Origin of the sequence: Shimia sp. CNT1-13L.2 (assembly GCF_024331145.1) — a bacterium.
GTDB lineage: Bacteria > Pseudomonadota > Alphaproteobacteria > Rhodobacterales > Rhodobacteraceae > Shimia.
In genome coordinates, this window is the sequence record NZ_JANDJO010000002.1 from 1 (window position 1) to 115343 (window position 115343).

General features: G+C 61.7%; 94 protein-coding genes, 2 tRNA genes and 1 other RNA gene (1 of these 97 running past the window's edge). 51 read left to right on the forward strand and 46 right to left on the reverse strand.

The window, feature by feature from the left end:
- From NNA36_RS03920 to NNA36_RS03935, 4 genes are all read right to left on the reverse strand, one after another.
- Nucleotides 1-1596, reverse strand: a 1596-nt coding sequence (locus NNA36_RS03920) for an Ig-like domain-containing protein (protein ID WP_255104409.1), incomplete at its 3' end; no start/stop codon positions are given.
- Nucleotides 1597-1883: 287 nt separating this feature from the next.
- Entirely contained in the window at nt 1884-2888 is a 1005-nt protein-coding gene (locus NNA36_RS03925; RefSeq protein ID WP_255104410.1) for a GlxA family transcriptional regulator, read from the reverse strand.
- Nucleotides 2889-2966: 78 nt separating this feature from the next.
- Nucleotides 2967-4304: a serine hydrolase gene (locus NNA36_RS03930; protein ID WP_255104412.1), complete on the reverse strand. Its 1338-nt coding sequence runs from the start codon at nt 4302-4304 to the stop codon at nt 2967-2969.
- 131 nt (nt 4305-4435) lie between these two features.
- Nucleotides 4436-4512, reverse strand: a tRNA-Arg gene (locus tag NNA36_RS03935).
- A 184-nt stretch (nt 4513-4696) separates the two neighbouring features.
- Between NNA36_RS03935 and NNA36_RS03940 the strand changes: the two genes are divergently transcribed.
- Nucleotides 4697-6106, forward strand: a complete 1410-nt coding sequence (locus NNA36_RS03940; protein WP_255104414.1) for a PLP-dependent aminotransferase family protein — start codon at nt 4697-4699, stop codon at nt 6104-6106.
- Here the strand turns inward: NNA36_RS03940 and NNA36_RS03945 are convergent.
- A complete protein-coding gene (locus NNA36_RS03945; protein ID WP_255104416.1) occupies nt 6103-7011 on the reverse strand; it encodes a LysR family transcriptional regulator in 909 nt (302 codons plus the stop codon). The two genes, NNA36_RS03940 and NNA36_RS03945, sit on opposite strands and share 4 nt — an antisense overlap.
- Nucleotides 7012-7228: 217 nt before the next feature.
- On the opposite strand from NNA36_RS03945, the gene NNA36_RS03950 reads away from it, so the two are divergent.
- Complete coding sequence (locus NNA36_RS03950) at nt 7229-8011, forward strand: SDR family NAD(P)-dependent oxidoreductase (protein ID WP_255104418.1); 783 nt, start codon at nt 7229-7231, stop codon at nt 8009-8011.
- 14 nt (nt 8012-8025) lie between these two features.
- On the opposite strand, the gene NNA36_RS03955 is transcribed toward NNA36_RS03950, so the two are convergent.
- The 3 genes from NNA36_RS03955 to fsa form a co-directional block, all read right to left on the reverse strand.
- Entirely contained in the window at nt 8026-8943 is a 918-nt protein-coding gene (locus NNA36_RS03955) for a tyrosine recombinase XerC (RefSeq protein ID WP_255104421.1), read from the reverse strand.
- A complete protein-coding gene (locus NNA36_RS03960) occupies nt 8940-9650 on the reverse strand; it encodes a DUF484 family protein (protein ID WP_255104422.1) in 711 nt (236 codons plus the stop codon). Before NNA36_RS03960 ends, NNA36_RS03955 begins: the two co-directional genes overlap by 4 nt.
- Nucleotides 9651-9850: 200 nt before the next feature.
- Nucleotides 9851-10504 carry a fructose-6-phosphate aldolase gene (gene fsa / locus NNA36_RS03965; protein ID WP_255104424.1) on the reverse strand — a complete coding sequence of 218 codons (654 nt, stop codon included), beginning with the start codon at nt 10502-10504 and terminating at the stop codon, nt 9851-9853.
- Between the two features lie 116 nt (nt 10505-10620).
- Here fsa and NNA36_RS03970 point away from each other — a divergent pair, with 116 nt between their 5' ends.
- Nucleotides 10621-12816: a primosomal protein N' gene (locus NNA36_RS03970; protein ID WP_255105583.1), complete on the forward strand. Its 2196-nt coding sequence runs from the start codon at nt 10621-10623 to the stop codon at nt 12814-12816.
- Nucleotides 12817-12930: 114 nt separating this feature from the next.
- Here the strand turns inward: NNA36_RS03970 and NNA36_RS03975 are convergent, their stop codons facing one another.
- A complete protein-coding gene (locus NNA36_RS03975; protein ID WP_255104426.1) occupies nt 12931-13995 on the reverse strand; it encodes a YeeE/YedE family protein in 1065 nt (354 codons plus the stop codon).
- 146 nt (nt 13996-14141) lie between these two features.
- Between NNA36_RS03975 and NNA36_RS03980 the strand changes: the two genes are divergently transcribed.
- The 4 genes from NNA36_RS03980 (at nt 14142) to NNA36_RS03995 (ending at nt 18239) form a co-directional block, all read left to right on the forward strand.
- Nucleotides 14142-15374, forward strand: a complete 1233-nt coding sequence (locus NNA36_RS03980) for an MFS transporter (protein WP_255104428.1) — start codon at nt 14142-14144, stop codon at nt 15372-15374.
- A 38-nt stretch (nt 15375-15412) separates the two neighbouring features.
- Nucleotides 15413-16708 carry an MATE family efflux transporter gene (locus NNA36_RS03985; RefSeq protein ID WP_255104430.1) on the forward strand — a complete coding sequence of 432 codons (1296 nt, stop codon included), beginning with the start codon at nt 15413-15415 and terminating at the stop codon, nt 16706-16708.
- A gap of 54 nt (nt 16709-16762) precedes the next feature.
- Nucleotides 16763-17632, forward strand: a complete 870-nt coding sequence (locus NNA36_RS03990) for a 50S ribosomal protein L11 methyltransferase (RefSeq protein ID WP_255104431.1) — start codon at nt 16763-16765, stop codon at nt 17630-17632.
- A 253-nt stretch (nt 17633-17885) separates the two neighbouring features.
- Entirely contained in the window at nt 17886-18239 is a 354-nt protein-coding gene (locus tag NNA36_RS03995) for a hypothetical protein (RefSeq protein ID WP_255104433.1), read from the forward strand.
- A gap of 56 nt (nt 18240-18295) precedes the next feature.
- On the opposite strand, the gene NNA36_RS04000 is transcribed toward NNA36_RS03995, so the two are convergent.
- Genes NNA36_RS04000 through leuB form a run of 6 tightly spaced genes read right to left on the reverse strand, consistent with a single transcriptional unit; the run spans nt 18296 to nt 25426 of the window.
- Nucleotides 18296-19834: a trimethylamine methyltransferase family protein gene (locus tag NNA36_RS04000; protein WP_255104435.1), complete on the reverse strand. Its 1539-nt coding sequence runs from the start codon at nt 19832-19834 to the stop codon at nt 18296-18298.
- The gene (locus tag NNA36_RS04005; protein WP_255104437.1) at nt 19831-21168 is read right to left on the reverse strand and encodes an MmgE/PrpD family protein; all 1338 of its coding nucleotides are present in this window, start codon (nt 21166-21168) and stop codon (nt 19831-19833) included. The genes NNA36_RS04000 and NNA36_RS04005 overlap by 4 nt, the downstream gene beginning before the upstream one ends.
- Nucleotides 21169-21189: 21 nt before the next feature.
- Nucleotides 21190-22671, reverse strand: coding sequence for an aldehyde dehydrogenase (locus NNA36_RS04010; RefSeq protein ID WP_255104439.1), 1482 nt, complete (start codon nt 22669-22671; stop codon nt 21190-21192).
- Nucleotides 22672-23523, reverse strand: coding sequence for a GMC oxidoreductase (locus NNA36_RS04015; RefSeq protein WP_255104440.1), 852 nt, complete (start codon nt 23521-23523; stop codon nt 22672-22674). It abuts the gene before it with no gap.
- A complete protein-coding gene (locus NNA36_RS04020) occupies nt 23520-24344 on the reverse strand; it encodes a GMC family oxidoreductase (RefSeq protein ID WP_255104441.1) in 825 nt (274 codons plus the stop codon). Before NNA36_RS04020 ends, NNA36_RS04015 begins: the two co-directional genes overlap by 4 nt.
- Nucleotides 24341-25426: a 3-isopropylmalate dehydrogenase gene (leuB, locus tag NNA36_RS04025; protein ID WP_255104442.1), complete on the reverse strand. Its 1086-nt coding sequence runs from the start codon at nt 25424-25426 to the stop codon at nt 24341-24343. The genes NNA36_RS04020 and leuB overlap by 4 nt, the downstream gene beginning before the upstream one ends.
- Before the next feature lie 84 nt (nt 25427-25510).
- Between leuB and NNA36_RS04030 the strand changes: the two genes are divergently transcribed.
- Complete coding sequence (locus NNA36_RS04030; RefSeq protein ID WP_255104443.1) at nt 25511-26413, forward strand: LysR substrate-binding domain-containing protein; 903 nt, start codon at nt 25511-25513, stop codon at nt 26411-26413.
- Nucleotides 26414-26446: 33 nt separating this feature from the next.
- Here the strand turns inward: NNA36_RS04030 and NNA36_RS04035 are convergent, their stop codons facing one another.
- Nucleotides 26447-28834: a choice-of-anchor L domain-containing protein gene (locus tag NNA36_RS04035; protein WP_255104444.1), complete on the reverse strand. Its 2388-nt coding sequence runs from the start codon at nt 28832-28834 to the stop codon at nt 26447-26449.
- Nucleotides 28835-28976: 142 nt separating this feature from the next.
- On the reverse strand, nt 28977-30005 hold the full coding sequence (locus NNA36_RS04040) for a polysaccharide biosynthesis/export family protein (RefSeq protein WP_255105585.1): 1029 nt from the start codon (nt 30003-30005) through the stop codon (nt 28977-28979).
- A 173-nt stretch (nt 30006-30178) separates the two neighbouring features.
- Between NNA36_RS04040 and NNA36_RS04045 the strand changes: the two genes are divergently transcribed.
- The 13 genes from NNA36_RS04045 to NNA36_RS04105 all read left to right on the forward strand — a co-directional run bounded on the left by NNA36_RS04045 (nt 30179) and on the right by NNA36_RS04105 (nt 43960).
- Complete coding sequence (locus tag NNA36_RS04045) at nt 30179-31447, forward strand: polysaccharide pyruvyl transferase family protein (protein WP_255104445.1); 1269 nt, start codon at nt 30179-30181, stop codon at nt 31445-31447.
- A 3-nt stretch (nt 31448-31450) separates the two neighbouring features.
- Nucleotides 31451-32701, forward strand: coding sequence for a lipopolysaccharide biosynthesis protein (locus tag NNA36_RS04050; protein ID WP_255104446.1), 1251 nt, complete (start codon nt 31451-31453; stop codon nt 32699-32701).
- On the forward strand, nt 32698-33972 hold the full coding sequence (locus tag NNA36_RS04055) for a Coenzyme F420 hydrogenase/dehydrogenase, beta subunit C-terminal domain (RefSeq protein ID WP_255104448.1): 1275 nt from the start codon (nt 32698-32700) through the stop codon (nt 33970-33972). Before NNA36_RS04050 ends, NNA36_RS04055 begins: the two co-directional genes overlap by 4 nt.
- Complete coding sequence (locus NNA36_RS04060; RefSeq protein WP_255104449.1) at nt 33969-35030, forward strand: acyltransferase; 1062 nt, start codon at nt 33969-33971, stop codon at nt 35028-35030. The genes NNA36_RS04055 and NNA36_RS04060 overlap by 4 nt, the downstream gene beginning before the upstream one ends.
- Before the next feature lie 2 nt (nt 35031-35032).
- Nucleotides 35033-36340 carry an O-antigen ligase gene (locus tag NNA36_RS04065; protein WP_255104451.1) on the forward strand — a complete coding sequence of 436 codons (1308 nt, stop codon included), beginning with the start codon at nt 35033-35035 and terminating at the stop codon, nt 36338-36340.
- Nucleotides 36341-36358: 18 nt separating this feature from the next.
- Nucleotides 36359-37285 carry a glycosyltransferase family 2 protein gene (locus tag NNA36_RS04070; RefSeq protein WP_255104453.1) on the forward strand — a complete coding sequence of 309 codons (927 nt, stop codon included), beginning with the start codon at nt 36359-36361 and terminating at the stop codon, nt 37283-37285.
- A gap of 11 nt (nt 37286-37296) precedes the next feature.
- Nucleotides 37297-38520, forward strand: coding sequence for a glycosyltransferase family 4 protein (locus NNA36_RS04075; protein WP_255104454.1), 1224 nt, complete (start codon nt 37297-37299; stop codon nt 38518-38520).
- A gap of 205 nt (nt 38521-38725) precedes the next feature.
- Nucleotides 38726-39202 (forward strand): UDP-N-acetylglucosamine transferase subunit ALG14, encoded by a 477-nt coding sequence (locus NNA36_RS04080; protein WP_255104455.1) that lies wholly within the window; start codon nt 38726-38728, stop codon nt 39200-39202.
- A gap of 10 nt (nt 39203-39212) precedes the next feature.
- Nucleotides 39213-39704, forward strand: a complete 492-nt coding sequence (locus NNA36_RS04085) for a glycosyltransferase (RefSeq protein ID WP_255104456.1) — start codon at nt 39213-39215, stop codon at nt 39702-39704.
- An 11-nt stretch (nt 39705-39715) separates the two neighbouring features.
- Complete coding sequence (locus NNA36_RS04090) at nt 39716-40585, forward strand: glycosyltransferase family 2 protein (protein WP_255104457.1); 870 nt, start codon at nt 39716-39718, stop codon at nt 40583-40585.
- Complete coding sequence (locus tag NNA36_RS04095; protein WP_255104458.1) at nt 40585-42639, forward strand: hypothetical protein; 2055 nt, start codon at nt 40585-40587, stop codon at nt 42637-42639. Before NNA36_RS04090 ends, NNA36_RS04095 begins: the two co-directional genes overlap by 1 nt.
- Before the next feature lie 271 nt (nt 42640-42910).
- Nucleotides 42911-43582 carry a sugar transferase gene (locus NNA36_RS04100; protein ID WP_255104459.1) on the forward strand — a complete coding sequence of 224 codons (672 nt, stop codon included), beginning with the start codon at nt 42911-42913 and terminating at the stop codon, nt 43580-43582.
- Nucleotides 43583-43612: 30 nt separating this feature from the next.
- Nucleotides 43613-43960: a hypothetical protein gene (locus NNA36_RS04105; RefSeq protein WP_255104460.1), complete on the forward strand. Its 348-nt coding sequence runs from the start codon at nt 43613-43615 to the stop codon at nt 43958-43960.
- Between the two features lie 61 nt (nt 43961-44021).
- On the opposite strand, the gene NNA36_RS04110 is transcribed toward NNA36_RS04105, so the two are convergent.
- A complete protein-coding gene (locus NNA36_RS04110) occupies nt 44022-44891 on the reverse strand; it encodes a LysR substrate-binding domain-containing protein (RefSeq protein WP_255104461.1) in 870 nt (289 codons plus the stop codon).
- A 132-nt stretch (nt 44892-45023) separates the two neighbouring features.
- Between NNA36_RS04110 and NNA36_RS04115 the strand changes: the two genes are divergently transcribed.
- Together NNA36_RS04115 and NNA36_RS04120 are read left to right on the forward strand one after the other, a co-directional pair.
- The gene (locus tag NNA36_RS04115) at nt 45024-45977 is read left to right on the forward strand and encodes an NAD(P)-dependent oxidoreductase (RefSeq protein WP_255104463.1); all 954 of its coding nucleotides are present in this window, start codon (nt 45024-45026) and stop codon (nt 45975-45977) included.
- 235 nt (nt 45978-46212) lie between these two features.
- Nucleotides 46213-52851, forward strand: a complete 6639-nt coding sequence (locus NNA36_RS04120) for a calcium-binding protein (protein ID WP_255104465.1) — start codon at nt 46213-46215, stop codon at nt 52849-52851.
- Between the two features lies 1 nt (nt 52852).
- On the opposite strand, the gene NNA36_RS04125 is transcribed toward NNA36_RS04120, so the two are convergent.
- The 3 genes from NNA36_RS04125 to NNA36_RS04135 form a co-directional block, all read right to left on the reverse strand.
- Nucleotides 52853-55270 (reverse strand): FAD-dependent oxidoreductase, encoded by a 2418-nt coding sequence (locus tag NNA36_RS04125; RefSeq protein ID WP_255104467.1) that lies wholly within the window; start codon nt 55268-55270, stop codon nt 52853-52855.
- Nucleotides 55267-56769: a trimethylamine methyltransferase family protein gene (locus NNA36_RS04130; RefSeq protein WP_255104469.1), complete on the reverse strand. Its 1503-nt coding sequence runs from the start codon at nt 56767-56769 to the stop codon at nt 55267-55269. The genes NNA36_RS04125 and NNA36_RS04130 overlap by 4 nt, the downstream gene beginning before the upstream one ends.
- A gap of 81 nt (nt 56770-56850) precedes the next feature.
- The gene (locus NNA36_RS04135) at nt 56851-57810 is read right to left on the reverse strand and encodes a GlxA family transcriptional regulator (protein ID WP_255104471.1); all 960 of its coding nucleotides are present in this window, start codon (nt 57808-57810) and stop codon (nt 56851-56853) included.
- A 224-nt stretch (nt 57811-58034) separates the two neighbouring features.
- Between NNA36_RS04135 and NNA36_RS04140 the strand changes: the two genes are divergently transcribed.
- The 9 genes from NNA36_RS04140 to NNA36_RS04180 all read left to right on the forward strand — a co-directional run bounded on the left by NNA36_RS04140 (nt 58035) and on the right by NNA36_RS04180 (nt 71876).
- Complete coding sequence (locus NNA36_RS04140) at nt 58035-59435, forward strand: Glu/Leu/Phe/Val dehydrogenase (protein WP_255104473.1); 1401 nt, start codon at nt 58035-58037, stop codon at nt 59433-59435.
- A gap of 11 nt (nt 59436-59446) precedes the next feature.
- Nucleotides 59447-60364: a LysR family transcriptional regulator gene (locus NNA36_RS04145; protein ID WP_255104475.1), complete on the forward strand. Its 918-nt coding sequence runs from the start codon at nt 59447-59449 to the stop codon at nt 60362-60364.
- Nucleotides 60365-61512: 1148 nt separating this feature from the next.
- A complete protein-coding gene (locus NNA36_RS04150; RefSeq protein ID WP_255104478.1) occupies nt 61513-63720 on the forward strand; it encodes a class I SAM-dependent DNA methyltransferase in 2208 nt (735 codons plus the stop codon).
- Nucleotides 63717-64970 (forward strand): restriction endonuclease subunit S, encoded by a 1254-nt coding sequence (locus NNA36_RS04155; protein WP_255104480.1) that lies wholly within the window; start codon nt 63717-63719, stop codon nt 64968-64970. Before NNA36_RS04150 ends, NNA36_RS04155 begins: the two co-directional genes overlap by 4 nt.
- Nucleotides 64971-64972: 2 nt before the next feature.
- Nucleotides 64973-65557 (forward strand): hypothetical protein, encoded by a 585-nt coding sequence (locus NNA36_RS04160; protein WP_255104482.1) that lies wholly within the window; start codon nt 64973-64975, stop codon nt 65555-65557.
- Nucleotides 65558-65565: 8 nt separating this feature from the next.
- Complete coding sequence (locus NNA36_RS04165) at nt 65566-68679, forward strand: type I restriction endonuclease subunit R (protein ID WP_255104484.1); 3114 nt, start codon at nt 65566-65568, stop codon at nt 68677-68679.
- Between the two features lie 6 nt (nt 68680-68685).
- A complete protein-coding gene (locus tag NNA36_RS04170; RefSeq protein ID WP_255104486.1) occupies nt 68686-69102 on the forward strand; it encodes a hypothetical protein in 417 nt (138 codons plus the stop codon).
- A 96-nt stretch (nt 69103-69198) separates the two neighbouring features.
- Nucleotides 69199-70335, forward strand: coding sequence for a DUF4268 domain-containing protein (locus tag NNA36_RS04175; protein WP_255104488.1), 1137 nt, complete (start codon nt 69199-69201; stop codon nt 70333-70335).
- Nucleotides 70336-70616: 281 nt separating this feature from the next.
- Nucleotides 70617-71876, forward strand: coding sequence for a hypothetical protein (locus NNA36_RS04180; RefSeq protein WP_255104489.1), 1260 nt, complete (start codon nt 70617-70619; stop codon nt 71874-71876).
- A 176-nt stretch (nt 71877-72052) separates the two neighbouring features.
- Here the strand turns inward: NNA36_RS04180 and NNA36_RS04185 are convergent, their stop codons facing one another.
- Both NNA36_RS04185 and NNA36_RS04190 read right to left on the reverse strand, forming a co-directional pair.
- Nucleotides 72053-73408 (reverse strand): site-specific integrase, encoded by a 1356-nt coding sequence (locus NNA36_RS04185; RefSeq protein ID WP_255104491.1) that lies wholly within the window; start codon nt 73406-73408, stop codon nt 72053-72055.
- 294 nt (nt 73409-73702) lie between these two features.
- A tRNA-Cys gene (locus tag NNA36_RS04190) sits at nt 73703-73776 on the reverse strand.
- A 149-nt stretch (nt 73777-73925) separates the two neighbouring features.
- Between NNA36_RS04190 and NNA36_RS04195 the strand changes: the two genes are divergently transcribed.
- The 3 genes from NNA36_RS04195 to NNA36_RS04205 all read left to right on the forward strand — a co-directional run bounded on the left by NNA36_RS04195 (nt 73926) and on the right by NNA36_RS04205 (nt 77088).
- Nucleotides 73926-74579 carry a protein-L-isoaspartate O-methyltransferase gene (locus tag NNA36_RS04195; protein ID WP_255104493.1) on the forward strand — a complete coding sequence of 218 codons (654 nt, stop codon included), beginning with the start codon at nt 73926-73928 and terminating at the stop codon, nt 74577-74579.
- Nucleotides 74580-74624: 45 nt separating this feature from the next.
- Nucleotides 74625-76046, forward strand: coding sequence for a TolC family outer membrane protein (locus tag NNA36_RS04200; RefSeq protein ID WP_255104495.1), 1422 nt, complete (start codon nt 74625-74627; stop codon nt 76044-76046).
- 73 nt (nt 76047-76119) lie between these two features.
- Nucleotides 76120-77088, forward strand: coding sequence for a hypothetical protein (locus tag NNA36_RS04205; protein WP_255104497.1), 969 nt, complete (start codon nt 76120-76122; stop codon nt 77086-77088).
- Between the two features lie 105 nt (nt 77089-77193).
- On the opposite strand, the gene NNA36_RS04210 is transcribed toward NNA36_RS04205, so the two are convergent.
- Nucleotides 77194-77514, reverse strand: coding sequence for a DUF6280 family protein (locus tag NNA36_RS04210; protein WP_243614643.1), 321 nt, complete (start codon nt 77512-77514; stop codon nt 77194-77196).
- Between the two features lie 216 nt (nt 77515-77730).
- On the opposite strand from NNA36_RS04210, the gene efp reads away from it, so the two are divergent.
- The gene (gene efp / locus NNA36_RS04215) at nt 77731-78294 is read left to right on the forward strand and encodes an elongation factor P (RefSeq protein WP_255104499.1); all 564 of its coding nucleotides are present in this window, start codon (nt 77731-77733) and stop codon (nt 78292-78294) included.
- 51 nt (nt 78295-78345) lie between these two features.
- Here the strand turns inward: efp and NNA36_RS04220 are convergent, their stop codons facing one another.
- Nucleotides 78346-79152: a fructosamine kinase family protein gene (locus NNA36_RS04220; protein WP_255104501.1), complete on the reverse strand. Its 807-nt coding sequence runs from the start codon at nt 79150-79152 to the stop codon at nt 78346-78348.
- A complete protein-coding gene (locus NNA36_RS04225) occupies nt 79149-79886 on the reverse strand; it encodes a folate-binding protein YgfZ (protein ID WP_255104502.1) in 738 nt (245 codons plus the stop codon). Before NNA36_RS04225 ends, NNA36_RS04220 begins: the two co-directional genes overlap by 4 nt.
- A gap of 74 nt (nt 79887-79960) precedes the next feature.
- Between NNA36_RS04225 and NNA36_RS04230 the strand changes: the two genes are divergently transcribed.
- A complete protein-coding gene (locus NNA36_RS04230) occupies nt 79961-80638 on the forward strand; it encodes a TIGR04283 family arsenosugar biosynthesis glycosyltransferase (RefSeq protein ID WP_255104504.1) in 678 nt (225 codons plus the stop codon).
- Here NNA36_RS04230 and NNA36_RS04235 read toward each other — a convergent pair.
- The gene (locus NNA36_RS04235; protein WP_255104506.1) at nt 80635-82503 is read right to left on the reverse strand and encodes an ABC transporter ATP-binding protein; all 1869 of its coding nucleotides are present in this window, start codon (nt 82501-82503) and stop codon (nt 80635-80637) included. The two genes, NNA36_RS04230 and NNA36_RS04235, sit on opposite strands and share 4 nt — an antisense overlap.
- Nucleotides 82504-82705: 202 nt before the next feature.
- Between NNA36_RS04235 and NNA36_RS04240 the strand changes: the two genes are divergently transcribed.
- Entirely contained in the window at nt 82706-83905 is a 1200-nt protein-coding gene (locus NNA36_RS04240; protein WP_255104508.1) for an alanine--glyoxylate aminotransferase family protein, read from the forward strand.
- On the opposite strand, the gene NNA36_RS04245 is transcribed toward NNA36_RS04240, so the two are convergent.
- Together NNA36_RS04245 and NNA36_RS04250 are read right to left on the reverse strand one after the other, a co-directional pair.
- Nucleotides 83902-84084 carry a histidinol phosphate aminotransferase gene (locus tag NNA36_RS04245; RefSeq protein WP_255104510.1) on the reverse strand — a complete coding sequence of 61 codons (183 nt, stop codon included), beginning with the start codon at nt 84082-84084 and terminating at the stop codon, nt 83902-83904. The two genes, NNA36_RS04240 and NNA36_RS04245, sit on opposite strands and share 4 nt — an antisense overlap.
- Nucleotides 84085-84157: 73 nt before the next feature.
- Nucleotides 84158-85261, reverse strand: coding sequence for a pyridoxal phosphate-dependent aminotransferase (locus NNA36_RS04250; protein WP_255104512.1), 1104 nt, complete (start codon nt 85259-85261; stop codon nt 84158-84160).
- Between the two features lie 130 nt (nt 85262-85391).
- Between NNA36_RS04250 and NNA36_RS04255 the strand changes: the two genes are divergently transcribed.
- Nucleotides 85392-86186 carry a crotonase/enoyl-CoA hydratase family protein gene (locus NNA36_RS04255; RefSeq protein ID WP_255104515.1) on the forward strand — a complete coding sequence of 265 codons (795 nt, stop codon included), beginning with the start codon at nt 85392-85394 and terminating at the stop codon, nt 86184-86186.
- Nucleotide 86187: 1 nt separating this feature from the next.
- Here NNA36_RS04255 and NNA36_RS04260 read toward each other — a convergent pair whose 3' ends face one another.
- From NNA36_RS04260 to NNA36_RS04285, 6 genes are all read right to left on the reverse strand, one after another.
- Nucleotides 86188-86514: a DUF1992 domain-containing protein gene (locus NNA36_RS04260; protein WP_255104517.1), complete on the reverse strand. Its 327-nt coding sequence runs from the start codon at nt 86512-86514 to the stop codon at nt 86188-86190.
- 12 nt (nt 86515-86526) lie between these two features.
- Entirely contained in the window at nt 86527-87714 is a 1188-nt protein-coding gene (locus NNA36_RS04265) for an MFS transporter (RefSeq protein ID WP_255104518.1), read from the reverse strand.
- A 70-nt stretch (nt 87715-87784) separates the two neighbouring features.
- Nucleotides 87785-90913 (reverse strand): valine--tRNA ligase, encoded by a 3129-nt coding sequence (locus NNA36_RS04270; RefSeq protein ID WP_255104520.1) that lies wholly within the window; start codon nt 90911-90913, stop codon nt 87785-87787.
- Nucleotides 90914-91022: 109 nt separating this feature from the next.
- Entirely contained in the window at nt 91023-91847 is an 825-nt protein-coding gene (locus NNA36_RS04275; RefSeq protein ID WP_255104522.1) for a 3-methyl-2-oxobutanoate hydroxymethyltransferase, read from the reverse strand.
- 69 nt (nt 91848-91916) lie between these two features.
- Entirely contained in the window at nt 91917-92915 is a 999-nt protein-coding gene (locus NNA36_RS04280) for a sterol desaturase family protein (protein WP_255104524.1), read from the reverse strand.
- 33 nt (nt 92916-92948) lie between these two features.
- Entirely contained in the window at nt 92949-93824 is an 876-nt protein-coding gene (locus tag NNA36_RS04285; protein ID WP_255104526.1) for a phytanoyl-CoA dioxygenase family protein, read from the reverse strand.
- A gap of 102 nt (nt 93825-93926) precedes the next feature.
- Here NNA36_RS04285 and NNA36_RS04290 point away from each other — a divergent pair, with 102 nt between their 5' ends.
- The 3 genes from NNA36_RS04290 (at nt 93927) to NNA36_RS04300 (ending at nt 98316) form a co-directional block, all read left to right on the forward strand.
- Entirely contained in the window at nt 93927-94817 is an 891-nt protein-coding gene (locus NNA36_RS04290; protein WP_255104527.1) for a LysR family transcriptional regulator, read from the forward strand.
- Nucleotides 94818-94979: 162 nt separating this feature from the next.
- Nucleotides 94980-97277, forward strand: coding sequence for a xanthine dehydrogenase family protein molybdopterin-binding subunit (locus tag NNA36_RS04295; protein ID WP_255104529.1), 2298 nt, complete (start codon nt 94980-94982; stop codon nt 97275-97277).
- Entirely contained in the window at nt 97255-98316 is a 1062-nt protein-coding gene (locus NNA36_RS04300; protein WP_255104531.1) for a DUF2235 domain-containing protein, read from the forward strand. The genes NNA36_RS04295 and NNA36_RS04300 overlap by 23 nt, the downstream gene beginning before the upstream one ends.
- A 6-nt stretch (nt 98317-98322) precedes the next feature.
- On the opposite strand, the gene NNA36_RS04305 is transcribed toward NNA36_RS04300, so the two are convergent.
- The 7 genes from NNA36_RS04305 to NNA36_RS04335 all read right to left on the reverse strand — a co-directional run bounded on the left by NNA36_RS04305 (nt 98323) and on the right by NNA36_RS04335 (nt 105546).
- Nucleotides 98323-98994, reverse strand: a complete 672-nt coding sequence (locus NNA36_RS04305) for a nitroreductase (protein ID WP_255104533.1) — start codon at nt 98992-98994, stop codon at nt 98323-98325.
- Between the two features lie 6 nt (nt 98995-99000).
- Nucleotides 99001-100107 carry a TFIIB-type zinc finger domain-containing protein gene (locus NNA36_RS04310; RefSeq protein ID WP_255104535.1) on the reverse strand — a complete coding sequence of 369 codons (1107 nt, stop codon included), beginning with the start codon at nt 100105-100107 and terminating at the stop codon, nt 99001-99003.
- 83 nt (nt 100108-100190) lie between these two features.
- Nucleotides 100191-101321, reverse strand: a complete 1131-nt coding sequence (locus NNA36_RS04315) for an SPFH domain-containing protein (protein ID WP_255104537.1) — start codon at nt 101319-101321, stop codon at nt 100191-100193.
- A gap of 20 nt (nt 101322-101341) precedes the next feature.
- Nucleotides 101342-102262, reverse strand: coding sequence for a DUF2927 domain-containing protein (locus NNA36_RS04320; RefSeq protein ID WP_255104539.1), 921 nt, complete (start codon nt 102260-102262; stop codon nt 101342-101344).
- An 8-nt stretch (nt 102263-102270) separates the two neighbouring features.
- Entirely contained in the window at nt 102271-103470 is a 1200-nt protein-coding gene (locus NNA36_RS04325) for a toxic anion resistance protein (RefSeq protein ID WP_255104541.1), read from the reverse strand.
- A 21-nt stretch (nt 103471-103491) separates the two neighbouring features.
- Nucleotides 103492-104370: a 5-bromo-4-chloroindolyl phosphate hydrolysis family protein gene (locus NNA36_RS04330; protein ID WP_255104543.1), complete on the reverse strand. Its 879-nt coding sequence runs from the start codon at nt 104368-104370 to the stop codon at nt 103492-103494.
- A gap of 303 nt (nt 104371-104673) precedes the next feature.
- Nucleotides 104674-105546 (reverse strand): pseudouridine synthase, encoded by an 873-nt coding sequence (locus tag NNA36_RS04335; RefSeq protein ID WP_255104545.1) that lies wholly within the window; start codon nt 105544-105546, stop codon nt 104674-104676.
- Nucleotides 105547-105608: 62 nt separating this feature from the next.
- Here NNA36_RS04335 and NNA36_RS04340 point away from each other — a divergent pair, with 62 nt between their 5' ends.
- Nucleotides 105609-106061, forward strand: coding sequence for a nucleoside deaminase (locus tag NNA36_RS04340; protein ID WP_255104547.1), 453 nt, complete (start codon nt 105609-105611; stop codon nt 106059-106061).
- Nucleotides 106062-106450: 389 nt separating this feature from the next.
- On the opposite strand, the gene NNA36_RS04345 is transcribed toward NNA36_RS04340, so the two are convergent.
- Complete coding sequence (locus NNA36_RS04345; protein ID WP_255104549.1) at nt 106451-107626, reverse strand: M24 family metallopeptidase; 1176 nt, start codon at nt 107624-107626, stop codon at nt 106451-106453.
- Between the two features lie 83 nt (nt 107627-107709).
- Nucleotides 107710-108402 carry a metal-dependent hydrolase gene (locus NNA36_RS04350; RefSeq protein WP_255104551.1) on the reverse strand — a complete coding sequence of 231 codons (693 nt, stop codon included), beginning with the start codon at nt 108400-108402 and terminating at the stop codon, nt 107710-107712.
- A 67-nt stretch (nt 108403-108469) separates the two neighbouring features.
- Between NNA36_RS04350 and NNA36_RS04355 the strand changes: the two genes are divergently transcribed.
- On the forward strand, nt 108470-109123 hold the full coding sequence (locus tag NNA36_RS04355) for a ceramidase domain-containing protein (RefSeq protein WP_255104553.1): 654 nt from the start codon (nt 108470-108472) through the stop codon (nt 109121-109123).
- Nucleotides 109124-109169: 46 nt separating this feature from the next.
- Here the strand turns inward: NNA36_RS04355 and NNA36_RS04360 are convergent, their stop codons facing one another.
- On the reverse strand, nt 109170-109481 hold the full coding sequence (locus tag NNA36_RS04360; protein ID WP_255104555.1) for a cupin domain-containing protein: 312 nt from the start codon (nt 109479-109481) through the stop codon (nt 109170-109172).
- Nucleotides 109482-109671: 190 nt separating this feature from the next.
- On the opposite strand from NNA36_RS04360, the gene gatC reads away from it, so the two are divergent.
- The 7 genes from gatC to NNA36_RS04395 all read left to right on the forward strand — a co-directional run bounded on the left by gatC (nt 109672) and on the right by NNA36_RS04395 (nt 114378).
- Nucleotides 109672-109959 (forward strand): Asp-tRNA(Asn)/Glu-tRNA(Gln) amidotransferase subunit GatC, encoded by a 288-nt coding sequence (gene gatC, locus NNA36_RS04365; RefSeq protein WP_255104557.1) that lies wholly within the window; start codon nt 109672-109674, stop codon nt 109957-109959.
- A complete protein-coding gene (gene gatA, locus NNA36_RS04370) occupies nt 109959-111446 on the forward strand; it encodes an Asp-tRNA(Asn)/Glu-tRNA(Gln) amidotransferase subunit GatA (protein ID WP_255104559.1) in 1488 nt (495 codons plus the stop codon). The genes gatC and gatA overlap by 1 nt, the downstream gene beginning before the upstream one ends.
- Nucleotides 111447-111481: 35 nt before the next feature.
- Nucleotides 111482-112285, forward strand: a complete 804-nt coding sequence (locus NNA36_RS04375) for a hypothetical protein (RefSeq protein ID WP_255104561.1) — start codon at nt 111482-111484, stop codon at nt 112283-112285.
- A gap of 5 nt (nt 112286-112290) precedes the next feature.
- Complete coding sequence (locus NNA36_RS04380) at nt 112291-112956, forward strand: N-acetylmuramoyl-L-alanine amidase (RefSeq protein ID WP_255104563.1); 666 nt, start codon at nt 112291-112293, stop codon at nt 112954-112956.
- A 33-nt stretch (nt 112957-112989) separates the two neighbouring features.
- Nucleotides 112990-113407: RNase P RNA component class A (rnpB, locus tag NNA36_RS04385), an RNA gene on the forward strand.
- 184 nt (nt 113408-113591) lie between these two features.
- Entirely contained in the window at nt 113592-113759 is a 168-nt protein-coding gene (rpmG, locus tag NNA36_RS04390; protein ID WP_007814563.1) for a 50S ribosomal protein L33, read from the forward strand.
- Nucleotides 113760-113871: 112 nt separating this feature from the next.
- Nucleotides 113872-114378, forward strand: a complete 507-nt coding sequence (locus NNA36_RS04395; protein WP_255104565.1) for a GNAT family N-acetyltransferase — start codon at nt 113872-113874, stop codon at nt 114376-114378.
- Between the two features lie 17 nt (nt 114379-114395).
- Here the strand turns inward: NNA36_RS04395 and NNA36_RS04400 are convergent, their stop codons facing one another.
- A protein-coding gene (locus tag NNA36_RS04400; RefSeq protein ID WP_255104567.1) for an aspartate aminotransferase family protein crosses the window boundary here: on the reverse strand, nt 114396-115343 show its 3' portion. 390 nt of this gene lie beyond the right edge of the window; only the last 948 of its 1338 coding nucleotides appear in the window; the start codon falls outside the window, past its right edge; the stop codon is at nt 114396-114398.

A 115343-nucleotide genomic window follows, 5' to 3' on the forward strand; every position in this document is an offset into this window, starting at 1 on the left:
GCCGTAGGTGCCGACATAGACGCCGGGGTTGGCGACGGAGAGGCTGTCGCCGGCGTCCGGATCGCTGTCGTTGGTCAGGACGTTGCCGGTGGCTGCGACACCGTCATCGGTGGCGTTGTCGCTGTCGGCGGTGACCACGGGGGCGTCGTTCTGGCCGGTGATGTTGAGGGTGAGGGTTGTGGGCACGGTGGCTGTGCCGTCGGTGACCTGCACGGCGAAGACGTCGGTGTCGGAGAAGCCGTCGTCGATGCTCTCGTCTGTGACCGTGTAGCTGTAGCTGCCGTCAGCGTTGAGGGTGAGGGTGCCATAGGTGCCGACATAGACGCCGGGGTTGGCGACGGAGAGGCTGTCGCCGGCATCCGGATCGCTGTCGTTGGTCAGGACGTTGCCGGTTGCTGCGACACCATCGTCAGTGGCGCTGTCGCTGTCGGCGGTGACGATTGGCGGGGTGTTGCCGCCGCCGGGGCCGACGCCGGTTACGGTGATGGTGACGGTGGCCTGGTCGGTGTCGCCATTGGCGTCTTCGATTTCATAGGTGAAGCTGACCTGACGGGTTTCCCCGGCGGCGAGATCGTTGAAATCCCCCGCGGGATCAAAGCTGAAGCTGCCGTCAGGTGCGCCGACGGACCCCGCGTTGAAGACAAGGATGCCTTCTGCGGTGGTCGAGATCAGGCGGACTTCCTTGACGAGGTCGGGGGCTGTGTCGTTGTCGAGGACCGAGTAGAAGGTGGTCGCTACGGCGTCTTCCGTGATGGTTTCGGCATCGTCGTTTGCGATGGCCGGTGCGTCGGCGGGGTCGAGTTCCACGCCATCCACGAAGACCTTGAGGTTTTCGAAGGCCCGGACCTGGAGGTCGAAGGCGGTGAAGCTGAATTTGCGGTAGGTGGTCTCGCCGTTGGAACGGGTGTTGTCGGCCACGAATTGCAGGAAGGCCGCGATGTCGGCCTGAACGTCGGCGCGGAACCATTCTTCGGAGGTCAGGTCGAGGGTCAGGGTGTCGATGCCGCTTCCGCCGACATAGCGGTCACGGGCTCCGGCGTTTTCAGTGACGTTATGGAAGACTTCGTCATCTCCGCCGCCTGCGAAGAGGAAGTCGTTCCCGGCACCACCGTCGAGGTAGTCGTTGAAGCTGATCGCGGCGCCCGATCCGGTGCCTGATCCGCTGCCGCTTCCCGAACCCCGACGACACCGGCCGGACCCGCTGCCGCGCCCGCGGCCTGAACCCGAGCCGCGCCCACGATGTCCGCTGCCAGAGCCGGCGTGATGCCAGAGGCGATGCAGGGAGAGGCCACGTCCGGAGACGCTGTCGCCAAAGATGACGTCGTTGCCGTCGCCGCCGAGGATGGTGTCTTCGCCCGTGCCGCCAAACAGCCAGTCGTTGTCGGCACCGCCGTCGATGAAATCGTTGCCATTGCCACCAAGGATGAGGTCGCGTCCATTGCCGCCGAACAGCTGGTCATTGCCATTGCCGCCGTCGATCAGGTCGTTGCCGTCCATTCCGTTAAGTGTGTCATCGCCGTTTCGCCCCTTGATCCTGTCACCGCGTGACGTGCCGGTGTATTGATCCGCTGAATTCGAGCCCTTGAAACGTGCCATGACTTAATCCCTCCCGAAAGCAATTGCCCTGGAACTCGTTAACAAAGACGGTAATTTTCACTGGTATTGGACCGGTCAATTTCACGCCTTTCGGCCCCTTTGAGTCAAGTAAAGGGTCCGTGTCGGACCTATCGTCCGGATTCTGAACGCGATTTCAGGTGGTTATCTCTTGGATTTCCGTTGCGTAAAGGGAATCACCCGCGAAACCATCCCGAAAACCGGGAAACAGTTGCGCGCCAAGCCCGAAATTGTTGCCCCGAGCGAGACAGGGCGGGACGGGTGCGCCTCTATTTTCGCAGGCTGTTGGGAGAGGTGCCGTAGACATCGCGGAAGGCCTTGGACATGGCCGAGGTGCCCGAGAAACCGCAGGCAATGGCGATGTCGAGAAGGGACATGCGGGTTTCCACGATAAGGGAGCGGGCACGCTTCAGGCGGATGCGCTTGTAGGTCTTGGCTGGAGAGCTGTTGAGCTGGATCTTGAAGAGGCGTTCAAGCTGGCGGGCGGAGACGCCGATGGCACGGGTCAGTTCGCCGATCGAGAGGGGCTCTTCGATGGTGTCTTCCATCAGTTGCAGCGCCTTTTGCAGCGGGCCTTCGAGGAAGGTGTTGCCCTGCGCCTTGCCCTTGGGCTGGTCGCGGTAGAAGCTGCGGGCGCTGTCGACGATCAGCAGGCTGGCGAGTTCGGCGCGTTCCTGCGGATTGAGGAGTTCCGCGACAAGGTGGAAGATGGTTTCCATCGCGTATCCCCGCCCGGCGCTGGTGATGATGCCATTGCCGTATTCGGCGAGGTGGGTGGACAGGTTGGAGTAGTCTCCGATCTCGTTCAGGATCGGGATGTCGCGCCAGTGGGTCGTGGTGGGGTGCGAGACTTTCTTGTTGGATTTGATGTACTCGGTTGCGGCGTCCGAGAACAGCACGACGGGGTGCTGTTTCTGCTGCATGGCGCGTACGCGTTTGATCCAAGTGGTGCTAGAACAGTCGCGCCCGCCGAGAACAATCAGGCAGTCCCTCATGTAGTCGCCATCAAAGGCGGGCTCGGCCCGGACCATGAGGTTTCCGTTTGCGACTAGGCCCGGGGTGTCGGAGGAAAAGCTCCATTCGACTTTGAAACGGGTCTGAATGTCGTTCAGGACCTCGAGCACCGCAGTGGTGGAGGACAGTTCGAGCTGCGAGAACTGGGGCTGTACGAAAATCTCGACATTGAGGCAGGGGTGGGGTGCCGTGGGTTCGTTTCTGGACGAATCCGAGTTTGGTGGCGAGACGCGCTTCGCGAACTGTTCAAAGAAGGTCATGCAAGGGGATGTAGCAAGAAGTGCCGCCGGGTCCTAGGGGCAGCGCGCAAAAATCCGGCAACATCGGGGTGTTGGCGGTTAGTCAGGTAGGGCGGCGATCAGGGCCTTTGCCAGGGGCAGGGCGGAGTAGCCGAGTTTGGAGGGGGTCAGGCCAAGGCGCACGACGACCATGTCGTGCGAGGGGAAGATGCCGATGGATTGCCCGTCGTGTCCCAAGAGCCAGACCGCATCTTCGAACGGGGGGCGATCGCCGGGGGCTTCGCGCCAGAGGTGGCCCTTGGTGTAGAGGCCATCGGAGGCGGCAACCGGTTCGAACATCCAGTCCACGAAGCCTTCGGGCAGGAGTTGTGCGCCGTTCCAGTTGCCCCCTTGCAGCAGGAACTGGCCGTAGCGGGCCCAGTCGCGGGCGGTGGCGTACATGTAGCTTGAGCCGACGAAGGTGTCTTTTGCATCGGTTTCCATGACCGCCGATGTCATGCCGAGCGGGGCAAAGAGGGCGGTCTGCGGATAGGCGAGGCTGTTGTCGCCGACCCTGTCCTGCCAGACGCGGGACAACATGGTCGAGGTGCCGGACGAATAGTTGAAAGTGGTGTTGGGGGCGGCCTCGGCAGGGTTTTGGGCGGCAAAACCTGTCATGTCGTCGTGCAGATAAAGCATTCGGGTGACATCGGAGAGGTTGCCATAGCTTTCGTTCCACGCGAGGCCGCTGGCCATGGCGAGCATGTCGGCGACGGTGATGTCGGCGCGGCTGTCGCCTGCCCAGTTCGCATAGGTGGCGCTGGGTTTGTCGGTGAGGGCCATGTCGCCGGAGTGGACAAGGGTGCCGATCAGGCCCGCCGTGACGGTTTTGGTCATCGACCAGCCAAGCAGGGGTGAGGCGGCATCAAACCCTTCGGCGTAGGTCTCGCCAAGGATACGGCCGTTCTTGACCACGACAACGGCACGGTGGCCCGGACCAAGGAGGGCGGGATCGGCAAGGATGCTCGTGATTTCAGGGTGTTGCGAGGGGGGGACCTCGTTGCCTTCGGGCCAGGGGGCTTCTGGCAGAGGGGAGAGGGCGGGAAGGGTGGTTTCGCTCAGGTCGGCGCTGTGGATGTTGGTGCAGCCAAGGCCCGCGCGGTGTTGCGAGGTGGCCGGCGCGGCAAAGTGGAAGAGGCGGGTGTTGACGGTCTGGGCCTCCTGATCGACGTCGATCGAGACGTATTTCAGCAGGGGATGCCCGGGGGCCTGCACGTCGGCGGCCAGAACCTGATGCGGATCGCGGCCGGTGATGAAGGTGCTCGAGCAGACCATCTTGGCGGAGTAGTTGGTCACTACTTTCAACAGATCGGGAGGCGAGACCCGGAGGTAGATGGCGCCAGCCAAAACCCCCAATAGAAGCGTACCAGCCGCGATTTTCAGACTCTTCCGCAACATCGTTTTCCCCCCGAAGGCCGCAAAACGGCCCCTTTGCGTGTTCCTCTTGGGCAAAGCTTTTCACCAAGTGGCGCGAATCTCTAGGGTGACGTGGCGTTGGCCACTTGGGGCGGTTTGATGTGTTTGGGAAATGGCGACCCCGGAAGGACTCGAACCCTCAACCTGCCGATTAGAAGTCGGCTGCTCTATCCAGTTGAGCTACGGGGCCGCGACGGGCCTTGGGCCGGTCTTGGTGGTGACAGTTCATAGAGGCGAACGGGGATGATTTCAAAGCGATAATTTCGTTGTGGCAGACTTATCTGGCCAGCTGCCGGAATGGCGGGGGATGGTGCGGCTTGTCTTGGCTTTGGTCTCGTCATAGCGTGCGGGATGGATGTAAATGAGCAGACCAGATGACACAGACTGCCTGGCTTGGGTTTTCGATTGATCGCAACAGCGGCACGCCGGTGTTCGAACAGATCTGCGCGGCGATCCGGGACGGGGCCATTACAGGCGGGCTGGAGGCGGGGCGCAAGCTGCCTGCGACGCGGGTGTTTGCAACCGAGATCGGGGTGTCGCGGTCGACGGTGGTGACGGCTTACGAACAATTGGTGGCCGAAGGCTATCTCGAGGCGGTGCGCGGGTCGGGCTACCGGATTTGCGCGATGGGCGAGGTGGAGTTGTCGCGCAAGGTGGACCCGGTGCGCCCCGAGGCAGACCTTGCGCCGCGGGGATTTCCTTTGCCGTTCGAGGCAGGCCATCCCGATATGCAGCTTTTCCCCCATCGCCAGTGGGCCAAGGCGGTGGCGCGGGTGTGCCGTGTGGCACCGCAGTCGATGCTGGTTGGCGGGAGTCATCTTGGCAATCCTGACCTGCGCAAGGCGATTGCCGGACATGTGGCCGAGTGGCGGGGGATTGATGCCTCGCCCAACCAGGTGATTGTCACCGCCGGATCGACAGATGGGCTTGAGGTCTGCCTGCGGACCCTGATGGGGGCTGGGGGGACGGTGGCGCTGGAGAACCCCGGTTACATGCCCTTGCGCCGGTTTGTCGAGGCGCAGGGGATGCAGGCCGCGTACATGGGGATTGATGGCAGTGGCGCAGAGGTTCCCGGCGACGACTGCGGGGCGCGGTTGGCGATCCTGACGCCCTCGCACCAATATCCGCTGGGCGGTGCGATGTCACCCAACCGGCGGATGGAATTCATTCGCTGGGCCGAGCGGGGCGATGCCTGGCTGATCGAGGATGATTACGACAGTGAGTTCCGCTATGCGGGGCGGCCGATTCCGGCGTTGGCGGGGTTCGATCATCTGAATCGGACGATCTATGTGGGCAGCTTTTCCAAGATATTCTCGAACACCCTGCGACTGGGGTATCTTGTCCTGCCCGAGAGTTTGGTCACGCCGGTGGCGGATACCATCCGCAGGTTCGGGGCCAAGGCGAGTTTCATGCCGCAGCAGGCATTGGCGGAGTTCATCGACAAGGGTGAGTTCTATCGGCATTTGCGGCGGATGCGGCGGGTCTATGCAGAGCGGCGCAAGGTCCTTTTGGCGCGGCTGGCAGGGTGGCGGGACTTTGGATCTTGTGTTGATCATCTGGCCGGGATGCAGCTTGTGTTTCATCTGCGCGAGGGGATTGCGGATCGCGAGGTGGAAGCGCTGGCTGAAAGGAAAGGCGTTATCGCGCGGGCCCTGTCACGCTATGCGGTTGCGGGGCGGGGGTACAATGGCCTGATGCTTGGCTTCTGCGCTTACGGTGAAGACGAAATGGACAAGGCACTGGATGTGCTTGAAGACTGTCTGCATCAGGTGGCGGCTGGCTAGTCCTTCAGCCACTCTGGCGACTTGCCGATTTCGCGCAGCAGGAAATCCATGAAGACCCGGACCTTTGCCGAGAGCACGTTGGTTTTCGGGTAGACGAGCCAAAGCACCGACTGATCATCGACGTGATAGTCGGGCAGGACGCGGGTCAGGGTGCCGGATTTCAGCTCCCGGTGAACACTCCAGATCGAGTTGATGGAGATGCCCGCCCCGGCGATGGTGGCGTGTTTCTGGCTCAGGCCGTCGTCGAGCATCAATTGGCAGGATGCGGTGCGGGGATCGAACAGGCCGGTATCGCCCGCGGCATTCTTGAGCGGGCGGGTGGCGTTGCGGCGAAAGCTGATGAGGGTGTGTTCGGACAGGTCAGCCGGGGTTTGAGGAATGCCCTTTTCGGCAAGGTAGGACGGGGCGGCACAGAGGATGCGCATGTCATCGGCCAGCTTGCGCCCCTTGAGGCTGGTGTCTTCCAGCGCGCCGCTGCGCAGGGCGAGATCAAAGCTGCCTTCGATGAGGTCGAACTGGGTGTCGGACAGGCGCAGGTCGAGTTTGACGCCGGGATGCTGGCGCAGAAATTCCGGCAGGCGGGGGGCGATGTATTGCTGGGCGAAGGTGCTTGAGGCGGTGAAACGCAGGGTGCCGGTGGCGGTGCCGCTGCCAAGGCCAAGCGCGGCGCGACCGGCGTCTTCCTGCGCCAGCATTTCGCGCGCATAGGGCAGGAACTCGGCCCCTTCGAGCGACAGGGACACCTTGCGGGTGGAGCGATGCAGGAGGTCGGCCCCGAGGGATTTTTCCAGTTTGGCCAGACGCGCGCTGGCAACGGCGGGAACCATGCCCAACTCGCGCCCCGCTGCGCTGATGTTCAGCTTTTCGGCGGCCAGAACGAAGAGGCGGACGCTTTCGGTGTCCATGTCATTATATCCATTTTGCGAATTATGAAGTTGAAAATCTCCGGTTTATTTGGGTGGGGCAAGGGGTATTTTCAGGAAATCATGCAAAGCGCCGGAAAATGGAGCGCCTCGGTGGCGTGTTGTTCAATGCTGGTCGTGGCCCCTGCAACAGATGACCGGATGTTGGGCCATGCGTCGCATTCGAAGGCGCGGACGGAAGGATTTGGGAGAAAGACCGATGCAGAAGACGATTTTGGTCACCGGGGCGACGGATGGCATTGGGCTGGAGACGGCCAAGGCGCTGGTCACGCTTGGGAATCGGGTTCTGGTGCATGGCCGTAGCGCGGAAAAGGTGGCGCGGGTGTCCGAGATGCTGGGTGGGGCGCCGGGCTATGTGGCGGACCTCTCCGATCTCGGGGCCGTGGCGCGGCTGGCGGAAGAGGTGCTGGCGCAGCAAGACAGGCTGGATGTGGTGATCAACAACGCGGGCGTGTTCAAGACCTCTGAGGCGCGGACCAAGGACGGGCTGGATGTGCGGTTTGTCGTGAACACCCTCGCGCCTTACCTGCTGACGCAGAGGTTGCTGTCTGTTCTGGGGAAGGCGGGACGGGTGGTGAACCTGTCCTCGGCGGCACAGGCCCCGGTGGATCTGCGCGGGCTGCGGGGCGAGACGCCGCTTGCGGATATGGAGGCTTATGCGCAGAGCAAGCTGGCGATCACCATGTGGACGCAGGCGATGGCCGAGAAACATCCCGACGGGCCGGTTGTGGTTGCGGTGAACCCCGGTTCGCTTCTGGCCTCGAAGATGGTGAAAGACGGGTTCGGCGTGGCCGGAAACGACCTTGGGATCGGGGTGGATATTCTTGTGCGGGCCGCGACGGCGGCGGAGTTTGCCGACAGGAGCGGGGCCTATTTCGACAATGACAGCGGCAGGTTTGCCCTGCCGCAGGCAGATGCGCAGGATGCCGGCAAAGTCGCGGCGGTGGTCGCGGTGATCGAGGAACTGGTGGCGCGGGGCTAGGGATGCCCCACGTTTCACTGCGCCTTTGGGTGGGTGCGGTTGTAGACTTCCATCAACTGAGTGGTGTTGACGGCCGTATAGTTCTGGGTGGTGGCCAGCTTGGCATGGCCCAGAAGTTCCTGAATGGACCGCAGATCGCCGCCCGCCTCAAGCAGGTGGGTGGCAAAGCTGTGGCGCATGGCGTGGGGTGTCGCGGTGGAGGGCAGGCCCAACTGCATCCGGGTCTGTTGCATCACCTTGGCGACCTGCCTGCGGGACAGCGCCCTGCCGCGTACGCCGCGAAACAGCGGGCCATCCTCTGGCAGGGGATAGGGGCAGAGCGAGATATAGCGATCCACCGCCGTGCGGGCGGCGTCGATCACCGGTACAATCCGTTCCTTGCCGCCCTTGCCGAGGATGCGCAGAACGGGAGAGAGCGGCGCGTCTGATCCGATCAGGCCGAGGGCCTCGGATATCCGCAGGCCGCAGCCGTAGAGTAGGGTGATCACGGCCACGTCGCGCGCGCCGACCCAAGGCTCGGTGGATTGCAGGTCGACCGTGTCGATCACCGCCGCAGCGGCATCGGGGGCGAGCGGGCGGGGCAGTTTCTTTTCGAACTTCGGGCTGCGCATTGACAGGAGCGGGGTGGCGTCAAAGCCCTCGCGTTCGGAGAACCAGCGATAGAAGCTTTTCACCGCCGAGAGCTTGCGGGCGAGCGAGCGGGCGCTGACGCCGGAGCGGCGGGTTTGCGCCATCCATGCGCGCATGTCGGGGACGGAGACACGTTGCAGCGGGGCGAGGCCCTGGGCTTCGCCCTTGTGCAGGGTCAGGAAGGTGAGGAACTCGGCCACATCGTTGCGATAGGCGCTGAGGGTGTTTTCCGAGATGCCATCAAGGGCCGAGCGCAGGGTGAGCCACTCGGCCAGAACGTCGCGTGCCGCCGGTGAGATCACGACAGCCAGCGGCGCATGGTGCGCTCAAAGACACCGGCGAAGAAGGCAAGGAGATCGGTGCCCTGCTGCGGGGTGAACTGGTGCGGGTCTTCCGCGCCCATGACCAGAAGGCCCGGCAGGCGGCCTTCGCCGAAATCCAGTTTCAGGCAGGCTTCGGAGCGGACCCAGTCGGCGGCTTCGCCATAGATCGCGGTGGGGCCGGAGTGGACCTGGCGCAGGGTGACCTGGCGCAGGGGCACGTTGCGGCCACCGTTGATGTAGTCTTCGATGAAGCCGGGTTCGGCGACCGAGAGCACATCGCCCATGCGGCGGATCGCGGGGTCATCTTCGCCGGACTGTTCGGATTCCAGCACCAGGCGCATGGCATCGACGCGCAGGATGTCGGCGACATCGCCACCGAGATCGGTGAGGAAGGTCTCGAAGCTGACCGGATCGAGCATGCGCAGGATGGCGCGGTGGACCTGATTGGTGCCGGCAAGGTTTTCGTAAGCTGCGGCGATCACGCTGCGGTGGGTGTCTTCCAGCCGGTCGAGCCGCGCCTCGAGGCGTTCCATGGCGATGCCGCGCAGGTCGACGATATTGCCACCCATGGATTTCTCGTTGGCGGCGATCAGGGCCTTCATCAGATCCTGGTCTTCCAGAATCACGTCGGGCTGCGAGATGATCTTTTCTCGCAGGGAATCTTCGATCTTGGCGGTGCTGCTCATGCGTGCCTCTTGTTGTTTGTGGCGACTTTAACAGAGGCGGCGGGGGAATGCCCCCTTTTTTTGGTTAAGCGTCGAGAGAGAAGGGGCGCTGCCCCTCTGGCCCCGAACCCTGTCCGGGGCCATTCACCCCGGGGTATTTGGGCCAAGAAGAAAGGGGGCCGTGGTGGCCCCCTTCGGATCTGGTCTCGATGTGGTGAAGATCAGAGGATCTTGATGCCCGCGGCCTTGATGTCGGCGAGGAAGGCGTCGAGGCCCTTGTCGGTCAGCGGGTGGTTGACCATCGACTTGATCACGCCCGGAGGGGCGGTCATGACGTCGGCACCGCAGAGCGCGCTTTGGGTGACGTGGTTCACGGTGCGGATCGAGGCGGCGAGGATCTGGGTGTCGAAGCCGTAGTTGTCATAGATCGTGCGGATGTCGGCGATCAGGTCCATACCGTCGAGGTTGATGTCATCGAGGCGGCCGATGAAGGGCGAGATGAAGGTTGCGCCCGCCTTGGCGGCCAGCAGTGCCTGGTTGGCCGAGAAGCACAGGGTGACGTTGACCATGTGGCCATCATCGCTCAGTGCCTTGCAGGCCTTGAGACCGTCCCAGGTGAGCGGCACCTTGACGGCGATGTTCTCGGCGATCTCGACCAGCTTGCGGCCTTCGGCGATCATTTCGTCGGCGTCGGTCGCGGTGACTTCGGCGGAAACGGGGCCGTCGACAAGGTCACAGATTTCCTTGGTGACTTCGATGATGTCACGGCCGGATTTCTTGATCAGCGAGGGGTTGGTGGTCACACCGTCGACCATGCCGAGGTCATTGAGTTCGGCAATGGCGTCGATTTCGGCGGTATCAACGAAGAATTTCATCGGGCAGCGTCCTTTGATGGGTTGGCCTATCTGTCGCTTGCCTTTAGCGCATAGTTTGAGATGCTGGAACCCCCGATGGATTTCGGGAGCGGGAAAGCGTGGCGACAGGGGCAGGTGTGAGCGAGCCGGATTTCTTTGACGAAGGGGCCTTGGTGGCGGTGTTGACGACGCAGCCGCTGGATCGGCTGTTGGACTACAAGGCACCGGAGGGGGGCTGTTTTCGCGGTGCTTTTGTCGAGGTGCCGCTGGGGCCGCGCAAGGTGATTGGCGTGGTCTGGGGGCGCGGGCGTGGCGGGTTCGACCTGTCGAAGGCGCGGTCGGTGAGCCGGGTTCTGGATGTCGCCGCGATGCGCGACGAATTGCGGTTTTTCCTTGAGAAGGCAGCGGATTACACCCTGACGCCGCTGCATGCGATGCTGCGGCTTGCGACGCGGGCGCCGGGGCTGTCCGATCCGCCGTCGATGCGCAAGGTTTACCGGCTGGGCGAGGGGGAGCCGGACCGGCAGACCGATGCCCGCCGCCGGGTGATCGAGGTGCTGACCGACTATGGCGGCTTGGCCTTCACGCTCAAGGAGGTGAGCGAGATGGCGGGTGTGACCACCACGGTGGTCAAGGGATTGGTGAAACAGGGGGTGGTGCGCGAGGAAGATACGCCGCGCGACCTGCCGTTTGTGCGGCTTGATCCGGAATGGGGCGGTAAGGCGTTGACCGAGGATCAGGCGGCGGGCGCCGAGGCGTTGCGGGCCGGGGTGCGGTCGGGGGCCTATGGCACGACCTTGCTGCGCGGGGTGACGGGATCGGGCAAGACCGAAGTCTACCTTGAGGCGGTCGCGGAATGTCTGCGGCAGGGGCGGCAGGCGCTTGTTTTGTTGCCGGAAATCGCGCTGACGGCGGAATTCCTGACACGTGTCGAGGCGCGGTTCGGGGCGAAGCCTGCGGAGTGGCATTCCGGGGTGACGATGACCGAGCGGCGGCGCATCTGGAAGATGGTAGGTCAGGGCGGGGCGCAATTGGTGATCGGGGCGCGGTCGGCGCTGTTCCTGCCCTATCAGAACCTCGGTCTGATCGTGGTCGATGAGGAGCATGACACCTCGTACAAGCAGGAAGACGGGGTGCTTTACAACGCGCGGGACATGGCGGTGTTGCGGGCCTCGGTCTGTTCGGCGCGGGTGGTGCTGGCGTCGGCGACGCCGTCGTTGGAAAGCTGGTCGAATGCTGAGGCGGGGAAGTACGAAAAGCTTGAGCTGACCTCGCGCTATGGCGAGTCGGTTTTGCCGGAGATGCGGGCGATCGACATGCGCGCAGAAGATCTGCCCAGCAGCCGGTGGATTTCCCCGAGCCTGCAAAGGGCGGTGAATGCGCGGATCGAAAAAGGCGAGCAATCCCTGTTGTTTATCAACCGGCGCGGCTATGCGCCGGTGACGATTTGCCGAGCGTGTGGGCACCAGATTGGCTGTGACCATTGCGATGCGCGGATGGTGGAGCACCGGTTTCTGAAGCGGTTGGTTTGTCACCAGTGTGGCGAGACGAAACCGATGCCGGAGGCCTGCCCGTCGTGCCATGAAGAGGGCAAGCTGGCGCCGGTGGGGCCGGGGGTTGAGCGGCTGGCGGAAGAGGCGGCGACCCTTTGGCCAGAGGCGCGGCTGGCGGTGTTGTCGTCGGACCTGTTCGGGTCGGCGCGGGCGCTGAAGGAAGGCATCAACCAGATCGCCGAGGGGGGCGCGGATATCATCATCGGCACGCAGCTTGTGGCCAAGGGGCACAACTTTCCGCTGCTGACGCTGGTGGGGGTGATTGATGCCGACCTAGGCTTGCAGGGATCGGACCTGCGGGCGGCGGAGCGGACGTTTCAGCTGATGCGGCAGGTCGCGGGGCGGGCCGGGCGGTCGGAGCGTAAGGGGTTGGCTTTGTTGCAAACTTTCCAGCCGGAGCATCCGGTGATCCGATCGATCCTTGCAGGCGACGAGGTTGGGTTCTGGACGGCAGAGGCCGATGAGCGGCGTCATGCCGGGGTGCCGCCGTTTGGGCGGATGGCGGGGATCATCCTGTCGTCGGAAGACGTTCAGCAGGTGTTTGATCTTGGCAATGCGCTGGCGCGTCAGGACGGGCCGTTGCAGGCGATTGGCGCACAGGTCTTTGGCCCCGCGCCCGCCCCGATTGCGCGGGTTCGGGGGCGGCATCGGGTGCGGCTTTTGGTGAAGGCCGAGAAGGGCGCGCCCTTGCAGGCGGCGCTGGCGAAATGGGTGGGGCAGTTCAAGCTCAAGGGTGATCTGCGGCTTGCGGTGGATATTGATCCGCAGAGTTTCTATTAGGCCTGAAAATCCACGTCGGTATTGCGTCGGTATTACGGCTGTATCGCGGAGGTGCAGAAATGCGAAAACCGCCCCGATCAGGGCGGTTTTGCAGGGGGGGTCGTGTGCGCGTGGTCAGGCGGCGGCGGCTTTCATGCCGCGCTGATCGACGAGAAGGTCGGTGGCCATCGCGCCGATCCACATGGCAAAGAGGGCGGCCCATGCGGTGCCAGCGAAGATCGAGCCGCCGGTGACGCCCGCGCCGATGGCGCAGCCGCCGGCTAGCATGGCCCCGAAGCCCATGAGAACCGCCCCCAGCATGGCGCGGCGCATGTTGCTTTCGTTTTCGAAGCCCTGGAACTTGAACTCGCGGGCAATGACCGAGGCGAGGAAAGAGCCGATGACCACGCCCGGCACGAGGCCGATGTCGAATTCGAGGACGGAATTGCGATCGAGGAAGAACATCAGGGTGTGCGCCGAGGGGCCGGAGAAGGTGGCGCTTTCGATCTGGACGGGTTCGAAGGCGACCTGGCTGAGGCCATAGGTCAGCACCCAACCCACGGCCACGGCAAAGCCGACGCCGGAGGCAAAGATCAGGCGGCTGGCGCCGATGCGGTTCTTGCGGGCGATCAGCAGGGCAAGGCCGGCCATGCAGGTGCCGAAGGCGAGGCCTGCGAGGTCGGGCAGGCCAAGGGCTGCGATCAGGTCGAGATTGCGGCCACCGTCGGTGACCCAGAGGCTCGCGATCTTGTCGCGCCATCCGGAGAGAACGCCGGACAGGCTCATCTGGGCGACCACGGCGAAGATCAGGCCGGAGACGACCGAGCGCAGGTTGCCGTTGGCGGCCAGAACCAGCAGGCGGCCGGAACAGCCGCGGGCCAGCACCATGCCGATACCGAAGAGAAGGCCGCCGATGATGGCCCCGGACCAGGAGCCGGGTACGGCCATCATGCGGGCGTCGGCGCTGTGCATCAGGCCAAGCGCCTGTGCGCCCTGAACCCAGACAATTGCGGTGGAAATGGTCAGCAACCAGACGGCAACCTTGTCGCCCAACTCGCCCCGTGCAAACTCCACGGTGGCGGCGCGCAGGCAGAATCTGGAGCGTTGCGCCGCAACGCCGAAGATGATGCCGGTGATCAGGCCAAGGACCGCCGCAGTGGGGGCTTCGCCGATTTGTTCCACGAGGGTGAGGATGTCCATGCCGACCCTTTCACTTATCTGAATGCGTGGATGTATGCTTGGAATGGCATGTTTCTCCTTGATTCAGATCAGGGCAGGGCCATTTCCGACGTCAGAATGGCGTGAAACCGCTCGCCTTTCCGGTCTGAAAGGCGTAGTCGCAAAGCATGTTAAGCAAAATCACCCTTGATGATGCGCAGCAGTTGCCGCTGTGGCGTCAGCCCGTTGCCCTGTTGTTCGTGACCGCCCTTGCAATGCCGATCGCGTTTTACGCGTGGTATGCGCTGCTCAATAACTTCGTGATCGAGGTGGCGGATTTTGACGGGCGCGACATTGGTCTGTTGCATGCGATCCGCGAGATTCCGGGGTTTCTGGCGGTTGGGGTGATTGCCATCATCCTGTTCGTGCGCGAGCAGGTTCTGGGCATGGTGTCGCTGGCGCTCTTGGGGGTGGCGACGGCCTTTACCGCGTGGTTCCCGAGCCTTGGCGGCATTTTGATGCTGACCTTTCTGAGTTCAGTTGGCTTCCACTACTACGAGACAGTCAACCAGTCGGTGCAGTTGCAGTGGCTTTCGAAGGAGAAGGCGCCGCAGACTTTGGGCTGGCTGTTGGCGGCGGGCTCGGCGAGCACGCTGGTGGTATTCGTGTTGATCGTGCTGATGTGGGACACGCTGAACCTGACGTATAACGTTGTGTTCATGACGGCGGGGATGACCACGGCGGCCATCGCGCTGTTCTGTTTGCTGGCTTATCCGCAGTTTGAATCGCGCACGCCGCAGGCCAAGAAGATGGTGCTGCGCAAACGCTATTGGCTGTATTACGCGTTGCAGTTCATGTCGGGGGCGCGGCGGCAGATCTTCATGATCTTCGCAGGCTTCATGATGGTCGAGAAGTTCGGCTTCGAGGTGCATGAGCTGACGGGGCTCTACCTGATCAACCTCGTGATCAACATGATCGCGGCGCCTTTGCTGGGCAAGGCGGTGGCGCGGTTCGGGGAGCGGGCGACGCTGATTTTCGAATACGCGGGCCTTGTGATCGTGTTCCTTGCCTATGGCGGGGTCTACTGGTTCGGCTGGGGTGTGCTGGTGGCGGCGGTGCTTTATGTGATCGACCACATCCTGTTTGGCCTCGCGCTGGCGCTGAAGACCTATTTCCAGAAGATTGCCGATCCGCAGGACATCGCGCCGACGGCGGCGGTGGCCTTTACGATCAACCATATCGCGGCGGTGGCCTTGCCGGTGCCCCTCGGCCTGTTGTGGGTGTTGTCGCCGGCGGCGGTGTTTATCCTGGCGGCGGGGATGGCGATGGTGTCGCTTGGCCTGTCGCTCCTGGTGCCGCGCCATCCGGAAAAGGGCAATGAAACGCGGCTGAGCCGCTATGTTGCGGCGGCGGCCGAATAGAGATGGCGGCGCGGGGGAGATTTCTGGACGGGCCGACGATGGGGCATGTGATCCGCATGACCATGACCGGGGCTGCGGGGATCACCTTTGTCTTTCTTGTCGACCTTGTGAACCTGTTCTGGATTTCGCAACTGGGTGATCCCAAGCTGGTGGCGGCTATTGGATATGCCTTTGCGGTACAGTTCTTTTCGGTGAGCACCGGCATCGGCCTGATGATCGCGGCGACCGTGATGGTGTCGAAGCGGATCGGCATGGGGCAGCGGGAACGGGCGCGGCGCGAGGCGACCAGTTCGATGATGATCACCGTGGCGTTCCAGTCGCTCGTGGCGGCGCTGATCGTGTGGTTCCGGCATGACCTTCTGGCGCTGGTCGGGGCCGAGGGTGAGACGGCGGCATTGGCGGCGCGATACCTGCTGTGGACGGTGCCTTCGCTTGCGATCATGGCGGTGGGCCTTGTTGGGTCTGCGGTGCTTCGGGCCGAGGGGGATGGCAAGCGGGCGATGTTCGTGACGCTGACGTCTGGGTCGGTGTCATTCGTGCTGGACCCGCTGTTGATTTTCTACTGGGGTCTTGGGCTGGACGGCGCGGCGATTGTTCTGGTGATCTCGCGGATCATTCTGGCGGGCAATGCGCTGCGGTTTGCGACGGTGACCCACGACCTGCTGGCCTGGCCGCGCTGGCGGACGATCAAGCGGGTGTTCCTGCCCTATTTCGCGATTGCCCTCCCAGCGATCCTGACGCAGATTTCGACGCCCTTTGGCAACTATCTCCTGACCGGTGTTGTCGCGAGTTTCGGGGATGACGCGGTGGCTGCATGGGCGGTGGTGAACCGTCTGACGGTGGTGGCCTTTGGCGGTATCTTCTCACTGTCTGGGGCGATTGGCGGGATCTACGGGCAGAACTTTGGTGCCAAGCAATACGACCGGCTGCGGTCGACCTTTCGGGATTCCCTGATCTTCTGTGCCTGCTATACGCTGGTGGCGTGGTTCCTGTTGTCGGTCTCGGCAGGGTTCATGATTGATGTCTTTGGCCTGAAGGGCGAGGGCGCGGCGGTTTACAGGGCCTTTGCCTATGTCGGGTCGGGGGCGTTTGTGCTGGTGGGGGCGCTGTTCGTGTCGAACGCCACGTTCAACAGCCTTGGCAAGCCGGCCCGGTCGACGCTGGCGAACTGGACGCGCGATGGCATCCTGATGTTGCCAGCGGCCTGGGTCGGGGCGGCGTGGCTGGCGGCGCCGGGCGTTGTCTATGCGCAGGCGGTGGCCGGGGGTGTTGTTGGGGTGCTTGCGGCATTGTGGAGCTGGCATTTCCTGAAAGGCTTTGGTTCGAAAGCTTGACGGCGCCGCCGCATCGGCCTAGGGGCGAGGGATATCCACAAGGAGCCCCGAGACATGCCCACTTTCACCGCACTGACCACCCTTGTCGGCAAGGACCAAGCAGAGCAGCTTGGCGAAGCGATGGAACGCCTTAATCCGGAACCGACCGGCGTGGGCGTGTTCGAGATCGAGGACGGGTCTGGCCTGTGGGAGATCGGCGGCTATTTCACCGAGGCCCCGGATGAGGCCGGGCTGGCGGTTCTGGCGGCGGCCTTCGGGGCGAAACCCTTCGTGGTGTCGGAACTGCCGGAAACGGATTGGGTGGCCAAGGTCAAACGCGAGCTGGCACCGGTCGAGGCGGGGCGCTTTTTTGTTTATGGCAGCCACGACGCCGACAAGGTGCCCGCAGGTAGCGAGCCGCTGTTGATCGAGGCGGCGATGGCCTTTGGCACCGGCCACCATGGCACGACGCTGGGCTGTCTGAAGGGGCTGGACCGGCTGGCGAACGAAGGGTTCGTGGGCAAGAACGTGGCCGACATCGGCTGTGGCACGGCGGTTCTGGCGATGGGCGCGGCACGGATCTGGCCGAACCCGGTTCTGGCCAGCGACATTGACGAGGTGGCCGTGGATGTGGCCGAGGCGAATGTTGCGGCGAACGGGCTTGAGGGCAAGGTGATCTGTCTTGAGGCGGCGGGCTTTGGCCATCCGGACCTTGCGGCGAAAGCGCCTTATGACCTCGTGTTCGCCAATATCCTGAAGGCACCGCTGGTCGATCTGGCGCCGGACATGGGCGGCAATATCGCGGCCGGGGGCCATGCGATCCTGTCGGGTATCCTGAATGAACAGGCCGATGAGGTCGTGGCGGCCTATGACGCGGCAGGCTTTGATGTTCACACCCGCGAAGAGATCGGGGAATGGACCACGCTGACGCTGACACGCCGGTAAGGCGGGCTTCGAATCGGATGGGATGAGGCGGCTTCGGCCGCCTTTTTCGTGCCCGATTGGTTAATGGATGTTGCGCGTTTGGAGACAATGTTTCAGGGTGGCGGCAGGCTGTTTCCAGATCGGATTCAAGATTTCCCCGAATTGCCCAATTTGGCCCTTTTTTGCCTTATTTCGAAGGGCTTGCCTTATTTTCGCCACAATTCGAGACGAATTTAGCCTTGTTTGGTGGGGGCCGAACTCGATGAAGGCTGCCATGAGCGATTCCTACGAAGAATTCCGTGATCGCGTTGCCCGCATCTATGACGCGAAGGGCAACAAGAAACCCATGCGAGCATCGCGCTCGCAGATCTCTGTAGATCATGACGGATACGTTGTGATCCGGAGTGCGCGACGGGGACCACAGGTTCCCTGGACGGGGATCTTGATGCTGGCTGTTGCGTTCTTTGGTGTCAAAGGGGCGGTGATGTCGCGCCTTGGCCCCGACTTCTACGGCGCACAGGCGCAGCGGCTCGAACCGGCTTCGGTTCTTGAGCAGGTAGGTGCCTGGACCATGCGCCCCGATCCGGTGTCCCGCTGGGTCGCCGCACAGATTAACTCTTTAAGCTGATCCCTCCAAGTCAGCAGGAAAACGGCTCCGGTCTCTCTCCCGGAGCCGTTTTTGATTCAGGGTCTGGCCAGGCGGATGGGGTAGTGCGCGCGGATGTCGGCGTCGATGTCCGGGGCGATGTGGGGTGGCGGTGGTGCGGCAAGCAGTTCGCGGGTGCGCGCGCGGGCGCGTTCGAGAAGGTCCTTGTCTTCGGCGGCGGCCCATTCCTGCGGGGTGCGGCGGTCGGCGAGCGCGGGGTAGTAGTAGTCGGATTGCATCCGGTTCAGAGTTTGCTGGTGGCCAAGAAAATGACCGGGACCGCCGACACAGACATCGCGGATGGTTTCGAGCGCCAGGGTGCGTTCGTTGACCTCGAACCCCCTGGTGGCGCGCATGATCGAGCCGATCATGTCATTGTCGAGAACGAAGCTTTCGAAGGAACAGCCGAGAAGTGAGCCGTACATGCCGGCGGCCTCGTAGACGAGGTTGGCTCCGGCGAGGGCAGACAGCAGTTCGGTGTAGCCTTTCTCGTAGCCGGCCTGGAAGTCGGGCAATTTGCTGTCGGTCATGCCGGCGCTGACCGCGCAGGGGATATCGTAGAACCGGGCCATCTGGGCGCAGGCGGCCATCAGCAGACCCTGTTCCGCGCTGCCGCCGGACATGGCGCCTGTGCGCAGGTCCGAAACGAAGGGCAGGGCACCGAAGGTTGCGGGGTGGCCGGGATTCAGCAGGTTCACGTAGACGAGGCCTGCCAACACCTCGGCGGTTTGCTGGGCAACGGCGCCGGCAAGCGGCGCGGGGCTGGTGGCACCGGCCTGACCGGCGGATACGAGTTTCAGGGGAATGCCGTGGCGGGCAGCGCATTCGATGACCCCGAGGGCTTCTTCGGCGAAGGTGAGCGGAGGGACGATGAAACAGGTCGAGACACAGATCGGGGGGCGTGCGCGCAGGGCCTCGGCCCCACCCATCAGAATCCGCAGCATGCCGACGGTTTCTTCCATGACTTCGGGGGAGCCGAAGGAGGTGCCGGTGGGTTTGGCTGTGCCGGCGAGGCAGGCATAGGCGGTGTTGATGTCCATCTCGCGTGGGTCGGTGATGTCGCGGGCGACCACGGTGCGCTGGAACATGTGCAGGTTGGGCAGGGCATTGGCGAGGCGGGCCATGTCGTAGAGATCACGCAGAGTGGAATCGCGGATTTCGCTGGTTTCACTGTCGACGATATGTACCGCCGCACCTGAAGTGCCGAAATGGATGCGGCTGCCGGACGGGTCGATGTCGTGTTGAGCCTGCTGACCGTAGAGCTTGAAGCCACGGCCCGCGATCTTGAGCACCGCGCGCACCATTGGTTCGGGCATGAGGAGGCGGCCATCCTCGGTGAGGCTGCCACCCGCGGCACAGATCGTGTCTATGCAGGTCTGGGTTGCCCCCTTTAGACCGATTTCTTCGAGGATGCGCATCGCTGTGTCGTCGATCATGGCGAGTTCAGCATCGGTCAGGGCCTTGTACTGCCCTCCCGATATACCGGGCCAGATGGCCTCGGTCGGCCCGGTTCCTGCGCCATCGGCCCGTTCGAGCCTGCGGGCGGCGCGCCCGCCGCTGCGTCGTGTCGTGCTCATAGGGTGATCTCCGTGAAAAAGTCCTGAATGTCGGAGGCCACTTGCCAGTCGAGAAGCCGGGTGAAGGTGGCTGAGGTATGGCCGGTGACGGCTTGGAATTTGGCCGCGAGATGGTGGGTGGTCATCGGGTTCTGAGGTGCGCCCAGAGGGTAAGCGCAGGAGGCGCTGAGCTGTTCGCCGGATGCGAGGGTGACGGTGAGCGTGTCGGGCTGGTTCGGGTCATAGTTGAGAGCCAGGTTGCGGGCCGGTTCCGGGCATACGGTGGTGCAGGCGACGAGGCGTGCAACCTGCGGGTCCTGCCAAAACCCTGCTGCGCTGTCGTCGAGGGTGAGATTGCCCGTGGTCAGGGCCTGCGCGATGCAGGCGGGAGCGGAGAACAGGGCCTCGTTGCGGTTGGTCGGGGTGTGGAACGGCAGGATCGCGTGGTGAAAATCCGGCATCTTGGCGTGGATGGCGGTCACAGTGTCTAGGCGGTTTTGCAGGGTATCGCGAAGCGTGAGCGCGGCTGTCATTAGGCGATGGGTGTAGCCGCAGGAAGGCCAGGGTTTCAGAACGAGGCCGTATTCCTGCAAGGCCCAGGGAGAGCCGAGGCGGGAGGCCATGTGCCGGAAGCGGTCTTGCTCGCGGGGGGCCATCAGGCCGCTAAAGCCTTTGGGATGGTCGATCACATTGGGTTGGCCTGTCATGCCGCTGGCGGCAAAAAGGGCGGCTTCGAGACCTGCACGCGCGGCGAACCCGGCTTGCAGTGGTTTGGCGTTAGAGCCGAACTGAAGCGTATAGCCGGTGGCCTGCGAGGTGGCGATGGAGATCGCGTGAGTGGTGGCGGTTTCATCAAGGCCAAGGAGGCGCGCGCAGGCTCCGGCGGCCCCGATCGCGCCGAGTGTGGCGGTTGAGTGAAAGCCGCGCGCGTAGTGGCCAAGGGTGAGGGCTTCTCCCAGGCGCATGATGATCTCGCAGCCGACGGCGTAGGCGGCAAGGAGGTCCCGGCCCGTGCAGGAATGCAGGTGGGCAGCGGCAAGCAGCGCCGGTAGGAGCACGACTGTGGGGTGGGTGTTGCCCGGTTCCTCCCAATCGTCGAGATCCCAGGCGTGGCCCGCCACGGCGTTGGCCAGGGCCGCATGGGGCGCAGTCAGAGTGATGGGGATGCCGAAGAGCGGAGCGCTGCCTTGCCCCAGCCGGGCGAGGGCGGTCTGGGCGCGCTGGGCAACGTCGCTTTTGGCCCCGGCCAGGATACATCCGAAACAATCGGCCACAGCGGGTGCCGCGATGGCGGCCAAATCGGGTGTGGGCTGGGCCTTGATGGCAAAGCGGGCGAGCGCGCGGGCGGTGTTCATTTCACATCCTTTCGGGGCCGGTCAGGCAAAGGGATCGGGTTGATGCGGATCGGTTGAAAGCCAGACAGACTTTGTCTGCATGAAACAGCGCATGCCTTCCCAGCCGTTCTCGCGGCCATAGCCCGACTGTTTGTATCCGCCGACCGGAGACTGGGTGGCGGCGTTGAAATAGTTGTTGATGTAAACGGTGCCGGCCTCGATCCGGTCGGCCATGCGCATGGCTTTTGTAACGTCGCGGGTCCAGATGCCGGCGGCGAGGCCGAAAACGGTATCGTTGGCAATGCGCAGGACTTCGTCTTCGTCGGCCCAGGACTCGGTTGAGACGACAGGGCCAAAGATTTCGGTCTGGGCGAGATCCGAGCCGTTGGGGACATCGGCAAAGATGGTGGGGCCGATGTAGTAGCCCCTTTCGCGGCAGGCGGCGCGGCCGTCGAGAAGCAGCCTGTGGCCGGCCTTTTCGGCGGCGGTGATGTGGCGCAAGACGCTTTCGTAATGCGGTCGGTTGGCCATCGGTCCAATCTGGGTGGCGGGGTCATCCGGGGCGCCGACGCGCGCCTTTTTCACGGTGTCGACCAGACGGTTGGTGAAATCTTCGATCACATCGCGATGCACCAGAAGGCGTGTGCCGGAGATGCAGGATTGGCCGCCGGGTGGGAAAATGCCTGCAGCGATGCCGTTGACGGCAAGATCAAGATCGGCATCTGGGAGGACGATCTGGGGCGACTTGCCGCCCAGTTCCATGACAATGGGTTTGACCTGTCGGGCGGCGATGGCGGCGGCAGCCTTGCCGCCTGCGGTGCCGCCGGTGAACGAAGCCATGCGCACATCCGGGTGATCTATCAGCGGCTCGCCCGTGGTCGCCCCGAAGCCGGTGACAACGTTGAGGACACCGGGGGGAAGATCGGCTTCGAGAAGTACGTCCATCAGTTCCAGGGTGGAGCAGGAAGACTGTTCGGAGGGTTTCAGGACCACGGTGTTGCCCGCGGCGAGGCAGGGGGCAAGTTTCCAGATCAGCGTGCCGAGTGGCGAGTTCCAAGGCAGGATTTGCGCGACCACGCCGAAGGGTTCCCATTTCATGTAGTTGTGCATGTTGGGTGCTTCGGCGGGGATCACGCGGCCTTCGAACTTGTCACACATGCCCGCGTAGTAGTGCCAGCTGTCGACCTGCCACTGGTCCTGTTTGAGGCCGGGTGTGATCATATGGGGCAGCTTGCCGTTGTCGCGGGTTTCAATGGCGCCAAGGCGCTCGGCGTGTTTCGAGATGACGTCGCCGATCCGACGCAGTACCCGGCCGCGTTCGGCCGGCAACATGCGGCCCCATGGCCCATCGTAAAAGGCGGAATGGGCGGCGGCCACAGCGCGGTCGATGTCGGGTTTGCGACAGTCAGGGACGCGGGCCCAGACCTCGCCATTGGCAGGGTTTTCGCTGTCGAGGTAGCCGCCTTCGATTGGGGCGTGCCATTGGTTGTTGGCGAAATACTGGAAGGTGCGGATGTCGGGCATTCAGGTCTCCAAGGGGTTTTCCGGTGGTGGCGCTGGGCGATCGAGGATGAGGTCGGCGGCCTTTTCGGCCATGGCAATCACGGTTGCGTAGAGATTGCCGGTGATCTGGGTGGGCATGGCGCTGGCATCTACAACGCGCAGGCCCCGGGTGCCGCGAACACAGAGGTTGGCGTCGAGCACGGCCATGGGATCGGTATCGGCGCCCATGCGGGCTGTGCAGCAGGGGTGGTGACCGGTGTAGGCGGTTTCGCGGATGGCGTCGATGATCTCGGCTTCGGTGCGGGCCGTGGCCCAGACGCCGATTTCGCCGGTGACGTATTGGGCGATCTGGGGTTGGGCCATGATGTCACGTATCACTTTCACGCCGCGCAGCAGTTCATCAAGGTCGCGTGCATCGGCAAAGTAGTTCGGGTCGATCAGCGGCGGGGCGGTGGGATCGGCGCTGGCGAGGCGGACGGTGCCGAGGGATTTCGGCCGTTCCTGATTGATGTCGATCTGGATGCCGGGGCGGGCCACCTTGCGACCACGTACCAGCAGGCGGCGACCGAGGCGTTGCAGGAGGGGCGTGTTCTCATCTGCGCCGTTGCCGAGGTTTTCCTCGACCGTCATCGGGGTCATGAAAACTTCGAGTTCGGGTAGGCCTGGGTCTTCGAAGGCGTGGAAGAGAACAGTCGAGAACATCGCGCCGCCACCGGGGCCGGATCCGTTCAGAAGCCATCGCGCCATCAGGAGTGCCGCCTTGTCGAGGCGCTGGTGGCGGGCGTGGGACAGATCGAGGCGATCCGAGGCCCATTGCATCGAGACGTCGACGTGATCGGCGAGATGCGCGCCTACGCCGGGCAGGTCGATCACGGGCGTGATGCCGTGGCGTGCAAGGTGGGAGGCGGGCCGATCCCGGAAAGCATCAGCAATTGCGGCGTGCCGAAGGCGCCCTGGCAGAGGATGACTTCGCGGCGGGCGTGAATCTGCGTGCCTTGCAGGGTGGTGATGCCGGTGGCGCGGGTGCCGTCTAAGGTCACGTGGGAGACATGGGTGCCGGTGAGGATGGTCAGGTTTTTCGGCAGGGCTTTCAGGTAGGCGATGGCCGAGGACTGTCGGATGCCACGGCTCACCGTGCTGTCATTGCGGGCAACACCGGTGCGGGTGGGGCCGTTGAAATCGTCGAGCCTGTTATGTCCGGCGGCAACGGCGGCCTCGATGAAAGCGCGATCAAGCGTTCCGAAGTTGGCGGCAGGTTCGGTTTTGAGGGGGCCGGCGGTGCCGTGGTAGGCGTCACGGCGGTCGCGGGCACCTTCCGACCGTCGGAAATAGGGCAGGAGATCGCTGTAGCCCCAACCCGGAAGGCCGCGTTGTCGCCAGCCGTCGTAGTCGGCGGGCACACCGCGCATGTAGATCATGCCGTTCACGATGGAGGAGCCGCCAAGCGCCTTGCCGCGTGCGAAATAGATGGTGCGTCCGTTCAGGGCGGGTTGTGGGACGGATTCCAGGCCCCAGTCGAGGCGCGGGTTGCCGAAGACAAACCCGTTGCCCGCGGGCATCCGGATAAAGAGATCGCGCCCCTTGCCGCCAGCTTCCACGAGGCAGACCGAGACCGAGGGATCTTCGGCGAGGCGGGCGGCAAGGACGCAGCCTGCCGAACCACCTCCGGCGATGACGTAGTCGTAGGTCGTCATGCCGCAAGCCTTTCAAGAATGGCGTCGGTCATGGCCGCGCTTGACGTGGCACCGCCGAGATCGGGCGGCAGGATGTTATCAGACAGGGTAAGCGAGACCGCCGTTTCCAGCGCCTGCGCGAGGTCGGGGCGGTCGAAGCTATGATCGAACATCATGCCCACCGAGAGGATCATCCCGACCGGGTTGGCAATGCCCCGGCCCGCGATGTCGGGAGCCGAGCCGGAGGTGCTTTCGTACATGCCGAAGACCGGGCCGGTGGCGGGATTGGCTGCGAGGCAAGCGGAGGGCAGCATGCCGAGCGACCCGGCATAGACAGCGGTGAGATCGCTGAGGATGTCGCCCAGCTGGTTGCAGCACAAGACGACGTCGAAGTCCTCGGGGCGGCGCATCAGTTGGTAGGTACAGTTGTCGGCGAACATGTTCTGGAAGGCGACGTCGGGGTATTCGCGCGAAACCTCGGTGACGATTTCGCGCCAGAGTTTGTAGCTTTCCATGACGTTGGACTTGTCGCAGCTGACAAGTCTGCCGCGCCGTTTTTGGGCCAGCTGGAACCCTCCGTGGGCAAAGCGGGCGATCTCGGATTCGTCGTAGGCGGTGAGATCGTATCCCTGCCGCACGCCGTTGACACGGCGCTGGCCACGTTCTGTGGCGAACATGGCTCCGCCGCACATTTCCCGCAGGATCAGGACATCGGCCTTGTCAGCGAGGCCGGGTCTGAAGGGCGTGTGGTCCATCAAGGAGGGCCATGCACGGGCAGGGCGCAGACCGAGATAGGTTTGCAGGTGGTGGCGCAGGTACATGAGGCCGTCTTGCCGTTCGGCACCGCCGGGCACGCGGATGTTGTCCCATCGCGGGCCACCCACAGCGCCAACCAGAACCGCATCGCTTGCCTTGGCCTGTGCAAGGGTTTCTTCGGTGCAGAACGTGCCGTGGGCCTCCCACGCCGCCCCGTGCAGGAGGTTGTGGGTGACATTCAGGTTCAGGCCCGCGCGATCCGCGAGGGCATGGGTGACGCGTAGACCCTGTTCGAGGATTTCAGGGCCGATGCCATCGCCGCCGAGCGCGAGAATGTTGATCTGCACCTATTATTCCTCCCTGTGGCAACAACTTGAGAGTATCGCCTTGTCAGAAGGGAAAAAGGCGGAAATGGTGAATGGTGATCATTCATGAAAGGAATGAAGATGGGAGAGCGGCATTTGCCGTTGCAGCAGTTGAATGCCTTCGAGGTGGCGGCGCGCCATCTGAGCTTTTCGCATGCGGCGCGGGAGTTGAACGTCCAGCAACCCGCGGTAAGCCGCCAGGTGGCCGCACTTGAAGAGGCCCTTGGCGTGGCGCTGTTTGTGCGGACCAAGCCTCGGTTGACGCTGACGCAGGAAGGCGAAACCCTGGCCATTGCCGTGCGAAAGGGTTTCGAGGCGATGCGCGGCGGTGTGGACGCGGTTCAGAGCCGAAGCGACCACGGGCGGATCGAGGTGAGCGCGGCGATTGGGTTCACCAGCCTGTACCTGCTGCCGCGGCTGGCGGAGTTTCAAGCGCTTCATCCGGACATCAAGGTGCAGGTGGTGACCCGTGACCAGAACCCGGACTATGACGTGTCACGCTGTGACGCGGTGGTGGTGTTTGATGATCGAGGCGTGCCGGGGTTGCGCAGCGAGCGGGTGTTCCGCGAAAACATGGTGGCGGTGTGCCATCCTGACTATCTTGGCGGAGGCGCGGCCTTGTCGCTTGAGGCACTGAGCCGAGAGCGGCTTTTGCACATGTCAGGCCCGGCCCATATCGGGGATTGGGAGCGCTTTTTTCGGGGCAGCGGGCTGAGCGTGAAAAAGCCGGACAATCACGACCGTTTCCTGAGCTACATGGTGTATCTGCGAGCGATCCAGAACGGGCTTGGCATCGGGATCGGTTGGCGTCCGATGATCGATGAGTTCCTGAGTTCAGGCGCGCTTGTTCTTGCAAACACGCGCGAATGCGTGACGGATCGAGGGTATTTCTGCTCGATCACGCCACGAGGGACATCCAAGCCAGAAACCAGCCTGTTTCTTGAGTGGCTGTGCGGTGGTGCACTTTAGGAGGTTTGTTTCCGGCATGAGAATGGCGGGTGATCAGACGAAATCGAATGTGAACTGGTCGAGTGTCAGTGCGCCGCTGCCGGAGAAATAGATGCTGTCGCCTTCTCCATAGACGATCACGACGCCGTTGCCCTGGGTTCTGAGCGTCAGGTCGCTGGCATCGAGGCCATGGAAGACAAGCGTGTCGTCGGCGGCGTCGAAATCGCGGATGGTGTCGTGGCCGTCGCCGGCGCGGAAGGCGATGTGGTCAGCCCCGTTGCCGGTGAACAGGCGGTCGTTGCCGGTGCCGCCGTCCAGCGTGTCCTGACCGACCCCGGCCTTGAGGCGGTCTGCGCCAGCGCCGCCCGAGAGGAAATCGTTGTCGAGGCCGCCCTTGAGGATGTCATTGCCCGCACCACCAAGAAGGATGTCCTGACCGCCCATGCCACGCAGGTCGTCTGCGCCGTCGAGGCCTGAAAGGGCGTTGTCGCCGCCGGTGCCGAAGATGCGGTTGTTCAGGGCGTTGCCGGTGCCCGCCGTGGCCGCGCCCTTGAGGCGCAGGTGTTCGAGATTGTCGCCAAGCGTCCAGTCGAAGGTCGAGAACACGGTGTCGGTGCCCTGATTGGCGGCCTCGATGATGGTGTCGGAAAGGGTGTCGATGCGATAGACATCGTTGCCCTTGCCGCCGGACATGATGTCGGCGCCTGCGCCCCCGTCGATGTTGTCATCGCCGTCGCCGCCGGTGATGGTGTCGGCGCCCCAGCCACCGCGCAGGAGGTCATTGCCGGTGCCACCGTCGATGACGTCGGTGCCGGTGCCGCCGCGCAGCTTGTCCGCGCCGCTGTCGCCAGACAGTGAATCGTTGCCCGCGCCGCCTTCCATGTCGTCGTTTCCGTCGCCGCCGAGGATTGTGTCATTTCCGTCTTCGCCCAGGACGCGGTCATTGCCGCCAAGGGCTGTCAGGGTGTTGTTGTTGGCGTTGCCGACGATCAGGTTATTCTGGGCATTGCCCGTGCCATCGGTGGCGGCGCTGCCTTCGCGCAGCCAGAGATCTTCGAAGTGGGTGCCGAGCGTGTGGCTGTGGGTGGTGATCACGCGGTCGTGGCCATTGTTCGCGGTTTCGTTGACCTGATCGCCGGTGCTTTCGATGTAGTAGATATCGTTGCCGCTGCCGCCGGTCATGGTGTCATCGCCTGTGCCACCGTCAAGCACGTCGTTGCCCGCGCCACCAAGGATCAGGTCGTTGCCCGTGCCTGCGCGGATGAAATCGTTGCCGCTGCCGCCGTGGATGTCGTCGTGGCCGTCGCCGGCGAAGATCTTGTCGTGGCCACCGTAGCCCATGATGACTTCGCTTGCGCCGTCGGTGCCTTCGATCTGATTGCCGTCGCCGTCTGTGTATTTGAGGATCATCGAGTCATCGCCCGACGTGCCATCCACCGGATCGGTCACGAGGGTGGCATAGGCGACGTCGGATTGGCCGAGGCCGTTGGAGATCGTGTAGGTGAAGACGACGGAGCCGAGATCGGCGGTGGCCTGAACATGCACCTTGCCTTCGGCGGTCAGGGTGAGCTGTTGGCCGGTGTCGAGGGTGATGCTCTGGCCTGCGGAAACCGCCTGACCGTTGATCTTGGAGATGGTGACAGTGCTGCCCGAGGGCATGTCGTCGTTTGCCAAGAGATCGACGAGGGTTTCGCCCTTGGCCGTCACGTTGATGGTGTCGTCCTCGGCGATGAGGGCGGTTTGCACGCTGTCGCCGACGATCAGGAGGTTGCTGTCATAGATTGCGTCGCCCGCATCGGCGATGCCGAAGCGGATGGTGTTGGTGACGCCGTCGTTCACCGGTGCCTTGACCGTCAGAACAATGGTGAGCCCGTCCATTTCGGTGTTCACGGCAGAGGTGCCGTTGTTGATGAAGAGGTTCTCGTTGACGGTTGTGTTGATGTTGTCGATCGAGATGTCGCCGTCGCCGATGGCCAGTTCGGCCTTGGTGCCGTTGACCCAGATGCCGACCGCGTCGTTGTAGCCCGCATTGACCCATTCGAGGTATTCCTCGGAGGAAAACACGAGCTGCATCGAGAGGGTATCGCCGGTGGGGATGAAATCGGCTTCGAAAATGGCGGCGTCGTAGGTGCGGACGCCTGCAATGCCGTTCAGCAGGGCATCATTGTCGACGCCCGCGTTATTCGTACTGGTCTGTTCGGACTGGTTGGCGGTGCCCGTAGAGTTGGTGAAGTCGGTCGCCTTGCCCGTGGACAGGATAACACCCGTGTCAGCGGGAACGGCCCCGGGCGAGGTGGTTTCCCCGCCCGTGTAGATGCCGGAGGCGAGGGCGTCGCCGGTGAAGGTCGCGCTGAGGACGGTGATGCCAGCCCCGAACATCGCGTTGGCCATTTCCAGGGCGGTTGCGCTGGTATTCACATTGAGTTCGGCTGCCTGAACCATAGGACACTCCCTAACAAACTATCCGACAAAGGTAGCAAGTCAGGCGTGGATGTGAGGGGGCGCAAGTGGTTGAGAACAGGGGCGATCGTATGAGGGGGGCGTGCAAGCGGGGGGCTGGCCACTCAAACGGATAGGCGGGCTATCACAGGTTCTCGATCAAGACGATGGGCGAGATGATGCCGCCGATCAGTTCGAGGCTGGGCAGGATGGCGGCGATGGCCTCGTTCCAGTTGCCCAATGCGCTGCGCGGGACATAGACCACATCCCCGGGCATGAGGGGGTAGTCGAGGGCATTGCCGGTGAGCATGGCCTTGACGTCGACGATCAGGAGTTCGCCTTCGGTGGTGGAATAGGAACGCACGATGCGCACGTCGGTCAGCAGGGCGTTGGCCTCGTCAGGGCCTTCGGCCATGGAGAGGGCTTCGAGCAGGGTGCGGCCGTCGGCACCGAAAGGCACGGCACGGGGTTTGCCCACTGCGCCGAGCATGTAGACCTGCATGTCTTCCTTGCGCGGGGCGAAGATGACATCGCCGCTTGCCACGTAGACATTGTGATCGAAGCGACCCTGTTTCAGGAGCGCCTGAAGATCGACGATGCACATGACATCGTTGCGGATCAGGCGGGCGCCGGGGAGGTAGGCATCGGGGGTCAGGCCGCCGCCCATCGCGAGGGCCTCGAGCAGGGTGCGGGGATGTTCGAGATACTGAACACCCGACTGTTTGAATTCGCCGAGGAAATAGATCGGGTGGCTTTCGGCATCGTCGAGTTCGACCGTGACCCAGGGGTTCACGAAATGCGCGGTATAGGCTTCTTTCACCGTGCGCTGGATCTGGCGGGTGGTCTTGCCGCGCACCAGCACCGTTTCGACGATGGGCAGTTGCACATAGCCGCCGCCGTCCACGCGGGCGGTGATGTCGCGCATGCCTTCTTCGCCGAAGATGTTGAAGCGCAGGGTGTCACCGGGGCCAACGCGGTAGCTTTGTTCCGGGATCGACTGGCTTAGGGTTTCGGGCGACTTGGTCGAGGCGCGGCAGCCCGCATCGCGGCCGGGGACGCCGGGGTTGGAGGTGACGGTCTTGCGAAACACCACCCCGTCGTTGCGCATGACAGAGGTGTCGAGAAGGCCGGATTCGCAGGCCGAAACAAGAAGTGACAAGGCCAGAGGCAGCACACGCAACGCGCGAAACCTATCCTTCAGGATAGGGGCGACGCCGTGAACTATACTTTTGCCTAGGCGTCCCAATCCCTTGCACCTGCACTTAGCCTTACGTGCGCTATTCTTCGCGCGTTCCGAGCTTATGGTCAATGCAAGTTACTGAAAAGCCTTTGATTGGAGACCTCGACATGATCACCTTGCTTGGAGCCGCCCCTGATACTGGCAACCAAGGGGTCAGTGCGCTGTGTCGCTCAGCCGTGGCGGGAATACGATCTCGCGGGTTTGACCGGATCGCCGTGGCCGACCACGGACGCGGCGCACGACGGGCCTTTTGGTGGATTGGTGGCGAGGAAACCGGGGTCGATCTTTTTGGCCTGACCAACAACCGCCGCCTGTGGCGCGGGGATTGCCTGCGCACGGTTTCGGCGCTTGCGCGGTTGGGTGGTCTTGGCAATTCGGCAGCGCGCAGTATCCTTGGGTCGCGGGCAGTTCTGGATGTCAGCGGCGGCGACAGTTTCACCGATCTTTACGGCGAAAAGCGGTTCCAGGCGATGTGCCGGTCAAAGCGGCTGGCGTTGGACAATGGTCGCCCGCTTATCCTTTTGCCTCAGACACTTGGGCCGTTTCGCGATCCGCAGCGCAAGGCCGAGGCCGTGGATATCCTGCGCCGTGCGACGGCCGTGTGGGTGCGCGACCAGCGGAGTTTCGATTTCCTGAAAGACGAACTTGGTGCGGATTTCGATCCTGCGCGTCATCATCTTGGGGTCGATATGGCCGTGCTGTTGCCCGAGACGGTGCCGGCGAAACCCCTGCCGGACGAGATTTGCAACTGGTTGCACGATGATCGCATTCCGGTGGCGGGGATCAATGTGAACGGGTTGCTGTATCAGCGCGAAACCGAGGCCTGCGCGGCCTTTGGGCTGGCCGAGGGCCATCGGGCGCAGGCGTCGGCGGCGGCGCGGGCGGTGCTGGATAGCGATCCCGCGATGCGTCTGTTGCTGGTGCCGCATGTGAACCGCCCGGAAGGGGACGCAGAGAGCGACTGGAGCGCCTGCCGCGCGCTGGAAGACGAGCTGCGCATGACCTATGGCGCGCGGGTGGCCACGCTGCCGCAGATCTATGACGCCTGCGAGCTGAAGTGGATCATCGCGCGCTGTGACTGGTTCGCGGGGGCGCGGATGCATTCAACCATTGCGAGCTTTTCGTCGGGCGTGCCGACGCTGGGTTTTGGTTATAGCGACAAGGCGGAAGGCGTCTTTGCAGAGTGCGGCATCGAGAAGGATGTCGCCGACCTGCGGGTTCTGGATGCACAGAGCCTTGGGCGCGTGGTGCGGGCCAGCCTGCGTCGTCGCAGCGCAAGCCGCAAGACGTTGAAGGAACAGATGGCGTTTGTGCGGGCGCGGGCCGGGGCGCAGATGGACATGATCGCGGATGCGATCCGTCGGGCCGAGGGCTGAACCATGCGGTCTGCGAGCACATCGGGACGCGCGGCCGCCTGGGCCGTGCCAGTGGCTAACGAGGTGGCAGTCTTTGCTCGCTCGGTGGTGCTGGCACGGTTTCTGGGCGCTGAGGAACTTGGCAAGATCATGCTTCTGGCGCTTGCGCTGCGCCTTGTTGAAATGGCGAGCGACCTGTCGGTTGAACGCCTGATGGCGCAGGCGATGGATGGCGGGACCGAGCGGATGCAGGCGAACCTTCAGGGGTTCGCGGTGCTGCGTGGTGCGGGGCTCGCGCTTGTTCTGGTGCTGCTGGCGGTGCCGATGTCGTTTGGATTTGCCGACGGGCCGACCGCGCTGACCTTTGCGGCGCTGGCGCTTGCGCCCTTGCTGCGGGGGTTCGTGCATCTTGATTATCGCCGTCGCGAGCGTCGGTTCGACTATCGCGGCTTGATGGTTGTGGATGGCGGCGCGGCGGTGGCGATGCTGGTGAGCGCGCCCTTTGCGGCGCAGATGGTCGGGGATCACCGGGCGTTTCTGGTGGTGCTGATGGTGCATGTGGCGGCGCTGGTCGTACTGTCGCATCTGGTTGCCGAGCGGCGTTATCAACTGGCGCTGGAGTGGGGCTATGGCCTGCGTATCTGGCGTTTCGGCGCGCCGCTGATCGTGAACGCGGGGCTGATGTTCCTGACGTTTCAGGCGGATCGCCTGATCGTGGCGGGGTACTTCGGCTGGAGCGAACTGGCGCTCTATGGCGTGGCGCTTCAGCTTGCGCTGCTGCCGGCACAGATCGCGGGGCGGGCGGCGGCCTCATTGCTGGCGCCGGCCTTCCGCCGGAGCCTTGCCGAGGATGATCTGGCAAGTGCGGCAGGTCCGGCCCTGCGGGGGTACGGGGCGCTGGCGCTGGTTTTCTTTGCCGGGTTTGGCCTGTTGGCGGGTCCGTTCATCCGCGCGGTCTATGGCGCCGAGTTTGACGTGACACCGGCGCTTTTGTGGGCGCTTGGCCTTGCGGCGGCGATCCGGATTGCCCGCACGCCTGTTTCGCAACTGGCTGTTTCCCTTGGGAAAACCGCAATCCCGATGCGGGGCAATATTCTGCGAGCGATGGCGCTTGTGCCTGCGCTCGGGCTGGCGATGTCCGGTCATCCAGTTCATGCGCTGGCGCTTGCGGCGGCGGCGGGAGAGGCGCTTGCGGCCCTCCGGGCCTGGGGGCTTCTCAAACCTCATCTAGTCACCACTCACGACTCTGCCAAACCTGTGGGAGCCAGCGCATGAAACCCAAGAGCGATCCGATCACCCGTACCGTGGAAAGCAACCTGTGCACCGGGTGTGGCGTGTGCAGCGGCCTGTTTCCTGAGTTCATCAAGATGGTGGATGACGAGATCAACGGGCGGCGTCCGGTAGTGGAGCAGAGCGAGGAAGGGCACGCCGCGGCGCGGATGGCGCTGGGGGCCTGTGCCGGTGTCGGGGCGGATCATGATGACCTGCCGGTGGCCGATCAGGTGGATCGCGACTGGGGGCCGGTGCTGAAGGTCTGGGAAGGCTGGGCGCGTGACGAAGAAATCCGCTATCGCGGTTCGAGCGGTGGCGCGGTGACGGGCATTGCCGCGAGCCTTTTGGCGAATGGTGTGGCCGAGCGTGTTTTGCACGTGGCGCAGCGCGCCGATGATCCGCGCTTGAACGAGGCGGTCATCAGCCGTGATCGTGCGGGGCTGATGCGGGGTGTGGGGTCGCGCTATGCGCCTGCCGCGCCGGGCGAGAAGCTGGCGGATGCGGCGCTGGAGCCGGGGCAGTTTGCCTTTATCGGCAAGCCCTGTGACGTGGCTTCGGTGGCACGGATGGGCAAGGTCGATCCGCATCTGACCGAAAAATGCGCCGCGACGATTTCGATTTTCTGCGCCGGTGCGCCGAATATTGCCGCGACCAACCGTCTGCTTGATCGTCTGTCGGTGCCGAAAGATGCCATCGTGACCGACCTGCGCTATCGCGGGCAGGGGTGGCCGGGCATGATGCAGGCAACCTATCGCGATGCACAAGGTGCCGAGCATCAGAGCGATGCGGTGAGCTATGGCGAGGGCTGGGGCCGGGTGTTGCAGGCGGGGCGCAAGTGGCGCTGCCGGATCTGTGCTGACCACACCGGAGAGTTCGCCGACATCTCGGTGGGCGATCCGTGGGACACGCCGCCCAAGTGCAACATGGATGCGGGGCGGTCGCTGATCGTGGCACGCACGCAGCGCGGCATCGAGATCGTCGAGGAGGCCATCCGCAGCGGTCACCTGATCGCGCGGGAGACGGCGCGGGATCGGATCGCCAAGGCACAGCCGAACCTGCTTGATACGCGCGGGTCGGTGTTTGGGCGTCGTCTTGCGATGCGGCTGGTGGGGCTGCCGGTGCCGCAGGATCGCGGGTTGAACAGTTTCGCGCTGTGGCGGTCGCACCTGTCGCTGAAGCGCAAGGCGCAGTCGGTGGCGGGATCGCTGAAGCGGATTTTGAAGGCGCGTCTGTGGCGTCCGGTGCGGATCACGCCCTATGAGGCGGGCCAATGAGCGGCCCTGTCACCCTTGGCGCGGCGCTGGGGCAGGGGCGCGAGAACAACCTTGACCTGTTGCGCCTTGCCGCGGCTTCGGCCGTGGTGGTGAGCCATGCCTGGCCGCTGGCGCTTGGGCGGGGGGCGGTGGAGCCGCTGGAGGCGGCGCTTGGCCTGTCGCTTGGGGGCGTTGCGGTTCTGGTGTTCTTCTTCCTCTCGGGCATGTTGATCAGCGCCAGTGCGGCGGCGGATCGGCAGGAGCGCGGGCGGTTTGTCCTGAAGCGGGTGCTGCGGATTTATCCCGGCCTGGCGGTGGCCCTGATCGTGACGGTTCTGATCGCGGTGGATGGCGGGGCAACGGCGGGGTTTGGCGAGCTGGTGATCTATGTGCTGCGCGGGCTGTCGCTGGTGTCTTTGCAGCACGAGATTTCGGGGGCCCTTGTCGGGACGCCTTACGGTAGCGTGGTGAACGGCCCGCTGTGGACCCTGTTTTACGAAGTCCTGTGCTATGGGATCATTGCCACGGCGATCTGGTCGGGACTGCTGGATCGTGTCTGGGGTTGGGTTTGCCTTGCAGGGGCGAGCCTGATGCTCTGGGCGTTTCCGGAGGTGGTCGCGCAGCAGGTTGCGCCAGCGCTGGCCTATCGCCTCAACACGCTGGCACCGCTGTTGATGGCTTTCGTGAGCGGTGCGGTGTTCTGGCGGCTTCGCGACTGGATGGTTTTGGACTGGCGCGTGGGCATTGCCCTATTGGCCTGCGCGTCGTTGGTGGCAGGGCAAGGAAGTGCCCTGCCGCTGATGATTGTGGCGATGGGCTATGGCCTGTGCCTGCTGGCCTTCCGGCTGCCCACGGTCTCGCCGGGGATGGACCTGTCTTATGGCATCTACATCTATGGCTGGCCGGTGGCGCAGTTCGTGGTCTGCTATGTCGGGCCAGCCACGCCGGAGATGCTTGCCTTGCTGAGCCTGTCGGCGGTGTTGCCGGTGGCGTTCCTGAGCTGGCATCTTGTTGAAAAGCCCGCGCTCTCGCTGATCAAGCGGGGCCGGTTCCAGGCGCATCGGGTGGTGTCGCCTTGACTGTGGCGAAGACAAGAACCCGCACCCTTCTTGGGGTGCCAGTGCCGGTGGCGCTGTTCTTCCTTGGTATTCTGTTGCCGCCGGAAGTGTCGCTGACGGTGGGAGGCCTGCGGTTTTCGGGATACCGTGTGGTGCTGATCATCGCGTTCATCCCGATGTTCTACATGCTGATTTCGGGCAAGCGCACGAAGATCAACATCTTTGACTGTCTCGTGTTTGGCCATTCGATCTGGGCGACGCTGTCGCTGATTAAATGGGGCGGGGTGCAGCAGGGGATCGAGAGCGGTGGGATTTATACGATCGAATGCGCGGGTGCCTATCTTCTGGGGCGGCTTTACATCCGGTCGATCGAGGATTTCACGGCCTTTGCCAAGGCCTATGTCGGCGTGGTCTGTTTCCTGCTTTTGTTCACGGTGCCGGAATCCCTGACAGCGATCCACTTTATCCGCGATACCTTTGCCGCCGCGCTGGGCGGGCCGGGCGCGCCCTATATCGACCCCCGCATGGGGATCGAGCGCGCCTTTGGGCCGTTTGATCATCCGATCCTGTATGGCGTGTTCTCGGCCTCGGCCTTTTCGATGGCCTATTTCGTTGTGGCGGACCGCCGGTTCATGAATATCTCGGGCATGGCGCGGGTGATCGGTGTGGTGGTGGCAACTTTCCTGTCGGCCTCGGGCGGGCCGTACCTTGTGCTGATCATGCAGATGTTCGTCGCGGCCTGGGAGCGGGTTCTTTACGGGATCGTCGGGCGGTGGCGGATGTTGCTCGGGCTGTTCGGGCTGACCTATCTGGCGATTGATGTGCTGTCGAACCGCACGCCGTTCCATGTGTTCGTGACCTATCTGACGTTTTCGACCCACTCGGCCTATAACCGTATCCTGCTGTGGAATTATGGCACCGCAGAAGTGGCGCGGCATCCGATCTTTGGGGTGGGGCTGGGCGATTGGGTGCGTCCGGTCTGGATGTCGGACAGCATGGACAATTTCTGGCTTTTGATTGCGATGCGTTACGGGATGCCCGCGTGGTTCATGCTGTTCGGCCTGTTGATCGGGCTGGTCTATGCGGTGGGGCGCAAGAAGAAGCTGCCGCAGAACTGGCAGCGGGCGCGGCATGCCTGGGCGTTTACCTTGTTCGGTATCTCGGTGGTGGCCTGCACCGTGCATCTTTGGAACGCGCTGTTCGTGCTGTTCATGTTCCTGATCGGCTGTGGCGTGTGGATGGCCGACACCAAACCCGAAACCGCGCGCAAACCTTCGGCGCTGAAGCGGATGATGCCCGCGATGCCCCGCCGCCGCGTGCCCCTGTTCTGAGTGAGTTAGGAGATGAGTATGGATCTGTCGATCGTGATCGTGAACTGGAACACCCGCGAGATGCTGCGGGATTGTCTGCAATCGGTTTTTGACGGGCTGGGGGAATTGGAGGCCGAGGTGTTCGTGGTCGACAATGCCTCGGAAGACGGATCGCAGGAGATGGTGCGGACGTGTTTTCCTGATGTCAGCCTGATCTGCAACACCGAGAACCGTGGATTTGCGGCGGCGAACAACCAGGCGCTGCGGGTTGCGCAGGGGCGGCATGTGCTGTTGCTGAATTCCGACACGCTTGTGCACGGCGATGTGCTGGCGGCCTCTTGCGGGTATCTGGACCAGCGCCCGGAGGTTGGGGTGATGGGGTGCCGCGTGTTGAACACCGATGGCAGTTTGCAGATCACCGGATCGGGGTTTCCGAGCCTGTTCAACCTGTTCCTGATGACCACGGGGCTTTGGAAGCTGAAGTCGGTGCCGCTGTTTGATCGCTACCAGATGCTGAGCTGGGATCGGCGCAGCGAAAGGGAGGTGGCGGTGGTTTCGGGCTGTTACATGATGGTGCGGCGCAGCGCGATGGAAGAGGTCGGGCTGTTGGACGAGGACTTCTTTTTCTACGGCGAAGAGACCGACTGGTGCCGGCGGTTTGCGAATGCGGGTTGGAAGCTGGTTCTGGCGCCGGTGGGAGAGATCACCCACTTTGGCGGCGGGTCTGTGAAGAAGCTGAACCACAAGCGGGACGTGATGCTGACGCAGGGCACCATACGCCTGCATCGCAAACATGGCGGTATCCTTGGTGGTGCGGCCTGTTGGGCGATGCTGATGGGGTTCAACCTGTCGCGCGCTGCCTTCTGGAGCCTGTTGCAGATCGGCGGGCGGGCGCGGGCCAAAGAACGCGCGCATCATTTCCGCAACGTGGTGGTCTCGCTTGGCAAGCTGTGGCCGGCGACCTGAGGGAGGATGGGATGAAGGTACTTCTGATTGCACCGAATGTGGATGGCACGGACGTGGGCGAGGCTTATGTCGCCTTCAAGTGGGCCGAGGCGCTGGCGGAGATCGTGGATTTGACGGTTCTGTCCTTCGAGCGGCCGGGGCGGGTGGCGCTGGCGGCGCAATTGCCGAAGGCGCGGGTGGTGAGCTGGCCAGAGCCCGCATGGGCGCGGCGCAATGAACGGGTGAACGCCATGTTGAAGCCCGCGTGGCCGGTGTTTTCGCGCCACGTGCGGGCGTGGATCCGGCAGGCGCAGGCCGAGGGGGTGCAGTTTGATATTGCCCAGCAGCTGATGCCGCAGGCGGCGCGCTATGCCTCGCCGCTGTGTGGTGCGGGCATTCCTTATGTCATAGGGCCGCTGGGCGGGGCGCTGGAGACGCCGGAAGGGTTCCGGCACGAGATGGACGCGGCGCCGTGGTTTACCAAGCTGCGCAAGCTGGATGCCTTTCGGTTTGCCCATGATCCGTGGCTGCGCCGCAGCTATGTTCAGGCCGAGGCGATCCTTGGCGTGGCGCCCTATATGCAGGAGGTTCTGGGAGCCGTGCCGATCAAGCGGTTTGAGCCGGTGCTGGAGTTGGGGATTGATGATCTGGCCCCCGACGTGGCGCGGCATGAAGGGACTGAGACGCTTGACCTGCTGCATGTGGGTCGCGGGGTGCGGACCAAGGGATTGCGCGATGTGGTGCGGGCGATGGCGCTTTTGAAGGATCGGCCGGGCATCCGGCTGACCAGTGCCGGTGCCGGTGAGGAAATCGAGATTTGCCGCGCCGAGGCGGAACGGCTTGGGGTTGCGGATCGTGTTCGCTTTCTTGGGCGTATTCCGCGCGAGGAGGTCGAGGCGCTTTATCGCAAGGCTGACGTTTTCGTGTTCCCCAGTTTCCGCGAACCTGCGGGTGGGGTGCTTTACGAGGCGATGCGCTGGGGACTGCCGGTAATTGCGGCCAAACGTGGCGGGCCGGAGTGGATCGTGGACGAGACCTGCGGGGTGCGGCTGGATGTGTCGACGCCGGAGGATCTGGCGCGGGATGTGGCCGGTGCGATCCGGCGGTTGGCGGACACCCCCGGGCAGCGCCGGGCCTTGGGGCAGGGCGGACGTGACAAGCTGTTGCGCGAAGGTCGGTGGCCGGTCAAGGCGGCGGCGCTTGTGGAGCTTTACCAAGACATTCTGGGTGCGGCGCAGGTGGGGCAAGCCGCCTGATCCAAAACGGTTTTTCGCGGGTGGTATCCCTTTAGAGCGGGCGGCTGCATCCGATGCGGCAGTCCGCCCTATCCTTTGGCATAGGGAGGTCGCCTGATGCCCGTGCCATTCCCCTTTTGGTTGTCTGACGGACGGACCTTTTGCGCAGTAGTTTCGTTTCAAAGGATGGCATCGTCCGGAACATTTGAAGCGGAAGGGAATTGATATGCGCAAGGCAATTGCAATCCGGCCAGCGGGTCGTCGGCGGGTTCTGGCGGTGGCGTCGGGCGGAGGTCACTGGGTGCAGATGCTGCGCCTTGTTCCGGCCTTTCAGGAGGCCGAGGTGCATTATGCCTCGACCGAGGATGTGGGGCACGATGTGGCCCCTGCGCCCTATCACCAGTTCCTGGATGCCAACCGCGATACCAAGCTGAAGCTGCTGGTGTCGGCGGTGCAGATTGCCTGGATCGTTCTCAAGGTGCGTCCGCATGTGGTTGTGACCACGGGCGCTGCGCCGGGGTATCTCGCGATCCGCTTTGCCAGCCTGTTCGGTGCGCGCAGCATGTTCATCGATAGTGTGGCCAATGGTAACGAGCTGTCGCTTTCGGCGCATCTGGCGCGGCGTCATGCGGATCGGCTGGTGACGCAATGGCCCGAGGTGGCGGCGAAGACGGATGCCACCTATCACGGCTCGGTTCTGTGAGGGGGATGCGATGATCTTTGTAACTGTAGGAACACAGCTGCCGTTTGATCGCCTTCTGGGGGCGGTGGACGTTTGGGCCGAGGTCCATCCGGGCCGCCGTATCGTGGCGCAGAGTGGCGAGAGCGGGTTCGTCTCGGACCGGCTGGATATCGTTGCGCGGCTTGAGCGCAAGGATTTCAGGCAGTTGGCGCAGGAGGCGGCGGTGATCGTCTCGCATGCGGGGATGGGCACGATCCTGACCGCGCTTGAACTGTGCAAGCCGGTGATCATCCTGCCGCGCCGTGCCGATCTGGGAGAGCATCGCAACGACCATCAGCATGCCACCGCCGAACGTCTTGGTGGATTGGCCAATGTGCGGGTGATCTGGGACGAAAGCGATCTTGGTCCAGCGATGGATGCGGCGCTTCAGGGGCACGCGCTTCCGCTGGATCAGGAAAGCATGTCGCCCAACCGGATGCAGCTTTTGCAGGAAGTCCGTTCGTTCATTTCGGACGCGGCCTAGGAGGGGAAGAGATGACTCAGGTTTCCAAAATCACGACATCGATTTTGATCCCCGCGCATAACGAGGCGGCGGTGATCGGGCGCACCCTGGCGCATCTGGGCCGCGGGCTGTGTCGCGATACGGTCGAGGTGATCGTGATCCCCAACGGGTGCCGCGACAGAACCGCCGATGCGGCGCGCGAGGCGATGCCGGAGGCGATTGTTCTTGAGACTCAGGTGCCGGGAAAGGCCAATGCCATGCGCCTTGGGCTGGCGCAGGCGCGAGGCGCGGCCATCGTGTTTCTTGATGCCGATCTCGATGTGGATGCGGCGGCGATCGGGCGGCTTGTGGCACCGCTGTTGCGCGGCGAGGCGTTGGCCAGCCATGGCGGCATGGATGTGGACCTCGCAGGCTGTAGTGCCGCTGTGCGGGGGTTCTATGCGATCTGGCAGCGCGGGCCTTACCTGCGGGGGGGCAAGTTTGGCGGGCTGTTCGCGGTGTCGCGTGCGGGGCTGGAGCGGATCACGCCTTTGCCGGATGTGACGGCCGATGATGAGTATGTGAGCCGCGCCTTTCGGCCATCGGAAAAGGCCTATGTGCGCGATGTACGCTTTGTGGCCCGTGCGCCGAGGACGCTTGCGGCACTGTTTGCCGTGCGCAAGCGGGTGCGCCGGGGAACCCGCGAGTTGGGCCGGATGGGGCATGGCGCGTCGGGCGGTGGTGGGCGTGGGCATCTGGTGGGCGCATTGGCGCGTCCGATGCTCTGGGCGCCGCTGCTGGTGTTCCTGTCGCTGACGGTTTCGGTGCGTGTGGCGTTGATGTTCGGGGCCACGGGGGGCGCGCCCAAGTGGGAGCGTGATGACAGTTCCCGCGTGCCGGTGGCCCGTCGCGGAGACCTGTGATGGACGGCTCGGTTGTCGACAATCCGGACGCAGAAGGCTTTGCCGGTGCAGAGGTTGCGGATTTCGTTCAGGCGGGCGAGCCGGCGGAATTCAGCCCCTTTGCCGCGCTGGGCCGCCTTATGCGGGGGCGTTGGCTTGTGCTTGTGGTGCTGGCCGGTCTGTTCGGGGCGGGGTTCGGTGCGCTTGGGTTCACCTCGGGAAAGAAGATCTATGAATCGCAGGCGATCCTGCGGATTTCGGCACGCGAGCCGGGCATCCTGTTTGCCAATGGCGACGACAGCAAGCTGAAGCTGTTCCAGTCCTTCGTGAAGGCCGAGACGACCTATGTGGCGAGCCATCCGGTGATGCGGCGGGCGGTGGAGATCATCAAGGAGGTGCCGTCGCCCTATAGCGAGGAGCTGACAGCGCGCAGGCTGGCGGAGTCGGTTTCGATCCGCCGCAAGGAGGCGTTGATTGTTTTGAAATCGGCGTCGGTGGATGCGGAGTTTGCCGCCCGCAAGGTCAACGCGGTGGTGGATGCCTATCTGGCGCTGCACGAAGAGGGCAAGGAGAAGCTTGCTAGTTTTCGCGAGAGCGAATTGGCAACGCGGGAAGTTGATCTTCTGCAACGGCTGAATGCGGTGAAGGCCCAGACGCTGGAGGTTGGCGGCGAGTTCGGCATGGCGTCGCTGGTGAAGACGCATATCGAGAAGGTCTCGCAGATCGAAGGGCTGGTGGCGCGTCGGGCCGAGGTGGCCGCGACCCTTGCGGCCCTGGAAAGCCAGACCGGGTCTGGCAGTGCCGATATGGCGGATCAGGAAATCATGCGGGCCACCCTGCTGGACCGTGCGCTGGCCGATCTGAACTTTGACAAGGCCAAGCGCGAGGCAGAGCTTTCGACCCTGTTGCGCCGGTATGCGGATGGCACGTCGCAGGTGCGCGAAAAACGCGAGGAGATCGCGATTATCGACCGCGCGATGGCGGACCGTCGCCAGCAGATTCAGGTTCTGGGGCAAACCGGTGCGCTGACCGAAGGTGGCGAGGCCAGTCGGGAAGAGTCGATTGCCGAGATTCAGGCGCTGCTCAAGAAGGTGTCGGACCAGTTGCAGACCGCGCGGGATGATGCGCGGGAGTTAAACCGCAAGCGGATTGAATTGACGTTTCTGGAAGAGGAACGTGACGAGTTGCGCCGGATGCTGGATGAGACCCGTCGGGCGCTGGATGTGATCCGGGTGGAAAGCCGCAATTCGATGCCGGGATTGGTCGAGGCGATGTCGCGCGGTGTTGTCTCGGAGAACCCTGCAGAGAACACGGCCAAGATGCTGGGGGCGGGAGGTGGCCTTGGGGGTATGGTTCTCGCGGTGGTTTTGGTCATAGGGTACGGTCTGCGGCGCGGGCGGTTCCGCTTTAGTGATGATCTGTGGCGGCATGTGTGGCAGATGCCCCTGCTTGCGGTGTTTCCGGCCAAGACGGGCAAGGGCGGCGATGATGATGCGGTGTTTCGCCTGCGCAATGCGGTGCTGCTGTTTCCAAGCCGGAGCACGCGACCGAGCCGCCGCGCCAGGATCATTGCCGTCAGCGGGCTTGAAAGGGCCGAGAGTCGCGCCTTGTCGCGGGCGCTGGCCGACAGTTTTGCGACGGCGCGGCTCAACACGCTGTTCATCGACGCGAACCTTGCCACTGGCACCACGAGCGACACGGCAGGCTGGCGGGAAGTTCTGACGGGTGAGACCGTGTTCCCAATGGCGGGTGATCCCGGAAAGGCGGCGGTGCTTGAGGCGGGGCGGGATGCCCTTGTCGGGGATGCGTCGGTGTCGGTGCGGGCGGTGCGGTCGGCGCTTGAGACCTATGCCGAAGACTATGCGGTGATTGTCGTTGATGCGGGCAGTTTCGGAAAGGGGCTGTCGGCGGAGCTGATTGCGTCGGCGGCGGACCTTGTGGTGGGCGTGGTGACGCCTGGTGACAGGTTGGCGCGCCTGAATGATGCGGTGTCGCGGGTGGCCGCCTTGCCGCGACATGGGGCGGGATTTGTCGTTCAGAAGGCCTCGCGAAAGGACCCTGGCCTGATGCGCTAGGTGCGGTTTCAAAGACCTTGAGACAAGGATGGAGAGCGTGGTGTTCGGCACTGCGCCTTTCGTCGTTTTCGGGGTGTTCGGGCGAGGTGGACCCCATTTGCGTGGCGCCATTATCCGGAGGGATAGACCTGTGATCCGGTCCCGCGCTGTGCCCTAGTCTGGTGGTTAAGTTGTTCACATAAGGGCATAAAACATGGCCTCTCGCGTCGTGGAGCAGGTCGGTCTTCAAGCGCATATTGAACCAAACCTGATGCAAAAGGAGGGTTCGACTATGGTTCTTGCTATGGATCCCGGCTTTGCCAAGAATGGCGCGGCCCCGTCCCAAGCTGTTCGTAAAACGAGCGCGCGGGATGTCATGAAGCGGATGCTTGATCTGGCATTTGCCTCGATCGTGGTGGCGCTTGTGTCGCCGCTGATCATTGCCGTTGTGGCGATCATCAAGATCACCAGTCCCGGGCCTGCGTTCTTTCGCCAGACACGGGTTGGACGGCATGGCGAAACCTTCGAGATGCTGAAGTTTCGGTCCATGTATATCGACGCCGAGGCGCGGCGTGCGGCCCTGCTTGAGGGTAGTGACCGCAGTGGCGTGTGTTTCAAACAGAAGTCGGATCCGCGGGTGACGCCGATTGGCCGGTTCATCCGTCGCTATTCCATCGACGAGCTGCCGCAGGTTCTGAATGTTCTGAAGGGGGATATGTCGCTGGTTGGGCCGCGTCCGGCCCTGCCAGAAGAGGTGGCGCAGTATTCCGAAGAGGCACGCGGGCGCCTTGAGGCGGTGCCGGGTATGACCGGGCTGTGGCAGGTTTCGGGGCGGGCCGACGTGGGGTTCGAGCGCATGGTGAAGATGGATATCGCCTATGCGAAAACCCACAATGTGTTTCTGGACCTGCTGATCATGGCCCTGACGTTCCGGGCGGTTCTGTCGGCGCGCGGTGCGTATTGAATGGGGTTTTCAGGGGAAGGTACGAGTGAGATGAGTGTTTGTCATTTGTTTGAAAGCCAGAATGCCGAGGCGCGATCCCTGTCGGGCGAAAGCGGGGTTGTTGCGCCGGATGATTACTCGATGGCCGTGAAGCGCCGTGGGGCCAAGCGGATGGACGTCGAGGTGATTGTCTCGCATTTGCCGATCAGCTGGTTCTGGTTCCCGTTTCTTGTGCAGTTGCGGGCGCTGAATCCGGATACGCGGATTGTGCATATGCAGGCGGATCTGACCAAAGCCAGGCTGCGCCGGCGGCGGATGCCGGGGCGGGCGATCAAGCTGCTGGCTTATTCACTGTTTGACGAGATCCGGTCGGAAACGGGGGCGTCGGTGCGACTTTAGAGGCGAGCAGGCGGATCTTTGACAAGGCGGGCTTTGCGGGCGGATGCTGGCAAAGCCCTTTCTATTTGGCGATCTGTTCCAGCCAGCCGGTGAAGAGCTGTGCGGCGGTATTGTTGGTCGATGTTGCCGACGGGCGGGTGACGTAGTGGGCCTGTTCGATCGGGACGGGTTGGCCGACGATGGCAATGTCGCGGCCCATCGCGATAGCGGTTTCGGCAAAGCGTTCCAGAACCACCGCGTATCCCCCACCTGCGGCGACAATGTCGACAGCGGCGATGGTGGTATCGACGGCAAACTGGCTTTGGGTGGCGTCCTGCGGGATGTCGAAGGCCGCGAGGTACCTTTGCCACAGATCCTGAAGGCCGAGGATCTGAACCGCGGGTCGGGTTTGCAGGTCATCGTGCGACAGTGGTGGCGTTCCGGCGGCGGCAATGGGAACGATGCGTTCGCGGGTGAGCCGGTGCGAGGTGACATCGGGCCAGTCGCCCCGGCCGAACCGGATTTCCACGTCGACGTTTTCGCGCCCAGCAGAGTCGGCCCAGATGTTGGAGGCCAGCCTGATCGAGATGCCGGGATGGCTTTGGGTGAAGTCCGGCAGGCGGCGGGCGAGCCAAAGTGTTGCCGAGGAAATCGGGATGCGGATGGTGAGGTGTTGCGCCTCGCTGGCACCAAAGAGGCTTGTGGTGGAGAGCGCAATGTCCCCGAGGGCGCGGCGGACCGAGAAGGCATAGGCCTGACCGACCTCGGTGAGGGTGAGGTTGCGGGCGGCACGTGTGAAGAGCTGACAGCCTAGCTGCGCTTCGAGAGAGCGGACATGCAGGCTGAGCGCGGTCTGGGTGATGCCGAGTTCGGCGGCGGCGGCTGTGAAGTTCATGTGCCGCGCGGCGCTTTCGAAGGAGCGGAGCCAGACCAGATTGGGAGACTTGGACATTTCAGGGTCAAGAAATTTTGGTGGTTTTTCGATGTTTTATTCGTTTCACTTTCTGAAAACAATCTTCTTAGAGTGGCGTATCAGATAGGGTTTCCGGCCTTACGCGCCGGCCATTGCGGGAGGGATGCGCGCATGAAGATTGGATTTATCGGGCTTGGGAACGTGGGCGGCAAGCTGAGTGGTAGCCTTCTGCGCAACGGGATCGACCTGACGGTGCATGATCTGAATGCCGATCTGGTGGCGGCCTTCGTGGCAAAAGGTGCCACCGCAGGAGACAGCCCGGCGCAGATGATGCGCGACTGCGATGCGGTGATTACCTGCCTGCCGTCGCCCGCTGCGTCGGACGCGGTAATGCAGGAGATGTTGCCGGAGGTGCGTGAGGGCAAGATCTGGATGGAGATGTCGACCACCGACGAGGCCGAGGCCAAACGGTTGGGGGCAATGGTGATCGAACGCGGGGGGGCGGCCGTTGATTGCCCTGTGTCTGGTGGGTGCCATCGGGCGGACACCGGCAACATCGCGATTTTCGCGGGCTGTGATCGGGCGACGTTCGAACGCATCCTGCCGCTGTTGACTACGATGGGGCGGCGGATTCTGCACACTGGTGAATTGGGGTCGGCCTCGGTGTTGAAGGTGCTGACCAACTATCTGGCGACGGTGCATCTGGTGGCGAATGCCGAGGCGCTGGTGACGGCTGCGGCGGCGGGGATGGACCTGAACACCACATACGAGGCGATCAAGATTTCCTCGGGCAATTCGTTCTCGCATGTGACCGAAAGCCAGGTGATCCTGAACGGGAGCCGCGACATTTCCTTTACGATGGACCTTGTGAAAAAGGATGTGGGGCTTTTTCAGGAGATTGCGGAACGGGCCAATGTGCCGTTGGAGATCAGCCCGATGATGGTGAAGATTTTCGAGGATGGTATTGCGCGCTATGGCGAGCGGGAATTGTCACCGAACATCATTCGCCGTCTCGAGGACGCCACGGGTCTTGATATCCGCGCGCCGGGCTTTCCGCCGGAGATGGTGGATGATGAGCCGGAAGAGCCGGGATACGAGGTCATTCCGCAGGGCAAGGGTGTGTAGGCGTACTCAATCAGAAGCGTTTTCGAGGGGCAGGGTTTTGTGCAACAACCCTGCCTTTTGTTTTGACCTTGGTGATTCCAGGCGGCGCGACATGGCTTGAAACGTTTGACACGAAGCTGTTTCAGCCCTTATTTTTAAGGGACTTCGCACCTTTTACACAACGCGCCCTCTTTTGTTTGGTACGGGATTTCGCCCGTTATTGTTTTGTATCGCGTTTCATCAAGGAACAGATTTCATGCTCGATTCCAGTGCCGGCAAGCTTCCCCTTTTTCCCCGAAAATCCTCGCCTTTGACCCTGTCCGAATTGCGAGCTGAGTGGCTGGCCTATCCCGATATCCTGCGCGAGAAAATCCTGCCGGTTCTGGTGTCCGTCATGGGGTCTTATGCCGGGGATGAGGTTGGATTTCCCGATTTGGACCAAGCAGTTGCATCGGCGTTGGATGAGGCGGGTGTGGTCGGGGCCGAGGTCGCGTCGGTGCTGGGGGAAGACGGGTTCGAACTGCGTGTTTCGGGGATCGAGAGCGCCGAGGACGGCGCGGCGCTTGAGCTGACCCTGACTGTCGGAGAAAGCGGCGTCCGGATCGAGGTGCTTGGCGGGTCGGAGCCGGTTGTTCTGGATTTTCCGAAGTTCACGGTTGCGGGTTTGGATGGGCAGGGTGGTTCGCGGTCCGGCGAGGCGGGTGATTCCCCCGAATTGAGTGATGCCGGGGCCGGTGAGGGGGAAAGCATGGCCTCGGGTGCGGGGGAGGTGGCCCATTCCAGCCCCCCGACGATCACCGCGGCGCAGTTGCAATCGCTTGCTGACGGGATCGAAGCGGCACTCGACACCCTGCACGCACGGGTTGTTGCAGAGGTTCTGGCGGAGACCCTGCCGCTGATCGGGAATGGGTTGCTGGCGGCGGAACAGGGTGGGGAAGCCGCGTTGCAGATGGTCGAGGCCCTGGGCACGGCGCTGAGTGACGCGCTGGATATTCTTGCGGCGGGCGGGAGCCATGGCGCGGATGCGGTCGAGACGGCGCTGAATGCGGCTTTGGCGGGTGCGGGGTTTACCGGCACCACGCTGTCGGTGACGGTTCAGGGCGGTGCGGTGCATGTCGCGGTGCAGACACAAGGCGCCGGCAGCTATTTGCAGGGTCTTGCGGGTGATCTGGGGACGGCCGGCCTTGGGGCGGTCGGAGGCGGGTCGGGGACCCTGTCGACGGTGTTCGATTTCGATCTGGATTTCGCGACTGGCGGGTCGGGGTTCTTTCTGGATACCTCTGCGGCCAATGACATTTCGATCGATCTTGATCTGACCAATGCGACGTTCGACCCCTCGCTGACGCTTGCGGGACAGGGGTTTGACGCGCTGGATGCGGGAACGGGGTTGAGCGGGTCCATCTCGCTTGATCTGCAGGGGGCGGGCAACAGCCTGACCCTTGGCCAGTTGGGCAGTGCGACGCTGGATGCGGAACTGGACGGGACGGCATCGCTTCAGGTGGGGTTGACGGCGCAAAGCCAGGGTGACATGACGCCGCCGATTGGGGCCGAGTTGAACGTGGACTGGTCTTTCACCGATGCGACGATCAACGTGTCGGACACCAACACGACGTTCGGGGATCGACCCGATGTGTCGTTCGAGACCGTGACGATGGACCTTGGCGGGTTCATGGAGGATTTCGCGGGGCCATTGATCGAGCAACTTGACAAGCTGCTTGAGCCGCTGCGACCGATCCTGAACGTCCTGGATGCCTCGATCAAGCTGCTTGAGAACTTTCCGGGGCTGAGCGGTGTCTTTGACAAGACGGGCGATGGGCGGGTGACGCTGATCGACGTGATGAAGTTCGTGTTCCCGAACCTGGACACCGGCCCGTTCGAGACGGTTGTCGAACTGGCCAAGGATGTCGCGGACTGGGCGGATTTTCTGGACAGCACGGGGTTCTCGCAGGGTGATCTGATCCTTGGGGATGTCGATCTGGGAACGGCGGATATCCGGCTTCCCGGCTTTGATCTTGCCACCGTCACCGCGCAGTTCGGGGGGCTGGCGGATAACCTTCAGACCGTGCTGAACGGTCTGGGCGGCAGCGGCTGGGACGCGACGGATGGGGGCAGTGGCGACACCGGCGCGGATATCCTGGATTCGATGATCAACGACGGCATCTTTGGTTTGCCTATCCTGACGGACCCGTCGCAGTGGATGAACCTTTTGCTGGGGGCGCCCGCCGATCTGGTGTCGATCGACTTGCCCGAGATTTCGATTGGGCCAAAGAATTACAAGAACCTGTTTTCGGTACCCGTTTTCCCCGGTGTGTTCCTTGATATCGACGGGTTTGCCAATGCCACGATCAACCTTGATTTCGGGTTTGATACGCGGGGGCTTCTTGATCCGGCGCTTGATGCGCTGGACGGGCTTTACATCGTGGATGATCCGAACGAGGCCGAAATTGTTCTGAATTCGGGTGTGCAGGTTGGTTTGGAGCTGAACGCCTTTGTCGCCTCGATCGGGGGCGGTGGCAATGTTCAGGGCGTCATCAACCTTGATCTGGATGACAATCTGGGCAGTACGGCGGGCAAGCTTTATTACGACGAGTTCATCGCGGCGCTGACCACCAACCCGTTCTCGATGTTCGATGCCTCGGGGTCGATCACCGCCGGGTTCTCGGCCTGGGTGGATACCATTCTTGGCGAAATCTGGCGCTGGGATAGTCCGCGTGTCACCCTGGGGAACTTTGGTTTTGACAGCCCCGGCATTGATTTGGACCTGGCCAAGATGTCGGGCGGCACCATGACGTTGCACACCGGTGGGCGCGCGGGGGATCGCAACCTTCTTGTACCGAATTTCGATATTGCCGAGGCGATCACGGTGGATCAGTCGGTCGAGACCGGCAAGGTTGACCTGAGCATTAACGGCTACACCGAGCGCTACAACAACGTGAGCCATATCAAGGGCAACGGGCAGCTGCTGCGCGACAGCATTTCGGTGGCCACCAACCTCGCGATTTCGGTCGATTTCTCGGGGGGCGACGGCGATGACGTGCTGAGTGGTGCGATGTTGGGCGACACGCTCAAGGGCGGTGCGGACAACGACGGGCTTTTCGGCAATGGCGGCGATGACTCGCTGCGCGGTGGTCTTGGCAACGATCTCCTGGACGGGGGAGAAGGAGCGGACACGCTGGAAGGGGGCGATGGTATCGACTGGGTCAGCTATGTGGCCAGCGATGCAGGGGTCGACATCAATTTTGGTGCGTCCATACAGTTCGGCGGCCATGCGCTTGGCGATGTTCTTTCGGGTTTTGAGAACCTTGATGGATCGGCCCATGACGACACGGTCGAGGGATCGCAGGGCGATGGCAACATCTTTGGCCGCAGTGGCAACGACAGCCTTGTCGGGGGCTCGCATCTTCAGATTCTGTTCGGCAACGACGGTGATGACACCCTGGAAAGCAACGCAGGCGGCGATACGCTTGTTGGGGGCGAGGGGGACGACACCTATATCGTTCGCGCCACGAACATACGGGTCAACGAAAACGAAAATGGCGAAATCGCCGAGGGTAGCGACAGCGGCTATGATTGGCTCAAGGCCTATGTTTCGGTCGACCTGCGGGGCATGGACGATTTCATCGAGCGGATCACGTTGTTCAACTCGGCGACCACGGCCTTTGCCAACGGCATGGACAACCTGATCAACGGCAATGCGCAGGACAATGGTCTTTACGGCTACGGCGGTGCCGACACGATCTATGCCAACAATGGCAATGACACGGTCTACGGCCATGGTGGTGGTGATCTCGTGACCGGAGGCAAGGGAGATGACGAGTTGCGCGGCGGCGGCGGGAATGACTCGTTGTTTGGCAACTTTGGCGATGACAAACTTTACGGGGATGACGGTGACGACGTCCTGACCGGCGGTTTCGGGAGCGACACGCTGTATGCGGGATCTGGTGCGGACGATCTGTGGGGCGGTGCAGAGAACGACTACTACAAGGTTGATGTTCTTGACGTCGTGCATGAGTTCAACGGCGGCGGGATCGATTTTGTCTGGGCGGATGACGATCACGCTTTGACCGCTGGCCAGGAGATCGAAGTGCTTTCGATCTATTCGTGGCAGAACCTTTTGGTTGCAATCACGCTGGCGGGAGTGACGCAGAATTACGACGGGCTGGCGGCGGCCATTCAGGCCGGGGTTCAGCTTGGGGCGGTCAAGGAAGGCAGCCTGTTGACGGCGGACCTGACGGGGAACGAATACAACCAGATCCTGATCGCCGAGATGTCGAATATCGACCAGTTCTTCGAGAATACGCTGGAGGGTATGGCGGGGGCCGACACGATTGTCGGGGACGGCCGTCATGACGTTGCCAGCTATCTGCAATCGGACGCGGCGGTGCAGATTGACCTGTCGTTCAATCGCCAGAACGGCGGCCATGCGCAGGGGGATTTCCTGCATGGCATCCACCATGTTCAGGGGTCGGCCTTTGATGACACGATCCTTGGCGAAAGCACGCTTGCGGGGGCGACTGTCGAGGATGCCAACGACATTCACGGGCGGGAAGGCAATGACCTGATCAACGGGTTCGGGGGCAATGACACCCTGCGCGGGGGATCGGGGGATGACACGGTTCTGGGCGGGTTCGGTGACAACAAGCTCTTTGGCGGTCTGGGCAAGGACAGCCTTGAAGGGGAAAGCGGTGCTGACACGCTGGATGGCGGGCAGGACGTCGATACGCTGATCGGTGGTCTTGGGGACGACCGGTATATCGTGACCACGGGCGATGTGATTGTGGATGCCGATGGTGATGACACGGTCGAGGCCACCGAGGATTTCTATCTCGGGATCGGTGACGAGATCGAACACCTCGAAGCCACGTCGGGCAGCGATGATCTTTTGCTTTATGGCAATGCCTTTGCGCAGGTGATCGACGGCAATGACGGCGACAACACCATTCACGGCGGCGCCGGGGCGGACACGATTGATGGCGGCGACGGGACGGACCGGGCGTCGTATCTTTTGTCCAACGGAGCGGTTCAGGTGAACCTGAACATTGCCGTACAAAGCGGCGGCCACGCGGCGGGAGATGTGCTGAGCGGGATCGAGAACCTTCGGGGGTCGATCTTTGGCGATACGCTGATCGGGCTGACGGGGCCAAATCCGAACGGCAGCAATGACAATGTGCATTTCGGCGAGGCGGGGCATGACTGGATCGAGGATGTCTTTGGCCAGAACACGCTGCATGGCGAGGGCGGCAATGACACGCTTGTCGGCAGCGGATCGTTGCCGTTGCTTGGAGGTAACGGAAGCCTCCTTTTAGGCGGGGCCGGAAACGACAGTCTGGACGGCGGGCATTCGACCGCGACCGGTGGCGATACGCTGGCAGGGGGGATGGGAGACGATACTTATCGCGTGACCTCGGCCGGGGACGTTGTGGACGAGAACTGGAATGGCGACATTGCAGCGGGGGCTGATGGTGGGCATGACACGTTGATTTCGGACGTGGCGAGTTGGGATATGGACACCACCGGTCAGGCGGAGATCGAAGACGCGGTGATCGAAGGCGGTGTTGATCTCAAGGCCAACGATCTTGCCAACCATGTGACGGGGAATGCCTCGGACAACGACATCACGGGCCGCGCCGGGGATGATACGCTGCTGGGTCTGGGCGGTGATGACACGCTGCGAGGGGGCAACGGGAACGACCATCTGGATGGTGGTTCGGGTGACGACCAGATGATTGGCTGGGCCGGGGACGACCTGTTTGTTGTCGACAGTTCGGGCGACAGTGTGGTTGAGACTGATGGCAACGGCGACGATACCGTGCAGTCTTCGATCACCTATACGCTGGGGGATTTCCTCGAGAACCTGGAGCTGACCGGCGGCGGTGATGTCAAGGGCTTTGGCAATGCGCTGGACAACCGGATCGAGGGCAACAGCGGCGACAATATCCTGCGCAGCTATGCCGGCAATGACACGCTGTTGGGCGGGTCGGGGATCGACACGATCTATGGCGGCACCGGCGATGATGATCTGACGGGTGGCCTTGGCGGGGGCGACAGCCTGTTCGGCCAGGGCGGCGATGACATCCTGCGCATCGTGCAGAGCGAGGGATCGGATCATCTTGACGGGGGTGCCGGAACGGACCTTGGGGATTTCTCGGGGATCACGACGTTCACGGCGCTGATGGATCTTGAGAACGGGTTTTACCAGTGGTCCGGCATCGGCCCGCAGTACACCCTTGTCAATATCGAGAACATCGAGGGCGGCGCGGCGTCGGATACGGTGGAAGGGTCTGTGGATGCGAACTGGATCGACGGCAATGACGGGGATGACGACCTGAAGGGCAACGACGGTTTTGATACGCTGTTGGGGGGGCTCGGGAATGACACCCTGACCGGCGGGCTTGGCTCGGACTCGCTTGAGGGCGGTGATGGGGCGGACGACCTGACCGGCAATTCCGGCAATGACGCGATGATTGGCGGGCGCGGGAACGACAGCCTTCGTGGTGGCAACGGTGCGGATACGCTCAAGGGTGGCAATGGGGTGGATACCCTGAAGGGCGGGGGCGGTCACGACACGGTGTTCGGTTCCGGCGGCAAGGACCAGATCGAAGGCGGAAACGGAAATGACACGCTTGAGGGCGGGCTGGGCGATGACGTTTTTGTCTTCGGTGATGGCTTTGGTCAGGACGAGGTGATCGATTTCGACGCGGTTGATGGCGAGAAGATCGACCTGTCCGGCGTTACCAATATCGTGGATTTCAACGATCTCGTCGGGGCGCATCTTGTTGACGTCGGGGGGACTGCGCAGATCGTTGATGGTGCGGATACCATCCTGCTTGTGGGTGTCAGTTTTGCCGATGTCGGCGTTGGCAAAGACTATTCCGACGCCGACTTCATCTTCTGATCTAGCCCAGAAGCCTTGTGTTTTGCGGATCGTAGACCGGGTCGGCCACGACGGTTGCGCGGTAGGTTTGCAGGAGGATCTGGACCTCGAGTTGATCGCCTGTGCGGGCCTGATCGGCGTCGATCCATGCAACGGCAAGCATCTTGCCGCTGCGCCAGCCCATGCCGCCAGAGGTGACATAGCCGATGAGCCTGCCGTTGTTCAGGATCGGTTCGGTTCCCCAGCAGGGCGGAGCCTCGGGGTCGATCTCAAGCGTGACGAAACGCTTGGTGGGTGGCGTGTCGCGCTGGGCGTCGACCACCGCGCGCCCGATGTAGGGTTTGGTGGTCGAGCAGAACCGTTCGAGACCGGCGGCATGGGGCGTGACTTCGGTGGTCATTTCCGCGCCCCAGCTGCGGTAGCCTTTTTCCAGCCGCAGCATGCCCATAGCGCGTCCTCCCATCAGGGTAAGGCCGTGGGCGCGGCCCTCGGACATGAGGGCATCGAAGAGGGCTTTCTGGTTGAGCATGGGGCAGTGGAGTTCCCAGCCGAGTTCACCCGAATAGGAGACCCGCAGCGCCTTGCAGCGGATGCGGCCGATTTCGACCTGTTTCGAGGTCATGAAGGGGAAGTCGTCAAATGCGCCTTCCGAGAGGGCGTTCAGAAGGGCGCGGCTGTTGGGGCCTGCGATGCCGATGGCGGCGAACTGGTCCGTGACGTTTTTGATGCGGACGTCAAAGCCGGATGCGTGGCTTTCCATCCAGCGTTGGTAGAGGGCGACGCCAAGGGTGGCGCCGACGAGGTAGAAGCTGCCGTCGCCGCTGTTTTCGATGGTGACGTCTCCGACGATGCCGCCGCGATCGTTCAGCAGTAGCGACAGGGCCATCCTGCCCGATTTGGCGGGTACCTTGGCCGAGCCGATATGATCGAGGAAGGCATGGGCGTCCGGGCCGCTGATGCGGAATTTGCCATAGGAGGACATTTCCGAAAGGCCGCATCCGTTGGCCATTGCGCGGGCTTCGTTGCCGACGTGGTCCCACCAGTTGGGGCGCTGAAAGCTTGGGATGTCTTTCGGGGCGGTGCCGTCGGGGGCGTACCAGAGGGGGCGTTCCCAGCCGTAGGCCTGCCCCATGACGGCACCGTGGGAGAGGAGATCGTTGTAGATCGGGGTGGTTTTCAGCGGGCGTCCGGTTTCGCGTTCGATGCCGGGGTAGATGAGTTCGTAGCGGATGGGTAGGATTTCGTGGGTGCGCTCGCGGGCGAATTCGCGGGTGGTCCAGTCGCCAAAGCGGGCGACGTCGATGAAATGCAGGTCGAGCTCGCTTTCGCCTTCGAGAATCCACTGGCTCATGGCGAGGCCGATGCCGCCGCCCTGTGCGATGCCGCCCAGGAAGCCACATGCGACGAAGAAATTCGGCACGCCGGGCATCGGGCCGATCATCGGGCGGCCGTCGGGGGCGAAGCTGATCGCGCCATTGACGCCGCGCTTGATGCCTGCGGTTTCGAGGTCGGGGACACGGTGGAAGATGGCCCCCAGACCGTCGGCAAGGCGGTCCCAGTCGTCTTCGAAGAGTTCCTGGCCAAAGGACCACGGGGCGCGTCCGCCTCTTTTGTCCCAGGCGGTGCGGCAGTCCTGTTCCCACGGGCCAAGCAACAGGCCCTGACCTTCCTGACGCAGGTAGTACTGGCTGTCGCAATCGCGGATCATGGGGAGTTCGTAGCCGAGGGCGGCGACCGACGGCATGGTTTCGGTCACGAGGTATTGGTGTTCCATGTTGGTGATGGGCAGGCGGGTGCCGACCATTTCCGCGACCTCGTTGGCCCAGAACCCCGCACAGTTGACGAGGATTTCGCATTCGAAGACTTCGTCGCCTGCGGTGAGACGCCAGTGGCCTGAAGGCAGGCGGGTGATGCTGTCGACTTGGGCGTTGCGGCGAATGGTGCCGCCGTATTTGCGCGCACCTGCCGCCAGGCCCATGGTGACGGAGTAGGGATCGACGTAGCCCTCTTCGGGGTCCCATGCGCCGCCTTCGAGGTCGGCGACGTTGAGGAGCGGGTACTTGGCCTTGATCTCCTCCGGCGTGACCAGTTCGTATTCCAGCCCGAGACCGCGGAACTTGCCGGCCAGATGTTTGAACTCTTCCATGCGTTCCTTGGTTTGGGCCAGGAAGAAGCCGCCGACCACGTGGCTGCCCACTTCCTGACCCACCTCCTCGGCCAGACCGTCATAAAGGCGCAGGGAGTACGCCTGAAGCGCCGAGAGATTGGCATATGCCGATTGGGTGTGAACGTTTCCGGCGGCGTGCCACGTGGCCCCTGCGGTGAGTTCGCGACGCTCGAGCAGAAGGGCATTTTGTTCGCCTGCCTTGGCGAGGTGATAGAGGGTGGAGACCCCGACGATGCCGCCGCCGATGATGATGATACGGGCGTGAGTGGTCATGAGAGGTCTTCCTTGCGTTTGGCCAGGTAGCTGTCGAGTTCTTCGCGGATGGCCGGGTCGATGGGGGGCGTTTGATAGGTGTCGAGAAGGTGTCGGGCTATGTCGCCCGCGCGTTCGGTTGCGGTTTTGCTGCCGGCTTCGACCCAGGCGTCGAAGGGGCGCCAGTCACTGAGCATGGGTTCCCAGAAGGCGGTTTCATAGCGATCGAGGGTCATCTGGTCGGCGAAGAAGTGACCGCCGGGGCCGACGCGGGCGATGGCCTCGACGCCGAGGGCCTCTGGGCCAAGGTCCATCGGGGTGTGGAACGCCTGCATCATGCGCAGCATTTCGGCGTCGATGATCGCCTTTTCGAAACTGAAGGTCAGGCCGGATTCCAGCCAGCCGATGCCATGCGCCATGACGTTGCAATGACCCATATGGGTGGCCCAGAGGGTGTTCATGCTTTCATAGGCGGATTGGGCGTCGGGCGCGTTGGCGCTGTTCACGTTCGAGGATTTGTAGGGCACGCCATAGCGGCGGGCGAGTTGGCCGCCGGCGATGGCCGCCTGCGCATATTCCGGCGTACCGAGGGCGACCGAGCCCGAGCGCATGTGAACGTTCGAGGTGAAGGCGCCGTAGATCACGGGGGCGCCCGGTTTCACGAGTTGGGTGAGGGTCATTCCGGCAAGGCATTCGGCGTTTTGTTCCACCAGGGCACCGGCCATCGTGATGGGGGCCATCGCGCCGGCCATTGTGAAGGCGGAAATGACAACCGGCTGTCCGCGTGAGGACATGGCGATCAGCCCGTCGCACATGGGGCCGTCGATCTTGAGCGGCGAGTTGGTGTTGCAGTTCAGCAGGAGGCTGGGTTCCTGCGCGAACTGATCGTGGGAAATACCGCGGGCGATGCGGGCGACTTCCAGCGCGTCGGTCATGTCGGACATGGCATAGGCGCGCCAGACCTTGTCTGTCTGGGTGGCAAGGGCGTGGTAGGCATCAAGGTGGCGGGTGGGCACAGGGAGATCCTGTGGTTCCACCGGGTAGCCGTAGAAAAAGTGCATCTGGTCGAGCGACTGGCACAGGCGAATGGCCTCGGTGAAGGTTTTCAGGCTGCCCGGTTGGCGGGGCAGGTTCGGGCCGCTGACATAGGGCGGGGTGGTGGCGTTGCAGTAGGCAAGCCAGTTGCCCCCGATCGGAACGTTGCGCGAGGGGTTGCGGGCATGGAGTGTCCATTGTGCCGGACAGGTGGCGATCGTTGTCTCGATCAACTCGGGCGCGAGCCGCACGCGTTCGCTGATGTCGTCGACCTCGGCACCTGCGTTGCGAAAGAGGGTGCGGGCGGCGGGCGACATGATCTCGATGCCGGTTTCCTGAAGCACGCGGAGCGAGGCGTGGTGAATGGCCTCGACCTGATCGGCAGAGAGGATTTCGACGGGCGCGATGTGGGACTGCACCGGGCCGAAGTGCGCTGCCTGTGGCTGGATGCTCTTTGCCTGTCGTCTTTGACCACGTCGTGCCATCGCGTTTCTCCCCTGTATCCCATGAGGTTAGGAGGGGAGATTGCCGGGCGAGGGCGCTTTCTCGACATCAGGGGGAGGGGATCACGACACCGGGGGCTGGTTGGCTTTGCGGTCGTCAGAGGGCAGGAGGCCAAAGACCTTGCGGTAGGATTTGGAGAACTGGCGCGGCTGGTAGCCGTAGTCCAGGGCGATGTCGATCAAGGGGCGGCGGCCAGCGAGCACCTCTTGTCGAGCTTCGCCCAGCCGGAGTTCGGCATAGACGATGGCCGGTGTCTTGCCGAATTCCGCGTTGAACAATCGTTCCAGCTGGCGTTGGGAAATGTCGAGGCGGCGGGCGATCTCGAGTATGGAAAGGGCATCGAAGGTGTTGGCTTCCATCAGGCGGATCGCGGCGAAGACGGTCTTGTTGGCGGTGGCATAGCGCATCTGTTCGGGCAGGCTTTGCGACAGGCGACCGTCGCGGACACCGTCGATCATCAGTCGCGAGGCGATCTCTTCGACAAGTTCGGTGCGCCCGCTGCGGGACAGGAAATCGAGCATCAGGTCCGAGGCCGCGCCACCGCCCGAGCAGGTGGGATGGCGGGCGTTTCCAATGAACAGGCGGGTGGAAATCTCGACCTCGGGGTGATGCTCCTTGAGGTAGGTGATGTCCTCCCAGTGGGCGGCGACGCGGGCGCCATCGGCAAGGCCCGCCTGTGCGAGGCGTACGACGCCCGACGAGATGGCCCAGATCGGATGGCCCTGCCTGTTCCAGAGGCGCAGTTTCGCGATCAGATCGGGATTGGTGGTACGGTCGGCACCGGCCCCGGACACGATGACAACAATGGCGTGGCGCGGCAGATCGGTGATCGGGCAATCGGGCAGAACTGAAATCCCGTTCGAGGCGGCGACAGGGGCGTCGTCAAGCGAGGCGACCTGATAGGCGAAGTCGTCAGCCCCCAGTTTGCGCGCGACGCGCAGCACTTCGATGGCAGAGGAAAAGGCCTGCATCGTGAAGCCTGTTTCAATGACGAAAACAAAATGTGTTCTGTCTGACGCCATTTCGGGGCCTCCTTCTGTGTCTCGCGAAAGACATGCGTCGCATGACCGTGATGCGAAAAGGCCAAGCAGGCAAGGGTGTTGTGAAACCATAAGCCGCTTGGGCGTGCCCGTGGCCATACGAACCTGCATGGGCCATGCAATAGTTGCATTGGACTTTGAAAGGAGGTTGGCGTTTCCGTTGCGGCATTGCCCCGGGCCTTGGGGCAGAGACAATTGGAAAGACCATGAGCCAGCAAGAGTTCCTGACCAGCGTTCAGCACTTCATCGAAACCGCCGTAACCCATGTCGACCTGCCCGAGGGGCTGGCCGAGCGGATTGCCCAATGCAACTCGACCTATTCCGTGCGCTTTGGCGTCAAGCTGCGCGGCCGTATTCACAGCTTTCAGGGCTGGCGGTCGGTGCACAGCGAACACATCGAGCCGGTGAAGGGCGGTATCCGTTATGCGCCGGATGCCAATCACGACGAAGTGGAGGCGCTGGCCTCGCTGATGAGCCTGAAGTGCGCGCTGGTGAATGTGCCGTTCGGGGGATCGAAAGGTGCGCTGGCGGTGGACCCGAACGCCTGGACCGAGGATGAGTTGGAGAAGATCACCCGCCGCTTCACGCAGGAGTTGGCGCGGCGTGACCTGATCCATCCGGGGCGCAACGTGCCGGCCCCCGACATGGGCACCGGCGAGCGCGAGATGGCGTGGATGGCGGATGAGTACCGCCGTATCGGATCGTCGGATGCGTTGAACCAGAACGCCTGTGTCACCGGCAAGCCGGTGGCACGGGGCGGCATCGAGGGGCGGGTCGAGGCCACGGGGCGGGGGCTACAATATGCGTTGCGCGCCTATCTTACCCATGGCGACACGCTTCCTGTTGCGGGGCAAAAAACGCCAGAGGGGCTGACGGTTGTTGTGCAGGGGTTTGGCAACGTTGGGTATCACGCGGCCAAGTTCCTTGCGGAAGATGGCTGCAAGATCGTGGGCATTGTCGAGCATGACTGCGCGATCTTCAACGAAGGCGGGCTGGATGTTGAGGCGGTCGCCGCGCATCGGGCCGAGACCGGATCGGTTGCCGATTTCGCCGGAGCGAAGACGGTTCCGAGTGCGGAAGGGCTGACCTATATGGCGGCGGATGTGTTGATCCCGGCGGCCAAGGAGAACGCGATTACCCGGGAGAACTGCGAGCAGGTGAACTATAGCCTGATCGTGGAGGCGGCCAACGGGCCGGTGACGGCAGAGGCCGAAGATTGCCTGAACAGGCGCGGCATCGTTGTGCTTCCGGATCTCTATGTGAACGCCGGTGGTGTGGTCGTGAGCTATTTCGAGTGGGTGAAGAACATCACGCACCTGCCGTTCGGCCTGATGGATCGTCGTCAGAACCTGAGTTCGGGGAATGCGCTTGTGTCGGCGCTGGAAGAGATTGCGGGCCGTCCCCTGCAAGAGACCCAGCGTGCCAAGATCGCCAAGGAAACCCGTGAGATTGATCTGGTGCGGTCTGGGCTGGAAGAGATCATGGTGCGGGCGTTTGACGACATCATGGACCGCAAGATGGCGCTGGACGGGGTCACTTTACGAACAGCGGCTTACGCGGTAACCATTGCCCGCATCGCCGAATACTATCGGGCGATCGGCTTGTAAGGACTGAAGACATGGACGTTCGGTGGCTCGAGGACTTTCTGGCTCTCGTGGAACTCAGGAACTTCACCCGGGCCGCTGAATTCCGCAATGTCTCGCAGGCTGCGTTTTCCCGGCGTATCCAATCGCTTGAACAGTGGTTGGGCACGCCCCTTGTGGTCAAGGGGGCGTCGCCGGTGCGCCTGACCGAGGCCGGGGAACAGTTTCGCGACAGCGCACGGATTGCCGTGGACCGGTTGTTCGAGGCGCGGGCCTCGATCCGGACCAGCCAGTTCGAGGTCATGTCGCAGGTGCGTATCGCGATGCCCAACGTTCTGGCGCGGTCGGAATTCAAGCGGTTGCTGGATATTCTGGAGCGCAAGCACAATAGTTCGTTTTCGGTGATCGTGGGGACAACGAACGACGTGGTTGGACGGTATCTGGCGGGGGATGCGGATATCCTGTTTGCCCATGACTGCAAGGCCATCCCGACCCATGACAGCCTTGGGCAGCATGAACGCATCGTGATCCGGCGGGACAGGTTCCAGCCCTATGCCACGCGCAATGCGGCCAAACGCGAGGCGTTCGGATTTCCCGGTACGGCGCGTCAGCCGTTTCCGATGGTGGCCTATTCGCAGAAAGCCTATTTCGCGCGGCTGTTCGAACATGTGCTGGAACGGGCGCGGGCGCCATTGCCGCACAAGATCACGGTTCAGTGCGACATGTCGGATGTGCTCAAGGAAGTGATCGCAGCCGGGTACGGGATTGGCTGGCTGCCGCAAAGCGCGGTGGAAGACGGCAACCCGCCGCAGATCACGCCAATCGGCGGTGTGGAATGGGGGCTGGACGTGGACATCTGTGCCTTCCGCCCAAAAAGCCCGCTTGGCCCCAGCATCGAGGCGATCTGGAGCGCGTTGCGCAAGCGCGATCTGGCAGGGAAAGTGGCCGGATAGGCACGATCAGATCAGGGTGGTCATCTTGTAGCCCGGCGCAAAGCCCCTTCGGAATTACGATCTGACAGCGCATCGCAGGTTCAGCGCAAAGGAGACCCGTTATTGGACCAAAGAGAGCGAGTTTCAATAGGACCAATTCGCTAGTGGGGTTTCCTGGGAGTAGCGATATTGCGAAAGCGAAACCGGCCGGATGATCCGCTCGTATCACTTCGACGCTTCTTTAGTTCGGTTATGGAGCAAGGCACTGGCCCTGAGTTAAGCAACACCTCGGTTCAAAGCCAAGACATGGCTTTTTGTGGGGCCCTACAGGCCACAAAGTGGTAGGCTCACGGAACGGTACTTCCACAAGCCCGAACCAGCGTGATTAGACGACGCGTTTTTGGGTGCTTTGTTCCAAGCCAAAGACATGCTGGTCTCAGGGCAGAGTAAACCCCACAAAATGCGCCAAGAACGGGATGTCATAGCGTGTTGTTAGAAGGGAAAATGGGCAACCTAAACCAAAAGGATTGCGTGGAGGCGAGTACCGGACTCGCCACCATTTTTCTAAGCCATTGGAAGGCCTGAATAATCGAGTGCGAGGTTGAGGTTTGTGTCGCACTTCGTGTCACACCAATGCCTCAGGTCGGCGTGATTTGTCAACTTTTGCTTGAAGTCGTTGCCTCTTGGAATGGGCGATGCAGGGCTGTTGCTGGCTGCTGCCGGACCACTCTATATGTGGTTTGATCGGCAACTTATTTCCTCTCTCACGGAGGGTTAAGGAGCAGGTACAAGATGTTGTGGCTGCGTTTCGTGTCGATGGGGGGTATGGGGGAAGCTGGCGCGTCGTGAAGAATAGATATGTCCACAAAAAAATGTGTCGAAAATTCTGTGGCAACGTTGGTTCGAAGAGCGCTTAGTTCACCGCCGGTGTTCATTATCTATCAGGCCAAGCGGTCTACGAAGGTGTCGAAGAACGCTGAGATCTTTTCGATCATTCAACCTTCCAAACTGTTAGGATCTCGTAAGCAGTGGAGTGAGTTTTCAATGCATCGGGCGCCACAACTAAAAAGTGAAGTGACTTTCTTGTTTGTCCGTAATTCGAGTGGTAACCGTACGGGAAAACTCATAAATTGTCAGCAACAAGTGTCTAGCAGCTAGGGGCAAATCCTTTGAATCAGAACCACGATAAGCTTGTCGGGCTAATTTGGAGCATCGCCAACAAACTCCGCGGCCCTTACCGCCCACCACAGTATCGTCGTGTCATGCTGCCCATGACCGTGCTTCGCCGCATGGATCTGGTTCTCGCTCCCAATAAAGACAAAGTGCTCGCCCAGTACGAAAAGCTGCAGGCCCAGGGCCACAGTGAAGACGCGATCCACAAGATCCTAGGCAAGACCGCAACTGATGACCGGGAGCAACCTCTCTACAACGTCAGCAAGTATGACTTCGAAAAGCTGCTCGGAGATCCAAACAACATCGCACGCAATCTGGTCACATACATCGAAGGCTTCTCCCCCAAGGCCAAAGACATCTTCTCAAAGTTCGGCTTTGACGCCGAGATCGAGAAGCTCGACAACGCCAACCGTCTGTTCATGGTGATCCAAGAGTTCGCCAAGCCAGAAGTTGACCTGCACCCCGACCACGTCAGCAACTTGCAGATGGGCTACGTCTTCGAAGAGCTGGTCCGCAAGTTCAACGAACAAGCCAACGAAGAAGCTGGGGATCACTTCACCCCGCGCGAGGTCATCCGTCTGATGGCCCACCTCATGTATACTCAGGATGAAGACGTCTACACACCCGGCATCGCGCGCACGATCTATGACCCGACCTGCGGGACCGGCGGCATGCTCTCAGTGTCTGAGGAATACATCCGCGAACAAAACCCCCAAGCCAACCTCATCCTCTATGGCCAGGAATACAACGCCGAGTCCTACGCGATTTGTTGTTCTGACCTGCTCATCAAGGATGAGCCGATCGACAATATCCGCTTCGGTGACACGTTGGGCGACGGAAAGACCGAAGACGGCCACCCGGACAAGAAATTCCACTACATGATGGCCAACCCACCCTTTGGCGTGGAATGGAAAACTCAGCAATCCATCGTTCAGAAAGAGGCCGATGCGCTCGGCTTCTCGGGCCGCTTTGGCGCGGGTACGCCGCGCATCAATGACGGTGCGCTTCTGTTCCTTCAAACCATGATCAGCAAGATGCGACCCAGCCCCGAGATCGGCGGTGATGGCTCCAAAATAGCCATTGTCTTCAATGGCTCACCCCTCTTCACTGGCGATGCCGGTTCAGGCGAAAGCAACATCCGCCGTTGGATCATTGAAAACGACTGGCTCGACGCGATCATCGCGCTGCCGGATCAGATGTTCTATAACACCGGGATTTTCACCTACATCTGGATTGTCTCGAACCGCAAACGCCCCGAGCGCCGCGGCAAGGTGCAGCTGATCGACGGCACCAAGCATTTCCTGAAGATGCGTAAGAGCCTGGGTAACAAGCGTAATGAGCTCGGCGATGGCGAGGACGGGAAGCCAGACCATATCGGCGATATCACGCGCCTCTATGCCGGCTTCAAACACGATGACACCTCGAGCGTCATAATCGACGGCGAGACCAAAGAGCGGATCTGTTCCAAGATCTTCGACAACCGCGACTTCGGCTATCTCAAAATCACGGTCGAACGCCCGCTCAAACTGAACTTCCAGGCCAACGCGGAACGCATCGCTCGGCTTGCGGGCGAAAATGCTTTTGTCAAACTGGCACAGAGCAAAAAGCGCAAGGACAGCGCCGCCATCGCGGCGGAGGAAGAGGCAGGCAAAGCACTACAGGCCCAGATCATTGCTGTGCTGGAAGGCATGCCCGATACGCTAGTCAAGAACCGTGCAGACTTCATCAAAACGCTGAACGCCGCGTTCAAAACCGCAGGCATCAAACTCGAAGCGCCGATCCGCAAGGCGATCCTCAGCGCGCTGTCGGAACGGGATGAGACCGCCGACACCTGCACCGACGCCAAAGGCAATCCTGAGCCGGATACTGAGCTGCGCGATACCGAACTGGTGCCGCTGCCCAAGGATATCGAACTGCCCATGCTGAACGTTCCTGAGGTCGAAGACGATGAGCCTCAGCCACTGACTGACGGCGATTTGCCTGATCTCGTGAAAAGTCATGTAGAGACCTATCTCGCTGCCGAGGTGCATCCGCATGTGCCCGACGCCTGGGTCGAACACAAGAAGACCAAAATGGGCTACGAAATCCCGCTGAACCGGCATTTCTACGTCTACAAGCCGCCGCGCAAGCTGGAGAAGATCGAAAAAGATATCGAGGATATCACCCGCGACATCATGGAAATGCTTAAGGGGATCACCGCATGAGCTACGCCCCTTATCCGGCATACAAGGACAGTGGCGTCCCTTGGCTTGGGCACGTGCCTGAAGAGTGGATGGTTGCACCGCTGAGGAGGTTTCTTCGTGTGCAGAGCGGCGACATCATTTCAAAAGACAAGGAAACGGATGAAGGGGTTCCTATCTACGGAGGGAACGGCATTCGAGGCTACACGGATGAACCAAACACTCAAGGGCCGCTGATCCTCATTGGTCGCGTCGGAGCCCACTGTGGGAACGTGCATATTGCTCAAGGTCCACTATGGGCATCTGAACATGCATTTCGGGTGTACAAAAATCAGCCTTTTGAAATTGAGTTTTTTGCGTACCTGATCGAGAGCTTGAATCTCAATCAGTTTGCCATCCGGACAGCACAGCCGCTTTTGAACTCCTCAATTGTTGCTGAGCAAGTTGTGTCTGTGCCGTCCATCGAAGAACAAACCGCCATTGCGGATTTCTTGGATAAGAAGACGGCCGAGATTGATGATCTGATCGCCAAGAAGGAAGAGCTTCTGCGCCTTCTGGCCGAACAACGCACAGCGCTGATCACTCACGCCGTCACCAAAGGCCTCAATCCTAACGCCCCCATGAAACCCAGCGGCATCGACTGGCTCGGTGACGTGCCAGAGGGGTGGGAAGTTAAGCCGCTTAAGTTCCTTGGGCGTTTTCAGAACGGCATCAGTATTGGCGGCGACAGCTTCGGATCCGGCTTTCCGTTCGTCAGCTATGGCGACGTATACAAGAACCTCAGCTTGCCCGAGACCGGCAGCGGATTGGTCGAATCAACAGCGAAGGACCGTGTTCTTTACTCAGTTGAACACGGCGATATCTTCTTTACGCGCACATCTGAAACGATTGAAGAAATCGCGATCTCCTCGGTCTGCGAGACAACTATACCTGACGCCGTCTTTGCCGGTTTTCTCATCCGATGTCGCCCCTATCCAAAGCGATTGGACGTTGGATTTTCCAAATACTATTTCAGAAACAGCAGGCTGCGCGACTATTTCGTCAAGGAGATGAATCTGGTGACGCGTGCATCACTGGGCCAGACGTTGCTGGGCAATCTGATGGTCGCCTTGCCACCCCTTGATGAACAAGAGCATATTTCTGTGTTTTTGGATGAGAAACTTGAGGACCTCGCAAAGGTTGAAGCTGACACCCGCACTTCGATCCGACTACTGAATGAATACAGAACCTCAATCATCACCAGCGCAGTGACCGGTAAGATCAAGGTTGCGTAGCTATGACCATCAATGCTCAAGGCTATTTCAACCAGCTGCAAACCCAGCTTTCAGACAAATATTGCGTGTTGCCCAACGACGATGGGCAGCTAGTACTTTCCGAAAAACCTGAACCAGAGTCCCCCAAGCAAACCGTTCGCTTCACGTTTTCCGGTACAGCTCTGGCGGTCAAGCTCGATAAATTCCAAGCGCCTCTGTTCCATTTCTTGGAAAACAAAGGGCATCCTTGGTCGAAACGCTGCGACTTCGTTGTGTTCCATTGCCGGCGAAATGCCGTGCGGGCCTATTGCATCGAATTCAAAACTGCGCGCACTAATATCCCGGTCGATAAAGTGATCCCGCAGCTGAATGCAGGCCACCATTGGTGCGAGTCGCTTCACAACACGATCCGGAATTACACGGCATCGAAACGGCGTCTTCAGGTTTCAAAATACCTCTTCACCGCGAGCCTAGATCCTTCTGCCGTTTTGGATCCAACCGGGCGCTACCTTTTGAAGGATACGTCAATTCGACATTACAACTTTGATGAAGTTGATAGGATGGACTTGGACGACATGGAAAATGACCATGTGTATACTGTTAGTTGATTGATATTATGAGCAAACACACCGAAATCCGTTTTGAAGATGCTATCACCGAAAGCCTGACCACGGCGGGCGGATATGCCTTGGGCGACCCCGACGGCTTTGATGCCGAGCGCGGTTTGTTCCCAGATGAGGTCATCGCTTTCATCGAGGCGACACAGGCTAAACGTTGGGCCAGCCTACAGGAGTTCCACGGCGACCGGGCTAAGATTGCACTGCTGGACTCGCTCTGCAAAGAGCTGTCGGCCAAAGGCTCACTGCATGTGCTGCGCCATGGGTTCAAGTGTTTCGGCAAGACGTGGAAGCTAGCCTATTTCGCGCCCGCTTCGGGCATGAACCCCGACGCGTTGGCCGACTATGCTGCCAACCGCCCGACCGCCACGCGGCAGGTGCATTTCGACCCCAAGCAAAAGGGCCTCTCGCTTGATCTGGTGCTGTCGGTGAACGGCCTGCCCATCGTGACGATGGAATTGAAAAACCAGATGTCAGGCCAGACGGTCGAACATGCCAAGAAGCAATACAAGTTCGACCGTGATCCGACCTGTCCGATTTTCCGTTTCAAGGAACGCGCCCTGGTGCATTTCGCGGTTGATACCGATCTGGCCTATATGACCACGCGGCTGAGCGGGTCAAAAACTGTGTTCCTGCCTTTCAACAAGGGGCATGGGAACGGCGCGGGCAACCCGCCGGATGAAGACAATTATCGCACCGCCTATCTGTGGGAAGAGGTCCTGACCAAGGATAGCCTGATGGATATCCTGGCGCGTTTCTTGCATCTGGAGGTGAAGGAAACCAAAGTTGTGACCTCGCGCGGGATCAAGACCTCCCGCAAGGAAACGATGATCTTCCCGCGTTATCATCAGCTGGATTCGGTGCGGAAGCTGGTCGCCGATGCCAAGATGCAGGGGCCGAGCCACAACTACCTGATTCAACATTCTGCCGGGTCCGGTAAATCCAACTCGATCGCCTGGTTGGCACATCGCTTGTCGAGCCTGCACGATGAGAATGACCAGAAAGTTTTCAGCACTGTGATCGTGATCACCGATCGCCGCGTGCTGGACCAACAGCTGCAAGACACGATCTATCAGTTCGAGCACAAGCAAGGTGTGGTCGAGAAGATCGACGAGAACACCCAGCAGTTGGCCAAAGCTTTGTCTGGTGGTGTGCCGATCGTAATAACCACGATCCAGAAATTCCCGTTCATCGCGCAGGCATTGGACACGTTGTCTAGGAAGGGCGAAAGCGTTCAGATCGATACGACCGGCAAGAGCTTTGCCGTGATCGTGGACGAGGCGCACAGTTCCCAAAGCGGCGAGACCGCCATGGAACTGCGCAAGGTACTGAACCGCGAAGGCATCGCGGCCACTATCGCCGAACAGATCATTGACGATGAGGAGGAGCAGAACCTTTCGGATGACGCGAAAGAAGCACTGTTCCAAGAGATGCTAAAGCGCCCCCGCCAGAAGAACATCAGCTTTTTCGCGTTCACCGCGACGCCGAAGTACAAGACGCTGGCCGTTTTCAATGAGCCTGGACCGAACGGGAAGCCACCGTTTCATCATTACTCTATGAGGCAAGCCATCGAAGAAGGCTTCATCATGGACGTGCTCAGAAATTACACGACCTACAAAGCCTACTACGGGCTGATCAAATCGATCGAAGACGACCCCGAGGTGCCGCGAAAAAAAGCCGCCAAGCAGCTTGCGCGCTTCATGAGCCTGCACCCGATCAATATTGCGCAAAAGGTGGAAGTGATCATCGAACACTTCCGCCATCACACCCGACATAAGATAGGTGGACGGGCCAAGGCTATGGTGGTCACCAGCTCGCGATTACATGCTGTGCGTTACAAGCTGGCCTTCGACAAATATGTGAAAGAAAAAGGCTACGGCGACATCAAAGCACTGGTCGCGTTTTCCGGTTCAATCAAAGACCCTGACTTTCCCGAGAAGGAATACACCGAAGTCGGGATGAACAAGGGTATGAAAGAAAGCGAGTTGCCCAAGAAGTTCAGCACCGAGGGATACCAGGTGCTGCTCGTGGCCGATAAGTATCAGACCGGTTTTGACCAGCCTCTGCTTCACACGATGTACGTGGATAAACGCTTGTCAGGCATCCAGGCGGTACAGACGCTCTCTCGCCTCAATCGGCGGACAGCGGGCAAAGAAGGCACGTTCGTACTGGATTTCGTGAACGAGCGCGATGAGATCTTCCAGTCATTCAAGGACTACTACGAGACAACTGACGCTGGCGACGCGCCGGATCCACACCAGCTTTATGAGTTGCAACACTCTATCGAGGAATGGCGGATATTTGGCAGCGATGAAGTGGACCAGATTTGCGAGATCTGGTTCAAGAACCGTAAGGAACCGACGGCTTCCGATCACCGCAACATGAACGCGCTGATTGACCTTGCAGTCGAACGGTTTGCTTCACTGGAAGAAGGTGACCGCGAATTGCTGCGCGGGAAACTGACTAGCTTCCGAAACCTCTACGCCTTCTTGTCCCAAATCGTACCGTACCAGGATTCTGAGCAGGAAAAACTCTACACCTATCTTCGGCTTCTAATCCCGAAGCTGCCGAAACGAGCAGAGGATGATCCGTTTCAACTCGGCGATGAGGTGGAGCTGCAATACTACCGGCTGCAGAAAATCAGCGAGGGTGGCATCGATCTGTCGCAAGGAGAAGCTGAACCGTTGAAAGGGCCAACAGAAGTTGGCTCCGGCGTCTCCAAGGATGAAGCCGTCCGGCTCAGCTTGCTTGTTGATACACTCAACGAGCGGTTCGGAACCGAATTCGACAAAGCAGACGAGTTGTTCTTCGATCAAGTTGTCGAGGTAGCCACAGGGAAAGAAAAACTACGGGAAGCTGCTCGAGCAAACACCCTGGACAACTTTTCTTTGGTCTTTAACTCCATGCTTGAAGGCATGTTCATTGAACGAATGGATGGCAATGAAGAGATCTTTGCCAAACTGATGAATGATGATCGGTTTCGAGAGGCAGCTGCAAACGGTCTCGTAAAGCGTGTTTATGATTCAATTGTGGGAGTAAATGCCAGTTCGGACGATCCGGGCGACGACCCAGACACAGACGATCCCGGACCCATGATTGGCCGCGAGAAGTAGTAAGAAATGACCGACACAGAAAAGAAAGCAGCGCACAAACAACGTCTGGAGCAAAAGACCGACGTTACTTCTCGGCTAAGCGAAACGACTCGGTTTGTTGCATTTGGAATTGTTGCTTGGGTTTTCGCTGTTCAGGCCTCTGACGCAGAATTCTCGAAGACCTACATCCAAACATATGAAATTTGGATCAACACAGCAGGAGCGCTGGCAGTCATATCGATTGCGGGCGACTATTTTCAGTATCTATGCGCATATTTGTCCGTGAAGCATGCTTTGACGAGAAAGGAGCAAGGCTACAAATTCAACAGAAACCATCCCGCCTATTTTTTGCAGACGGCGTTCTTCATCATTAAGCAATTTGCCGTAGGACTTGGTTCAATTGCTATTGCCACGACCTTCGCGCTTCATGTTTTTCTGAACTAAGCCATCCTTGCAATCCGAAAGCTTAACCCAATTACTAATGGCTGAACGGTGACCTGCTACCCTAACAGCTTCACGACAGGAGAGAAAACTCGAGCCATGTTCCGCGTTGACTTGAACCAAAATCGATTGTCCCGACTGTCCCAGAAGCGCTTTGCAGATTTGAATCTTCGCGAGCGAGATCACTTGCAGGAATGGCTGGCCAACCAGCCTGACGCGCTTGGTGAGGAGTTGTTGATCATTCAGAAAGAGTTCGACGGGTTCGATGAAACCCGCGAACGGCTAGACCTTCTTGCGCTAGACAAGGATGGCAACCTTGTTGTGATCGAAAATAAGCTGGATGACAGCGGGCGCGATGTGGCTTGGCAGGCGCTAAAATACACCGCGTACGTGTCTGGTCTAACCAAGACCCAGATTGTCGATATCTACCAGCAATACCTCGATCGCTATGCTGGCGGCGGAAATGCTGCCGTTCGGCTCTGCGAATTCATGGAAGTGGAGGAGCTGGAAGAAACAGTGCTGAACCCTGGCAACGATCAGCGAATGATCTTTATTGCCGCCAATTTCCGTCGTGAGGTCACAGCGACGGTTCTATGGCTCTTGAGCCGTGGGATCCGGGCGCAGTGTTTTAAGGTAACGCCTTATGCTTTCGGGGATGAATTGATGGTCGATATTCAACAGATTATTCCTACGCCGGAAGCCGCCGACTTCATGATTGGAATGTCGAGCAAAGAAAACGAAGAGAAGGCGATCCAAGACACGCAGAAGAAGCGGCACAAGCTGCGCTTAGAATTCTGGGAAGCTGCCCTCGAACAGCTTCGTGTCGATGGGGTTACGCTCTACCAGAATATCAGCCCGACGAAGGACCATTGGCTAAGTGCTGGGTCCGGCACGAGGTCCTGCCCTTATCAAATGATTTTCTCGAGAGACGAGGCACGTGTGGAGATCAGCTTTCAGCGCTCTGAAACCTCAGAAAACAAATGGCTCTTCGATCAGCTCTACAGTCAAAGGGACGCAATCCAAGCGGCATTCGGCGCTGAACTCGATTGGCGGAGGATGGACAACAAGAAAGCCAGCCGTATCGTTTACGCTCAACCCTTTGACGGCTTCAACCGCGAAGCTTGGCCCGAAATGATTGCCTGGCTGGCCACGCATATTCAGATGTTGGAAGCAGCGTTTAGCGAACCACTATCCCGCCTGAACCGCGAGGTCCGCTCTAAAGACGAAGCAATTTAGTTCCGTTTCTCAGGTCTTGGGCGATAAGCAAATATGAGCCCTTCCTCGCGTTCATGATTGAAAGGTCGCCGGTTGTGGAGACCTTAGCAGGAGGGGGTAATGCTTAAAATTGAAAAGAAAATAGATACACTGCCGTGAATGCCCGCCCTTATGACCCACAATGGACGACTGACAGTCCGACCTTGTCGGAGTGTTTGGATAGCTTGTGCGCGGAACTAACCAGTGCGCAAACGGGGAAGCGAAAGCGGAGAAGGGATGCCCAACCACGATTCGAAGCTGCTGTGAAGGCTATTGCCCTAGATCTTTTCAGGGCACATCAGAGCGATCCTGCTTTGGAAGTGGGGATTGCAACCGGCTGGACTGCACTACAGCGGAAGAGCAAGTCTAGATACGGAGCCAGCTTCATATCGGCCCGTACCTTCACCGACGCGATGGAAGTACTAGAAACATCTGGCTTGATAGCGTTGAGCACTCCACATTGGGACGATCCGGCCAACAGACACAGCCGTGTGGCCCGTTACATGGCATCTCCTGCCCTACTTGGTCGTTTTCAGAACGTAGGCGCATCTGTGGTCGATCTTCGGAGGAACGAGACTGCAGAAGGTATTCGGCTTAAGGATTCCAAAAAGCGTTTGGTCGAGTATGGCGATAACGGTTTCGCCAACAACGCGCGTGGCAAGTTGCGGATCATAAATGATATGCTTGAAAGCCATTGGGCGGATATTGCACTGACAAATGAGCAACTTGCCGCAGAGTTGAAGCGCATTTCCAGAAACCGGGAGGATGAAGCTGCTCAGTCTTTTGACTTCGCTGCGCGTACCGTGCACCGCGTCTTCAACAACGACGATTGGGAGCAGGGCGGGCGCTTTTATGGTGCTTGGTGGATGAGTTGTCCAAGTAGGCTTAGGCCCTACATACTGATCGACGGGAAGCGCACGGTTGAGGTGGACTACGCGGGGCTGCACGCAGCCATGCTCTATGCGCTAGAGGGCTTGCCCATTCCAGATGATCCCTATCAGCGATGCTTGGCTCACGCGGGGAACAAGGCAGAGCGGCGACTGGTCAAGCGAACTTTCAACGCGCTCCTTAACGCTGACGGGGTGCAGGGTATCAACGAGATTGAAGGTTACACGGCGGACCTGACGGGCCGACAGTGGAATGAGTTCAAGCAGTTTGTCGTCAGTAGCTATCCCGAGTTCGAACGGCACTTCGGTTCAGGTGTCGGGCTAAAATTGCAGCGCAAGGATAGTGATCTGGCCGAGGCCGTTATGCTGAAGTTCGCGGCGATGGGCTATTCCTGCCTTCCTGTCCATGACAGCTTTATTGTCCATCACGGGCTAGAACAGGACCTTGCAAACGCGATGAATAGCGCATTTCACGCGGAGTTCGGTATCGACAGCAAGGTCGGTGTTGATGTTGGACTTGGTGAAACTGTTGAAGGTGGTGGCTCGCATATTGAGGCTGACATAGGAGAACTACTTAACCCAACTGGCTATGAGGCGAGATTGACCGCATACCGGCTAAACCATGGTGTTGCGTGAGCCGAGCACATCTGGACTTTCTCTACAGACGAGGGACTAAGAGAGCACCCCCCAAGCAAAATAAAAAAGGCTGAGGCATTCTGCCGATCGAGATAAGCCGGGTATTCCACTGATCGCTCACGCCCTCCCGGCGCTCCCCCCTCATTACTGGTAACGATAAGGAGCGCCGAGCCGGTTCAGACCTGAAACCGGCCGATGGCCTCTTTGAGCTGGGCCAACGTGTAGCCTTCGCGGTTGTAAACCTCCTGCGTGACGCCAGAGCGCGCGTGGCCGACTATGCATTGCACAATGGGTTCGGGAACATCTGCTTGGCTCAGTCGCGTTACTACAGTGTGCCGCAGGCTATGGAAAACAAGGCCTGGCTGCTTGATCCCCAGCTTGGGTAAGAAACTCTCATTGCACCAGCGGCCTAAGTTGCGGCCATAGCCGCCATTGGCGCTGTAGCTGTAGTCAGGAAACAGCCGTGTGCCATTGCGGCGGCTGTCCACGAAGTCAAGAAAGCCAAGGCTGATCAAATCTGAATGCAGCGGCACCTTGCGCCTTCCTGCTTTCGACTTGATGCGCTTATTATCGTCGCCTTCGTCCGTGATATTCAGAAACCATGTGTCGCCGTCTTGCTGCACGTCTGCAATGTCGAGTTGGCAAATCTCGTTCAGTCGTGCCCCGGTAAACATTCCCAAGAGCATTCCCCATTTGTGGCTGTCTTTGCGCACCAGCCCTGACGGCTTCTCCGTCAACGCGCTGTAGATCAACTGCGCCTGATCCGGTGTGAAAGGCTTCCGCTCGCTGTCGCTGGCTTTGTCCTTCCGTACCTTCATTCCTTCAAAGAGCGTGTGCGGCGCATGTCCGTGCCGCTCCGCCCAGTCGAAGAACATCTTGAACATCTGAATATGGCTGTTGATCGTCTTCGCCGCGATCTTCTTGTGACCGGGTTCCTTGATGACCTGCATCAACGGCATTGCCTTCAACTTGGGTTTGGTGTTCCGGCTGGACGGTAGCGCCTGTAAGACTTTCTTAACCTCGCTCGCATCCTGCTTGGTGATCGTGGCAAGCAGCCGGTCAGGACCAAAGAACTCAACAAGAATGCTTAGGTAGGCGCGATTCTGACTAGTCGTCTTTGAGGTCCATTGTCGCGAATGCTCTGTGATGAAGTCCTCTATCGTCGAGCCTAGGGATGAAGATGCTGGTAAAGCGCTAGCTGAGCGGGCACTGGGTCGCACTGGAACTTCGTCGAATGAATAATGCTCTAGTTTCTCGGCTGCTTCTAGGACGCGTTTGAGCATGTCTCTGCGCCCTTTTCTTAACTCAATGGATATACCGGGAAGACTGGCATTCCACTCGTCATCAGAAATCTGCATCTTTCGTTTAAATCGAGCGATCGGCAGGTATTGGGGATTCAGACTTTCGATGTCCACCATGCAGCCATGGTCCAACATCTCTTCCCGTGCATCTGCCAGTGCATTCTTTGAAATGCCGTAGCAGTGTAGACGGTCGAGATACTGTTCCAATTGGGCCTTAAAATATGCTTTCACCCTGTCGCGTATCTCATCTTGCCTTAAGCGTGCCAATGCGTTGTTCTCACTGATAACTTTTCCACAAGATGCAAGATAGCGTGCAAGATCACCAGCTTGTTTTGGGCAACATGTTCTCAGCGATAGCCTTACACTTCCTCTAGAAGGGGCACTTAGGGAATGGAGGGGCCAGCGGAAGTAATAAATCCCATGTCGAGACTTCGATAAGTAAGTTGGCATCTTCATGACGGTATGGTGTCTCACTTTGTGTCACACCCGACGCCAAAGCCTGTAACCGTCTGATTTAGAAGAAAATGGAGGCGAGTACCGGAATCGAACCGGTGTACACGGATTTGCAATCCGCTGCGTCACCACTCCGCCAACTCGCCGACCTTGTGGTGGAGTGGGCAATAGCTGATCTGTCGCAGGGCCGCAAGAGGCTTTGAGAGGGAAATCACGTCGCGGGACGTTGCCGCTTGGGGCGATCTGTGGCAAGACAGGCTTAATTCCCGAGTCTGAACGAACGAGTTTAGTTAAGATGACCGACTACAAGACCCTTCGCACCACAATGGTAGATACACAGGTTCGTCCGGCGGATGTGACCAAATACACCGTTATCGATGCCCTGCTTGCAGTTCCAAGGGAGAATTTCGTGCCGCGTGACAAGCGTGACGCAGCCTATGTCGGGGAACATGTGACCCTGGATACCGGTCGCGTCGTGCTGGATGCGCGCTGTCTTTCGAAGATGCTGGATGCGCTGGACATTCAAAATGACGAGCTGGTCCTGGATATCGGTTCGGGCCTTGGGTATTCGGCGGCGGTTATTGCCCGCATGGCGGAAGCTGTGGTCGCGGTGGAAGACGATGAGGACCGCGTGGCCGACGCGCAGGCGGCGCTGGCCGAGTTCGGCGCGGACAACGTGATCATGCACCAGGGCGAGTTGGTGGCCGGTGCCGCTGAACATGGTCCCTATGACGTGATCGTCGTGGAAGGCGCGGTAGAAATTATGCCCGACAGTCTGCTTGACCAGTTGAAAGAAGGCGGTCGGATCGTATCTTTGTTCATGGACGGCGCGTTGGGTGTCGTGCGTGTTGGCTACAAGATTGACGGCGTGATGAACTGGCGTCAGGCGTTCAACGCCGGTGCGCCGGTGTTGCCGGGCTTTGAAAAGCATCGGGCCTTCACGCTGTAAAACAATAAAGCTGCAAAGCGGCAGGACAGTAACGGGGGAGAGCGGATGGCTCTGGGGTTTGCGAAATCGGTGAAAGCGGGCGTTGCAGCCCTGGCACTCATGGCGGCGGCGCCTGTCCAGGTCGCCGCAGAGACCCTTGGGGAGGCGCTGGTCAGCGCTTATAACCACAGCGGTCTTCTGCAACAGAACCGTGCCCTTCTGCGGGCAGCTGATGAAGACGTTGCCGCGACCTTTGCCTTGTTGCGCCCGGTGATTAACTGGACGGGATCGGTGGGGCGGGGATACAGCCACTTCGCAAGTCAGCAGACAGGCGGTCTGGCTCGTACCAATGCGGCTACGGAGATCGAGCTTGGCCTGAGTTTCAGCCTGCTGTTGTACGATGGCGGCGCCACCCAGGCGGCGGTTGAAGCATCCAAGCAAACCGTTTTGGCCACACGCCAGCAGCTGGTTTCGGTTGAGCAGAATGTTCTTCTGCAAGCGGTGCAGGCCTATATGAATGTGGTGCGTGATGCGCAGATCGTCGAGCTGCGCCGCAACAACCTGCGCCTAGTATCGCGTGAGCTTCAGGCTGCGAAAGATCGTTTCGAAGTGGGGGAAGTCACCCGGACCGATGTGGCGCTTGCGGAAGCGCGCCTTGCCGGTGGGCGTGCTGAGCTCGCGGTTGCCCAAGGCAACCTGATGCAGTCGAAGGAACAATATGCGGCGGCTGTCGGGCATGCGCCGGGTGCGCTTGTTGCACCGCGTGGTGCCCCCTCGACGCCAGCACGGTCTGAAGAGGCCAAGCAGATTGCGGTACGCGGTCACCCGGACCTGCGGGCCGTGCAACATAACATCAAGGCTGCGGAATTTGGCGTGCAGCGTGCCGAAGCCGCGTTGAAGCCGACGGTGCGGCTGAATAGCGGTGTGACCTTGACCCAGGACCTTGGGCATTCGAACTTTTATTCCAATGGCGGTTCGGTTTCTCTTGGACTGGAAGCACCGATTTATCAGGGTGGCCGTCTTTCGGCGCTGATCCGTCAGGCGATGGCCAACCGGGATGCCCAGAAGGGCAACCTGCACGTGGTGCGCCATTCGGTGCGCGAGAATGCGGGGGTTGCATGGGCGACGCTGGCCGCAGCCGGTGCGCAGTTGGAGGCAAGTGGACGTCAGATCGAGGCTTCGCGGATCGCCTTTGATGGTGTGCGCGAGGAAGCCAAACTGGGATCGCGCACGACTCTGGATGTTTTGATTGCCGAGCAGGACCTGCTGGACGCCGAATCGAATCGCATCACCGCGCAGACCGGCAAGATCACGGCGGCCTATAGCCTGCTTGCATCCATGGGGCTTTTGACGGCGGATCATCTCAACCTCAAGGTCGAGCAATACGATCCCGAAGCCTATTATAATATGGTCAAGGATGCGCCTGCGATGAAATCCAAGCGCGGTAAGCAGCTGGATAACGTGTTGCGCGCATTGGGAAAAGAATAACAATTCTTCCTATCTGTTGTGCGGATTGTGGGCTGAGGCTACACTTGCCCGGAGGCAAGAGTGGTGAATTGGTATGTCTAACCCTGTAACGAATGTAGAAATCGAAGACGTTCTGTCGTCGATCCGTCGGCTGGTGTCCGAGGGAAGCCGTACTGCGCCTGCCGAAGACATGGAAAAGCCCGAAACGGCGATTGTTCCAGAGGTCGCGGCCACCCCGGAGCCTGAAATCGATGACCGGCTTGTTCTGACGCCGGCCCTGCGTGTGGCCGAGGTTGAGGACGAGCCGTCCGACGACATCCTGCGCAGTGTCGAGGCCGATCTAGAAGCGATTGAAGACGGTGCGAGCGAGGAAGTAGAGGCCGCTCTTTCCGAGGCGCACGATCACGCGTGGGAAGATCCTGGCGCGACTTTTGAAGTGGCGGAGGCCGTGGAGGAAGCGCCATTCGTTGCGGTGGAAGATGTTGCCGAAGATGAGGTCGAAGACGGTATTGCCCTTGAGCGTGCCAAAGAGCTGGATGCGCGGATTGTTCGCTGGGAGCATCTGAGCGAGATTGATGCGGCTCCTTATGAGCCTGATGAGGCTGGGGACAGCGAATACGCGGGCACCGATGTCGAGCGTCTTCAATGGGAAGATGCCGAAGAGGTCGAGGCGCCCGAGGTGGAAACCGCGGCAGAGCCGGATATTGCACCTGAAGATGCCGCCCCAGCGGTCGAGGCATTGGAAGAACGTGTTGCCGAACTTTCCGATGAAGATGCGGAGACGTCCGAGGACGTGCTTGAGGGGCTGGCGCAGCAGCTTGAGCAAGAGGCCGTGTCCGGTGTTCATCGCGCCGTGGAGACGGCTGCCGCGGATGAAATGGACCTGGGCGATCTGAATGACGACAGTGTCGTCACGCTGGATGAGGGCTCATTACGCGATCTGGTTGCCGATATTGTTCGGCAGGAATTGCAGGGTGCGCTGGGGGAACGTATCACCCGCAATGTCCGTAAGCTGGTGCGCCGCGAAATCCATCGTGCGCTGGCGGCGCATGATCTGGACTGAGCCCGTCTTTTCCCGGCTGTAGAAATCGCGCCTGCTGTAGGCAATAGACAAAAGAAAAGCGCGCCTGAAAGCGGCGCGCCATTCTTCTAAAGACGTGCGAAAGGATCAGGCGGCTTCGGCCTGTTGCGCAGCGTTGCGGCGCTCGCTTTCTTCACGCGACAGGGCAACCGAGGTGCGAACACCTTTGCCCACGAATTCCATCAGACCCTGAACGACACGTTCGTTCGGATCGATACCGGCACAGCTCAGCACTTCGCGGCCATCGCGCGAACGTGCCCAGCGGGCGATTTGTTCAGGGCCGTTACCGTACTTCTTGTCGTCGGCAATGGCATCATCAAGTGCGGCAAGAACAACGGCCGCAAAAAGCTTGCGAGCACGGTTGCCCTGTTCATTATTGAAAGCCGTACCATCAACGAAATCTCGCATCTCGTCGTCCTTGTATTATTGCTCTTGTCTTTTCGGCGTGGCGCCCCTTATGGCGTAGTTGTGTTGATTCGGGTAGTGCAGTTTTGCATATCTTCTATGCAAATTGTGCATATCTTTCTGCAGCTGCACAACGAGATCGGTGCCTTGCCACATGTCAACCTGCCAGATATAGGTGCGTGCAAATTCCGATCAACCTTTAAGTCATGGTTTTGTCACATGCCCAAAATCAACGGTAATGAAATTCGCCCTGGCAACGTGCTGGAGCACAGCGGTGGTCTTTGGGCTGCTGTCAAAGTCGACCACGTCAAGCCCGGCAAGGGCGGGGCATTTGCCCAGGTGGAAATGCGCAACCTTCGCAACGGTTCCAAGCTGAACGAGCGTTTCCGCAGCGCCGACAAAGTCGAGCGCGTACGTCTGGAGCAGAAAGACCAGCAATTCCTCTATGAGGATGACGGCATGCTGATCTTCATGGACACCGAGACCTATGAGCAGATCCAGCTTCCGGCGGATCTTCTGGGGGAACGTCGTCCGTTCCTGCAAGACGGCATGACCATCGTCGTGGAATTCTACGAGAGCGAGGCGCTGAATGCCACGCTGCCCCAGAAGGTGACCTGCACCATCGAAGAGACCGAGCCGGTTGTTAAGGGGCAGACCGCGGCGAACTCGTTCAAGCCTGCACTGCTGGACAATGGCGTGCGCGTAATGGTGCCGCCGTTTGTTGGCACGGGTGAGGCGATCATCGTCAACACCGAGACCATGGAATATTCGGAACGCGCCTGATTTCAGGCTGTTTCCAAGTGATTTGGGCCTGCCCTTCGGGGTGGGCCTTTTTCATGCGCCGAGTTTGGTGAGGCAGTCATTCACCATTGAGCGGTAGGAGGCACCAAACAGGCGCAGGTGCACGATCGCGGGCCAAAGCTGGTAGGCGGGGCGTCGTTCGAGGATGTCAGGCGCGATCTCGCCATATCCGTCATAAAAAGCGCGGGGCGGTGTGCCGAACAAGTGCAACATCGCAAGGTCGACTTCTGCATCGCCGTAATAGCAGGCCGGGTCGATCAGGAAGGCCTGATTGCCGGAAAAGAGGGCGTTCCCGGTCCAGAGGTCACCGTGAAGAAGCGAGGCCGGTGGCGTAGTGGGCAGGAGGTCCTGAAGGTGGGGGACAAGGTTTTCGAGACGATGGGCAATGTCCGTAGGCACATGTGGCAGAAAGGGCAGGATGCGGTTGCTCGCCCAGAATGCTGGCCAGTCGTCTGATTGCGTGTTGTGAATGGCGACATCGCCAAATGCATAGTCTTCCGACCAGCCATAGGCGGCGCTCTGCGTTCCATGCAGTTGACGAAGGCCGGATCCAAGGGTGCGCCATGCCGTTTCCGAGCCGCGCGCTTCCGCGATGTATTGCAGGAAAAGGGTGTTTGCAGCCTCACCCAGCACCTCTGGCACCGGAGCCCCAGCCCGGGACATGGCGGCCAGCATCCGACCTTCTGTCGCGACGAGGGTGCCGCGCTTTGCGATCACCTCCCGACCGTCCGAGAAGGTAAGGTGCCAGACTTCGGAGAGGTCACCGCCGTGCAGGCGGCGCTGGTTTGTCGGGAAGACCCCGAAAACCTTTGCAGCCGCCTGTTCAAGGGGTGGTGTCATTCTGCAAGCTGTACCGTGGCACTTCCGGCTGTCATGTCATCGCCAGCGCGGTCAAAGCGCAGGTAGGCGATGGCCTTGTCGCCAGAGCGGGTGAGCAGGGTGCCGATGTCGCGGTCATTGCGTTGAATGGGGGTTCCGGCTGTGGCCTCGCCCGAGACGTTGACGATGGCCAGACCTTTGCGCAGTTCGGTCTTGTGCTTCATGCGTGCGGTCACTTCTTGCCCAACGTAACAGCCCTTGCGGAAATCGACGCCGTGCAGGCGTTCGAAACCCGCCTCGAGAATATAGGTGTCAGGCGTCAGTTCGATGCCAGTTTCCGGGACACAATGGGCCACGCGCAGGGCGTCCCAGTCAGTGGTGTCGGTGTCCTGCGGGGTGTCGCGATAGGCGCGCCAGCCCAGTTCGGGATGCCGGGGGTCGGCAAAGCCATCGGCGGGCACCGCGTCTAGGCCGCGATGCAGGTGCAGGCCGGTTTCGGAAATCGTCACGTCGGCGCGCAGTTTGTACATGTTGAGGCGGGTCATGAGGCCAGTCGCCAGAGAGGTATCTACATCGAGCAAGATGGAGTCATCCGCAGGCACAAGGAAGAAATCCGCGAGATACTTGCCCTGCGGTGTCAGGATCGCCGCGTAGACCAGACCGTCCTGCAACCGTTCGATATCGTTGGTGACAAGCCCCTGCAGAAAATGCTGGGTGTCCGGTCCGGTAAGTGAAAAAATCGTGCGCTGGGTCATCTGTCGCGGTCCTGTTCCTTGTTCCCAGAGTCATATAGAGAGAATGCGGCCATGCAACAGGGCAGGAGAGAGAAATGCGCGCACCAATCTCGGTTGTGATCCCGACGCTGAATGCCGAGGCGGCCTTGCCTGGTTGTCTGGCAGCGCTGTTTGAAGGGTTGAACGCCGGGGTGATCCGCGAGTTGGTGATCGTGGATGGCGGCTCAATGGATGAGACCGTGAAGATCGCGGAAGAGGCCGGGGCGACGGTTGTTCAATCGGCCCCCTCGCGCGGCGGGCAGTTGCGGGCCGGGGTTGCCGCGTCGAAAGGCGACTGGGTGCTTGCGCTGCACGCGGATACGCAGTTGGCGGAAGGCTGGAGTGACGTGGTGGCTGGGCATCTGTCCAGCGAGAAGGCGGGCTATTTCAAGCTGTGTTTTGATCGCAAAGGGCTGGCGCCCCGCATCGTGGCAGGATGGGCCAATCTAAGGTCACGCCTTTTGGGGTTGCCTTACGGGGATCAGGGCATGTTGGTGAGCCGCGCTCTCTATACCGAAGTGGGCGGCTACCCTGATATCCCGTTGATGGAGGATGTGGCGCTGGCGCGGGCGCTGAAGGGGCGGATGGTGCCTTTGCAGGCCCATGCCGTGACCAGCGCCGGGAAATACGTGCGGCAAGGATGGCTGCGCCGGGGCGGGCGCAACCTTTGGACGCTTGCCCGGTACTTTACCGGGGTATCGCCCGAGAAACTGGCCGACGCCTACCGGCGTTAACCCACAAGGCGGCCGAGGATGCGGCCAAACCAGCTGCGGGGCGCTGTATCTGTGGCGGGTTCGGTCACGATGGCGTTCTTCATGGCGCGCTCTTCGGCGGTCATGCCGTCGGTGTTGAACTGCATGTTGTAGAGGCTGGCATAGATGCCGCCACGCGCGATCAACTCGTCATGGGTGCCTTCGTCGACCACCTGACCCTTGTCCATGACCACGATCTTGTCGGCTTCGCGCACGGTGCTGAGACGGTGGGCGATCACAAGGGTGGTCCGTCCCTTGGCAAGCTTGTCGAGGGCTTCCTGAACCACGGTTTCCGATTGGGCGTCCAGCGCGCTGGTGGCCTCGTCCAGCAGGAGGATCGGGGTGTTGCGCAGGAGCGCACGCGCAATCACGACGCGCTGGCGCTGGCCGCCTGACAGGTTGGTGCCGCGCGGTCCAACCGGGGTATCAAGACCCTGTGGCAGCTTCTTGAGGAAATCGGTGACATGGGCCGCGTCGAGGGCCGATTTCAGCTTGGCTTCGCTGACGTCGGTGCGGCCCAGCACGATGTTCTCGCGCACGGTTTCGTCGAACAGGAGGGCCTCTTGCGAGACAACCGAGAACATGTCGCGCAGGTCTTCAAGCCGCATGGCACCGGTCGGCACGCCGCCGATCGTGACGCGGCCTGATTGGGGATCGACAAGGCGGGTCAGGAGGTTGAAGACGGTGGATTTGCCGGCGCCCGAGGCCCCGACAATCGCGGTGGTCTTGCCGGCCTCGGCGGTGAAGGTCGCGCCACGTAGAACCTTGGCGTCGCCATAGGCGAGTTTCGTGGCTTCGAGGCGGATTTCCGGTGTGTCCTGTGGCGCAGGCATCGGGTTCTTAGGCGAGACCAGTGTCGGTTCGCTTTCGATCAGTTCCTTGATGCGTTCGATGCCAGAGGCCGCAACCTGCCAGATGCCCGAGATCGCGCCGAGACGCCGCAATGGTTCGAAGGCAAAGCCGATGGCGGTGAAGAAGCTCATGAACTGGCCAACGGTTTTTTCGCCGGAAATGATTTCGCCACCGCCGAAAATGAGGACCGCGAGGAAGCCGAGGCCGGCCATGACATCTGCCATCGCGGTGATGGTTGCAGAGCCCGCCATGACGCGCACTTCAGTTTTCACATAGGTGTTGGTGATCTCGTTGAAGCGGTTGGACTGGTAGTCCTCAAGACGATTCAGTTTGACGGGAATGATGCCGTGGAACACCTCGTCGAGCCGCGTCGCCAGGGTTGCGCCAAGGTCCCGTGCCTCGCGGGCGCGACGGCGGACGAACCGCTGGGCGGCAACGGTGGGCAGGATCAGGATCGGGGTGCCGATCAGGGCAACGACGGTCCATTTCCAGTCAATGCTGATGGCGACGCCCAGAAGCGCAATGAGCGAGATCGTGTCACGCCCCGCGCCGGTGATGACCGCGGACCAGACGTTGTTGATGGATTGCACGTCGGTCTGGACACGCTGGATCAGGTAGCCGGGGGGGTGGGTCTGGTGAAAGCTGTTGTCCTGGATCATCATCCGTTCCAGCAGCTTGCGGCGTACGTCGGCGGCGGTGTTCTGGGCAATGTGAGACATGGTGACCTTCTGGACCAGGCCCGACAGGCCACGGGTGCAGAAGATGCCAAGGAAGATCAGGCCAACTGTCCAGAGAGCGCCCGTGTTGCCGGTGGCAAAGACGTTGTCGAACATCGGCTTCATCATGTAGCTGAGTGCGCCCAGCATTGAGCCTTCGATGGCCATGAAGAAGATCGAGATCAGGAGCAGCCAGGCGTATTTTTTGAGGAAGCTCCGCCACAACCAGACGAGAAGGCCCTTGCCCGGTTTGCTTTCGGTCTTGTCGGTCTCGCTCACGTCGCTTGCACCTTGTTCTTTCGCGGTTGGCGACCGCAGAGATCCTTGGGAACTTTACGCAGTGCCCCCGCGTTTTGTCCAGTTGTCGCCGTGCTGCTGCCTACTGCAAGGGGGAAGGGGGGGCAAGCCTGCGGAAAAACGTCAGCGGGAGATTGACGACGCAATTGTTGGGCGTAGTGTTTGCCATTCAAGGGAGCAGAACATGACACTATCCAACGGACGAAGCTATCTGGCCATTCCGGGGCCATCGGTGATGCCTGACCGGGTGCTGCGCGAAATGCACCGTGCGGCGCCGAACATCTATGAGGGCGAGGTGGTCGATATGACCGCCGGACTTATCGGCGATTTGAAGCGGGTGGCGGGCACGCGGCACTTTGCAACGATTTATATCGGCAACGGCCATGCCGCCTGGGAGGCGGCGCTGTCGAACGTGGTGGCCCCCGGTGAAAAGGTTCTGGTGCCTGCGACGGGTCTGTTCGGCATGGGCTGGGCCGAGATGGCGCGCGGCATCGGGGCCGAGGTAGAGGTGGTTGATTTCGGACTGAAGGACGGAATGGATCTTGGGCGAGTGCAGGAGATTCTGGTGGCTGACGAGGCGCATGAGATCAAGGCGGTGTTGGGTGTGCATGTCGATACGTCGACATCCCTCAAGACGGACGTGCAGGGCCTGCGTGCGGCGATGGATGCGGCGGAGCATCCGGCGCTTTTGATGGCAGATTGCATTGCCTCGCTGGGGTGTGACCGTTTCGAAATGGACGCCTGGGGCGTGGACGTGATGGTGGCGGCCTCGCAAAAGGGGCTGATGGTGCCGCCGGGCATGGGGTTTGTGTTCTTCAACGACAAGGCCGCAGCCGTGCGGGCCGCTATGCCTCGTGTGAGCCGTTACTGGGACTGGGCTCCGCGCGCCGAACCGGAGGCGTTTTATCAGTATTTTGGCGGCACTGCCCCGACGCATCACCTTTATGGTCTGCGGGCGGCGCTGGACATGATTGTCCGGGAAGAAGGGCTCGAGGCCGTCTGGGCGCGGCACGAGACACTGGCGCGGGCGATCTGGTCCGCGGTTGAGGCCTGGGGGCAGGGTGGACCGATTGCCCTGAATGTTGCCGATCCCGCCAAGCGCAGCCACGCCGTGACATCGCTGCATATCGGCGCGCCGCATGGCACCGACCTGCGCCGCTGGACCGAAGCCAACGTAGGCGTCACCCTTGGTATCGGGCTGGGCATGTCGAATGCGGATGATCCGCAAGGCGACGGGTATTTCCGCTTTGGACATATGGGGCACGTCAATGCGCACATGGTTCTTGGGATGCTGTCCACGGTTCAGGCGGGCATGAAAGCCCTTGGCATCCCCTTTGGCGATGGTGCGCTGGATGCGGCTGTAGAGGTGGTGTCCGGGGCCTAGCGGTTCCGGACCCTTCGTTCGAGGAAGGTGATCGCGTAGTTCATGGCAAGGCCCGTCAGCATCACGGCGGGCAGGCCCCAGACCACCCAGATCACCCCGAAAACCCAGATCAGGTTGACGAAGCCCATGACAAGGGCCGGTGTCGTGTAGTTCTCAACGCGTTGGATGGGGCGTGCCATTCTTGCTCTCCTTCGGTAACAGGATAGCGCAGAATTGGTAGATGTCTGTTGAAAGACGCGTGAGCCTGCGTGATCAGCCGAGTTCCGCCAAGACCTTGGGAAGTTCTTGGGCGAGGATAGCAAGGTCTTCGGGGCGTCCACAGCTGACGCGGATGCAGCGGTTCTGGGGCGCGACAAAGGGCATGCGCACAAAGACGCCGCGTGCCACCAGCCCGTCAAGGACAGCCTTGGCATAGGCCCCGTCGCGACCGCAGTCGATGGCAACGAAGTTGGTGGCCGACGGAAGGGCAGACAGGCCGTTGTCGGTGGCGATTCGGGCAATAGTCTCGCGGGATTCGGCGACGTTTCGGCAGGTTGTGTCCAGCCACGCCTGATCGTTCAGGGCTTCGAGGGCCGCGGCCTGTGCCGCGCGGTTCATGCCAAAGTGATTGCGGATTTTCTCGAAGTTGCGGATGAGATCGGTCGCGCCCATCGCATAGCCGACGCGTGCGCCTGCCATGCCGTAAGCCTTGGAGAAGGTGCGCATGCGGATCACGCGCGGGTCTTCGATGTCGAGGTCCGGCGCGGTGCCTTCGGGGGCAAATTCCACATAGGCCTCGTCAAGAACCAGCAATGTGCCGTCGGGCAATGCGTCGAGCGCCGCCTTGATGCTGTCGCCGGATACCCATGTGCCCATCGGGTTGTCGGGATTGGCGAAATAGACCAGCTTGGCATCGACCTCGGCGGCCCTTGCGATCAGGGCGGGGAGGTCTTCGTGATCGTCCGTGTAGGGCACCTTGTGAAGGACCCCACCGAAACCGGCGACGTGGTAGTTGAACGTCGGATAGGCGCCTTCAGAGGTGACCACCGCGTCGCCCTGTTCCACGACAAGGCGGACGAGGTAGCACAGCAACCCGTCGATGCCTTCGCCCACTACGAGGTTTGGGGGCGCTATGCCGTGATGGGAGGCCAGGGCCTGACGCAGGTCGTGGCTTTCGGGATCGCCATACATCCAGATGCCGTCGGATGCGCCTTTCAAGGCCGCGATCGCGCGGGGCGAGGGGCCGAAGATGTTCTCATTCGCACCAAGGCGGGCGCGGAAGCCTTCGCCTTGGGCGCGTTCCTGGGCTTCGGGGCCGACGAAGGGCACCGTTGCGGGCAATGTCTGGGCGAGGGCGGTATAGCGTGGTCCGGTCATGGGCGGAAAGTGACGCAAGGCCGGTGTCAGGGCAAGCGGGATTTTGCATCGGTTTGTGCCCTCACGTCAGGGTGGATTTCGTTTGGCGCATTGGCGAGACTGCCGCCATCCCAGCCGGAGGAGAGAGCTTATGTCGCGCGTGTCCGTTACCGTTGAAAACCACATTGCCCGTGTCACCCTGACCCGCGGTGACAAGATGAACGCGCTGGACCCGAAGATGATCGACGCGATCATCGAGGCCGGGGAGAGCCTGATCGAGCGGACGGATGTCCGCGCCGTGGTTCTGTCTGGCGAGGGCGAGTCCTTTTGTGCGGGGCTGGACGTGATGAGCTTTGGCGCGCTCGCGATGCAGGATCCGGTCGAGGTTCTGGTGCCGCGCAGCCACGGCGACAGCAACCGGTTCCAGCAGGTCTGCATGGTCTGGCAGAAAGTTCCCGTTCCGGTGATCGCGGCATTGCAGGGCGCGGTGCTGGGCGGCGGTTTGCAGATCGCGCTTGGGGCGGACATTCGCATCGCCGCGCCGGGAACGCGCCTGTCGGTTCTCGAGATGAAGTGGGGTCTGGTACCGGACATGGGCGGGATGGTGATCCTGCCGCGCCTGTTGCGCTCTGACGTGTTGCGTAAACTGACCTATACCAACGAGATGGTGGATGCCGCGCAGGCCGAGGCCTGGGGGCTGGTGACGGAACTGGCTGACGATCCGCTGGCCGCGGCGATGGCGCTGGCCGAGCAGATCGCGGGTAAGAGCCCCTCGGGTATCCGCTCGGCGAAGGCGCTGATTGGCTATGCCGAGGCGCATCTGCATGACGTGGATGCGGTGCTGGTCGAGGAAAGCAAGGCGCAGGCCGCCCTGATCGGCAAGCCGCACCAGATGGAAGTGATTGCCGCCAACATGCAGAAGCGGGCGCCGGTGTTCAAAGACTGACCTAGCGCAGGAACTTGCGGTAGGCGTCGCGCTCCATTTCATAACGCATTTCCAGATCGGCGATTTTCGCCATCAGGTCTTTGCGCTGTTCCGGGTCCGTGCAGTCGCGATAAGCGGCGCGGGCCTTTTCGAGGTCTTCCTTCAGGGCAAATTCACGCGGGACCACGCCGGCTTCGGCCATGATGCGGTGGCCTGCGGCGGTTGCGGGATCCTCGAACAGGTGGCGTTCGGGCAGCGGTTTGCCTTCGCCAGCAAGGCCCGACAACTGGCCCTCGGCCTCTGCCTTGAGGATCTGCCGTTCGATGAGTTTTCGAAGTCCGCCAAGCATGGGGGACTTATATCATTTCGCGGCGGGTTTGCGACCTGCAAAGAAGGTTGCCACTGCCAGTGCCCCGAACAGGGCCATGGTGATCGGGATGGCGCGGTGTGATCCGTCGAAGATGACCGAGGCCAGGGCCGCGCCTGCCGCGCCGAACCCCATCTGGATCGCGCCCATCAGCGAGGCGGCAAAGCCGGGCATTTCGCCTGCGGGTTCCATCGCCAGCGCGACGGAGGTGGGAAGGACCATGCCGAAGGAGATTACGTAGAGGCAGATCATGCCCCAGTAGAGTGGCAGCGTCGGTGTGGTGGCGACCGTCGCTAGGCTGACGAGCGTTGCCACGCCCATCAGTGCGACGGCCATGGCGTTGACGCGGGCAACGGGAATGTCGCGCAGGAGGCGGCGGATGGTCATGGCGCCTGCGGTGTTGGAGAGGGCCGCAAGGGCAAAGAGCGAGCCGAAGGCCTGTGGCGAGACCTCGTAGACCGTTTCCGTCAGGACCGCCCCGACCGAAAGCATGGCCGAATAGCCGGCGAAAGCGAAACTGCCCAGAAGCATCGGGATCAGGAAGGCCTTCATCGACATCAGCTTGCGCGAAGCGGTGGAGACGAAGCCATAGGTAAAGCGTTCGGGGCGACGCTGGCCGCCGGTCTCTTCCAGAAGGAAGATCGTGTAGAGCAGGAAGACGATGCCCAACCCGCCAAGCGCCCAGAAGATCGCGCGCCATTCGAACAGCACCAGCATACCGGAGCCGAAAACCGGAGCGATCAGGGTGGCAATGGTCAGGATGGCGGTGAGCACGGCCAGTGTCTTGGCGGCCTCGTTGCCCGAGGAGACATCCCGTACCATGGCGCGTGCGATGACCGGGGTGCCACCGGTGAGGCCCTGAAGGGCGCGCATCCAGATCAGGAATTCGAAGGTCGGCGCCATGGCACAGGCGATGGTCGAGGCGGTGAAGCCGATGAGCGCGAGGATCAGCGCAAGACGGCGGCCAAAAGCGTCCGAGAACAGGCCCCAGAACAGCTGACCCACCGCGTAGGCAATGAAGTAGGCCCCGATCAACAGAGATCCCATCGCGTCTTCGACACCAAAGTCGCGCGCAATCACGCCGGTTGCGGGCAGGACGATGTCGATGGAAATCGCGGTGAGGGCGGTGATGCCCCCGAAAAAGATCAGCGCATCAGAACGGTCAAAGGCGGATTTGGACATGGGGCCTCGTGAAAGGAAAAGGGCGCCCCTTGGTGGGACGCCCTGAAAGGTTGTTCATATGTTAAGGGAGTTAGCCGATCTCGGCAAGGCGTTCCAGGGCAGCCTTGAGCTTGGCTTCTTCCTCTTCGCGGGCGGCGAGGTTCTCGCGGGCTTCTTCAACCACTTCTTCCGGGGCCGAGGCCACGAATTTCGGGTTGTTGAGACGGCCGCGCAGGCCACCCAGTTCCTTGGCGAGTTTGCCAAGGGTCTTTTCGAGACGGGCCTTTTCTTCGTCCACGTCGATGATGTCGGCCAGCGGCAGGCCGAAGGTGCCGCCCTCGACGGCCACGGTGGCGCAGCCTTTGGGGAATTCGGTAACCTCGGTCAGGCTGTCGATGCGGGCCAGCTTCATGATCAGCGCCTCGTTGCGCGCCCATGCGCCCTTGCCTGCCTCGTCCAGCTGGCTGACCAGCATCGGCACCTTGAGACCGGCCGGAACGTGCATCTGCGACCGGGCCGAACGGACGTTTTCAATCACCGAGATCACCCAGTTCATTTCGCGGTCGGCTGCATCGTCTACCAGATCGGTGCCGTAGGCCGGCCAGTCGGCGTGAACCAGCATACCCTCGCGGCTTGCGGTTTCGCCCCAGAGCTCTTCGGTGATGAAGGGCATGATCGGGTGCAGCATGACAAGACACTGGTCAAGAACCCAGCCCATGGTGGCGCGGGTTTCGGCCTTGATGGCGTCGTCTTCGCTGTTCAGCAGCGGCTTGGAGAATTCCACGTACCAGTCGCAGACCTTGCCCCAGACAAAGGCATAGAGGCCAAGGGCCGCATCGTTGAAGCGGAAGCTGTCAAAGGCGGCATCGACAGTTTCGCGGATTTTCGCGGTTTCGCCGATGATCCACTTGTTCACGGTGGCCGTTGCGGCGGGAACCTCGGCCGAAGGCGCGCCGTTTGCGTAGACTTCGTTCATCTCGGCAAAGCGAACGGCGTTCCAGATCTTGGTGCCGAAGTTGCGGTAACCCGCGATACGCTGCATGTCGAGTTTCAGAACCCCACCCAGCGAGGCCATGGCCGCGTTGGTGAAACGCAGGGCGTCGGCACCGTATTCGTCGATGATTTCCAGCGGGTCGACCACGTTGCCGGTGGATTTCGACATCTTCTTGCCCTTGGCATCGCGGACGAGGCCGTGCAGGTAGACGGTGTCGAACGGGATCTGATCCACGACGGCGAGTTGCATCATCATCATCCGGGCCACCCAGAAGAACAGGATGTCCTGACCGGTGATGAGGGTCGAGGTCGGGAAATACTTCTGCATCTCCGAGGTGTCCTCGGGCCAGCCAAGCGTACCGATCGGCCAGAGACCGGAGGAGAACCAGGTGTCGAGGACGTCGGCATCGCGCCAAACCGGGTAGACCAGTTTGGTGGGGTCCTGGCTGACTTCGTATTCGGCCAGAGCGGCCGCGAACTTCTGGATCGCCTCGGCGCGGTCCGCGACTTCGATCACGGTTGCGTTGTTGAGCGGCGTCGGCAGCGCAGCTTCGACGTCGGCGAACTGGGCTTTCACTTCATCAAAGCTGGCGGCGCAGTGATGGGTCTCGTCGCCGATCAGAAGTTGCTGGTCGGCCAGCAGACGACCCATTTCCACGAGGTCGAGGACACCGTCGCCTTCGTCGTCATAGACACCCTGAGCCTTGAGGTTCAGGCCATACCAAACCGGGATCTGGTGGCCCCACCAGAGCTGACGGGAGATACACCAGGGTTCGATGTTTTCCAGCCAGTGGTAGTACACCTTTTCGCCGCTTTCCGGCAGGATTTTCACGTCACCGTTGCGCACCGCATCCAGCGCCGGGCCGACAACTTTCTCGGCGTCGACGAACCATTGGTCGGTCAGCATCGGTTCGATGACCACCTTGGAGCGGTCGCCGAAGGGCTGCATGATCGGCTTGTTCTCGACGTAGGGCACCATCTGTTCAACGAGGTTGCCGTCTTCGTCGGTACTGCTTTCCTTGACCATCACCGCGAGGCCTTCGTCGGTGATCTGCTGGACCACGATCTTGCGGGCTTCGAAACGGTCGAGGCCGCGAATGTCGTCGGGCACGAGGTTGATGGCGTCGACCTCGTTCTCGGTGAAGGCGGCACCTTTGGCGTGCCCCTGTGCCTTGGCGGCTTCGTCCGCATAGGGCGCGCCGTCGGCGCGCATGTGGCCCTTCATGTCCATCAGGCGGTACATCGGGATGCCACCACGTTTGGCGACCTGATAGTCGTTGAAGTCATGCGCGCCGGTGATCTTTACCGCACCCGAGCCGAAATCGGGATCGGGGTATTCATCGGTGATGATCGGGATCAGGCGGCGATGTTCTTTCGGGCCGACGGGGATTTCGCAGAGCTTGCCCACGATGGGCGCATAGCGTTCGTCCGACGGGTGCACCGCAACCGCGCCGTCGCCCAGCATGGTTTCGGGGCGGGTGGTGGCGATCGAGATGTAATCGCGCTCTTCCTCGAGGATGACGTTGCCGTCTTCGTCTTTCTCGACGTAGGTGTAGGTCGCGCCACCGGCCAGCGGGTATTTGAAGTGCCACATGTGGCCTGCGACTTCGATGTTCTCGACTTCGAGATCCGAGATCGCGGTTTCAAAATGCGGGTCCCAGTTCACGAGGCGTTTGCCGCGGTAGATGTAGCCCTTGTTGTACATGTCAACGAAGACCTTGATGACGGCATCGTGGAAGTTGCCGTGGGCTTCGTCTTCGGGGGCGCCGGGGGCGCCGGACATGGTAAAGGCGGTGCGGCCAAAGTCGCAAGAGGCGCCAAGGCGCTTGAGCTGGTTGATGATGGTGCCGCCGGACTGGGCTTTCCAGTCCCAGACCTTTTCAAGGAACTTCTCGCGGCCCAGATCGCGGCGGCCCGGTTCGCCCGCTTCGGCCAGCTTGCGCTCAACCACCATCTGGGTGGCGATGCCCGCGTGGTCGGTGCCCGGCTGCCAGAGGGTGTCAAAGCCCTGCATGCGTTTCCAGCGGATCAGGATGTCCTGAAGCGTGTTGTTGAAGGCGTGCCCCATGTGCAGAACGCCAGTCACGTTCGGGGGCGGGATCATGATGCAATAGGTAGAGGCACCGGGTTTTGCATTGGCGCCCGCGGTGAAACATCCGGCCTTTTCCCAGGCCTCGTAAAGACGGCCTTCGGCTTCGGCCGCGTTGAAGGTTTTTTCCATCGCCATGGGTTCGTGATCCTGCGTGAAGAAATGGTTTGGGATCACTTATCGAATGCATGGGCAAAGGGAAAGCGGGCTTTGGGGAAAATGGTCCAAAGCCCGCGGTTTTGTGGCCTCAGAGCTTGTCGAGGGCCTCGTTCAGCTTGTCGAGTTCTCCGTCTTTCATGGTGATCGACTGTGCGGGGTAGGGGAAGTTGTGGCTGGTGACCTCGGATTGGAAGGCTTTCAGGGCGTCCACGCGCTCGGCGTACATCTGTTCGTGAAGGCGGACGAGGTTGCCGAAGGCGTGGGCGTGGCGTGGCGGGTTTTCGGCTTCGCCGCAGATGTCGGCCATGAAGAGAAAGATCACGTCGCCCGCGTTGCCCGACCCAAGCGAGATGGTGACCATCGAGGTCCGGTCGTTCAGCAGGCGCAGGGTGTCTTCGGCGACGCATTCGATTTCGCAGGCAAAGGCACCCACGTCTTCGTATCGCTTGAAGGTGCGCAGGAGTTCCATCGCGCCTTCGGCGGTGCGCCCATAGGCCCGCAGGCCCCCGACCCAGTGGCTGATCGTCGGGACAAGGCCCATGTGGACCTGTACCGGAATGCTCTCCTTGGCGAGCATTTCGACGATGTCGTAGGAGCGGTTGGTGTAATACATGTCCGCGCCGCGCTCCATGCAGTCGATGGCATGGCGCAGGATTTCCTCTTTGGTGGCGAACTGGCCCCATGTGATGCCGACGCCCTGAAAGTGGGTGGGGGCGGTCTGGCGGGCCATGTCGAGCTGCGTGTCCCAAACCGTGAGCAGGTCGATGCCCGCATCGACACAGGCGCGGATTTCAACCTCGTTGGCGGGGTTGCACATGGTCAGACGCTTGCCCGAGCCCTTGAGGTCGATCAGATCGCGGACGGTGTAGTTGCGTTGCGCCGGTTTGCGGCCGAAGTCGTAGATGTTTCTCATTTCCTGTCCTGTTCGCTTGGATGGGAAAGGGCGGCACAGAGCCGCCCTTGTCGGGTTGGGTGAGTGGGGTCAGTTGGTGGACCAGATCTTGCGCCGGCGTTCCTTGACCAGTTCGTTGCCGTCATCCGAGCCGTCGTGGAAGGTGTTGAACCACTTGTCCCATGGCGTCTCCCAGGTGCCATAGTTGCAGTCGAAGAACCGGTGGTGAAGCTGGTGGAAGAAATCCCCCATCGGCAAGTTCACCCGCTTGCCGATCTTCACATGTTCGAACCCTGCGTGGCTGGTCGGGGCGCCGATCAGGTGGTGGAAGATCAGGAACAAGACGTGCAGCGGATTGGCGGCGATCAGGAAGAAGATCATCGTGTCAAACAGCAGAAAGAAGCTTTCGACAGGGTGCATTGCAAGGCCGGACCACGGGCCGGTGTTGATGTTGCGATGATGCCAGGAATGCACCCAGGTATAGAGCTTGCCAACGTGCAGCAGGCGGTGCAGCCAGTAGAAGTGAAACCCCGCCCAGATCGGGATCAGCAGGATCAGGGCGAGGAACCAGACGGGGTTGCTTTCAAAGGTGATCATGCGCGCCCAGCCGTTGGCATAGGCGTACCACATCAGGGCCTCCCAGAAGGTCACGAACAGGAGCGCAGGGCCGAGTGTCCAGAACATGTTGTCCCAGACCTGGTTCCTGAAGGTGAAGGCGCGGGCGCCTTTCATCATCGGGCGCATGTCATAGCGGTAGTCGTCGTCCTGCACGCGGTATTTCCAGAGTGCGAGGTGCAGGCCCCCGGCGATGATCAGCAGGATCACGAGATCGCGCAGCCAGATCTCGAAGATCCAGTCGAACGCCAGTGTTTGGGTGCGTTCGAGATCGGGAGTGAACCATGTCCAGACGACGACGGCCATCAGGAGGATGAAGAAGCGTTGCGCAATCGGGTTCCAGCTTGCCAGCAGGTATTTGACCGAGGCCAGGGGGCGCAGCGGCCAGTCCCAGTAGGGGGCGAGTTGCAGCGGCAGCTGGGGGGTGTAGTTCCAGAGTTGCCGTTTGGGGCGGGGCGTGGGCGTGTCAGTCATGTGTTTGTCTTGGCTTGAGAAATTCGCGTTGGCTCAGTCGTAACTGGCCTTCTGGTCCGACCCCTTCATCAGGATCGCGTTTTGCGCGTCCCGAATGGTTTCGAACATGGCAAGGCTGTCGGCGGAAAAGTCCGAGGCGGCGCCGTCGTAGTGGTGGAAATTGCCGAACCGGTCCTCGCCCCGCACCAGCATGGCATAGTCCTTCGCACCACCCATCTGTGCCATGTCGGGGCGCAGGAAGCGCATGGCGATGGCGATGCGGCGGTCGTCGCTGGTGTTGGGCCCCGAGCCGTGGATGGTGAGACCGTGGTGCAGGGACATCTGGCCGGGCTGGAGTTCGACGCTGACGCGGTCTTCGGGGGCGACCTCGACCTTGATCTCCTGTCCGCGCGACAAGAGGTTGTTGTCTCCGTGCGTGTCCTGATGCGGCAGGATCGGGTTCTTGTGACTTCCCGCGACGAACTCCATGCACCCCGAGGCAATGGTGGCGGGGGACAGGGCGATCCATGCCGTGACCAGACCGTCGATTTCGCCCATGCCCCAATAGGTCAGATCCTGGTGCATCGAGACATAGGCGCTGGTGTGGGGTTCCTTGATGAAAAGTTCTGCGCCCCAAAGCAGGATGTCGGGGCCAAGAATACCTTCGACCACGTTCAGCACGCGTGGGTCAGAGGCGATGCGGGCGGCAAGGGAGATGGTGCAGTTGGCGTTGAGGCGCTTGTAGGTGTTGAGGGGGCGGGGCAGGTCCGCATCGAGCCAGTTGGCTTCGAGGGTTTCCAGCTCGTGGCGCAGCGTGGCGGCCTCCTCCTCGGAGATCACCTGCATCGGGAAGAGATACCCGTCTTGCCAGTAGTTGTCTTTCTGGGATGCGTTTAAGTGCCCGTTTTCAAGGGGTTGCAGGTTTGTCATCGGGTTGGTCCTGTGTCGCTTTGGGGCAGGTTAGCGCAAGTGATCGGGATCGCAGCACGATGGTTCTTGCGGGAGAGGCTAAGTTTTGCTTAGCCTTGAGGCATGACCAGTCGCATTCCCTCCCTCAACTGGCTGCGAGTCTTCGAGGCCGCGGCACGCACCCAGAGTTTCGCCCGGGCGGCGGCGCAGTTGCATATGTCGCCAGCGGCGGTGAGCCAGCAGGTGAAGGCGCTTGAGGATCGGTTGGGCCTGCCGCTGTTCCAGCGCAAGGCGCAGGCGGTGGTGCTGACCGAAGCGGGGCGGGCCTATCTGCCGCCGGTGCAACAGGCGCTGATGACACTGGAGGGGGCGACCGAGGCCCTGTTCGGAGCAAGCCGCGAGCAGGGGCTTTACGTGCAATGCGTTCTGATCTTTGCGCATGGTATCCTCGCGCGGGGTGTCGAGGCCTTTGAAGCGGCCAATCCGGGGGTGTCGCTGGTTCTGTCAACGGGCAATTCGGCCTCTGATTTCGACAGCAGTTTCAGTGACTTGAAGATTGTTTTTGGAAACCCGCATTCGTTTGGCGCAGAAAGTGACCGGATCATGGGAGAGCGGTTGTTTCCGGTGGCCCGCCCGGAGGTTGCGGCGCAGATCACGCAGCCTTCGGACCTTTTGAACTGGCCTCTGGTCGAGGTGGCGTCGCATCGATCAGGGTGGACGCAGTTCCTTGACGAGACGCGGGTGATGCCGGGGCAGAGGCGGATGATGCACGCCGACAGCACCATCATGTCGATGCGGATTGCCGAGGCAGGCCAAGCTGTTGCGCTGGCGCGGTCTCCGGCCAGTGATGCGGTGATGAAGGGGGGCGGATTGGTGCCCTGCCTGCCGGGTGTCGAGGTTGCGGGCAGTGAGGCGTATCATCTGGTTTACGACAGCCTGAGCGGTTTGCGCCCCCCTGCGCGGCGGTTCCGGGAATGGCTTTTGGACTGGGTGAAGGCGCAGGGCTGGACCTGAGCAAGGGGCCGAAAAACGGCATATGTATCACGTCGGTATTACGTCGGTATTGCGGCGGTGCGAAAATGGCCAAGGGCCTTGTTGTGCCGTTGCGTTTCGGGTGGACAGTCTGGCGATGGAGCCTAGAGTTGCCATTAACATGTTAGGCGCGAGGGGAGTGGCATGGAAAAGTTTGGACGCAGCCAGTCAGTGAAACGGATCGAGGACCTGCGGTTCCTGCGCGGTGAGGGGCAGTATGTCGATGACGTCGCGCCGCGGGATGCGCTGTTTGCGGTCTTTTTCCGGTCGCCGGTGGCCCATGCGGTGATCACCGAGCTGGATGTCGAAGACGCGCGGGAGGCCGATGGCGTTCATGCGGTTCTGACCCATGCCGATCTTGCGGCGGCGGGCATGAAGACCGAGATGTTTGCGGTGACGCTTGAGAACCGCGACGGTAGCCCAGCGGCGGCACCTGTGCGGCATATGCTTGCCAAGGACAGGGTGCGCTTTGTGGGCGAACCGGTGGCCATTGTCGTGGCCGAAAGCGCCGAGCAGGCCCGCGATGCGGCCGAGATGATCATGTTCGATTATGAAGACCTGCCCGTGCACATGGCCCGCGAAGCCGGCGGCGAGGCGCTGCACGAGGATGTGGCCGACAACCGGGCTTTTGACTGGGAACTTGGGGACGAGGCCAAGGTGGCGGCTGTGTTCGACAGCGCGGCGCATGTGGTTTCGCTGGAGGTGGATGACAACCGGGTGATCGTGAACCCGCTAGAGACCCGCGGCTGTTTTGCCGAATGGGACGGCGGGCGGCTGCATGTCTCGGTGAACGCGCAGGGCGTCTGGGTGCCCAAGGATCAGCTGGCGGCGGCTTTTGGCGTGGCGAAAGATCTTGTGCGGGTGACCAACCCCGATGTGGGCGGCGGTTTCGGCATGAAGGCGATGGTGCATCCCGAGATGTTCTCGGTCGCGGAGGCGGCGCGGGTCACGGGGCGGGCAGTGCGCTGGATGGCGGACCGGAGCGAGGCGATGCTGGCCGACAATGGCGCGCGTGACTTGGTGTCGATGGTCGAGATGGCCTTTGACACCGATCACAAGGCGATTGGCTACCGAGTACACAGCAAGTGCAACCTCGGGGCCTATAACTCGCAGTTCGGGCAGATCATCCAGACCCGCCTGTTCAGCCGCGTGCTGGCCGGTGTCTATGATCTTCAGGACACCTATCTGCGGGTGGAGGGGATCTATACCAACACCTCGCCCGTGGATGCCTATCGCGGGGCTGGTCGCCCCGAGGCGATCTATGTGCTGGAGCGGCTGATGGATCGGGCGGCGCGGGAGTTGGGTGTGGACCCGTGGGAGCTGCGCCGCAAGAGTTTCATTCCGAGCGATGCCTTTCCCTATGCGGCCTCAACAGGCGAAACCTATGACGTGGGGGACTTCGAACGGGTGCTGGCGCGGGTTGACGGGCTGTCGGATCGCGCGGGCTTTGAGGCGCGCAAGGCAGAGAGCGCGGCGCGGGGCAAACTGCGTGGTCAGGGCCTGTGTTACTATATCGAAAGTATTCTCGGTGATCCTTCGGAAGGCGCGAAGATCGAATTCAACGAGGATGGCACGGTGACGATATATGTCGGTACGCAAAGCAACGGGCAGGGGCACGAAACTGTCTATGCTACGTTCCTTTCGGATCAGACCGGCATTCCTGTCGAGAAAATCGCGGTTGTTCAGGGCGACAGTGACCGGATTGCCAAGGGCGGCGGCACCGGTGGGTCGCGGTCTGTGACGACGCAGGCCAATGCCACGCTGGCGACCGTGTCGAAGATGATCGCCGCAATGGTGCCCTATTTGTCGGATAAGATGGGGGTCGACGAAAGCGCGATCCGGTTTGACGACGAACGCTTTCGCGCGGAGGGGTCGAACCTGACCCCAAGCATGTTGGAGGTCGCCGAAATGGCACGGGCAGATGGCCGTCACGATCTTTTGACCCACGAGGAGCGGGCCACTCTCGAGGCGCGGTCCTTCCCAAATGGTGCCCATGTCTGCGAAGTTGAAGTCGACCCGGAAACCGGTATGGTAGAGGTTGACCGATATACGGTCGTCGATGATTTCGGCAATCTTATCAACCCGATGCTGGCCGAGGGGCAGGTGCATGGGGGTGTTGCCCAGGGTGTCGGCCAGGCGCTGATGGAACATGTGGGCTATGATGAGGATGGGCAACTGCTCACGGCAACGTTCATGGACTATGCGATGCCAAGAGCCAATGATTTGCCTATGTATGTGTTTGACACCGAGGCCGTGCCGTCAACAGCCAATCCGATGGGGATGAAGGGCTGTGGCGAGGCCGGAACGGTTGGCGCGATGGCGGCAACGGCAAACGCGGTACAGGATGCCCTGTGGGAACGGGGCGTGCGGCAGGCGGATATGCCATTCACGCCGCAAAGAGTATGGGAACTGTTGAAGGATGGATCTGTCACGGCTCAGTAAGAGGGTATTCGGATGGCTCGGGCGACCGCTGCGCGAGGACCATACGAAGACGCGCAAGCGCGGGCCGCAGACCCATGTGATCATCCTTGATGGCACCATGTCGACGCTTGAGCCGGGGTTCGAGACCAATGCCGGGCGGACCTTTCGGCTGTTGCAGGAAATGAACGGGCAGATGACCCTCTACTACGAGGCGGGCGTGCAGTGGCAAAGCTGGCGCAACACGCTGGACGTGATGATGGGGCGGGGATTGAACCGGCAGATCCGCCGCGCCTATGGGTTTCTGGCGTCCCGTTATCGCCCGGGCGACCGGATTTTCCTGTTCGGCTATTCGCGCGGGGCGTTTGCGGTGCGATCGCTGGCCGGGGTGATTGACCGGGTTGGCCTCGTGAAGGCCTCCTGCGCGACAGAGCGCAATATCCGGCAGGTTTACCGGCTTTATGAATGCAATCCGGACGGCGATGCGGCGCGGGCCTTTGCAGCGGAGCATTGCCATCCCTATACCGAGGTCGAGATGATCGGGGTTTGGGACACGGTCAAGGCGCTGGGCCTGCGGTTGCCGGTGTTGTGGCGTTTCACGGAAGAGCGCCACGCCTTTCACAACCACCACCTTGGCCACTCGATCCGGCACGGGTTTCACGCTTTGGCGCTGGACGAAACGCGGGAAGTGTTTGAACCCGTCATGTGGGAATGTCCGCAGGGCTGGGGAGGGCGGGCAGACCAGGTGTGGTTCCGCGGCTCGCATGGGGACATCGGCGGGCAACTGGGTGGTTTCGAAGAGGCGCGGCCGCTGGCCAATGTGCCGCTGGTCTGGATGCTGGAGAATGCCGAGACCTGTGGCTTGCCCTTGCCCGAGGGGTGGCGGGACCGCTATCCGATGGATGCGGATGCGCCTTCGGTGGGCACCTGGCAGAGCTGGGGCAAGATGTTCCTGTTCCGCAAGGGCCGTGTTGTTGGCAATGACCGGTCAGAGCGCATTCACGAAACGGCGCGCGGCCATGTGGATGTCACATCCATCAAGGCCTTGCAGATGGCCGAGTAGACCTGCCTAGTCGCGCCAGTCGACCATTTCCGCGAGCGTTGCCCGTTCGGTGCGAAAGCCGTTGGCGGGGTGTGTATCATCCCGATAGCCAAAGGAGATGGCGGCGAGGATCAGCTGGTCTTCGGGGATCTCGAAATGGGCGCGTACGGTATCGGCATAGAAGGCGAGGGCCGCCTGCGGGATGGTGGCGATGCCCTGTGACTGGGCGCTGAGACAGAAGGCGGTGATGAAGCCGCCGCAATCCAGCGCACCGTAGGCACCGAGTTCTGCCGCCGTGGTGATGAGCGCGACGTGCGGTGCGCCAAAGAAGGCATAGTTCTCGCGCATCTGGGCGGTGCGGCCGGCCTTGTCCGCACGTTCGATCCCGACAGCTTCGTAGAGTTGCAGGCCGCAGGTCTGGCGGCGGGCCTTGCGGGCGCCGCTATAGCCGGAAGGGGGCGGGAAATCGGTGGTGGCGCTTTCGCTGTCAAAGGCCGTGAGCATGACCTTGCGAAAGGCCTCGGTTGCCTCGCCCGACGTGACGGTGACCTGCCACGGCTGGGCATTGCACCACGAGGGTACGCGGCCTGCATCGGCGAGGATGGTTTCGATCACCGGGCGCGGCACGGGATCGGGGCGGAACCCACGGCAGGAATGGCGGGTGGTCAAAAGTTCTTGCAGGGTGGAATGCGGTGTCATTGTCATCTATTGGTTCTGGGCCACGAAATAGCCGATGGTTCCGGCAAGGATCAGGCCGAGGATCACCGCGAAGGTGATTTTCCAGGCCGACCACGGGCGTTCGCCCTGGACCCGGCCTGTCTGGCCGTTGACCACGAAGCGATAGCTTTTGCCGCGGTATTTATAGGCCGCGAGCCAGACCGGAAGCAGGATGTGCTTGAAGGTGACGTCGCTGACCGTGGTGTCGATGCGGTGAATTTGCTGACGGTCGCCGCCGATGTCAAAACGGACGTCGCGTTCGATGGAGCGGTCCATGATGGCGCGGGCCTCATCATAGCCTTCGTCCAGTTCGACGGTGTAGGCCTCGGCGCGGAACCCGGCGAGGTATTCGGGGCTATAGGGCTGGAGGGCGCCGAGATCCCAGGGTTGCAGCGCGTCGGTATAGCGTTTGGGCAGGGCGCGGGAGGCGAGGACCAGCACGTCATCGAAGAAGCGCGCGGTGCGGCCCGAGACCGGCGTCCAGCGGATTTTCTGCACCTGCCGCTGTTCGCGTTTGCCATCGACCATCACGGACTGGGATTCGTAGTAGACGATGCCGCGCTGGCCGGAGTAGCGCGATTTCGTGTCGGCGTCGTAGGTCCAGTAGGGAACATAGATGCCTTCGAGGCGGCGGCCCTTGCGGGCGTATTCCTGAAGGCCGTTGGGCGCGAACCAGAGGCGGCCCAGCCAGTCGTTCATCGCCTCGCGGGCGGCGCGTTCGTTCATGGCAAAGGGCAGGACCGCGCGGGGTTTGATGTGCCGGTTGGTGCCGGTGTCGGCCACGATGGGCGTGGCGCAGAAAGGGCATTCGGCGGCATGGGTGGCGGGGTCGAATTCGACCGCCGCGGCGCAGTTCGAACAGGTGGCCACGCGGGTTTCCTCGATCTCCTGCGCGGGCAGCTGATCGGCCAGCGCCTTGCGAAAGTCGAGTTCGCGGATCGCGGGGCCGCCTTCTTTCATCGCCACGCTGTGCCCGCAGTGATCGCAGGTCAGCTGGCCGTTTGTCGGATCGAAACGGTAATCGGCACCGCATTGTTCGCAGGGAAAGCGGTGCAGGTCTTCTGGCGTTGGGGGTGGTGGCGGGGTCGCGACCATGGATTTTCTTGCCTCCGGCGGGAGTATTTCAGGTGCATTGAAGGCGCAAAGGCCGGTTTGTGCAAGAGGGGTCTGCCCCGGTGTCAGGCACCGGGGGGTGGCGGCGGCAGGATGGTGAAGAGCTGCGCCAGCTCAGCCACGTCTTCGGCGTGTTTCCAGCCATCCTGGCCGGCGGTCCAGACGTAGGTTTCGCGGGTGATCTCCCCAGCGGTTGCCATCCGCCCCAGCGCGGCCTTGGAGAAGGGACCCTTGGTGGCGCCGTTCTCGGCGATGTGCCAGACGTGTTCGACCGGCGGAGGCGGTGGTGGGGCCGCCTGTGCCGCTTGCGGTGCCGGTGCAGCTGTCGCAGGGGCCGCGCCCCAGGGGCCGGTGTTGGCCATCTGCTGGGCCATGGCCATGCCCATTCCCATGCCGAGGCCCGCGCCCATGCCGGAGTTCGGGGTTTGCGCCGCAGCGGTCATGGCTTCGGCGGCGGAAAACTGGGTGTAGCGGCCAAGATCGCCGGCGATGCCCATCGAGGTGCGCTTGTCCATCGCCTCTTCGACGGCGGGGGGCAGCGAGATGTTCTCGATATAGAGTTCGGGCATGGTGAGGCCGTATTCCGACAGGGTGCCGGAGATTTCGGCGGCGACCAGTTTGCCGAGGTCGGCGGTGTTGGCTGCCATGTCGAGGACGGGGATGCCTGAGCCGGCAATCACGCGCGAGAATTCCTGAACGATGATGTTGCGGATCTGGTAGGAGATCTCGTCCATGGTGAACTCGCCGTCGGTGCCGACGATTTCGGTCAGGAAGCGGGCGGGATCGGTGATGCGGATGGCATAGGTGCCATAGGCGCGCAGGCGAACGGGGCCGAATTCCGGATCGCGGCAGATGATCGGGTTCTTGGTGCCCCATTTCAGATCGGCAAAGCGGGTCGTGTTGACGTAGTAGATTTCCGATTTGAAGGGGGATTTGAAGCCGTGATCCCAGTGGTTGAGGGTGGTCAGGATCGGCATGTTGTTGGTCTCGAGCATGTAGAGACCGGGGGTGAAGACATCGGCCAGCTGGCCTTCGTGGACGAAGACGGCGGCCTGGCCTTCGCGCACCGTCAGCTTGGCGCCGTATTTGATCTCGTGGCCTTCACGCTCGAACCGCCAGACCATTGTATCGCGGGTGTCGTCCACCCAATGGATGACGTCGATGAATTCACCGGTGAGAAAATCGAAGATGCCCATGGGTCAGGTCTCCTTCAGGTTCAAAGGTTTTGGCCCGTCTGTTCGCGGGCGAGGATGCGGATGATGGGGCGGGCCTGTTCGAGGGGCATGCCGATGGACAGGCGCGGATCGTAGAGGATGCGCAGGAGGGCCTCGTCGTGGGTGGTCAGCAGTGCGAATTCGTCGTCGTCGTTGAAGATCGAGGGACGGGCTTCGGGGCTGTCGTTGGCGAGGCCGAGGCCCTGCGAGATTTCCTCGTGGTAGCAGGATTTGCGCAGGAGGTCGGGGTGTTCGGCGCGCACCAGCGCGATGGCGGTGCGGTAATCGTTGTCGTCATCGGGGCGCGAGAAGGCCACGACGAGGCAATGGATCGAGCGCGGCAGGTTGCGGAACAGCGAAAGCGTCGAGGTGCTGGCGCCGGGGATGATGGTGTTGACGCGATCGAGCAGGTAGTCGCGGTCGTCCTCGCCCATGACCATGACGTGGAAGTTGGTGCGCCGGTTGGCCATGCTGATCGGGTGGCCGGTGATCGTGGCAAGGCGGGCTGTGAAATCCGAGACGATTGCCGTGTCTTCGCTGCGAATGGCCTGTGGCACGCTTGGGCCGAATTCGACGGCGAGGCGCACGGGGCGCGACCAGCGGCGCAGGGTGCCGGCCTCGCCCGAGGAACGTTCGAGGCCCTGACCGCGGGCATATTCGTCGAAGAAGGCGATTTGCTCGAAGTTGCGGGCCAGCATGTCGGCGGTAAAGGGCGTGTCCGGGCCGCCGCCATCGGTGCGCAGGAGGCCGCGGGTCAGGAGATCGGTCTCGGTATGGGCATAGTAGACACGCAGCTGTTCCGAAGCCGCCGAGGTGGTCGGCGGCTTGGGGGTGGTTTGGCCGGGGCGGCTCGGGAGCAGGTCGTCGCAGGCGGCCAGGGCCGTCAGAGCGATCAGGAGAAAGGTGGTCTTGAGCCGCGTCACTTGGGGTATCAGGCTCCCGGAACGGAAGTGGCGGCGGTGTCGCCAAGGCCGGTCTGCTTGGCCTTGGCGGCGGCGAGGGTGTCGCGCAGGTCGGCTTCCATCTTCTTGAGGTCTTCCTCGGCGGCGGCACGGCGGGCCTTGCCTTCATCGGCGATTTGCAGGCTTTCCTCGATGGTGCCGATCAGGTCGGCGTTGGCCTGTTTGACCGCCTCGATATCAAAGACGCCGCGTTCCATTTCCTCGCGGATCATCTTGTTGGACTGGCGCAGGTTGGCGGCGTTCGAGGTCAGGAGTTCGTTGGTCAGGTCATTGGCGTCGCGCACGGCAGCGGCGGCTTCGGCGCTGCGCTGAATGGTGACGGCCTGTGCCAGCTGGGTTTCCCAGAGCGGTACGGTGTTGACCAGAGTCGAGTTGATCTTGGTGACCAGCGACTTGTCGTTTTCCTGAACCAGTCGGATCGAGGGCAGGGACTGCATGGTGACCTGACGGGTGAGTTTCAGGTCATGCACGCGGCGTTCGAGATCGTCCCGCGCTGCGCGCAGGTCGCGCAACTCCTGGGCCTTCATCACCTGATCGTTCTCGTCTGCGGCCTGAACCTCGGCTTCCTTGGCCGGGATGTCATTGGCATCAAGATCGGCGATCTTGGCCTCGCCCGCGGCGATGTAGAGGGCCAGTTCGTCATAGAAGCTCAGGGTCTTTTCGTAGAGCAGGTCGAGCGACTTGATGTCCTTGAGAAGCGTGTGTTCGTGTTCCAGAAGGTTGTCGGTAATGCGGTCGATCTGGTCCTGCACCTGTTCGTAGCGCGCGGTGAACTTGGCAAAGGGCGCGGCGCGGCCCAGCAGCTTTTCCCAGAAGGAGCGTTCACGGCGCACGTCGAGTTCGGAGATCGAGAAACCGCGGATGGTGGTGACGATGTTGCGCAGGGAGTCGCCCGCGGGGCCGACATCCTTGTTGCGGACGTCCTGAAGCATGGCCTGGCTGATTTCCTGCAGTTCGGCCTGTGCGGCCGAGCCGAAATGCACAATCGAGGTGGTGTCGGTCATGTCGAGTTCGCCCATGCGGCGGGTGATCTCGGCCGAAAGTGGCGCATCGGCATCGGCCAGGGCGATTACCGCGTTGGCCTCGGTGGGTTCGGGCAGGATCACGGCGGTCACCTGATCCACTTCGGCCAGCGCGGCCTCGGCCTTTTGACGAACTGTGTCAGACATAAAACTTCCCCCTTGTTGGGCTTACAGGGTGTCGCGGGCGACACCTTCGCGCTGCAACCTGTCGCGCAGCACTTCAATTTCGATTGTCAGGTCGCTCTTGTCATCCAGCAAGAGCTTTTCGGTGCGGGCGGCGAAATTCTGCTCCAGATCGTCGAGCAGCGCCTCGTAATCGTCCCGTGCGGCGGTATCGCGCTTGCGGGCGTAGATGTCGGCGAACTTGACCGTGGCATCGCGGGCACCGCGCAAATAGACGCTCAGGTACTTGCGGGCGGCGCTCAGGTCGCGGGGGTCTTCCTCGACCGTGCGGAAGAGATCGCGGACGGTGGTCTGGAACTGCGCGACGCGGCCTTCAAGGCGGCGGTCGCCACAGCGCAGGATCGCGTCTGTCATGGCGGTGAGGTGTTTCTCGGCCTCTTCCACGGCGCGGGCGACGCGGTCGGTCTGGTAGAGATCGACGCCTTCGATGCCCTTGTCCTTGAGCGGATCGAGGCCGAAGGCAAAGCCGTGCAGAAGGGTGCCGATCACCGCATAGATGGCCGGCGCGATGATGCCGCCAGTGGCGGCCCAGCCGGCCAGCGCCAGGCCGGCACCGGTGAGAACAGAGCCTGCCATCTTGCGCGGAAAGGCGGGACGGCGGGCAACCTTGCGGGCTTCATAAGCCTCTTGCGCCAGCAGGCCTTCGCGGGTCAGCCATGCGGCCAGCAGAAGAAGGCCAAGCGCGGCAAGGTTCAGGGCAAGCTGCACCGGGCCGTTGCCGAAGGCCTGCCAGATCAGGGGCAGGGGGGCGATGAACAGCAGGTTCACGCGGCCACCAACGCGGCTGCGGCGGGCGTTCTGGAAGGTGCCCGAGGCCCCTGCGTTTCCGTCGGGGCTGTACTTGCCGCCAAATTTCTGAGCCATCAGACGCCTCCTGCGATGGAAACGTAGACGATCAGTATGACAAGAAGACCAAAGGCAAGTTTTTGCAACGTCGTGCCGGTCATGTGGTTCCATCCCCTCGTAAACCTGCCAGAAACCTAGGAGTTTCGGCGGGTTTTCGCTAGGGGGAAGATTGGTGCTTGGGCGTCAGATTGCCAATGCGGTGTTCGGCATTTGGGCAAGGGGACAAGGAATGGTCGTCAATCGCGCATCTGGCCAACGCTGTTTCCGACGCGGTTAGAGACGGTCCTGTGGGCTTCGGACGATGTCAAACGGCAGGTCGACCTAGCGGCGCGGTCCCTTGCGAGGAGGTTTGGCACTCTTAGACGTGCCGGGTTTGCCCGGGCGCGCGCCGTCTCGTGCCGTGGGCTTGGGGCCGGGTTTGCGTTTGCGGGTTGGCTTGGGGCGTTCTTCGGCGGGCTTGGCCCCGTCGAGGCCAAGCTGGTCGCGCATGACGCGGCGGCGCACTTCCTCGACCTCACCGGATTTCAGGTTGCCCAACTGGAACGGCCCGTAGGAGACCCGCATCAGGCGGTTCACCGGCAGGCCGACGGCCTCCATTGCGCGGCGGATTTCGCGGTTGCGGCCTTCGCGGATGCCGACGGTGAGCCAGGCGTTGGCGCCCTGCTGGCGATCCAGCGAGACCTGCATGGGCTGAAAGGTCTCGCCGTCGATGGTGATGCCCTTGCGCAGCGGGGTGAAAGTGTCTTCGGTGGGCCTGCCGTTCACGCGGACGCGGTATTTGCGCAGCCAGCCTGTCGCCGGCAACTCGAGCTGGCGTTTGACGCCGCCGTCGTTGGTGAGCAGCAGCAGGCCCTCGGAGTTGAGATCGAGGCGGCCGACCGACATCACGCGGGGCAGGTCTTCGGGCAGGTGATCAAAGATCGTCTCGCGGCCCTGTTCGTCCTTGTGGGTGGTCACGAGGCCGGTGGGCTTGTGATAGAGCCAGAGTCGCGCGGGTTCCGGTTCGGCCAGCGGCTTGCCGTCGACAAGGATGCGGTCGCGGCCGGTCACGTTCAGCGCCGGACTGTCGATTGTCTTGCCGTTAACCGCAATGCGGCCAGCTTCGATCATGCGTTCGGCTTCGCGGCGGCTGGCAACACCGGCGCGGGCGAGGACCTTGGCGATGCGGTCGCCTTTGGGGGTATCTGTGCTCATGGCAGGGCCATAGCGTGGATTGGGGGATTGCGAAAGGGGGCTTGTCGGGGGTACGGGAGGGCATGGCGTTTCGCAGTTTCATGCATATCGCGCTGGAAGAGGCGCGGGCGGCGGCCGATCGGGGCGAGGTTCCGGTGGGGGCGGTCGTGGTCTCTCCTGCGGGCGAGGTGGTGGCGCGGGCGGGCAACCGGACCCGCGAGCTGAGCGATCCGACGGCGCATGCGGAAATCCTTGCGATGCGCGCGGCCTGTCGGGCGATTGGCTCGGAACGTCTTGTAAATCATGATCTTTTTGTCTCGCTTGAGCCGTGCCCCATGTGCGCGAGCGCGATTTCACAGACCCGGATCGCGCGGCTTTACTATGGTGCCTCCGATCCCAAGTCGGGCGGCGTCGCGCAGGGTCCGCGCGTGTTTTCCCATCCGCAAAGCCACCATGTGCCCGAGGTCTATGACGGCCTCGCGGCACAGGAATGCGAAGACCTGCTGAAGCGGTTCTTCGAGGCGAGAAGGGGCTGAAAATCAACGTCGGTATCACGTCGGTATTGCGACGGTATCACGGAGGTGCGGTTTTCCGGCATGGGTTGAGGCCCGGTTAACCCGCGTCGTCCCGGTTCACATACCATTAAGGTTAACGCCTTGTTCAGACCTGCGGAAATCGCGGCGTTCGGGGTTTTCATTTCCTGTTCATTGCGCGAATTTGAAATCGGAATTTCAGGCAGGGATTGAGTGATGAAGGTTCAGAGGTTTCTTGATGGCGTGGCGATTAGAGGTTGTTGCGGAATTGGCTCAAAGGTTCAGACAATCGAGCCATTCAAGGAAATCAACTTGTTTGTTGGTGTGGACACCCTTTCGGGCTAGCGGGAAGGCGTTTCGAAACGCCTTGGGAAGCGGTTTGAAAACCGCTTCTAGGGTGCGACCACCACCAGGTCGCGCGGGATATCTGCCAGGGGTTTGCCGCCTTCGGGAGTGATCACGAAGCTTTCGGTGATGGCGAGGCCCCAGTCCGGGGTCCAGAGGCCGGGCATGAGGTGGAAGGTCATGTTTTCCTCAAGCGGTGTGATGTCGCCCGGGCGCAGGCTCATGGTGCGTTCGCCCCAGTCGGGGGGGTAGCTGAGGCCGATGGGATAACCGGTACGGTTGCCTTTGACATAGCCTGCGCGGGCGAAACTGTCGTAGACGCAGGCGGCGACCTCTTCGCAGGTGGTTCCGGGGCGGGCGGCGGCAAAGGCGTCTTCGATGGCGCGCAGCACGGCGGTTTCGGCGCGGCGGATGTCGTCGGGTGGGGTGCCGAGGAAGAGCGTGCGGCTGACCGGGCAGTGATAGCGGTGGTAGCAGCCGGAAATCTCGAAATAGGTGGCCTCGTCGCGGGTGAGGGGGCGGTCGTTCCAGGTGATGTGCGAGGCCGAGGCTTCGCGGCCCGACGGTGCGATGGGTGCGATGGCGGGATAGTCGCCGGCGAGGCCGGGCAGGCCCGCGACACCGGCGGCCTGCACCTCGGCCACGAGTTCGTGTTTGGCGCGGCCTTCGCGAAAGCCCGCGCGCAGGGTGGCGTGCATATGGGCGCTGAGCTGGCCGGCTTTTGTCATCAGGGCAAGTTCGGCGGGGCTTTTTATGGCGCGTTGCCAGTTCACGAGGCCGGTGGCGTCGGCGATGGTGTCACGGCCGAAGGCGGTTTCGAGGATGCGGTGGGCGGCGGCGGAATAGTAGTAGTTATCCATCTCGACCCCGAGATGGGTTGTCCAGCCCTGCTCGCGCAGGAGGGTGACAAGGGCGTCATAGGGGTGGTGGTCGGGGTGCTGAACGTGGTCTTCGGGCCAGTCGAAGAGGGCCTCGGGGGGCAGGTAGGTGGTCTGCGCGGCACCGGGTTTGTCCTGCGTGCGGCCCCACCAGAGCGGGCTGCCGGAGGCGTGCAGGATGACGGCCTGCGGGACATAGAAGCTCCAGCCGTCATAGCCGGTAAGCCAGGCCATGTTGGAAGGGTCGGCGACGATCAGCGTGTCGATGCCGCGAGTGGCCATCGCGGCGCGGGTGCGGGCGAGGCGGTCGGCGTATTCGGCGGGAGAAAAATCGGTGGCGGGCATGGGCTGTGCTTTGCGAGGGAGGGGCGGGCAAGGCGTTTCGAAACGCCTTGCACAAGCGGTTTGGAAACCGCTTTTGCGAAGGCCTAGAGGGTGATCGGCACCATGACCTCGGGCTCGATCACCTCGACGCCGGGCAGGCCGTCGACCAGCGCCTCAGCCGATTGTTCGAGGATCGGGAAGGTCTTGTAGTGGCAGGGGATCACCGTCTTGAAGTCGAAGTAGCGTTTCGCGGCATAGGCGGTGCCTTTCATGTCCATGGTGAAATGGCCGCCGGCCGAGAGGATGCCGACGTCGGGTTTGTAGTAGTCCCCCATCCAGTCCATGTCGGCCATGATGTCGGTGTCGCCGGAGATATAGACCGTGCGGCCCTCGGCCATGAGCATGTAGCCGACCTCGGAGCCGGCGGCCTTGGGGCCTTCTTCGGTGGCGAAGGTGGAGCTGTGCGAGGCGGGCACCATTGCCAGCGACGCGCCGCCGAGATCGACGGTGCCGCCCTTGTTGAAGCCCACGGTGTCGAGGTGTTCGTGTTCGTTCCAGTAGGACATCAGGTCGTACTGGCCGACGATGGGCACGCCGAGTTTGCGGGCCAGCGGCAGCATGTCGGCAACGTGGTCGAAATGGGCATGGGTGAGGATCAGGTGGGTGGCCCCTGCAATGGCGGCCTCGTGCTGGTCTTCGGGCAGGACGGGGTTGCCGGTGAGCCAGGGATCGACCAGCAGGACGAGGTCATTTGTTTCGATGCGGAAAGAACCGTGGCCAAGCCAGATGATTTTCATGAAAGGGCTCCCTATTTCATAACATGTTGAAGACAGGTTAGCACGGACTGGGATTGAGGGAAGAGCCATGGATTTGATGCAGGCGATTGACGGCTATTGCGAGCGCACCGGGCCGGAGTACTGGTCGGAGCCGGTGAATGCGGTGACCAATGCGGCCTTTCTGATCGCGGCCCTGGTGATGTGGCGGCGGCTGGGCGATATGCAGGCCCCGATGGCGCGGCTTCTGGTGGTGGTTCTGGCGCTGATCGGGTTGGGCAGCTACTTGTTTCACACCCACGGTCAGGTGTGGTCGGCGATTGCCGATGTGGCCCCGATTGCGGGTTTCGTGCTGATCTATGTCTTTGTCGCCAACCGGGCCTATTGGGGCATGCCGACCCTTTGGGCGCTGGGCGCGACGGCGCTGTTCTTTCCCTATGCGGCGCTGACGGTGCCTTTGTTCCAGAAGGTGCCGGGCCTTGGGTCGTCAGCGGGCTATGCGCCGGTGGCCTTGCTGATCTTTCTTTACGCCGTGGCCCTGTGGCGGCGGTTGCCCGAGGTGGCACGGGGGCTGGCGATCGGGGCGGGCATCCTGAGCCTGTCGATCTTTTTCCGCAGCCTTGACGAGCCGGTCTGCGGGGCCTTTCCGCTGGGCACGCATTTCCTGTGGCACGTGCTGAACGGGATCATGCTGGGCTGGATGATCGAGGTGTACCGGAGCTTTCTGCTGTCGGGGCGGGCCTGACGGGCAGGTGCCTCCGGCGGGAGTATTTCGGGTGCATTGAAGCCGCTTATGTGGGCTGTGGTTCGAGGAGTTCGATCTCGATGAAAGCGCATTCGAAATCATTGCCGTTGATCACGTCATGTTCGACGCCGAGGTCACGATAGTAGGGCACGCCCTTTTGCAGTGTGGCGGTGGTGCGTTCGCCATTGCCGAGGTCGATTTCGAGGATGCCGTCAAACTGTGGCACGACGATGTAGTCATAGGCGTGGCGGTGCCAGCCGGTGTTGTCGCCACGTTTCCTGAAGCGCCATTCGGTGACGCGGACGCGATCATTGTCGATCATGACCGTTGGAATCGCGGTGCCTGTTGCGCTGCACATGGCGTGGTCTCCTTTCGGGCTGGGTTGAGTGTGCCGTCGATGCGCGGTTTCGGCTAGGGCCAGACTGCCGGAAGCGATGGCATCAGGGCGCGTGCGGCGGGCTTTCGGCGGGTGGTTCCGGGGTGAGTGCTTGCACCGCAGTTCCGGGGGCGCTAAAGGCTTGGGCCAAGTTGCAACCGGAGAACACCCGATGTCGATTGACAAGGACACCGCCGCGCGCGTGGCCAAGCTCGCGCGGATCAAGGTCGAAGATGACGCGCTGCCTGCGCTGGCGAATGAATTCAACACCATTCTCGGCTTTATCGAACAGCTGAACGAAGTCGATGTTGACGGCGTGGAGCCGATGACCTCGGTGACGCCGATGCGTCTGAAGCGGCGCGAAGACGTGGTGACCGACGGAAGCCAGCAGGAAAAAGTGCTGAAGAACGCGCCGGATGCGCGCGAAGGGTTCTTTGCCGTGCCGAAGGTGGTGGAATAATGACTGAGCTGAACAAACTCACCCTTGCCGAGGCCCGCGACAAGCTGCGTGCCAAGGACGTGACCTCGGTTGAACTGACCGAAGCCTGCCTGTCGGCCATTGACGGCGCCGGTGCGCTGAATGCCTTTGTTCACAACACGCCCGAGCTTGCGCTGGAGCAGGCCAAGGCGGCGGATGCGCGTCTGGCGACGGGTGATGCGCCCGCGATGTGTGGCCTGCCGCTGGGCATCAAGGACCTGTTCTGCACCAAGGGCGTGCCGTCGCAGGCGGCCTCGGGCATCCTGGAAGGGTTCACGCCGGAATATGAATCGACCGTGACCCAGAACCTGTTCGATGCCGGTGCGGTCATGCTTGGCAAACTGAACATGGACGAGTTCGCGATGGGGTCTTCGAACGAGACTTCGGTTTATGGCAACGCGGTGAGCCCGTGGCGTCGTGGCAACGAAGAGACCCCGCTGACGCCGGGTGGCTCGTCGGGTGGTTCGGCTTCGGCGGTTGCGGCTGACCTGTGCCTTGCGGCAACCGGCACCGATACCGGTGGTTCGATCCGCCAGCCTGCGGCCTTTACCGGCACTGTTGGTATCAAGCCGACCTATGGCCGCTGCTCGCGTTGGGGCATCGTGGCCTTTGCCTCTTCGCTTGATCAGGCCGGTCCGATGACCAAGTCGGTGCGCGATGCGGCGATCATGCTGGAAGCGATGTGCGGTCATGACCCGAAGGATTCGACCAGTGCCGATCTGGCGGTGCCGAATTTCGAGGCCATGCTGACCGGTGACATCAAGGGCAAGAAGATCGGTATTCCCAAGGAATACCACATGGACGGTATGCCCGAGGAGATCGAGCAGCTGTGGGCCGACGGTCGTGCGATGCTGGAAGCCGCGGGTGCCGAGATGGTCGAGATCAGCCTGCCGCACACCAAGTATGCGCTGCCTGCCTACTATGTGATTGCGCCGGCGGAAGCCTCGTCGAACCTTGCCCGTTACGACGGTGTGCGCTTCGGCCACCGCGCCACGCTTTCTGCGGGGGACGGCATCACCGAGATGTACGAGAAAACCCGCGCCGAAGGGTTCGGTTCGGAGGTCCAGCGCCGCGTGATGGTGGGGACTTACGTTCTGTCGGCGGGTTTCTATGACGCCTATTACAATCGTGCCCGTCGGGTGCGTGCACTGATCAAGAAGGACTTTGACGACGCCTTTGCCGCCGGGATCGATGCGATCCTGACACCGGCCACGCCGTCGGCGGCCTTTGGTCTGGGCGAGATGAACGACGAAGATCCGGTCAAGATGTACCTGAACGACGTCTTCACCGTAACCGTGAACCTTGCCGGACTGCCGGGCATCTCGGTGCCGACCGGTCTGGATCATCAGGGTCTGCCGCTGGGTCTGCAGCTGATTGGCCGTCCGTGGGAAGAGGGTGATCTGCTGAACACCGCCTATGCGCTCGAGAGCGCGGCGGGGTTTGTAGCCAAACCGGGCAAATGGTGGTAAAGAAGCTCAAAACAAACTGAGCAGGCATTGCACCCATGTTGCGAGCATTTCTGAGCGGCTGTGCCCTTGTGGCCATGGCCGCCTGTCAACCCGCGATCCCCGATAGCGCGGCAGGCGTCGGTTTCGACAACCAGAACCTGTCGCCGCGACCCGTCAGGAACAATCGAACCGTGACATCGGCCATTCCGCCCGCGGATGCAGTGTCGGAAGAGGCGCTTTTGGCGCCTGCGCCGGTGCGGACCGCGCGGGTTGCGACGCCGCAACCGGTGGCGAGCCCTGCGCCAGAACCGGCCCCGGCTCCGCAGCCACGGGTGCGGACGGCGCCTGCGCCCGCTGCGACGGGAGAGGATACGCCGCGCGTGCGTCAGGCGGGGGCACCTCAGACCACCGAGGACGGTATCGTGCATGCCAGCCCGTCGAACCCTGCGCCGACGGTTGTGACCAATGCGGGTATCTCCGACGAGAATGATTTCGAGGCCGTGGGCGCGCGCCGTTCCATCGAGGATGACGCGCAGCGCCTTCAGGCGAACCGGCAGAATTACCAGGTGATTGCGCCGACGGCCCTTCCGGAACGCACCGGCAATGCGCCCAACGTGGTGCAATATGCGCTGTCGACACGGCATCCGGTGGGCACCAAGCTGTTCCGTCGTCTTGGACTGAATACCAAGGCGCGGTACGAGAAGGCCTGTGCGGCGTTCCCGTCGTCGGGCGAGGCGCAGGCGGCGTTTCTGGCCAAGGGTGGCCCCAAGCGGGATCGTCTTGGGGTGGATCCGGACGGTGACGGATATGCCTGCGACTGGAACCCCGAAATCTATCGCAAGGCGGCGCGCGGCGGGTGAGCGGCTTGGGCGAGGTCATTCAGGCGCGCTGCGAGAGTTTTGGGCCGCGCAGGGATGGTTTGGAGCCGCAGTTCATCGTGCTGCACTATACCGCCATGGAAAGCGCCGAGGCGGCGCTGGAGCGGCTGTGTGATCCCGTGGTCGAGGTTTCGGCGCATTATCTGATTGGGGAGGATGGCCGCGTCTGGCAGATGGTGGACGAGGCGTTGCGCGCCTGGCACGCGGGGGCCGGATCGTGGCGGGGGCTTGATGATATCAATTCCCGTTCGATCGGGATCGAGTTGGCCAATCGCGGGGATCATCCGTTTTCCGAACCGCAGATGGCGGCGCTTGAGGTGCTGATGGGCGGGATCATGGCGCGGTGGTCGATTGGCCCCGAGGATGTGATCGGCCATAGCTGCATGGCGCCGGGGCGCAAGATTGATCCGGGGCCGCGTTTCGACTGGCACCGGCTGGCGCGGCGGGGGCTGGCGGTTTGGCCAGATGTCGGCGCGGCGCGGGACGTTGATGCGGTGCGTTTCCGCGAAGCCGCGCTGGCCTATGGGTTCCCGGATGTGCCGGATGATCTCTTGGTGCAGGCGGTGCGGTTGCGGTTTCGCCCCTGGGGATGCGGCGCGCTTGGCGGTGAAGATATGGCCGTGGCAGAGGCGCTGGCCGCGCAATCCGTTTGACGAGACGCATGTGACACCCTAAGTGGGGCGGGCGCAGAGGGCCGGATGGCCGCCTTCGGCGGGGCAACCCGCCTGGGAGGAAAGTCCGGACTCCACAAGGCAACGGTGCCGGGTAACGCCCGGCCGGAGCGATCCGAGGGAAAGCGCCACAGAGAACAGACCGCCCGGCGGCGTCGCTTGCGACAGGTCCGGGTAAGGGTGAAACGGTGGGGTAAGAGCCCACCGCGGGCCTGGCAACAGGACCGGCATGGCAAGCCCCACCGGGAGCAATGCCGAATAGGGACCGCGCGCGGGCTGATCCTTTCGGGGATATCGCCGCAGGGGCGCCTTGCCCCGAGCAGGTCCGGGTTGGCAGCTAGAGGGTGTCCGGTAACGGGCGCTCCAGATGAATGGTCATCACGGGCGGGGCGACTCGCCCGGACAGAATCCGGCTTACAGGCCTTCTGCGCATGAATTTTTCGAAGGTCGGGGGCGAAAATGGCCGCTGACAGGCCCGGTTTCGCGGAAGAAACCGGAGCGATGGCCGCAAAGTCATTTTTCTTGCATATACGGTGTTGACTCGGAGCGGTGCATCATTAAAAGGCAGGCTTCATGAGAATTTCACGGGCGCTGCTGCCCGGCGCAGGAGAAGAACAATGGCGAAGCCGACGACTATCAAGATCCGTCTGAACTCGACCGCGGGCACGGGCCATTTCTACGTGACCAAGAAAAACGCACGCACCATGACCGAAAAGATGGTCGTACGTAAGTACGACCCGGTGGTGCGCAAGCATGTCGAGTACAAGGAAGGCAAGATCAAGTAAGATCCCCTTTCGAGACCATGCAAAAGCCGCGCCAGACCAAGGCGCGGCTTTTTGCTTTTGAAGCTCCCGGTCGCGCCCTGAGACCCCAGATTTCTTTTCAGGACGCAGACCCATGTCAGAGCCCATACAAATCAGAGCCGCCAACCCCGCCGACAGATCGGCGGTGACGCAGCTGTTCCGGCGGTCCTATCCCCGCCTTCTGCCCGACCATTACGATGCCAAGACCCTGCAGGCGGTTTTGCCGCTGATCACCACGGCGCAGCCGGCGCTGTTGGAGTGTGGTACCTATTTCCTTGCCCATGACGAGAGGGGCCGCGTGATCGGTGCAGGCGGGTGGACCGATGTCAGCCCGGCGCGGGGTGTAGGGGCGATCGACGAGGGCCATGTGCGCCATGTGGCGACCGACCCCTGCCATCTTAGGAAAGGGGTGGCCCGGCAGTTGATCGAAACCTCGGTGGCCTCTGCGGCGGCCTACGGGATGCGCAGGATGCATTGCATGAGCACGCGCACGGCGCGAGCGTTCTACGAGGCGATGGGGTTTCAGCCAACCGGCGAGATCGAGTTGACGCTGGCACCGGGGGTGTATTTCCCGGCGGTGCAGATGGTGCGGGAGCTGTAAGGCCCCCGCAGTCGGTGTCAGGCGGGTTGAACCGTCGCGAGGGTGCTGTCGATGGCGCGTGAGAGCGCGTCGAGCGCGCCGTCGAGTTCGGCCTCGGAGGCGATGAAGGGCGGTGCGAGCAGGATGTGGTCGCCGTTGCGGCCATCGCGGGTGCCGGGCATCGGGTAGCAGATCAGACCTTCGGCAAAGGCGGCTTTCTTAAGCTTGCCGGCAAGCCCGTTGGCGGGATCGAAGGGGGCTTTGCTGTCGCGATCTGCGACGAATTCCAACCCCCAGAACATGCCGCGGCCACGGATATCACCGATATGGGGGTGCTGGGCAAAGCGGCTGCGCAGTTGCTGTTCGAGATAGGTGCCGCGATTGCGGGCCTGGGTGACGAGATCGCCTTCGAGGAGTTCCTGAACCACGGCGAGGCCTGCGGCAGCGGCGACCGGGTGGCCAAGGTAGGTGTGGCCGTGCTGGAAGAAGCCCGAACCGTCGGCGATGGCCTGATAGACCTCGGAAGAGCAGAGCATTGCGCCGATGGGTTGGTAGCCTGCGCCCAGACCCTTGGCGATGCAGAGGATGTCGGGGGCGATGCCCTCGGCCTCGCAGGCAAAGAGATGGCCGGTGCGGCCCATGCCGCACATGACCTCGTCAAGGATCAGGAGGACACCGTATTTGTCGCAGATTTCGCGGATGCGGGTGTAGTAGCCTTCGACGGGTGGCACGGCGCCAAGGGTGGCCCCGACGACCGGTTCGGCAATAAAGGCCATGACGGAATCAACCCCGAGGCGCAGGATTTCCTCTTCGAGTTCGTTGGCGACGCGCTGGCCGTAATCGTAGAGCGTTTCGTCCTCGCTGCGTTCGGCGTATTCGTAGCAGGGAGCGATGTGGCTCATTTCGACCAGCAGCGGGGCGAATTGCTGGCGGCGCCATGCGTTGCCACCTGCCGACAGTGCGCCAAGGGTGTTGCCGTGATAGCT

What these genes read in the sequence shown, in the direction of transcription:
- NNA36_RS03925 (WP_255104410.1), bottom strand. Translation starts at nt 2,888, where the DNA reads ATGACCTTCTTTGAACAGTTCGCGAAGCGCGTCTCGCCACCAAACTCG.
- NNA36_RS03930 (WP_255104412.1), bottom strand. Translation starts at nt 4,304, where the DNA reads ATGTTGCGGAAGAGTCTGAAAATCGCGGCTGGTACGCTTCTATTGGGG.
- NNA36_RS03940 (WP_255104414.1), top strand. Translation starts at nt 4,697, where the DNA reads ATGACACAGACTGCCTGGCTTGGGTTTTCGATTGATCGCAACAGCGGC.
- NNA36_RS03945 (WP_255104416.1), bottom strand. Translation starts at nt 7,011, where the DNA reads ATGGACACCGAAAGCGTCCGCCTCTTCGTTCTGGCCGCCGAAAAGCTG.
- NNA36_RS03950 (WP_255104418.1), top strand. Translation starts at nt 7,229, where the DNA reads ATGCAGAAGACGATTTTGGTCACCGGGGCGACGGATGGCATTGGGCTG.
- NNA36_RS03960 (WP_255104422.1), bottom strand. Translation starts at nt 9,650, where the DNA reads ATGAGCAGCACCGCCAAGATCGAAGATTCCCTGCGAGAAAAGATCATC.
- fsa (WP_255104424.1), bottom strand. Translation starts at nt 10,504, where the DNA reads ATGAAATTCTTCGTTGATACCGCCGAAATCGACGCCATTGCCGAACTC.
- NNA36_RS03975 (WP_255104426.1), bottom strand. Translation starts at nt 13,995, where the DNA reads ATGGACATCCTCACCCTCGTGGAACAAATCGGCGAAGCCCCCACTGCG.
- NNA36_RS03980 (WP_255104428.1), top strand. Translation starts at nt 14,142, where the DNA reads ATGTTAAGCAAAATCACCCTTGATGATGCGCAGCAGTTGCCGCTGTGG.
- NNA36_RS03985 (WP_255104430.1), top strand. Translation starts at nt 15,413, where the DNA reads ATGGGGCATGTGATCCGCATGACCATGACCGGGGCTGCGGGGATCACC.
- NNA36_RS03990 (WP_255104431.1), top strand. Translation starts at nt 16,763, where the DNA reads ATGCCCACTTTCACCGCACTGACCACCCTTGTCGGCAAGGACCAAGCA.
- NNA36_RS03995 (WP_255104433.1), top strand. Translation starts at nt 17,886, where the DNA reads ATGAGCGATTCCTACGAAGAATTCCGTGATCGCGTTGCCCGCATCTAT.
- NNA36_RS04000 (WP_255104435.1), bottom strand. Translation starts at nt 19,834, where the DNA reads ATGAGCACGACACGACGCAGCGGCGGGCGCGCCGCCCGCAGGCTCGAA.
- NNA36_RS04005 (WP_255104437.1), bottom strand. Translation starts at nt 21,168, where the DNA reads ATGAACACCGCCCGCGCGCTCGCCCGCTTTGCCATCAAGGCCCAGCCC.
- NNA36_RS04010 (WP_255104439.1), bottom strand. Translation starts at nt 22,671, where the DNA reads ATGCCCGACATCCGCACCTTCCAGTATTTCGCCAACAACCAATGGCAC.
- NNA36_RS04020 (WP_255104441.1), bottom strand. Translation starts at nt 24,344, where the DNA reads ATGACGACCTACGACTACGTCATCGCCGGAGGTGGTTCGGCAGGCTGC.
- NNA36_RS04030 (WP_255104443.1), top strand. Translation starts at nt 25,511, where the DNA reads ATGAAAGGAATGAAGATGGGAGAGCGGCATTTGCCGTTGCAGCAGTTG.
- NNA36_RS04035 (WP_255104444.1), bottom strand. Translation starts at nt 28,834, where the DNA reads ATGGTTCAGGCAGCCGAACTCAATGTGAATACCAGCGCAACCGCCCTG.
- NNA36_RS04045 (WP_255104445.1), top strand. Translation starts at nt 30,179, where the DNA reads ATGATCACCTTGCTTGGAGCCGCCCCTGATACTGGCAACCAAGGGGTC.
- NNA36_RS04050 (WP_255104446.1), top strand. Translation starts at nt 31,451, where the DNA reads ATGCGGTCTGCGAGCACATCGGGACGCGCGGCCGCCTGGGCCGTGCCA.
- NNA36_RS04055 (WP_255104448.1), top strand. Translation starts at nt 32,698, where the DNA reads ATGAAACCCAAGAGCGATCCGATCACCCGTACCGTGGAAAGCAACCTG.
- NNA36_RS04060 (WP_255104449.1), top strand. Translation starts at nt 33,969, where the DNA reads ATGAGCGGCCCTGTCACCCTTGGCGCGGCGCTGGGGCAGGGGCGCGAG.
- NNA36_RS04070 (WP_255104453.1), top strand. Translation starts at nt 36,359, where the DNA reads ATGGATCTGTCGATCGTGATCGTGAACTGGAACACCCGCGAGATGCTG.
- NNA36_RS04075 (WP_255104454.1), top strand. Translation starts at nt 37,297, where the DNA reads ATGAAGGTACTTCTGATTGCACCGAATGTGGATGGCACGGACGTGGGC.
- NNA36_RS04080 (WP_255104455.1), top strand. Translation starts at nt 38,726, where the DNA reads ATGCGCAAGGCAATTGCAATCCGGCCAGCGGGTCGTCGGCGGGTTCTG.
- NNA36_RS04085 (WP_255104456.1), top strand. Translation starts at nt 39,213, where the DNA reads ATGATCTTTGTAACTGTAGGAACACAGCTGCCGTTTGATCGCCTTCTG.
- NNA36_RS04090 (WP_255104457.1), top strand. Translation starts at nt 39,716, where the DNA reads ATGACTCAGGTTTCCAAAATCACGACATCGATTTTGATCCCCGCGCAT.
- NNA36_RS04095 (WP_255104458.1), top strand. Translation starts at nt 40,585, where the DNA reads ATGGACGGCTCGGTTGTCGACAATCCGGACGCAGAAGGCTTTGCCGGT.
- NNA36_RS04100 (WP_255104459.1), top strand. Translation starts at nt 42,911, where the DNA reads ATGGTTCTTGCTATGGATCCCGGCTTTGCCAAGAATGGCGCGGCCCCG.
- NNA36_RS04105 (WP_255104460.1), top strand. Translation starts at nt 43,613, where the DNA reads ATGAGTGTTTGTCATTTGTTTGAAAGCCAGAATGCCGAGGCGCGATCC.
- NNA36_RS04110 (WP_255104461.1), bottom strand. Translation starts at nt 44,891, where the DNA reads ATGTCCAAGTCTCCCAATCTGGTCTGGCTCCGCTCCTTCGAAAGCGCC.
- NNA36_RS04115 (WP_255104463.1), top strand. Translation starts at nt 45,024, where the DNA reads ATGAAGATTGGATTTATCGGGCTTGGGAACGTGGGCGGCAAGCTGAGT.
- NNA36_RS04120 (WP_255104465.1), top strand. Translation starts at nt 46,213, where the DNA reads ATGCTCGATTCCAGTGCCGGCAAGCTTCCCCTTTTTCCCCGAAAATCC.
- NNA36_RS04125 (WP_255104467.1), bottom strand. Translation starts at nt 55,270, where the DNA reads ATGACCACTCACGCCCGTATCATCATCATCGGCGGCGGCATCGTCGGG.
- NNA36_RS04130 (WP_255104469.1), bottom strand. Translation starts at nt 56,769, where the DNA reads ATGGCACGACGTGGTCAAAGACGACAGGCAAAGAGCATCCAGCCACAG.
- NNA36_RS04135 (WP_255104471.1), bottom strand. Translation starts at nt 57,810, where the DNA reads ATGGCGTCAGACAGAACACATTTTGTTTTCGTCATTGAAACAGGCTTC.
- NNA36_RS04140 (WP_255104473.1), top strand. Translation starts at nt 58,035, where the DNA reads ATGAGCCAGCAAGAGTTCCTGACCAGCGTTCAGCACTTCATCGAAACC.
- NNA36_RS04145 (WP_255104475.1), top strand. Translation starts at nt 59,447, where the DNA reads ATGGACGTTCGGTGGCTCGAGGACTTTCTGGCTCTCGTGGAACTCAGG.
- NNA36_RS04155 (WP_255104480.1), top strand. Translation starts at nt 63,717, where the DNA reads ATGAGCTACGCCCCTTATCCGGCATACAAGGACAGTGGCGTCCCTTGG.
- NNA36_RS04160 (WP_255104482.1), top strand. Translation starts at nt 64,973, where the DNA reads ATGACCATCAATGCTCAAGGCTATTTCAACCAGCTGCAAACCCAGCTT.
- NNA36_RS04165 (WP_255104484.1), top strand. Translation starts at nt 65,566, where the DNA reads ATGAGCAAACACACCGAAATCCGTTTTGAAGATGCTATCACCGAAAGC.
- NNA36_RS04170 (WP_255104486.1), top strand. Translation starts at nt 68,686, where the DNA reads ATGACCGACACAGAAAAGAAAGCAGCGCACAAACAACGTCTGGAGCAA.
- NNA36_RS04175 (WP_255104488.1), top strand. Translation starts at nt 69,199, where the DNA reads ATGTTCCGCGTTGACTTGAACCAAAATCGATTGTCCCGACTGTCCCAG.
- NNA36_RS04195 (WP_255104493.1), top strand. Translation starts at nt 73,926, where the DNA reads ATGACCGACTACAAGACCCTTCGCACCACAATGGTAGATACACAGGTT.
- NNA36_RS04200 (WP_255104495.1), top strand. Translation starts at nt 74,625, where the DNA reads ATGGCTCTGGGGTTTGCGAAATCGGTGAAAGCGGGCGTTGCAGCCCTG.
- NNA36_RS04205 (WP_255104497.1), top strand. Translation starts at nt 76,120, where the DNA reads ATGTCTAACCCTGTAACGAATGTAGAAATCGAAGACGTTCTGTCGTCG.
- NNA36_RS04210 (WP_243614643.1), bottom strand. Translation starts at nt 77,514, where the DNA reads ATGCGAGATTTCGTTGATGGTACGGCTTTCAATAATGAACAGGGCAAC.
- efp (WP_255104499.1), top strand. Translation starts at nt 77,731, where the DNA reads ATGCCCAAAATCAACGGTAATGAAATTCGCCCTGGCAACGTGCTGGAG.
- NNA36_RS04220 (WP_255104501.1), bottom strand. Translation starts at nt 79,152, where the DNA reads ATGACACCACCCCTTGAACAGGCGGCTGCAAAGGTTTTCGGGGTCTTC.
- NNA36_RS04225 (WP_255104502.1), bottom strand. Translation starts at nt 79,886, where the DNA reads ATGACCCAGCGCACGATTTTTTCACTTACCGGACCGGACACCCAGCAT.
- NNA36_RS04230 (WP_255104504.1), top strand. Translation starts at nt 79,961, where the DNA reads ATGCGCGCACCAATCTCGGTTGTGATCCCGACGCTGAATGCCGAGGCG.
- NNA36_RS04240 (WP_255104508.1), top strand. Translation starts at nt 82,706, where the DNA reads ATGACACTATCCAACGGACGAAGCTATCTGGCCATTCCGGGGCCATCG.
- NNA36_RS04245 (WP_255104510.1), bottom strand. Translation starts at nt 84,084, where the DNA reads ATGGCACGCCCCATCCAACGCGTTGAGAACTACACGACACCGGCCCTT.
- NNA36_RS04250 (WP_255104512.1), bottom strand. Translation starts at nt 85,261, where the DNA reads ATGACCGGACCACGCTATACCGCCCTCGCCCAGACATTGCCCGCAACG.
- NNA36_RS04255 (WP_255104515.1), top strand. Translation starts at nt 85,392, where the DNA reads ATGTCGCGCGTGTCCGTTACCGTTGAAAACCACATTGCCCGTGTCACC.
- NNA36_RS04260 (WP_255104517.1), bottom strand. Translation starts at nt 86,514, where the DNA reads ATGCTTGGCGGACTTCGAAAACTCATCGAACGGCAGATCCTCAAGGCA.
- NNA36_RS04265 (WP_255104518.1), bottom strand. Translation starts at nt 87,714, where the DNA reads ATGTCCAAATCCGCCTTTGACCGTTCTGATGCGCTGATCTTTTTCGGG.
- NNA36_RS04270 (WP_255104520.1), bottom strand. Translation starts at nt 90,913, where the DNA reads ATGGCGATGGAAAAAACCTTCAACGCGGCCGAAGCCGAAGGCCGTCTT.
- NNA36_RS04275 (WP_255104522.1), bottom strand. Translation starts at nt 91,847, where the DNA reads ATGAGAAACATCTACGACTTCGGCCGCAAACCGGCGCAACGCAACTAC.
- NNA36_RS04280 (WP_255104524.1), bottom strand. Translation starts at nt 92,915, where the DNA reads ATGACTGACACGCCCACGCCCCGCCCCAAACGGCAACTCTGGAACTAC.
- NNA36_RS04285 (WP_255104526.1), bottom strand. Translation starts at nt 93,824, where the DNA reads ATGACAAACCTGCAACCCCTTGAAAACGGGCACTTAAACGCATCCCAG.
- NNA36_RS04290 (WP_255104527.1), top strand. Translation starts at nt 93,927, where the DNA reads ATGACCAGTCGCATTCCCTCCCTCAACTGGCTGCGAGTCTTCGAGGCC.
- NNA36_RS04295 (WP_255104529.1), top strand. Translation starts at nt 94,980, where the DNA reads ATGGAAAAGTTTGGACGCAGCCAGTCAGTGAAACGGATCGAGGACCTG.
- NNA36_RS04300 (WP_255104531.1), top strand. Translation starts at nt 97,255, where the DNA reads ATGGATCTGTCACGGCTCAGTAAGAGGGTATTCGGATGGCTCGGGCGA.
- NNA36_RS04305 (WP_255104533.1), bottom strand. Translation starts at nt 98,994, where the DNA reads ATGACACCGCATTCCACCCTGCAAGAACTTTTGACCACCCGCCATTCC.
- NNA36_RS04310 (WP_255104535.1), bottom strand. Translation starts at nt 100,107, where the DNA reads ATGGTCGCGACCCCGCCACCACCCCCAACGCCAGAAGACCTGCACCGC.
- NNA36_RS04315 (WP_255104537.1), bottom strand. Translation starts at nt 101,321, where the DNA reads ATGGGCATCTTCGATTTTCTCACCGGTGAATTCATCGACGTCATCCAT.
- NNA36_RS04325 (WP_255104541.1), bottom strand. Translation starts at nt 103,470, where the DNA reads ATGTCTGACACAGTTCGTCAAAAGGCCGAGGCCGCGCTGGCCGAAGTG.
- NNA36_RS04330 (WP_255104543.1), bottom strand. Translation starts at nt 104,370, where the DNA reads ATGGCTCAGAAATTTGGCGGCAAGTACAGCCCCGACGGAAACGCAGGG.
- NNA36_RS04335 (WP_255104545.1), bottom strand. Translation starts at nt 105,546, where the DNA reads ATGAGCACAGATACCCCCAAAGGCGACCGCATCGCCAAGGTCCTCGCC.
- NNA36_RS04340 (WP_255104547.1), top strand. Translation starts at nt 105,609, where the DNA reads ATGGCGTTTCGCAGTTTCATGCATATCGCGCTGGAAGAGGCGCGGGCG.
- NNA36_RS04345 (WP_255104549.1), bottom strand. Translation starts at nt 107,626, where the DNA reads ATGCCCGCCACCGATTTTTCTCCCGCCGAATACGCCGACCGCCTCGCC.
- NNA36_RS04350 (WP_255104551.1), bottom strand. Translation starts at nt 108,402, where the DNA reads ATGAAAATCATCTGGCTTGGCCACGGTTCTTTCCGCATCGAAACAAAT.
- NNA36_RS04355 (WP_255104553.1), top strand. Translation starts at nt 108,470, where the DNA reads ATGGATTTGATGCAGGCGATTGACGGCTATTGCGAGCGCACCGGGCCG.
- NNA36_RS04360 (WP_255104555.1), bottom strand. Translation starts at nt 109,481, where the DNA reads ATGTGCAGCGCAACAGGCACCGCGATTCCAACGGTCATGATCGACAAT.
- gatC (WP_255104557.1), top strand. Translation starts at nt 109,672, where the DNA reads ATGTCGATTGACAAGGACACCGCCGCGCGCGTGGCCAAGCTCGCGCGG.
- gatA (WP_255104559.1), top strand. Translation starts at nt 109,959, where the DNA reads ATGACTGAGCTGAACAAACTCACCCTTGCCGAGGCCCGCGACAAGCTG.
- NNA36_RS04375 (WP_255104561.1), top strand. Translation starts at nt 111,482, where the DNA reads ATGTTGCGAGCATTTCTGAGCGGCTGTGCCCTTGTGGCCATGGCCGCC.
- rpmG (WP_007814563.1), top strand. Translation starts at nt 113,592, where the DNA reads ATGGCGAAGCCGACGACTATCAAGATCCGTCTGAACTCGACCGCGGGC.
- NNA36_RS04395 (WP_255104565.1), top strand. Translation starts at nt 113,872, where the DNA reads ATGTCAGAGCCCATACAAATCAGAGCCGCCAACCCCGCCGACAGATCG.